This window comes from Massilia cellulosiltytica (assembly GCF_047325105.1).
Lineage (GTDB): Bacteria > Pseudomonadota > Gammaproteobacteria > Burkholderiales > Burkholderiaceae_D > Telluria > Telluria orientalis.
Genome location: NZ_CP168562.1, coordinates 5717158 through 5826066, shown reverse-complemented (window position 1 = coordinate 5826066; position 108909 = coordinate 5717158). Strand labels below are relative to the sequence as shown.

At 66.2% G+C, this 108909-nt stretch carries 114 protein-coding genes, 1 other RNA gene and 1 pseudogene (2 of these 116 cut by a window edge); 75 read left to right on the top strand and 41 right to left on the bottom strand.

Annotated elements, in window-relative coordinates; translation table 11 throughout:
- The 8 genes from ACEN9H_RS25520 to ACEN9H_RS25485 form a co-directional block, all read left to right on the top strand.
- Positions 1–1442 carry the 3' portion of an FAD-linked oxidase C-terminal domain-containing protein gene (locus ACEN9H_RS25520; protein ID WP_413672539.1) on the top strand. The gene continues 40 nt to the left of window position 1, outside the view, so only the last 1442 of its 1482 coding nucleotides appear in the window; its start codon lies beyond the left edge, outside the window; the stop codon is at positions 1440–1442.
- 2 nt (positions 1443–1444) lie between these two features.
- The gene (gene glcE, locus ACEN9H_RS25515; protein ID WP_413672538.1) at positions 1445–2494 is read left to right on the top strand and encodes a glycolate oxidase subunit GlcE; all 1050 of its coding nucleotides are present in this window, start codon (positions 1445–1447) and stop codon (positions 2492–2494) included.
- Between the two features lie 6 nt (positions 2495–2500).
- On the top strand, positions 2501–3733 hold the full coding sequence (glcF, locus tag ACEN9H_RS25510) for a glycolate oxidase subunit GlcF (protein WP_413672537.1): 1233 nt from the start codon (positions 2501–2503) through the stop codon (positions 3731–3733).
- Between the two features lie 73 nt (positions 3734–3806).
- Entirely contained in the window at positions 3807–5321 is a 1515-nt protein-coding gene (locus ACEN9H_RS25505) for an ATPase domain-containing protein (protein WP_413672536.1), read from the top strand.
- Positions 5308–6963, top strand: coding sequence for an ATP-binding protein (locus ACEN9H_RS25500; RefSeq protein ID WP_413672535.1), 1656 nt, complete (start codon positions 5308–5310; stop codon positions 6961–6963). The genes ACEN9H_RS25505 and ACEN9H_RS25500 overlap by 14 nt, the downstream gene beginning before the upstream one ends.
- 97 nt (positions 6964–7060) lie before the next feature.
- Positions 7061–7861 carry an STAS domain-containing protein gene (locus tag ACEN9H_RS25495; protein WP_413672534.1) on the top strand — a complete coding sequence of 267 codons (801 nt, stop codon included), beginning with the start codon at positions 7061–7063 and terminating at the stop codon, positions 7859–7861.
- 65 nt (positions 7862–7926) lie between these two features.
- On the top strand, positions 7927–8232 hold the full coding sequence (locus ACEN9H_RS25490) for a hypothetical protein (RefSeq protein WP_413672533.1): 306 nt from the start codon (positions 7927–7929) through the stop codon (positions 8230–8232).
- A 4-nt stretch (positions 8233–8236) separates the two neighbouring features.
- Positions 8237–8926 carry a pentapeptide repeat-containing protein gene (locus ACEN9H_RS25485; RefSeq protein ID WP_413672532.1) on the top strand — a complete coding sequence of 230 codons (690 nt, stop codon included), beginning with the start codon at positions 8237–8239 and terminating at the stop codon, positions 8924–8926.
- Here ACEN9H_RS25485 and ACEN9H_RS25480 read toward each other — a convergent pair.
- The 4 genes from ACEN9H_RS25480 to ACEN9H_RS25465 form a co-directional block, all read right to left on the bottom strand.
- Positions 8923–9489 (bottom strand): hypothetical protein, encoded by a 567-nt coding sequence (locus ACEN9H_RS25480; protein WP_413672531.1) that lies wholly within the window; start codon positions 9487–9489, stop codon positions 8923–8925. The two genes, ACEN9H_RS25485 and ACEN9H_RS25480, sit on opposite strands and share 4 nt — an antisense overlap.
- Positions 9486–9722 (bottom strand): hypothetical protein, encoded by a 237-nt coding sequence (locus ACEN9H_RS25475; protein WP_413672530.1) that lies wholly within the window; start codon positions 9720–9722, stop codon positions 9486–9488. Before ACEN9H_RS25475 ends, ACEN9H_RS25480 begins: the two co-directional genes overlap by 4 nt.
- Before the next feature lie 8 nt (positions 9723–9730).
- Entirely contained in the window at positions 9731–10156 is a 426-nt protein-coding gene (locus ACEN9H_RS25470; protein WP_413672529.1) for a hypothetical protein, read from the bottom strand.
- Positions 10157–10222: 66 nt separating this feature from the next.
- Positions 10223–11122, bottom strand: coding sequence for an NmrA family NAD(P)-binding protein (locus ACEN9H_RS25465; protein ID WP_413672528.1), 900 nt, complete (start codon positions 11120–11122; stop codon positions 10223–10225).
- 60 nt (positions 11123–11182) lie between these two features.
- Here ACEN9H_RS25465 and ACEN9H_RS25460 point away from each other — a divergent pair, with 60 nt between their 5' ends.
- From ACEN9H_RS25460 to ACEN9H_RS25450, 3 genes are all read left to right on the top strand, one after another.
- Complete coding sequence (locus tag ACEN9H_RS25460) at positions 11183–12112, top strand: LysR family transcriptional regulator (protein ID WP_413672527.1); 930 nt, start codon at positions 11183–11185, stop codon at positions 12110–12112.
- Between the two features lie 63 nt (positions 12113–12175).
- Complete coding sequence (locus ACEN9H_RS25455; protein ID WP_413672526.1) at positions 12176–14218, top strand: glycoside hydrolase family 97 protein; 2043 nt, start codon at positions 12176–12178, stop codon at positions 14216–14218.
- Between the two features lie 46 nt (positions 14219–14264).
- Positions 14265–15272, top strand: coding sequence for an alpha/beta hydrolase family protein (locus ACEN9H_RS25450; protein WP_413672525.1), 1008 nt, complete (start codon positions 14265–14267; stop codon positions 15270–15272).
- A 10-nt stretch (positions 15273–15282) separates the two neighbouring features.
- On the opposite strand, the gene ACEN9H_RS25445 is transcribed toward ACEN9H_RS25450, so the two are convergent.
- Complete coding sequence (locus ACEN9H_RS25445) at positions 15283–15765, bottom strand: glutathione peroxidase (RefSeq protein ID WP_371768748.1); 483 nt, start codon at positions 15763–15765, stop codon at positions 15283–15285.
- A gap of 61 nt (positions 15766–15826) precedes the next feature.
- Between ACEN9H_RS25445 and ACEN9H_RS25440 the strand changes: the two genes are divergently transcribed.
- On the top strand, positions 15827–16258 hold the full coding sequence (locus tag ACEN9H_RS25440) for a hypothetical protein (RefSeq protein WP_413672524.1): 432 nt from the start codon (positions 15827–15829) through the stop codon (positions 16256–16258).
- Positions 16259–16268: 10 nt separating this feature from the next.
- Here ACEN9H_RS25440 and ACEN9H_RS25435 read toward each other — a convergent pair whose 3' ends face one another.
- Positions 16269–17405 (bottom strand): PilT/PilU family type 4a pilus ATPase, encoded by a 1137-nt coding sequence (locus ACEN9H_RS25435; RefSeq protein WP_056122526.1) that lies wholly within the window; start codon positions 17403–17405, stop codon positions 16269–16271.
- Between the two features lie 15 nt (positions 17406–17420).
- Positions 17421–18464, bottom strand: a complete 1044-nt coding sequence (locus ACEN9H_RS25430) for a type IV pilus twitching motility protein PilT (RefSeq protein WP_160409673.1) — start codon at positions 18462–18464, stop codon at positions 17421–17423.
- A 177-nt stretch (positions 18465–18641) separates the two neighbouring features.
- Here ACEN9H_RS25430 and ACEN9H_RS25425 point away from each other — a divergent pair, with 177 nt between their 5' ends.
- The 3 genes from ACEN9H_RS25425 to ACEN9H_RS25415 are packed head-to-tail and all read left to right on the top strand — an operon-like array spanning position 18642 to position 20662.
- Positions 18642–19343, top strand: a complete 702-nt coding sequence (locus ACEN9H_RS25425; protein WP_413672523.1) for a YggS family pyridoxal phosphate-dependent enzyme — start codon at positions 18642–18644, stop codon at positions 19341–19343.
- Positions 19344–19350: 7 nt separating this feature from the next.
- Entirely contained in the window at positions 19351–20169 is an 819-nt protein-coding gene (gene proC, locus ACEN9H_RS25420) for a pyrroline-5-carboxylate reductase (protein WP_160409671.1), read from the top strand.
- A 1-nt stretch (position 20170) separates the two neighbouring features.
- Positions 20171–20662, top strand: coding sequence for a hypothetical protein (locus ACEN9H_RS25415; protein WP_413672522.1), 492 nt, complete (start codon positions 20171–20173; stop codon positions 20660–20662).
- On the opposite strand, the gene ACEN9H_RS25410 is transcribed toward ACEN9H_RS25415, so the two are convergent.
- The 3 genes from ACEN9H_RS25410 to ACEN9H_RS25400 all read right to left on the bottom strand — a co-directional run bounded on the left by ACEN9H_RS25410 (position 20659) and on the right by ACEN9H_RS25400 (position 25035).
- Positions 20659–21036: a hypothetical protein gene (locus ACEN9H_RS25410; protein ID WP_413672521.1), complete on the bottom strand. Its 378-nt coding sequence runs from the start codon at positions 21034–21036 to the stop codon at positions 20659–20661. The two genes, ACEN9H_RS25415 and ACEN9H_RS25410, sit on opposite strands and share 4 nt — an antisense overlap.
- Before the next feature lie 69 nt (positions 21037–21105).
- The gene (locus tag ACEN9H_RS25405) at positions 21106–22107 is read right to left on the bottom strand and encodes a family 43 glycosylhydrolase (protein ID WP_413672520.1); all 1002 of its coding nucleotides are present in this window, start codon (positions 22105–22107) and stop codon (positions 21106–21108) included.
- A gap of 15 nt (positions 22108–22122) precedes the next feature.
- Positions 22123–25035 (bottom strand): TIM-barrel domain-containing protein, encoded by a 2913-nt coding sequence (locus tag ACEN9H_RS25400; RefSeq protein WP_413672519.1) that lies wholly within the window; start codon positions 25033–25035, stop codon positions 22123–22125.
- Positions 25036–25211: 176 nt separating this feature from the next.
- Here ACEN9H_RS25400 and ACEN9H_RS25395 point away from each other — a divergent pair, with 176 nt between their 5' ends.
- The gene (locus tag ACEN9H_RS25395) at positions 25212–26102 is read left to right on the top strand and encodes an alpha/beta hydrolase (RefSeq protein ID WP_413672518.1); all 891 of its coding nucleotides are present in this window, start codon (positions 25212–25214) and stop codon (positions 26100–26102) included.
- Between the two features lie 9 nt (positions 26103–26111).
- Here the strand turns inward: ACEN9H_RS25395 and ACEN9H_RS25390 are convergent, their stop codons facing one another.
- Positions 26112–26495, bottom strand: coding sequence for a type II toxin-antitoxin system PemK/MazF family toxin (locus ACEN9H_RS25390; protein ID WP_413672517.1), 384 nt, complete (start codon positions 26493–26495; stop codon positions 26112–26114).
- A gap of 58 nt (positions 26496–26553) precedes the next feature.
- Here ACEN9H_RS25390 and ACEN9H_RS25385 point away from each other — a divergent pair, with 58 nt between their 5' ends.
- Both ACEN9H_RS25385 and ACEN9H_RS25380 read left to right on the top strand, forming a co-directional pair.
- Complete coding sequence (locus ACEN9H_RS25385) at positions 26554–26781, top strand: hypothetical protein (RefSeq protein WP_258853303.1); 228 nt, start codon at positions 26554–26556, stop codon at positions 26779–26781.
- Positions 26781–28160, top strand: a complete 1380-nt coding sequence (locus ACEN9H_RS25380) for an MBL fold metallo-hydrolase (protein ID WP_413672516.1) — start codon at positions 26781–26783, stop codon at positions 28158–28160. The genes ACEN9H_RS25385 and ACEN9H_RS25380 overlap by 1 nt, the downstream gene beginning before the upstream one ends.
- Here the strand turns inward: ACEN9H_RS25380 and ACEN9H_RS25375 are convergent.
- Entirely contained in the window at positions 28111–28665 is a 555-nt protein-coding gene (locus tag ACEN9H_RS25375; protein WP_413672515.1) for a DUF488 family protein, read from the bottom strand. The two genes, ACEN9H_RS25380 and ACEN9H_RS25375, sit on opposite strands and share 50 nt — an antisense overlap.
- Positions 28666–28801: 136 nt before the next feature.
- Between ACEN9H_RS25375 and ACEN9H_RS25370 the strand changes: the two genes are divergently transcribed.
- The gene (locus tag ACEN9H_RS25370; protein WP_413672514.1) at positions 28802–29209 is read left to right on the top strand and encodes a hypothetical protein; all 408 of its coding nucleotides are present in this window, start codon (positions 28802–28804) and stop codon (positions 29207–29209) included.
- Between the two features lie 178 nt (positions 29210–29387).
- Positions 29388–29975 carry a DUF924 family protein gene (locus ACEN9H_RS25365; protein ID WP_371768739.1) on the top strand — a complete coding sequence of 196 codons (588 nt, stop codon included), beginning with the start codon at positions 29388–29390 and terminating at the stop codon, positions 29973–29975.
- A 41-nt stretch (positions 29976–30016) separates the two neighbouring features.
- Here ACEN9H_RS25365 and ACEN9H_RS25360 read toward each other — a convergent pair whose 3' ends face one another.
- Complete coding sequence (locus ACEN9H_RS25360; RefSeq protein WP_056122571.1) at positions 30017–30778, bottom strand: DeoR/GlpR family DNA-binding transcription regulator; 762 nt, start codon at positions 30776–30778, stop codon at positions 30017–30019.
- A 73-nt stretch (positions 30779–30851) separates the two neighbouring features.
- Here ACEN9H_RS25360 and ACEN9H_RS25355 point away from each other — a divergent pair.
- Positions 30852–31421 (top strand): annotated as a pseudogene (locus ACEN9H_RS25355) (NUDIX domain-containing protein); the annotation flags it as partial.
- 389 nt (positions 31422–31810) lie between these two features.
- Positions 31811–32446 (top strand): hypothetical protein, encoded by a 636-nt coding sequence (locus ACEN9H_RS25350; protein ID WP_082577018.1) that lies wholly within the window; start codon positions 31811–31813, stop codon positions 32444–32446.
- Here the strand turns inward: ACEN9H_RS25350 and ACEN9H_RS25345 are convergent.
- The 4 genes from ACEN9H_RS25345 to ubiA are packed head-to-tail and all read right to left on the bottom strand — an operon-like array spanning position 32443 to position 34338.
- Positions 32443–32736, bottom strand: a complete 294-nt coding sequence (locus ACEN9H_RS25345; RefSeq protein WP_160409660.1) for a hypothetical protein — start codon at positions 32734–32736, stop codon at positions 32443–32445. The two genes, ACEN9H_RS25350 and ACEN9H_RS25345, sit on opposite strands and share 4 nt — an antisense overlap.
- The gene (locus ACEN9H_RS25340) at positions 32723–33124 is read right to left on the bottom strand and encodes a phage holin family protein (RefSeq protein WP_413672513.1); all 402 of its coding nucleotides are present in this window, start codon (positions 33122–33124) and stop codon (positions 32723–32725) included. Before ACEN9H_RS25340 ends, ACEN9H_RS25345 begins: the two co-directional genes overlap by 14 nt.
- On the bottom strand, positions 33124–33444 hold the full coding sequence (locus ACEN9H_RS25335) for a DUF883 family protein (protein ID WP_056122587.1): 321 nt from the start codon (positions 33442–33444) through the stop codon (positions 33124–33126). Before ACEN9H_RS25335 ends, ACEN9H_RS25340 begins: the two co-directional genes overlap by 1 nt.
- Positions 33445–33483: 39 nt before the next feature.
- A complete protein-coding gene (gene ubiA, locus ACEN9H_RS25330; RefSeq protein WP_413672512.1) occupies positions 33484–34338 on the bottom strand; it encodes a 4-hydroxybenzoate octaprenyltransferase in 855 nt (284 codons plus the stop codon).
- Between the two features lie 167 nt (positions 34339–34505).
- Between ubiA and ACEN9H_RS25325 the strand changes: the two genes are divergently transcribed.
- On the top strand, positions 34506–35027 hold the full coding sequence (locus tag ACEN9H_RS25325) for a hypothetical protein (protein WP_413672511.1): 522 nt from the start codon (positions 34506–34508) through the stop codon (positions 35025–35027).
- Here ACEN9H_RS25325 and ACEN9H_RS25320 read toward each other — a convergent pair.
- Positions 35005–35949: a hydrogen peroxide-inducible genes activator gene (locus ACEN9H_RS25320; RefSeq protein WP_056122596.1), complete on the bottom strand. Its 945-nt coding sequence runs from the start codon at positions 35947–35949 to the stop codon at positions 35005–35007. The genes ACEN9H_RS25325 and ACEN9H_RS25320 overlap by 23 nt on opposite strands.
- Positions 35950–36090: 141 nt before the next feature.
- On the opposite strand from ACEN9H_RS25320, the gene ACEN9H_RS25315 reads away from it, so the two are divergent.
- Together ACEN9H_RS25315 and rfaE2 are read left to right on the top strand one after the other, a co-directional pair.
- Positions 36091–37281, top strand: coding sequence for a PilT/PilU family type 4a pilus ATPase (locus tag ACEN9H_RS25315; RefSeq protein ID WP_056328022.1), 1191 nt, complete (start codon positions 36091–36093; stop codon positions 37279–37281).
- A 10-nt stretch (positions 37282–37291) separates the two neighbouring features.
- On the top strand, positions 37292–37771 hold the full coding sequence (gene rfaE2 / locus ACEN9H_RS25310; protein ID WP_056123581.1) for a D-glycero-beta-D-manno-heptose 1-phosphate adenylyltransferase: 480 nt from the start codon (positions 37292–37294) through the stop codon (positions 37769–37771).
- A gap of 3 nt (positions 37772–37774) precedes the next feature.
- Here rfaE2 and trmL read toward each other — a convergent pair whose 3' ends face one another.
- Together trmL and ACEN9H_RS25300 are read right to left on the bottom strand one after the other, a co-directional pair.
- Complete coding sequence (gene trmL, locus ACEN9H_RS25305) at positions 37775–38245, bottom strand: tRNA (uridine(34)/cytosine(34)/5-carboxymethylaminomethyluridine(34)-2'-O)-methyltransferase TrmL (protein ID WP_056122601.1); 471 nt, start codon at positions 38243–38245, stop codon at positions 37775–37777.
- A gap of 49 nt (positions 38246–38294) precedes the next feature.
- Positions 38295–38903: a ComF family protein gene (locus tag ACEN9H_RS25300; protein ID WP_413672510.1), complete on the bottom strand. Its 609-nt coding sequence runs from the start codon at positions 38901–38903 to the stop codon at positions 38295–38297.
- Positions 38904–39189: 286 nt separating this feature from the next.
- On the opposite strand from ACEN9H_RS25300, the gene ACEN9H_RS25295 reads away from it, so the two are divergent.
- The 7 genes from ACEN9H_RS25295 (at position 39190) to ACEN9H_RS25265 (ending at position 45249) form a co-directional block, all read left to right on the top strand.
- The gene (locus ACEN9H_RS25295) at positions 39190–40101 is read left to right on the top strand and encodes a methyltransferase domain-containing protein (RefSeq protein ID WP_413672509.1); all 912 of its coding nucleotides are present in this window, start codon (positions 39190–39192) and stop codon (positions 40099–40101) included.
- A 402-nt stretch (positions 40102–40503) separates the two neighbouring features.
- The gene (gene coxB / locus ACEN9H_RS25290) at positions 40504–41697 is read left to right on the top strand and encodes a cytochrome c oxidase subunit II (protein ID WP_413672508.1); all 1194 of its coding nucleotides are present in this window, start codon (positions 40504–40506) and stop codon (positions 41695–41697) included.
- Positions 41698–41793: 96 nt separating this feature from the next.
- Positions 41794–43389, top strand: coding sequence for a cytochrome c oxidase subunit I (gene ctaD, locus ACEN9H_RS25285; protein ID WP_056122613.1), 1596 nt, complete (start codon positions 41794–41796; stop codon positions 43387–43389).
- A 7-nt stretch (positions 43390–43396) separates the two neighbouring features.
- Positions 43397–43516: a cytochrome oxidase small assembly protein gene (locus tag ACEN9H_RS25280; RefSeq protein ID WP_229411904.1), complete on the top strand. Its 120-nt coding sequence runs from the start codon at positions 43397–43399 to the stop codon at positions 43514–43516.
- Positions 43517–43523: 7 nt separating this feature from the next.
- Positions 43524–44102, top strand: a complete 579-nt coding sequence (locus tag ACEN9H_RS25275) for a cytochrome c oxidase assembly protein (protein ID WP_160409655.1) — start codon at positions 43524–43526, stop codon at positions 44100–44102.
- Positions 44102–44323 carry a DUF2970 domain-containing protein gene (locus ACEN9H_RS25270; RefSeq protein ID WP_056122616.1) on the top strand — a complete coding sequence of 74 codons (222 nt, stop codon included), beginning with the start codon at positions 44102–44104 and terminating at the stop codon, positions 44321–44323. Before ACEN9H_RS25275 ends, ACEN9H_RS25270 begins: the two co-directional genes overlap by 1 nt.
- A gap of 68 nt (positions 44324–44391) precedes the next feature.
- Positions 44392–45249 (top strand): cytochrome c oxidase subunit 3, encoded by an 858-nt coding sequence (locus ACEN9H_RS25265; RefSeq protein ID WP_056122619.1) that lies wholly within the window; start codon positions 44392–44394, stop codon positions 45247–45249.
- A gap of 115 nt (positions 45250–45364) precedes the next feature.
- Here ACEN9H_RS25265 and ACEN9H_RS25260 read toward each other — a convergent pair whose 3' ends face one another.
- On the bottom strand, positions 45365–45565 hold the full coding sequence (locus ACEN9H_RS25260; RefSeq protein ID WP_056122623.1) for a twin transmembrane helix small protein: 201 nt from the start codon (positions 45563–45565) through the stop codon (positions 45365–45367).
- Between the two features lie 40 nt (positions 45566–45605).
- On the opposite strand from ACEN9H_RS25260, the gene ACEN9H_RS25255 reads away from it, so the two are divergent.
- The 8 genes from ACEN9H_RS25255 to ACEN9H_RS25220 all read left to right on the top strand — a co-directional run bounded on the left by ACEN9H_RS25255 (position 45606) and on the right by ACEN9H_RS25220 (position 54037).
- The gene (locus ACEN9H_RS25255; protein ID WP_413672507.1) at positions 45606–46328 is read left to right on the top strand and encodes an SURF1 family protein; all 723 of its coding nucleotides are present in this window, start codon (positions 45606–45608) and stop codon (positions 46326–46328) included.
- Positions 46306–46935, top strand: coding sequence for an SCO family protein (locus ACEN9H_RS25250; RefSeq protein WP_413672506.1), 630 nt, complete (start codon positions 46306–46308; stop codon positions 46933–46935). Before ACEN9H_RS25255 ends, ACEN9H_RS25250 begins: the two co-directional genes overlap by 23 nt.
- 6 nt (positions 46936–46941) lie before the next feature.
- Positions 46942–48099: a COX15/CtaA family protein gene (locus tag ACEN9H_RS25245; RefSeq protein WP_413672505.1), complete on the top strand. Its 1158-nt coding sequence runs from the start codon at positions 46942–46944 to the stop codon at positions 48097–48099.
- On the top strand, positions 48096–48995 hold the full coding sequence (gene cyoE / locus ACEN9H_RS25240) for a heme o synthase (protein WP_056122634.1): 900 nt from the start codon (positions 48096–48098) through the stop codon (positions 48993–48995). The genes ACEN9H_RS25245 and cyoE overlap by 4 nt, the downstream gene beginning before the upstream one ends.
- Positions 48996–49003: 8 nt before the next feature.
- Positions 49004–49603: an SCO family protein gene (locus ACEN9H_RS25235; protein WP_056123588.1), complete on the top strand. Its 600-nt coding sequence runs from the start codon at positions 49004–49006 to the stop codon at positions 49601–49603.
- 30 nt (positions 49604–49633) lie between these two features.
- Entirely contained in the window at positions 49634–50713 is a 1080-nt protein-coding gene (locus ACEN9H_RS25230; RefSeq protein WP_413672504.1) for an AI-2E family transporter, read from the top strand.
- A 166-nt stretch (positions 50714–50879) separates the two neighbouring features.
- Positions 50880–53387, top strand: coding sequence for a cellulose binding domain-containing protein (locus ACEN9H_RS25225; RefSeq protein ID WP_413672503.1), 2508 nt, complete (start codon positions 50880–50882; stop codon positions 53385–53387).
- A gap of 29 nt (positions 53388–53416) precedes the next feature.
- Positions 53417–54037, top strand: coding sequence for a PEP-CTERM sorting domain-containing protein (locus ACEN9H_RS25220; protein WP_413672502.1), 621 nt, complete (start codon positions 53417–53419; stop codon positions 54035–54037).
- 126 nt (positions 54038–54163) lie between these two features.
- Here ACEN9H_RS25220 and ACEN9H_RS25215 read toward each other — a convergent pair whose 3' ends face one another.
- The 5 genes from ACEN9H_RS25215 to ACEN9H_RS25195 all read right to left on the bottom strand — a co-directional run bounded on the left by ACEN9H_RS25215 (position 54164) and on the right by ACEN9H_RS25195 (position 59101).
- Positions 54164–55354 (bottom strand): acyltransferase family protein, encoded by a 1191-nt coding sequence (locus ACEN9H_RS25215; RefSeq protein ID WP_413672501.1) that lies wholly within the window; start codon positions 55352–55354, stop codon positions 54164–54166.
- Positions 55351–56079: a LytR/AlgR family response regulator transcription factor gene (locus tag ACEN9H_RS25210; protein ID WP_413672500.1), complete on the bottom strand. Its 729-nt coding sequence runs from the start codon at positions 56077–56079 to the stop codon at positions 55351–55353. Before ACEN9H_RS25210 ends, ACEN9H_RS25215 begins: the two co-directional genes overlap by 4 nt.
- Positions 56076–57143 (bottom strand): sensor histidine kinase, encoded by a 1068-nt coding sequence (locus ACEN9H_RS25205; RefSeq protein WP_413672499.1) that lies wholly within the window; start codon positions 57141–57143, stop codon positions 56076–56078. Before ACEN9H_RS25205 ends, ACEN9H_RS25210 begins: the two co-directional genes overlap by 4 nt.
- 11 nt (positions 57144–57154) lie before the next feature.
- Complete coding sequence (locus ACEN9H_RS25200; RefSeq protein ID WP_413672498.1) at positions 57155–57625, bottom strand: nuclear transport factor 2 family protein; 471 nt, start codon at positions 57623–57625, stop codon at positions 57155–57157.
- Between the two features lie 102 nt (positions 57626–57727).
- Positions 57728–59101 (bottom strand): PLP-dependent aminotransferase family protein, encoded by a 1374-nt coding sequence (locus ACEN9H_RS25195; RefSeq protein ID WP_413672497.1) that lies wholly within the window; start codon positions 59099–59101, stop codon positions 57728–57730.
- 65 nt (positions 59102–59166) lie between these two features.
- On the opposite strand from ACEN9H_RS25195, the gene ACEN9H_RS25190 reads away from it, so the two are divergent.
- Positions 59167–60225: a TlpA family protein disulfide reductase gene (locus tag ACEN9H_RS25190; protein WP_413672496.1), complete on the top strand. Its 1059-nt coding sequence runs from the start codon at positions 59167–59169 to the stop codon at positions 60223–60225.
- Positions 60225–61151, top strand: coding sequence for a DMT family transporter (locus ACEN9H_RS25185; protein ID WP_413672495.1), 927 nt, complete (start codon positions 60225–60227; stop codon positions 61149–61151). Before ACEN9H_RS25190 ends, ACEN9H_RS25185 begins: the two co-directional genes overlap by 1 nt.
- Here ACEN9H_RS25185 and ACEN9H_RS25180 read toward each other — a convergent pair.
- Positions 61084–61701 (bottom strand): glutathione S-transferase family protein, encoded by a 618-nt coding sequence (locus ACEN9H_RS25180; RefSeq protein WP_413672494.1) that lies wholly within the window; start codon positions 61699–61701, stop codon positions 61084–61086. The two genes, ACEN9H_RS25185 and ACEN9H_RS25180, sit on opposite strands and share 68 nt — an antisense overlap.
- Positions 61702–61786: 85 nt before the next feature.
- Between ACEN9H_RS25180 and ACEN9H_RS25175 the strand changes: the two genes are divergently transcribed.
- Positions 61787–62608 carry an AraC family transcriptional regulator gene (locus tag ACEN9H_RS25175; protein WP_413672493.1) on the top strand — a complete coding sequence of 274 codons (822 nt, stop codon included), beginning with the start codon at positions 61787–61789 and terminating at the stop codon, positions 62606–62608.
- 187 nt (positions 62609–62795) lie between these two features.
- Positions 62796–63527, top strand: a complete 732-nt coding sequence (locus tag ACEN9H_RS25170; protein WP_413672492.1) for a hypothetical protein — start codon at positions 62796–62798, stop codon at positions 63525–63527.
- Positions 63528–63627: 100 nt separating this feature from the next.
- On the opposite strand, the gene ACEN9H_RS25165 is transcribed toward ACEN9H_RS25170, so the two are convergent.
- Both ACEN9H_RS25165 and ACEN9H_RS25160 read right to left on the bottom strand, forming a co-directional pair.
- Positions 63628–64974: a hemolysin family protein gene (locus ACEN9H_RS25165; RefSeq protein ID WP_056122668.1), complete on the bottom strand. Its 1347-nt coding sequence runs from the start codon at positions 64972–64974 to the stop codon at positions 63628–63630.
- A 48-nt stretch (positions 64975–65022) separates the two neighbouring features.
- Positions 65023–65937 (bottom strand): LysR family transcriptional regulator, encoded by a 915-nt coding sequence (locus ACEN9H_RS25160; protein WP_413672491.1) that lies wholly within the window; start codon positions 65935–65937, stop codon positions 65023–65025.
- Positions 65938–66059: 122 nt separating this feature from the next.
- On the opposite strand from ACEN9H_RS25160, the gene ACEN9H_RS25155 reads away from it, so the two are divergent.
- The 7 genes from ACEN9H_RS25155 (at position 66060) to ACEN9H_RS25125 (ending at position 71952) form a co-directional block, all read left to right on the top strand.
- The gene (locus ACEN9H_RS25155; RefSeq protein WP_413672490.1) at positions 66060–67130 is read left to right on the top strand and encodes a DUF475 domain-containing protein; all 1071 of its coding nucleotides are present in this window, start codon (positions 66060–66062) and stop codon (positions 67128–67130) included.
- Positions 67131–67173: 43 nt separating this feature from the next.
- A complete protein-coding gene (locus ACEN9H_RS25150; RefSeq protein ID WP_056122676.1) occupies positions 67174–67749 on the top strand; it encodes a TerD family protein in 576 nt (191 codons plus the stop codon).
- Between the two features lie 33 nt (positions 67750–67782).
- A complete protein-coding gene (locus tag ACEN9H_RS25145; protein ID WP_056122679.1) occupies positions 67783–68478 on the top strand; it encodes a TIGR00266 family protein in 696 nt (231 codons plus the stop codon).
- A gap of 20 nt (positions 68479–68498) precedes the next feature.
- Positions 68499–69080: a TerD family protein gene (locus ACEN9H_RS25140; protein ID WP_056122682.1), complete on the top strand. Its 582-nt coding sequence runs from the start codon at positions 68499–68501 to the stop codon at positions 69078–69080.
- A gap of 174 nt (positions 69081–69254) precedes the next feature.
- Positions 69255–69647, top strand: a complete 393-nt coding sequence (locus ACEN9H_RS25135; RefSeq protein WP_413672489.1) for a GntR family transcriptional regulator — start codon at positions 69255–69257, stop codon at positions 69645–69647.
- Positions 69644–70516, top strand: a complete 873-nt coding sequence (locus tag ACEN9H_RS25130; protein WP_413672488.1) for an ABC transporter ATP-binding protein — start codon at positions 69644–69646, stop codon at positions 70514–70516. Before ACEN9H_RS25135 ends, ACEN9H_RS25130 begins: the two co-directional genes overlap by 4 nt.
- Complete coding sequence (locus ACEN9H_RS25125; protein ID WP_413672487.1) at positions 70513–71952, top strand: hypothetical protein; 1440 nt, start codon at positions 70513–70515, stop codon at positions 71950–71952. Before ACEN9H_RS25130 ends, ACEN9H_RS25125 begins: the two co-directional genes overlap by 4 nt.
- 13 nt (positions 71953–71965) lie before the next feature.
- Here ACEN9H_RS25125 and ggt read toward each other — a convergent pair whose 3' ends face one another.
- From ggt to ACEN9H_RS25110, 3 genes are all read right to left on the bottom strand, one after another.
- Positions 71966–73729 carry a gamma-glutamyltransferase gene (gene ggt, locus ACEN9H_RS25120; RefSeq protein ID WP_413672486.1) on the bottom strand — a complete coding sequence of 588 codons (1764 nt, stop codon included), beginning with the start codon at positions 73727–73729 and terminating at the stop codon, positions 71966–71968.
- Positions 73726–74130: a hypothetical protein gene (locus ACEN9H_RS25115; protein ID WP_413672485.1), complete on the bottom strand. Its 405-nt coding sequence runs from the start codon at positions 74128–74130 to the stop codon at positions 73726–73728. The genes ggt and ACEN9H_RS25115 overlap by 4 nt, the downstream gene beginning before the upstream one ends.
- Positions 74131–74209: 79 nt before the next feature.
- Complete coding sequence (locus tag ACEN9H_RS25110) at positions 74210–74806, bottom strand: glutathione S-transferase (protein WP_413672484.1); 597 nt, start codon at positions 74804–74806, stop codon at positions 74210–74212.
- 133 nt (positions 74807–74939) lie between these two features.
- Between ACEN9H_RS25110 and ACEN9H_RS25105 the strand changes: the two genes are divergently transcribed.
- The 3 genes from ACEN9H_RS25105 (at position 74940) to ACEN9H_RS25095 (ending at position 78023) form a co-directional block, all read left to right on the top strand.
- The gene (locus tag ACEN9H_RS25105; RefSeq protein WP_413672483.1) at positions 74940–76079 is read left to right on the top strand and encodes an acyltransferase family protein; all 1140 of its coding nucleotides are present in this window, start codon (positions 74940–74942) and stop codon (positions 76077–76079) included.
- Positions 76080–76117: 38 nt separating this feature from the next.
- A complete protein-coding gene (locus ACEN9H_RS25100) occupies positions 76118–77002 on the top strand; it encodes a dienelactone hydrolase family protein (RefSeq protein ID WP_413672482.1) in 885 nt (294 codons plus the stop codon).
- Positions 77003–77174: 172 nt separating this feature from the next.
- Complete coding sequence (locus tag ACEN9H_RS25095; protein WP_413672481.1) at positions 77175–78023, top strand: FkbM family methyltransferase; 849 nt, start codon at positions 77175–77177, stop codon at positions 78021–78023.
- Between the two features lie 61 nt (positions 78024–78084).
- Here ACEN9H_RS25095 and rpoH read toward each other — a convergent pair whose 3' ends face one another.
- The 4 genes from rpoH to ftsY all read right to left on the bottom strand — a co-directional run bounded on the left by rpoH (position 78085) and on the right by ftsY (position 82152).
- A complete protein-coding gene (gene rpoH / locus ACEN9H_RS25090; protein ID WP_413672480.1) occupies positions 78085–78975 on the bottom strand; it encodes an RNA polymerase sigma factor RpoH in 891 nt (296 codons plus the stop codon).
- A gap of 446 nt (positions 78976–79421) precedes the next feature.
- Positions 79422–80342 (bottom strand): permease-like cell division protein FtsX, encoded by a 921-nt coding sequence (gene ftsX, locus ACEN9H_RS25085; protein WP_413672479.1) that lies wholly within the window; start codon positions 80340–80342, stop codon positions 79422–79424.
- Positions 80339–81004: a cell division ATP-binding protein FtsE gene (locus ACEN9H_RS25080; protein ID WP_371766186.1), complete on the bottom strand. Its 666-nt coding sequence runs from the start codon at positions 81002–81004 to the stop codon at positions 80339–80341. The genes ftsX and ACEN9H_RS25080 overlap by 4 nt, the downstream gene beginning before the upstream one ends.
- A gap of 8 nt (positions 81005–81012) precedes the next feature.
- Positions 81013–82152, bottom strand: a complete 1140-nt coding sequence (gene ftsY, locus ACEN9H_RS25075; protein WP_413672478.1) for a signal recognition particle-docking protein FtsY — start codon at positions 82150–82152, stop codon at positions 81013–81015.
- Between the two features lie 167 nt (positions 82153–82319).
- Between ftsY and ACEN9H_RS25070 the strand changes: the two genes are divergently transcribed.
- Together ACEN9H_RS25070 and ACEN9H_RS25065 are read left to right on the top strand one after the other, a co-directional pair.
- Positions 82320–82565 (top strand): hypothetical protein, encoded by a 246-nt coding sequence (locus ACEN9H_RS25070; protein ID WP_413672477.1) that lies wholly within the window; start codon positions 82320–82322, stop codon positions 82563–82565.
- A gap of 54 nt (positions 82566–82619) precedes the next feature.
- Complete coding sequence (locus tag ACEN9H_RS25065; protein WP_413672476.1) at positions 82620–83321, top strand: YjjG family noncanonical pyrimidine nucleotidase; 702 nt, start codon at positions 82620–82622, stop codon at positions 83319–83321.
- Positions 83322–83374: 53 nt separating this feature from the next.
- Here the strand turns inward: ACEN9H_RS25065 and ACEN9H_RS25060 are convergent, their stop codons facing one another.
- Positions 83375–85075, bottom strand: coding sequence for a thiamine pyrophosphate-binding protein (locus ACEN9H_RS25060; protein ID WP_056122761.1), 1701 nt, complete (start codon positions 85073–85075; stop codon positions 83375–83377).
- A 124-nt stretch (positions 85076–85199) separates the two neighbouring features.
- Between ACEN9H_RS25060 and rnpB the strand changes: the two genes are divergently transcribed.
- The 6 genes from rnpB to ACEN9H_RS25030 all read left to right on the top strand — a co-directional run bounded on the left by rnpB (position 85200) and on the right by ACEN9H_RS25030 (position 90664).
- An RNA gene (gene rnpB / locus ACEN9H_RS25055) (RNase P RNA component class A) lies at positions 85200–85539 on the top strand.
- Between the two features lie 30 nt (positions 85540–85569).
- Positions 85570–87063, top strand: a complete 1494-nt coding sequence (glpK, locus tag ACEN9H_RS25050; RefSeq protein ID WP_413672475.1) for a glycerol kinase GlpK — start codon at positions 85570–85572, stop codon at positions 87061–87063.
- An 81-nt stretch (positions 87064–87144) separates the two neighbouring features.
- A complete protein-coding gene (locus ACEN9H_RS25045) occupies positions 87145–87648 on the top strand; it encodes a hypothetical protein (RefSeq protein ID WP_056122767.1) in 504 nt (167 codons plus the stop codon).
- Positions 87649–87952: 304 nt separating this feature from the next.
- Positions 87953–88411, top strand: a complete 459-nt coding sequence (locus ACEN9H_RS25040; protein WP_413672474.1) for a hypothetical protein — start codon at positions 87953–87955, stop codon at positions 88409–88411.
- Positions 88412–88429: 18 nt separating this feature from the next.
- The gene (locus tag ACEN9H_RS25035; RefSeq protein WP_413672473.1) at positions 88430–88858 is read left to right on the top strand and encodes a YybH family protein; all 429 of its coding nucleotides are present in this window, start codon (positions 88430–88432) and stop codon (positions 88856–88858) included.
- A 90-nt stretch (positions 88859–88948) separates the two neighbouring features.
- On the top strand, positions 88949–90664 hold the full coding sequence (locus ACEN9H_RS25030; RefSeq protein ID WP_413672472.1) for a methyl-accepting chemotaxis protein: 1716 nt from the start codon (positions 88949–88951) through the stop codon (positions 90662–90664).
- A gap of 7 nt (positions 90665–90671) precedes the next feature.
- On the opposite strand, the gene ACEN9H_RS25025 is transcribed toward ACEN9H_RS25030, so the two are convergent.
- Complete coding sequence (locus ACEN9H_RS25025; protein ID WP_056122780.1) at positions 90672–91661, bottom strand: SLAC1 anion channel family protein; 990 nt, start codon at positions 91659–91661, stop codon at positions 90672–90674.
- Positions 91662–91665: 4 nt separating this feature from the next.
- Positions 91666–91917 carry a DUF2783 domain-containing protein gene (locus tag ACEN9H_RS25020; RefSeq protein WP_056122785.1) on the bottom strand — a complete coding sequence of 84 codons (252 nt, stop codon included), beginning with the start codon at positions 91915–91917 and terminating at the stop codon, positions 91666–91668.
- A gap of 101 nt (positions 91918–92018) precedes the next feature.
- On the opposite strand from ACEN9H_RS25020, the gene ACEN9H_RS25015 reads away from it, so the two are divergent.
- Complete coding sequence (locus ACEN9H_RS25015) at positions 92019–92924, top strand: LysR family transcriptional regulator (RefSeq protein WP_413672471.1); 906 nt, start codon at positions 92019–92021, stop codon at positions 92922–92924.
- Positions 92925–93059: 135 nt separating this feature from the next.
- Here the strand turns inward: ACEN9H_RS25015 and ACEN9H_RS25010 are convergent, their stop codons facing one another.
- Together ACEN9H_RS25010 and ACEN9H_RS25005 are read right to left on the bottom strand one after the other, a co-directional pair.
- Entirely contained in the window at positions 93060–94394 is a 1335-nt protein-coding gene (locus ACEN9H_RS25010; protein WP_413672294.1) for an IS1182 family transposase, read from the bottom strand.
- Positions 94395–94448: 54 nt separating this feature from the next.
- Positions 94449–95399: an AAA family ATPase gene (locus ACEN9H_RS25005; RefSeq protein WP_371763519.1), complete on the bottom strand. Its 951-nt coding sequence runs from the start codon at positions 95397–95399 to the stop codon at positions 94449–94451.
- A 477-nt stretch (positions 95400–95876) separates the two neighbouring features.
- Between ACEN9H_RS25005 and mraZ the strand changes: the two genes are divergently transcribed.
- The 12 genes in view from mraZ to ACEN9H_RS24945 are tightly spaced (at most 15 nt apart) and all read left to right on the top strand, a layout consistent with a single transcriptional unit that may run on beyond the window.
- Positions 95877–96305, top strand: coding sequence for a division/cell wall cluster transcriptional repressor MraZ (gene mraZ, locus ACEN9H_RS25000; protein WP_036229930.1), 429 nt, complete (start codon positions 95877–95879; stop codon positions 96303–96305).
- 12 nt (positions 96306–96317) lie between these two features.
- Positions 96318–97277, top strand: a complete 960-nt coding sequence (gene rsmH / locus ACEN9H_RS24995; RefSeq protein WP_413672470.1) for a 16S rRNA (cytosine(1402)-N(4))-methyltransferase RsmH — start codon at positions 96318–96320, stop codon at positions 97275–97277.
- Entirely contained in the window at positions 97274–97546 is a 273-nt protein-coding gene (ftsL, locus tag ACEN9H_RS24990; RefSeq protein ID WP_413672469.1) for a cell division protein FtsL, read from the top strand. The genes rsmH and ftsL overlap by 4 nt, the downstream gene beginning before the upstream one ends.
- Entirely contained in the window at positions 97543–99312 is a 1770-nt protein-coding gene (locus ACEN9H_RS24985) for a peptidoglycan D,D-transpeptidase FtsI family protein (RefSeq protein ID WP_056122806.1), read from the top strand. The genes ftsL and ACEN9H_RS24985 overlap by 4 nt, the downstream gene beginning before the upstream one ends.
- Positions 99312–100844: a UDP-N-acetylmuramoyl-L-alanyl-D-glutamate--2,6-diaminopimelate ligase gene (locus ACEN9H_RS24980; RefSeq protein ID WP_413672468.1), complete on the top strand. Its 1533-nt coding sequence runs from the start codon at positions 99312–99314 to the stop codon at positions 100842–100844. The genes ACEN9H_RS24985 and ACEN9H_RS24980 overlap by 1 nt, the downstream gene beginning before the upstream one ends.
- A 2-nt stretch (positions 100845–100846) precedes the next feature.
- Positions 100847–102310, top strand: coding sequence for a UDP-N-acetylmuramoyl-tripeptide--D-alanyl-D-alanine ligase (locus tag ACEN9H_RS24975; protein WP_413675635.1), 1464 nt, complete (start codon positions 100847–100849; stop codon positions 102308–102310).
- Positions 102311–102314: 4 nt separating this feature from the next.
- A complete protein-coding gene (gene mraY / locus ACEN9H_RS24970) occupies positions 102315–103484 on the top strand; it encodes a phospho-N-acetylmuramoyl-pentapeptide-transferase (RefSeq protein ID WP_056122815.1) in 1170 nt (389 codons plus the stop codon).
- Between the two features lie 15 nt (positions 103485–103499).
- A complete protein-coding gene (murD, locus tag ACEN9H_RS24965) occupies positions 103500–104996 on the top strand; it encodes a UDP-N-acetylmuramoyl-L-alanine--D-glutamate ligase (protein WP_413672467.1) in 1497 nt (498 codons plus the stop codon).
- Complete coding sequence (gene ftsW, locus ACEN9H_RS24960) at positions 104996–106213, top strand: putative lipid II flippase FtsW (protein WP_413672466.1); 1218 nt, start codon at positions 104996–104998, stop codon at positions 106211–106213. Before murD ends, ftsW begins: the two co-directional genes overlap by 1 nt.
- Positions 106210–107292 carry an undecaprenyldiphospho-muramoylpentapeptide beta-N-acetylglucosaminyltransferase gene (gene murG, locus ACEN9H_RS24955; protein WP_413672465.1) on the top strand — a complete coding sequence of 361 codons (1083 nt, stop codon included), beginning with the start codon at positions 106210–106212 and terminating at the stop codon, positions 107290–107292. Before ftsW ends, murG begins: the two co-directional genes overlap by 4 nt.
- Positions 107289–108686 carry a UDP-N-acetylmuramate--L-alanine ligase gene (murC, locus tag ACEN9H_RS24950; protein WP_371763528.1) on the top strand — a complete coding sequence of 466 codons (1398 nt, stop codon included), beginning with the start codon at positions 107289–107291 and terminating at the stop codon, positions 108684–108686. Before murG ends, murC begins: the two co-directional genes overlap by 4 nt.
- Positions 108680–108909, top strand: the start of a protein-coding gene (locus tag ACEN9H_RS24945; protein ID WP_413675634.1) for a D-alanine--D-alanine ligase. Its footprint extends 748 nt past the window's final position; 230 of the gene's 978 nt are visible here — the first part of the coding sequence; its start codon is at positions 108680–108682; the stop codon falls past the right edge of the window. Before murC ends, ACEN9H_RS24945 begins: the two co-directional genes overlap by 7 nt.

Genomic DNA, 108909 nt, shown 5'->3' with positions numbered 1-108909 from the left:
AGGTGGCCGCCGCACTGCGCGCCGTCCTTCCCGCGCGCGCCGTCCTCGCCGATCCCGAAGACACCCGTCCATACGAATGCGATGGCCTGGCCGCCTACCGCCAGTTGCCGATGGTCGTGACCCTGCCGGACGACGAGGCGCAGGTGCTCGCGATATTGAAAGTCTGCCGCGACCTGGACGTGCCCATCGTGCCGCGCGGCGCGGGCACGGGCCTGTCCGGCGGCGCGCAGCCGCTGGCGGACGGCGTCGTGATCTCGACGGCGCGGCTCAACCGCATCCTGCGCGTGGAACCGTATGCGCGCACGGCCGTCGTGCAGCCGGGCGTGCGCAATCTCGCGATCTCGGAAGCGGCCGCGCCGTTCAACCTGTATTACGCGCCCGACCCGTCGTCGCAGATCGCCTGCACCATCGGCGGCAACGTGGCCGAGAACTCGGGCGGCGTGCACTGCCTCAAATACGGCCTCACCGTGCACAACGTGCTGCGCGTGCGCGTCTGTACGATCGAAGGCGACGTCATCGAGCTCGGTGGCGAATCGCTGGATGCGCCCGGCCTCGACCTGCTGGCCGTGTTCATCGGTTCGGAAGGCATGCTGGGCATCGTCACGGAAGTGACCGTGAAACTCGTGCCGAAGCCGGCGCAGGCGCAGGTGATCATGGCCTCGTTCGACGATGTGGCGACGGGCGGCAACGCGGTCGCCAGCGTGATCGCGGCCGGCATCATCCCCGCCGGCCTGGAGATGATGGACCGGACGTCGTCGCGCATGGTCGAGCCGTTCGTGAAGGCGGGCTACGACCTCGACGCGGCCGCCATCCTGTTGTGCGAGGCGGACGGCACGGCGCTCGAAGTGGCGGAGGAAATCGCGCGCATGACGGAGGTGTTGCGCGAGGCCGGCGCCAGCGCGATCACGGTGTCGCAGACCGAGGCCGAACGCCTGCGCTTCTGGTCCGGCCGCAAGAACGCGTTCCCGGCCGCCGGCCGCATCTCGCCCGACTACTATTGCATGGACGGGACGATCCCGCGCAAGCAGCTCGCGCACGTGCTGGCGCGCATCGAGGAGATGGAGACGACGTTCGGCCTGCGCTGCGCGAACGTCTTTCATGCGGGCGACGGCAACATGCACCCGCTGATCCTGTTCGACGCCAACCAGCCGGGCGAACTGGATCGCGCGGAAGCCTTCGGTGCCGCCATCCTCGCGCTGTGCGTGGAAGTGGGCGGCACCATCACGGGCGAACACGGTGTCGGCGTCGAGAAGATCGATTCGATGTGCGTGCAGTTCGGCGCCAGGGAGCTCGACGCGTTCTTCACGGTGAAGCGCGCATTCGATCCTGGCATGCTCCTCAATCCCAACAAGGCCATTCCGACACTCCAGCGTTGCGCGGAACTGGGCCGCATGCGCGTCAGCGGCGGCGTGCTGCCGTTTTCTAACCTGCCGCGCTTCTGACCATGCAGAACCTCGTCGAACATTTTCAGGAACTTGTGCGCGCCGGGCGCCCCTTGCGTATCCGCGGCGGCGGCACCAAGGACTGGTACGGGCAGCGGCTCGAAGGCGACATCCTCGATACGCGCGACTACACGGGCATCGTCGATTACGAGCCCACGGAACTCGTGATCACGGCGCGCTGCGGCACGCCGCTGGCCGACATCGAAGCGGCGCTCGCGCAGCAGGGGCAGATGCTGGCGTTCGAGCCGCCGCATGTCGGACCCGGCGCGACGCTCGGTGGCGCCATCGCCTCCGGCCTGTCCGGACCACGTCGTGCAAACGCGGGGGCCGTGCGCGACTTCGTCCTGGGCTGCAGGCTCCTGGACGGCAAGGGCGACGTGCTGTCGTTCGGCGGCCAGGTGATGAAGAACGTGGCCGGCTACGACGTGTCGCGCCTGCTGGCGGGTTCGCTCGGCACCCTGGGCCTGCTGCTGGAAGTCTCGATAAAAGTGCTGCCGCGTGCGCCGCGCGAAGCGACGCTCGTGTTCGAGGGCGTGAACGAGGTCGATGCGATCCGCAACCTGAACGAATGGGGCGGCCAGCCGCTGCCCGTCTCCGCCAGTTGCTGGCACGACGGCGTGCTGGCGCTGCGGCTGTCCGGTGCGAATGCGGCCGTCGACAACGCGATCCGTACGCTCGGCGGCGACGTGATGCCGGACTGCGCCCGCTTCTGGGCCAGCGTGCGCGAACAGCAGCATCCGTTCTTCGCAGGGGACATGCCGTTGTGGCGCCTGTCCGTGCCGTCGACGGTCGGCGCCATCGTGCCGGGCAGCCCGCAACTGATCGAGTGGGGCGGGGCGCAGCGCTGGCTGCGTGCGCCGGGTGACGCGGCGACGGCGGAACGCATCCGTGCGGTCGTGGCAGCGTGCGGCGGCCACGCGACCTTGTTCCGCGGCGGCGACAAGAGCGTCGGCGTGTTCCAGCCGCTGGCGCCGGCCATCGCCCGCATCCACGAACGCCTGAAAGCCGGGTTCGACCCGGCCGGCATCTTCAATCCCGGCCGGATGTATTGAGGGACCATGCAAACGAATCTCGCCGATTTCATCAAGGATACGCCCGAGGGTATCGAGGCCGACGCGATCCTGCGCGCGTGCGTGCACTGCGGCTTCTGCACCGCCACGTGTCCGACCTATCAACTGCTGGGCGACGAGCTGGATGGCCCGCGCGGCCGCATCTACCTGATCAAGCAGGTGCTGGAGGGCGAGACGCCCACGCGCAAGACGCAGTTGCACCTCGATCGCTGCCTTACCTGCCGCAACTGCGAGACCACGTGCCCGTCCGGCGTGAAGTACGGGCGCCTCGTCGACATCGGCCGCAAGGTGGTCGAGGAACGCGTGTCGCGCCCGTTCGCGGACAGGGTGAAACGCACGACGCTGAAGGAATTCCTGCCGCGTACCGGCCTGTTCAAGCCCGCGTTCAGGGCGGGGCAGATGGTGCGTCCGCTGCTGCCGTCCGCGTTGCAGGACAAGCTGCAGCCGGCGCGCGCGCCCGGCCGCTGGCCCGTGCGCGGCCACGCGCGCAAGATGCTCGTGCTGGCGGGCTGCGTGCAGCCGGCGATGGCGCCGAACGTCAATGCCGCGACGGCGCGCGTGCTCGACGTGCTCGGCATCCAGCTCATCGAAGCGCCGCAAGCCGGCTGCTGCGGCGCCGTGCGCTTCCACCTGAACGACCAGGACGGCGGCCTGGCCGACATGCGCCGCAACGTCGACGCGTGGTGGCCGTACGTGGAGCAGGACGGCGTCGACGCCATCGTGATGACGGCATCCGGTTGCGGCGTGACGGTCAAGGACTACGGCCACCTGCTCGCCCACGACCCGGCGTATGCGTCGAGGGCGGCGCGCATCGCCGCGTTGACGAAGGACCTGTCCGAGATCATGTGCGACTTCGAGGGCGAGATTGCCCGTCTCCTGTCGGGCCGTATCCATGAGCGCGTCGTGTTTCACCCGCCGTGCACCCTGCAGCACGGCCAGCAGATCCGCGGCAAGGTCGAGGGCGTGCTGCGCGCGGCCGGCGTCGACGTCGTGCTATGCGCGGAAAGCCATCTGTGCTGCGGCTCGGCCGGCACGTATGCCGTGCTGCATCCCGAGCTCGCGCACGCGCTGCGCGACCGCAAGCTGGCCAACCTGGAAGCGACGGGGGCGCAGGAATACGTCTCGGCCAACGTCGGCTGCATATCGCACCTGCAGTCGGGGACGGCGACGCCGGTGACGCACTGGATCGAGCTCGTCGACCGCGCGCTGACGAGCGGCTGATTCGTCCTATAATGGTCTTGCCGTCGCGTTCATCCACAGCGCATGGTGCCCATCTTTACAGGACGTTTCCCGCATGGCCGAACCGCTTGCCTCCCGCCGCACTTCACGCAAACCCGCGTACCGCATCTCGACCGGGGTACCCGGGCTGGACGACATCCTCGGCGGTGGCCTGACCGCGGAGCGGGTGTACCTCGTCGAGGGAACGCCCGGCACGGGCAAGACGACCCTCGGCATGCAATTCCTGCTCGACGGCGTTGCCAAGGGGGAAGCCGGACTGTACATCACCCTGTCGGAAACTGCGGATGAGCTCGATGCCGTCGCGGAAAGCCATGGCTGGTCGCTCGACGGGCTGGCCATCTTCGAGCTGGCCAGCGACGAGGCGCTCGATCCGGAGGCGCAGCAGTCGATCCTGCATCCGGCCGAGATCGAGCTGGGCGAGACCGCGCGTGGCGTGATGGAAGAGGTCGACCGCATCAATCCGGCGCGTGTCGTCTTCGACAGCCTGTCGGAAATGCGGCTGCTGGCCCAGAATCCGCTGCGCTACCGCCGCCAGATCCTTGCACTCAAACAATTTTTTGCATCGCGCGCCTGCACGGTGCTGATGCTGGACGACAAGACCAACCAGTCGGACCAGCATCTGCACAGCATCGCGCACGGCGTCATCAGCCTCGAACAGCTCGCCAAGGAATTCGGCAAGGAGCGGCGCCGCGTCAATATCATGAAGATGCGCGGTATCAAGTTTCGGGGCGGTTACCACGACTACATCCTCGACACCGGGGGCATCCGGATCTTCCCCCGGCTCGTCGCGGCGGAACACCTCACGAAGTTCATCCCGGTGACGCGCTCCACGGGATCCGACGGACTCGACATGCTGCTCGGCGGCGGCCTCGTCGCCGGGACCAATACGCTGTTCGTCGGGCCTTCCGGCGTCGGCAAGACGACCGTCGTCGTGCGCTGCATGCTGGCGGCGCTGGAACGGGGCGAGAGGTCGTCGTATTACCTGTTCGACGAAGGTATGGGGACGTTTTTCGCACGCGCCGCCGCCCTCGGGCTGGACCTGGTGCCGCACCTGGAGTCTGGACTGCTGACGGTGCGCCATATCGACCCGGCCGAACTGGCGCCCGGCCAGTTCGCCCAGATGCTGCGCGACGCCGTGGAAACCGACGGCGCCGTCTTCGTCGCCATCGACAGCCTCAATGCTTATCTGCAAGCAATGCCCGGTGAACAATTCCTGCTGCTGCAGATGCACGAACTGCTCGCCTACCTCAACCAGAAGGGCATCACGACGGCGCTGATCCTCGGCGAGCACGGGGTTGTCGGCGAGGCCGCCCGGGACGTCGACCTCAGCTACCTGAGCGATTCGACGATGCTGCTGCGTTACTTCGAGTCCGGCGGCAAGCTGCGCCGCGCGATCACTGTGTCCAAGAGCCGGACGGCGCACCATGCGCTGACGATCCACGAGCTCCAGCTCGGTGCCGGCGGTGTCGAAGTGGGCGCCGCGCTCGAAGGCTTCGAAGGCGTGTTGACGGGCTTGCCGACCTACCGCGGATCGACGCCCATGATGATCGAATCCGATGCCGATGCCTGACCAGCGGGAAGAGCGCGTCCTGGTGCTCGCTCCGCACGGGCGCGACGCCGACGTGATCGCCGGCGTCGTGACGCGCGACGGCGTCGGGTGCGAAGTCGTCGCCGGCGCCGACGCGCTCATCGAGGCGATCGGGCAGGGCGCGGCGGCGGCCATCGTGGCGGAAGAGGCGCTGTCGGCGCTGACCCTGGCGCGCATCGCGGCGTGGCTGGCGGACCAGGAACCGTGGTCGGATTTCCCGTTCGTCGTCCTGCTGGCCAAGCGCTACGGCGCCGCGCCGGCGCAACTGAAGGCAACGTTCGCCGCCCTCGGCAACGTCCTCCTCCTCGAACGGCCGTTGAGCGCCGACACGCTGGCCACGGCGGCAGGGTCCGCGCTGCGCGCGCGCCGGCGCCAGTACGAGGCGCGCGAGGTGCTGGCGCAGCTCGCGGCGCTGAATGCGAACCTGGAGGCGCGCGTCGAGGAGCGCACGCGGGCGCTGGCGCAGGCCAACGACCGGCTCACGGCCGAAGTGATGGAACGCGAACGCGCGCAGCAGGCGGTGGCGCAGGCGCAGAAACTCGAATTCCTCGGGCGCTTCACGGGCGGCGTGGCGCACGACTTCAACAACCTGCTGAACGTCATCCAGGGCAACCTGGAACTCATCGGCATGTTCACGCGCGAGGAATCGACGCAGGGCCGCGTGGACAAGGCGCAGGCCGCGTGCCGGCGCGGCGCCAAGCTCACGGGCCAGCTGCTGACGTTCGCGCGCGACCAGTCGCTCGACCTGCGCCCGTTGCCGGTGCGGACCCTGTTCGAGAGCGTCGAGGAGCTCGCGCGGCCGGTGCTGGGCGCGGGCGTCGAGCTCGTGCTGTCGATTGACGCCGACGTGGACAGCGTGCTCGCCGACGCCAGCCAGGTCGAGATGGCCTTGCTCAACCTGATGATCAACGCGCGCGATGCGATGAGCGGGCGCGGGCACATCCACCTGCAGGCGTCGCGCGCGCAGCCGCCCGCCGGGACGCTGGCGGGCGGCGACTATGTCCGCCTCGCGGTGACCGACACCGGTCCCGGCATGTCGCCCGAAGTGGCGGCGAAAGTCTTCGAGCCGTTCTTCACGACCAAGGCCGTGGGCAAGGGCACGGGCCTGGGCCTCAGCCAGGTGTATGGCATGGCCCAGCAATCAGGTGGCGCGGCGTTCGTGCACAGCGTCCCGGGCGAGGGCGCGACGATCGAGATCTGGATGCCCGCCGCGCATGACGCCACGGGGTCGGAACGGCCCGCCGCGGTCGATCGCCGCAAGCTGGCTGGCCTGCGCGTGCTCGTCGTCGAGGACGACGAATCCGTACGCGCGGGGATCGTCGATGCCCTGCTGGCCCTCGGCTGCCACGTGTCGCAGGCGGGCGATGGCGGGGAAGGGTTGGCGGCACTGGAGGGAGACCGGCCCGGCCTGCTGCTGACGGACTACCTGATGCCGGACATGACGGGCGTCGACCTGGCGGTGCGCGCCCGCGCGCTGTTCCCGAGCCTGCCCGTGCTGGTGGCGACGGGGTACGCGGACATGGGCGCGATCGAACACGCGATCGGCAGCGACGCCGTGCTGCGCAAGCCGTTCCAGCTCGCGGAGCTGGGCGCGGCCGTCGCTCGCGTGGCCAACCTGGGCTAGCGCAATCGGTGGTATAGTCCATCGACCACGCAGTTAACCTCCGATGCCTCTCGGTCGGCGCAAGACTTTCATAGCCCGACCCGACCAGGAGCCACCGATGATTCCCCCATCCCATGCCGTCCCGCTCGGCCAGTTCGTGCGCGACCACCATGCGGCGTTGTGCGCCGAATGGCTGGAACGCGCCGGCGCGCCGTCCGTCCCTGCGCACTGCGAACGCTTGCTACAGGCCTTCGCCGAGGCGGCGGACGATCCGCAGGCCGGCAACATCGAAGGCCGCGCCTGGCGCACCATGCGCGACACGCTCGACGACATCACCACGGCCCGGGCCGGCCGCGGCTCGACGGCGGCTGCGACCGTGGCCTTCGTGTTCGCGGTCAAGCAGCCGCTGGCCGACCTGCTGCAGTCGCACCACACCGCCGCGCCCGCGGCGCTGCGGGCCGTCGACACGTGGGTGGACCAGATGGGCTTGTATGCGCTCGACGCCTTCCAGCGCAGCCGCGAACAGATCATCGCGCGCCAGCAGCGGGAACTGCTGGAGCTGTCGACACCGGTCATCAGCCTGTGGGACGGCGTGCTGGCCCTGCCCCTGATCGGCACGCTCGACAGCGTCCGCGCGCAAGTCGTGATGGAAAGCCTGCTCGACCGGATCGCCGCGACCCACGTCCATACGGCCATCATCGACATCACGGGCGTTCCCACCGTGGACACGATGGTCGCGCAACACCTGATGAAGACCATCGCGGCGGCCCGCCTGATGGGCGCCGACTGCATCCTCAGCGGCATCCGGCCGCAGATCGCCCAGACCATCGTGCATCTCGGCGTGGACCTCGCCGGCGTCGTCACGAAAGCGACGCTGGCCGACGCGTTTCTCCACGCGACCGGGACGGCGGCCGGCTGAAAAACGCGGGCCGTGGTAGCATCGGCGCCCTGTTTCAGCGATCGATGGAGGACCCAGTGAGTTTCGTGTTTCGACTGATATCCCAGGACGAGGATGCGGCGCCGTCCGTCGCCTTCCAGGACAGCATCAGTCCCGGCTACGTGCCGCTGTGGGAAGAGGTCGGCGTGTACGACGCCCTGTACAACAGCGACGGCCGCGAGGCCCGCGACATCTCGCGCGCGATCGCGTACGGCATCGACCGCATCGCCGCCGACGAAGCGCTGGGCCGCATGCTGCCGTCCTCGTGCCGCCAGGAGGAAGCGCTGCGCTTCCTGGAAAACGTGCACCGCGGCTGCACGATCCACGCGTCGGCGCGTGTCGAGACGCGCTGATTCCATGTCCCGGACCACCGTTACCCTGAGCGGCGAGCAAGTCGACCGCGCACGCATCGACGCGCTGCTGGCGGAAGACACGCTGCTCGTCCTCGAAGATTGCGACCTCGCCGGCGCGGACCTGTCGCGCCTGAACCTGCAGGACTGCGCATTCATCCGCTGTGCCGTATCCGAGACGTCGTTCTATGCCGCGAACCTGGCGCGCACGCGCTGGCAGCGCTGCCGCGGCGGCCATGCGGATTTCGAATCGGCCGACCTGGTCGATGCACGGTTCGACGCCTGCGACCTGAACAACGCGGGCTGGCGCCGCACGAAGCTCGCCTCCGTCGCGTTCCGCGGCTGCAAGCTGACGGGCGCGCGCTTCGAAGAGGTGAGCCAGCTGGGGCTCTCGTTCGAAGACTGCCTGCTCGTCGGCGCCGACCTGCGCCGGATGTCGTTCCGCAAGGCGGTGCTGCGCGGGCTGGATTTCGCCGATGCGGACCTGTCGGGCTGCGACTTCCGCGAGGCCGTGTTCGAAGAAGGCTGCAGCCTGCGCGAGGCCCACATCAAGGACACGCGCTTCGATGCCGCCGATCTGCGCGAGGCGGACGTCGGCGGCCTGAAGCTGTCGAATGCGAAGCAGTTTGCCGGGGCGACGATCTCCACGCGGCAGGCGGCGGAGCTGGTGCGGGGGCTCGGACTGAATGTCGCTTAGCGGGTCCGTTTGACGCGATCGTCCAGCATCGCGATATCGGCTTCGAGCCACACGGTCGGCCTGGCGTTCAACATGGACACGGGATTCGGCGTCAAACTGAACGCCAGTGACCTGGGCGTGCCGCCGACCCTGACGTCGCCGCTGGCAGCAGCGAGCGGTTGCGGCGCGCACACGTCGGGACAGAGCGGCACGGCATCCGGAGGTACGACGCTGACGCTTGCCGTCGCAAAGGTGACGGGGCCGCGCGCAATCGCCATCGCGCCCCGCACGGAGACATCCAGGTTCCGTCCCTTCCACGGCATCCTGCAACCCGCAATCTCCCGACCATGAACGCCGGCCGCGCGGCCAGCGTCCGCATAGACGGGGATCGTCCCGCTCACGTTGCAGAGCGGGGTTATCCTGGACACTCGTCCATGACTTGCTTCGACCAGTTTGATCGTCACGGTCATCCGGGCTTTGCGCAGTTGCTGAGGCTCGGGCGGCGGCGGGGGAATGGCGTGGGCAAGCGACGCGCTCACCAGAAGCGGCAGAGCGAGCCACGGCGGGAAACGCAACCCGGTCATGGAAACGGGCGGCCGTTCAGTGCGCGAATCCAGTCCAGCCGCACGGTCGGCCCGCCGCGCAGGCGCAGGTATTCGACGCCGGTGTCGGCGTAGACATCCTCGATCACGCCCGCCAGGTTGTCGAGCGTACCGTCGGGACGTGCCACGTCCAGCGTGCACGGGCGGCGCAAGGTGGCGAGTGCCAGAAGTTCGTCATGGCGCTCGCAATTGATCGGGATGTAGGGCTGGTCCATGTCTTATTCTAGCGAATCTCGAGTGGTCCGCCGGCTGTTTCCAACTGCTTCAGGGCCTCGTGGCAGGGCGCCATTCCCCGCTTCCGGATCTCGGTTTCAAAGTTGGAAAATATCTCTGCTTTCAGATCGGCCATCCGCCTGCCGATAACCTCGAGATCACTCGCCGACACGTGTTCCGTTGCTGCGCTCAGATCGCTGGAACATGCTTGCTTAGCCGCGTTCGCCCTGGCCAGATTGCGGTCGCGCCACGCTGCAAGCGCCACATCGGCTTCTTTCGACAGGCCGGGAAACCGGCGTGTACACGTTTCGGCCATGACCCGATTTATCTCATCCGCCTCACACTGATAAACGAAGCCGTAAATCATCGCCTCTGAAGCCATGGAGGCAACCGGAACGAGGAACAGGAGTGCGGGCAGGACCGAGCGGATATGCATGGCAGACAGGAGGCTATGACCCGTAGGGGCGATCAGGATTCAGTGTACTGCATTGTCGCGGTCAACTCAGCGCTGGCGCCGCACCAGTTGGGCGATAACGTGTTCCAGCGGCGTGGTCCCCGCCCATTCGACGGCGGCGGGATCGCTCCTGATGTCGATATGCGAGCCGTTGAGGCCACGCGTCATCTCGATGAAGCCGGCCAGTGCGGCCCTGGAGAACCGGGCATCGGCCAGCGCGTCGGGCCACTGCGCTTCCGGCACGACGCCCACGTCGACCGGCTTCCCGAGCGCGGCCGCAAGGCTGGCGGCGACGTCGTTCGGGGCGTAGTCCGCGGGCCCAGCGAGCGTGATGATGCGGTGCCCCGTCCATGCTTCCTGCAGCAAGGCGGCCGCGGCGTTGCCGACGTCCGCGGTGGCCACCATCGGGATGGCGCGCTGCGGCGGTGCCAGGAACGTCGGCAGGGTGCCGCTGCGCACGGCCTGGCCGACCATGGGCATCCAGTTTTCCATGAAATAGGCCGCGCGCAGGAAGGCGGCCGGCGCGCCGGATTCGCCCAGGCGCTGCTCGAACATCCGGTTCATGCCGATCCAGCCCGTGCCGTTCTCGCGGTCGGCGCCCACCGAGGACAGGGCCACGAGCCTGGGCACGCGCGCCGCCGCCGCCGCGCGCGTCGTGGTGGCGGCAATCAGGTCGGCGTGCTCGAACAGGTCGTCGCGGCCGTATTGTTGAGGACTGACGACGTAGGCGCCACGGACGCCACTGAGCGCCCTGGTCAGCGAGACCAGATCCGTCAGGTCGGCGATCGCGACCTCCGCACCGCGTTCAGCCCAGTGGCGGCCCTGGGCCGGGTCGCGTACGACGACGCGGACAAACTGGCCGGCGCGCAACAGCGCATCGGCCGCGGCGGCACCGGTGCGGCCGGTCACGCCGGACACGGCGTAGGGAAGAGAGGGGGCAGCAGTCATGGAAATCTCCTGTGAAGTTGAACCGGAAGCGTGCATGATTGCGGGACATGCATCAATGACATGAAAGGCATAGTGAAAATGCGCCAAGTGGATTTGTCCGGGGCCGACCTCAACCTGTTGAAACTGTTCGAAGCACTCGTCCGGGAGCGCAGCGTCACCCGGGCGGGTCTCCGGCTGGGCCTGAGCCAACCGGCCGCCAGCCGCGCACTGGGACGGCTGCGCACGATGCTGGGCGACCGCCTCGTCGTCCGAGGCACGTCCGGGCTCGAATTGACGCCGCGCGGCGAGGCCCTGGCAGGCCGGGTGACCCGGTTGCTGGACGACGCCCGGGGTATCGTCGCGCCTGCCGTCTTCGATCCAGCCGCCGCGACGGGGCGGATCACGATTGCTGCGCACGATCACCTGAGCCTGGTGGTCCTGGGTGAATTGATCGCCCGTTTTGAACGACAGGCGCCCGGATTGAGTCTGCATATCGCACAACCTGCCGGGGACAATGTGCGGCTCGTCGAGCAGGGGATGGCGGATCTGGCCTTGGGAACGTTCGAGAGCCTGCCGGGCAGCCTTTATCGACGCGGGCTGTACACCGACCGCTTCGTATGCGTAGTGCGGTCCGGCCATCCCGGCGTGGCGCGAGGACTCGGCCTGGAACAGTATGTGGCGCTGCGCCACGTGACCCTGACCATTTCCGGCCTGGGTGAAAGCGCGGTCGACGCCGCGCTCTCGGCACTGGGCCTCACGCGCCGCGTCGCGCTGCGCGTCCCCCATTTCATCGCCGCTGCGCTGCTGGTGGCGGACAGCGACATGATCCTCACGCTGCCGGGCCGCCTCGCGCGCCGGCTGGCGGACAAGCTCCCGATCGCGCTCCTGGATGTGCCGCTGGAGGTCGCCCCCTTCTCTCCGGCCATGATCTGGCATGAGCGCTGCCACGGCGATCCCGCCCATGTCTGGGTCAGGCAACAACTTGCGGACATTGTGGCGGCGTTCGTGTAGTAATATTACATCTCCATCATCCAGCCGGGTCGCTGCGCCGTCCGGCCCTTCGGGAGTGTAAAGATGCGTCTCCGTCTTCTCGCGCTTGCCGCGATGTTTACAAGCTACATGGCGGCGCCGGCCGTCTGGGCCCAAACCGTCGTGGCCACGGCCAGCTCGCCGGGCGGCGTGCTGACCGTCGACGTCCAGCTCGACGGCATGGGCAAGCTGGCCTACGACATCAAGCGCAAGGGCAAGGAGATCATCGCCCCGTCGCATCTCGGCTTCAACCTCGCCAACGCGCCCAAGATGGACGACGGTTTCACGGTGAAGGACAAGCGCGTCAGCGAGCATGACGACACGTGGGAACAGCCGTGGGGCGAGCGCCGCTACGTGCGCAACCATTACCGCGAGCTGCGCGTCGACGTCGAGCAGACGAACCGCTCGAACCGCCGGCTCGCCATCGTCTTCCGCATCTACGACGACGGCATCGGCTTTCGCTACGAATTCCCCGACCAGCCGCAGCTGCGCGACGTCGCCATCACGGACGAGCTGACGGAATTCGTCGTCGCCCGGCCTGCGACGGCGTGGTGGATCCCGGCCGGCGAGTTGTCCGGGCTGGAGCAGATCGTCGAGAAGGCGCCGCTGGCCGAGATCGGCACGGCCAATACGCCGCTGACGCTGCGCCTGGACGACGGCACGCACATCGCCCTCCACGAAGCGGCGCTGGTCGACTACGCGACGATGTGGGTGCGCAAGGTCGCGGGCCAGAAGCTGCGCGCGCAGCTGGCGCCGTCCACGACCGGGGCGGCTGTCGTGCGCCATGGCGCGTTCACGACCCCGTGGCGCACACTGCGCATCGCGGACGATGCGCCCGGCCTGTACATGTCGGACCTCGAGCTGAACCTGAACGAGCCGAATAAACTGGGCGACGTGTCGTGGGTCCACCCGTCGAAATTCGTCGGCGTGTGGTGGGAAATGCACCTGAACAAAGGGACGTGGAACGCAGGACCGAAGCATGCCGCGAACACGGCCAACGTCAAGCGCTACATCGACTTCGCGGCCGCCAACGGCTTCCGCGGCGTGCTGGTGGAAGGCTGGAACCGCGGCTGGGAAAGCGACTGGGGCCACGGCGGCGCGGACTTCAGTTTTACGCAGCCTTACCCCGACTTCGACCTGCCCGCGCTCGCCGCGTACGCGCAACAGAAGGGCGTGCGCCTGATCGGCCACCACGAGACGGGCGGCAACGTCGCGGCCTACGAAAAGCAGATGGACGCGGCCTATAAGCTGTATGCGAAGCTGGGCGTGGACAGCGTCAAGTCGGGCTATGTGCACGAAGCGGGCACGATGCGGTTCCCCGGCCCGGACGGGAAGGTCCACTACGGGAACTACGATTCGCAGGAAGGCGTGCGCCACTTCGTGAAGGCCGTGACGGAGGCGGCGCGCTACCGCATCGCCGTCGACACGCACGAACCCGTGAAGGACACTGGCCTGCGCAGGACGTACCCGAACTGGCTCGCGCGCGAGGGCGCACGGGGCGTCGAGTACAACGCGTGGGGCGAGCCGCCGAACGCCGCCGACCACGAAGCGAAGCTCGTGTTCACGCGCATGCTGAGCGGCCCGATGGACTACACGCCCGGCGTGTTGAGCCTCGTCGGCGCGGGCGGCAAGACGTTCAATTCGACGCAGGCCAAGCAGCTCGCCAACTACGTCGTGATCTATTCGCCGCTCGCGATGGCGGCCGACCTGCCGGAGAACTACGCGAAGTATCCGGCCGCCTTCAAGTTCATCCGCGACGTGCCGACCGACTGGGCCGACACGCGCGTGCTGAACGGCGCCGTCGGCGAGTACGCGACCATTGCGCGCAAGGACCGCCGTTCGGACGCCTGGTACGTGGGCGCCGTCACCGACGGCACGGCGCGCACGGTGGCCGTGCCGCTGGCCTTCCTCGACCCGGGCAGGCAGTACGTGGCGGAGATCTACCGCGACGGCGAGCAGGCCGATTACCGCAACGAGCACCGGTTCGATCTCGTGACGGAGACGAAGACCGTGACGGCGAAGGACGTACTCGACGTGCGGCTGGCGCCGGGCGGCGGGCTGGCGGTGCGGATCGTGCCGAAGCGGTGATTTTTCGATAGCCTTCGTGGGCGCCGTTCGTGGGATGATCGCGCCCATGAACAAACGCTTATTCGCATTCGTCGGCGGCATCCTGCTCGCCGCCTCGGCGGTCCACGCCGCGCCCGCCGCACAGCAGGAACCGCTGGAACTCGGCAAGGCCGCCGCCACGCGCTTCACGCTGCAGCGCGACGGCGCGCCCGACATCCGCTACGTCATCTCGCAACCCGCGCACAAGGCGCCGCTCGTGCTGTTCGTGCAGGGGTCGGGTTGCACGCCGCCCTTCGTCGGCCTGGGCACGCCGAACCGTTATTCCACCGTCTTCAATTTCGTGCCGCTGGCGCAGCGGGGCGACTACGCCGTGATGGTGGTCGACAAGCCGTACCAGCCGGACGCCCCGCCTCAAGCGCCGCCGGGCGTGGCGACGGGATGTCCGGCCGCGTTCAACGCCAACTTTTCCTACGACACCTGGCTGGACACGCTGCGCGGCGCGCTGCGCCATGCGCTGGCCTTGCCGTGGGTCGACGGCAGCCGCGTGCTGGTGTTCGGCGTGTCGGAAGGCGCCGTGATGGCCGCGGGCCTGGCGCGCGCGCTGCCCGAGGTGACGCACGTGGCGCTGATCGGCGGCACCGGCACGAGCCAGCTGTTCGACTTCTTTGCCAACGCCTATCGTGCGGGAGATCGCGCGGGAAGCGGCGACGACGACACGCTCGCGCGCCTGCGCGACATCGACGCGACCGTCGACGCGATCAACGCGGACCCGCGCAGCAGCGTGAAATTCGCGTGGGGCCACACCTATCTGCGCTGGAGTTCCTTCTTCGCGCAGGCGCCCGGCGAGAACCTGGTCCAGTCGAAGGCGCGGGTCTGGCTGGCCAGCGGCATGCGCGACGACAGCGTGCCGGTCCTGTCGACCGAGGTCGCGTACGCGCGCCTGCGCGCGCTCGGACGCGACGTCACGTTCCGGCGCCTGCCGCGCGCCGGCCACAACCTGATGGCGGAAGGGGGCTCGATGGCGGACGTGCAGAAGGAGTACGACGCCATCATGGCGTGGTTCGACCGCCGTTGAGCGTTGGCGCTTACGGCTGCAGCGCCTTCTCGATATCGCCCGCGATCTCTTCCGGCTTGGTCTGCGGCGCGTAGCGATGCAGCACGGTGCCGTCGCGGCCGACGAGGAACTTGGTGAAGTTCCATTTGATGCCCTCGGTGCCCAGCACGCCCGGCGCCGCGTTCTTCAGGTATTTCCACAGCGGGTGGGCGCTGTCGCCGTTGACGTCGACCTTGGCGAACATCGGGAACGACACGCCGTAGTTCTTTTCGCAGAACGCGCCGATCTCGGATTCCGTGCCCGGCTCCTGGCTGCCGAACTGGTTGCAGGGGAAGCCCAGCACTTCCAGGCCGCGCGCGTGCAGTTCGCGGTACACGGTCTCGAGGCCCTGGTATTGCGGCGTGAAGCCGCATTTGCTGGCGGTGTTGACGATGAGGAGGACCTTGCCGCGGTACTGGGCCAGGTCGACCGGCTTGCCGTCGAGGGAGGTGGCCTGGAAGTCGAACACGTTCATCGTGGGCTCCTGTAAGCTTGGGTTGATTCGAAGGCAACAGTGTAAGCCAAAGGAGACATCGATGCAGTCCACCGTGAACATTCCCCTGGCCGCCGGCGCGCTGCTCAGCGCCGTCGCCGCGCTGCTCCACCTGGGCATCGTCGCGGGCGGTCCCGCGTGGTACCGCTTCTTCGGCGCGGGCGAACGGTTCGCGCGGGCGGCCGCGCAAGGGCGCTGGTATCCGACCCTCGTCACGCTGGGGATCGCCGCCGTGCTGTTCACCTGGTCCGCGTATGCGCTGGCGGGCGCCGGTGTCATCGGCGCTCTGCCGTTCCTGAAGGCGGCGCTGGTCGCCATCACGGCCGTCTATCTCGTGCGCGGCGTGGCGTTCGCGCCGCTCGTTCGCGCCAGGGGCGGCGCGATCACCCCGTTCGTCGTGTGGAGTTCGGTGATCTGCTTCGGCTACGGGGTGGTGCACCTCGTCGGCCTCGTGCAGCGCTGGGCGGCGCTGTAGCCGACGCGGATCAGAGGAGACCGAGCGTCTCGGTGCCCGCGGAGAAATCGCGGTTCTTCGCATGCTTGCTGTTGAGCTTGATGTTCAGGCGCAGGTCGTTCACGGAGTCCGCATTGCGCAGCGCATCCTCGTAGGTGATCTTGTCCGCCTCGTACAGGTCGAACAGGGCCTGGTCGAACGTCTGCATGCCCAGCTCGCGCGACTTCTTCATGATCTCCTTGATCTCGTGGACCTCGCCCTTGAAGATCAGGTCCGAGATCAGCGGCGAGTTCAGCATGATCTCCATCGCGACCACGCGTCCCTTCGCTTCCTTCTTCGGAATCAGGCGCTGCGAGATCAGTCCCTTCATGTTCAGCGACAGGTCCATCAGCAGCTGCTGGCGGCGCTCCTCCGGGAAGAAGTTGATGATGCGGTCCAGCGCCTGGTTCGAGCTGTTCGCGTGCAGGGTGGCCAGGCACAGGTGGCCCGTCTCGGCGAACGCGATCGCGTGTTCCATCGTCTCGCGGTCGCGAATTTCGCCGATCTGGATCACGTCCGGCGCCTGGCGCAGGGAGTTCTTCAGCGCGGCCTCGAAGCTGTCCGTGTCGACGCCGACCTCGCGCTGCGTGATCACGCAGTTCTTGTGCGGGTGGACGAATTCGACGGGATCCTCGATCGTGATGATGTGGCCGTAGCTGTTCTCGTTGCGGTAGCCGACCATCGTCGCCAGCGTCGTCGATTTACCGGAGCCCGTGGCGCCGACCATGATCACGAGGCCGCGCTTGGTCATGATCACGTCCTTCAGCACCTCCGGCAGGTCGAGGTCCTCGAACTTCGGGATCGTCGTCGTGATCACGCGCAGCACCATGCCCACGGCGCCCATCTGCATGAAGGCGGAGACGCGGAAGCGTCCCAGGTCGCCGGGGCTGATGGCGAAGTTGGCTTCCTTCGAGAGCTCGAAGCCGGCGGCCTGCTTGTCGTTCATGATGGCGCGCGCCAGGTCGGCCGTGTGCGAGGCCGTGAGGGCCTGGCTGGACACGGGCGTCATGCGGCCGTCGATCTTCATCGCGGGCGGGAAGCCGGACGTGATGAACAGGTCGGAACCGCCCTTGCTGACCATCAGGCGCAGCAGGTCGAACATGAATTTGGAGGCCTGGTCGCGTTCCATCGTCGTGCTCCTTCTTTAGCCCGGGAAGTTTTCGGGAATCTTGGCGGCGGCGCGCGCGGCCGCGGACGAGATCACGTTGCGGCGCACGAGGTCCGTCAGGTTCTGGTCCAGCGTCTGCATGCCGACGTTGGAGCCGGTCTGGATCGCGGAATACATCTGCGCGATCTTCGCTTCGCGGATCAGGTTGCGGATGGCCGGCGTGCCGATCATGATCTCGTGCGCGGCCACGCGGCCGGCGCCGTCCTTCGTTTTCAGCAGGGTCTGCGAGATCACGGCCTGCAGCGATTCCGACAGCATCGCGCGCACCATCTCCTTTTCCTCGGCCGGGAACACGTCGACGATACGGTCGATGGTCTTCGCGGCCGACGACGTGTGCAGGGTGCCGAACACGAGGTGGCCCGTCTCGGCGGCGGACAGCGCGAGGCGGATCGTCTCCAGGTCGCGCAGCTCGCCGACGAGGATCGCGTCCGGGTCTTCGCGCAGCGCCGAGCGCAGCGCGTTGTTGAACGACAGCGTGTGCGGACCGACTTCGCGCTGGTTGATCAGGCACTTCTTCGAGTCGTGCACGAACTCGATCGGATCCTCGATGGTGAGGATGTGGCCGTACTCGTTCTCGTTCAGGTGGTTGACCATCGCGGCGAGGGTCGTCGACTTGCCGGAGCCCGTCGGACCCGTCACGAGCACGAGGCCGCGCGGCTTCAATGCGAGGTCGGCGAAGATCTTCGGCGCGTTCAGTTCTTCCAGCGACAGGATCTTCGACGGAATCGTCCGCATCACGGCGGACGCACCGCGTTCCTGGTTGTACGCGTTGACGCGGAAGCGCGCGAGGCCGGGAATCGCGAACGAGAAGTCGCACTCCAGCATCTCTTCGTACTGCTTGCGCTGGCCGTCGTTCATGATGTCATAGATCATGCCGTGCACGTCCTTGTGCTCCAGCGGCGGCAGGTTGATGCGGCGTACGTCGCCATGCACGCGGATCATCGGCGGCAGGCCGGCCGACAGGTGCAGGTCGGAGGCCTTGTTCTTGACCGAGAAAGCGAGCAGTTCGGAGATGTCCATTTATAATGATCCTTTGACGCGGAGATAGAAAACCGTCGTTCCCGACCTGGCCGGTCGCCTTGGCGGGAACCCAATTGCTGCGGGCATGCAGGCTGAGCTTGGATCCCCGCCTGCGCGGGGATGACGATGAGATATCGCACCGCCAGGCTAGAAAAATATTTCCTGAAGAAAACCATTATGTCCACAATCGCAGCCAACTTGCAAGCTGTCGAAGCGACAATCCAGGCCGCTTGCGAGGCCGCGAACCGGCCCCGTTCCACGGTCCAGTTGCTGGCCGTTTCGAAGACGTTTCCGGCAGAAGCCGTGCTGGAAGCGATCGAAGCGGGCCAGCGCGCGTTCGGCGAAAACTATGTGCAGGAAGGCGTCGACAAGATCGCCGCTGTGGCAAAAGCGCGACCTGGCCTGATGCTCGAATGGCATTTCATCGGCCCGATCCAGAGCAACAAGACGCGGCCCATCGCAACCAGCTTCCAATGGGTGCACACGGTCGAACGATTGAAAATCGCGCAGCGCCTGTCCGAACAGCGCCCGGCCGAACTGGGCCCGCTGGATATCTGCCTGCAAGTGAACATCAGCGGCGAGGCCACCAAAAGTGGCGTCAAGCCGGAGGACCTGGAGGGCCTGGCCAAGGCCGTCGTCCAGCTGCCGAACCTGCGCCTGCGCGGGCTGATGGCGATCCCGGAACCGCAGGCCGACCCGGCCCTGCAACGCGCCCCGTTCGCACGCCTGCGCGCACTCGCGCAAGACCTCATCAAAGCCGGCATCCACCTCGACACGCTGTCGATGGGCATGTCCGGCGACCTGCAATCGGCCGTGCTGGAAGGCGCGACCATCGTACGCATCGGCAGCGCCATCTTCGGCGCGCGCCATTACGAATAGGGTACCCATGAAAATCAGTTTCATCGGCGGCGGCAACATGGCCACCGCCCTCATCGCCGGCCTGGCCGGCAAGGTCGCGCAGGCGGCGGACATTCACGTCGTCGACCCGAACGCGGACGCGCTCGAGCGCCTGCGCACGCAATACGGCGTGACGACGTCGCCGGACATCGGCGCGGCCGTCGCCGCCAGCGACGTCATCGTGCTCGCGGTGAAGCCGCAGCAGATGCGCGACGTGACCGTGCACCTGCAATCGCAGCTCGCGAACAAGCCGTTGCTGCTGTCGATCGCGGCGGGCATCCGCGGCGCGGACCTGTCGCGCTGGCTCGGCGGCTACGGCGCCATCGTGCGCACGATGCCGAACACGCCCGCGCTGATCGGGCAGGGCATCACGGGCATGGTGGCGATGGCCGGCGTCAGCGCCGCGCAAAAGGATGCCGCCGACAGCATCATGCGCGCCGTCGGCCAGACCGTCTGGCTCGATGAAGAAAGCCTGATCGATCCGGTGACGGCGGTGTCGGGCAGCGGCCCGGCCTACGTGTTCTACTTCCTCGAAGCGATGCAGCAGGCGGCCGCGGAAATGGGCCTGTCGGCGGAGCAGGGCAAGGCGCTCGCGCTGGCCACGTTCACCGGCGCGGCCCAGCTGGCGGCGCAGTCGGACGAACCCGTCGACGTGCTGCGCCAGCGCGTGACCTCGAAGGGCGGCACCACGCATGCGGCCATCACGAGCATGGAAGCGGCCGGCGTCAAGCAGGCGATCGTCGACGCGATGAAGGCGGCGGCGGCGCGCGGGCGGGAGCTCGGCGCGGAACTGGGCAAGGACGCCTGACATGCTGTCCGCCACCGTGCGCCTGTCCGTCATGTCGATGCTTGCCGCAGGCCTTGCGGCGTGCACGCCGGTCCCGCACGTGGCCCATCTGCGGCCGGCCGTCGACGGGATCGTCCTCGATGAGGGGAAGCCGGTTGCCGGCGTCGAGCTCTTCCTGGCCAAATTCCCCGGCAAGAATCATCCCTGCACCGACGTGGGCGAAGTCATCCCCATGGCGCCCGATGGCCGTTTTTCATGGACGGCGGCCGACGAACGCCGGAGCACGACGTCGCTGCTCAATCCGCCTTCGGTGAGCGGCGCGCTCACGGCCCTGTGCATCCGCCATCCCGCGAAGGGTGTGCTGATCGGGGCCGTGCTGTTCGTGATGCAGAATGAATCCGTCGCGGTGCGTCTCCGTTGCGACGTGGCGCACCCGCGCGCCGGCGGCGGCCCGCACACGGTGTCGGCGATGCTCGGTCAGCCCCAGTATTGCGAGGCGAGCGACGCGGGCTAACGGCCTGGCGCCCCGGCCGCTGCCGGCCGGTTGCCCAGCAGGGCCCAGAGCGAATAGACGCCGATCGCGGTACCGAACGGGAAGTTGAGCAGCCCGAGCACGCTGAATATGATCGTGAACACGCGCCCGGTCGGCGATCCTTTCAGCAGCGCGATCCCGGCGATGGCTTCCGCCGCCAGCAGCAGCGCGAAGAATCCGGCCACCACCGCGCCGAAGCCGAAGAAGAAGTTCGCCACGGCGCCGTCGCCGCCGGCCGAGTCGGCGATGAAGTGGCCGATCCAGTTGGTGCCGAGCGCGAAGATCAGCATCATGCCGGCGCCCAGTACGCCGATGACGATGTGAAGTGCAGCGGTAATGCGAGTGTGGATGTCCATGAGGTTCCCGTTGATAAACCGGCATAGTGTATGCCGGTTTTACCTCGCATAAATACGCACAAAGTCACGTCAGGGCGATGGCGCCTTCAGCCGGAACGAGACATCCCGGTCGCGGTCGACCTCGAGCCGGCCGTCCTTGAACACCAGCTCCGCCACCTGGATGACCGTACGCTGGTTCCAGCGCGCGTCCGTGGCCGCTTCCGTCTCGTTCACCTGGTGGACGAAGTAATAGATGAACGCGCGGTCGCCATCGACGACGACGTCCGCGTGCTGTCCCTTGGCCCGGTCGGTGGCCTTGCGGCCCGGTTCGCCGAGGATGTAGCCTTTCTGTTCCGTCCAGGTACGCGCATCGTCGGACCGCAGCACCATCAGGCCCTTCCACACGTCGACGACCATCCAGTAATACCCCTTGAAGCGGAACACCTTCGGTCCCTCGCCCGTGGTCGGATTGACCGGCTCGTCGCTGACCTTCTTCCACGTGCGCAGGTCCTGGCTGTCGGCGGCCAGGATCTTGCTGCCGGCGCGCTCGTCCTTGTACCACATCCGATAACCCTGTCCGAGCTTGATGACGGTCGGGTCGATCATGCGGCCCGTGTCCAGCTTCACGGTGCCTTCGCACTTCCATGTGGACAGGTCGGTGCTGGTCAGGTGCTCGATGCGGCCATCCGCGCCGGGGCCGCCCCACCGGTGGAAGATGCCAGGCACGATCGTGAGCCACATGTGGTACGTGCCGTTTTCATAGTAGATCTCGGGCGCCCACAGCGTCACGTCCGTGCACGCCTTGGGAAACTCGGCCGTGCCCTGATAGCGCCAGTGCATGCCGTCCGGGGACGTCGCGATGCCGATGGCCGTGCCGTGCACCCATTCGACGTCCTTCGGGTCGGGCAGCTTCATCGTCGCCCTGCGATTGGTATAAAACATCTTCCACAGTTTGGCGGCGCGGTCGTACACGATCGACACATCCGCCGCGCCGTCGTACACGGGGTCGCGGAACACCGGTTTCGGTGCGACGTCGGCCGCGCTGGCCGCCAGCGGCAGCACCAGGGCCAGGGTGGCGAGGAACGATTTCATGGGGTCTCCCTGGACTCAGAACTTGATCGACAGCGGTTTGCCGGCATACGTGACCGACTTCGTCGCGCCCGCCGGTTCGATGGCGGTCGCGTTGTCCCGGCCGACGACGACGACATTCAGCTTGCGCGTCCCGACCAGGCCCTTGAACGTGCCCTTGCGGGCGCCGATGGTCAGCGTGCGCGCGGCGTCGTTCCACGCCAGGTCGTACGTGGCGTACTTGCCCTTTTCGTAGTCGTACGTTTCGTTGTCGTCTTCATAGACCGTGAACTTGCCGTCGGCGCCCGGATAGACGCGGATCTCGTACGGCGCATCCGGCCGCTCGGTGGCGTACTGGACGACGGGGCCCATCGGCACGATCGCACCGGCGCGCACGTACAGCGGGAAGACGTCGAGCGGCACGTCCTTCGCGACCGTGGTGCCGCCTTTGAAGCGCTCGTGCGTCCAGAAGTCGTACCAGTCGGTGCCGGCGGGCAGGTAGGTCTGCATCGTCGTGTCCGGCTTGCCCGACGTTTGCGCCTGCGCGGCCAGTTGCGACGGCGTGCGCCATGCCAGGCGCAGGCTGCGCTCCGACGTGGCGTTGTAATACTCGAGGGTGATGGGGAGGCTCTGGCCCTTTTTCAGGACGACCTTGGTGCCGGCGTAGCGCTTGCCGCCGTTTTTCCAGTCCTCGACGGCGAGCTTGCCGTCGACATACAGGCGGTAACCGTCGTCGCCTTCCGCGCCCAGCTCGTATTCGCCGTCTTCCGGCGCCACGACGGCGCCCGTCCAGCGCGCGGAGAAGTTGTCGAGGCTCGCCAGGCCGGCCGGCATGTCGGCCAGCGGCGGGCCGGGCCACTGGAAGTCGATGGTGGCGTCGACGGTCTTGCCGTGCGGTGTCTCGAAGTTGGTGCCCGCGAAGTATTGGCCAGCCAGTCCGGGCCTGCCGTCGGGCGTGCGCAGCGCGGCCGCCGGGATGGTGGCGGGCGGCGGCGGCTGGAAGCGGTACATCTGGCGCGTGACCGGATGGACGAGGAAGGACGGGCCGAACTGGAACGCGTCGTTGATGTCGCGCACGCGCGGATCGTCCGGGAAATCCATCGGCAGGGCGCGCATCAGCGTGTAGCCGTCGCGGGTGACCTTGCCGGCCAGGCTGTAGGTATAAGGCAGCAGGCGGTAGCGCAGGCGGACGGCGTCGTACAGCGCCTTGTACATCTCGGGATCCGTCTGCTTGAAGAGGTAAGGCTCGCGCTCGATGTCGGTGCCGTGGATGCGCATCAGCGGATTGAAGGCGGCGTATTGCAGCCAGCGGGCGTACAGTTCGCGGTACGACGCATTCTTTTCGCCGCCCGGGAATCCACCCCCGATGAAGAAGCCGGCGGTGTCCTGCGTCCAGTACGGGTTGCCGGTGATGGTGACGTTGACGCCGCCGTTGATCTGCTCAAGCAGGGTTTTCCAGCTCGCCCGCGTGTCGCCCGACCAAGACGCCGCCGCCGTCCGTTGCGCGCCGGCCCAGGCCGAGCGTGTCAGGGTGAACACGCGCTGGTTGCTGGTGGCGCGTTGTCCCTCGTACGTGCCGAGCGTCGTCATCAGCGAGTACGGATTGAGGTAGCGGGCGAAGTCGCCCATGGCGTTGTTGCCGAGTCCCTTGATGTCGCGCTCGTTGTCGGCGGCGTTGTGCGCGGCCGTGCCGACTTCGACCTCGGTCCCGTCCATCCACAGCGCGTCCACGCCCACGTCGAGCAGGCCCTGCTTGACGTGCTTGAAGTAGATCTTGCGGCCTTCGGGGCTGTACGCGTCGTAGATGCGCGCCTTCTTCGAAATCCAGTGCAGCGGTTCGAAGCGCAGCTTGTGCTGGTCGAGTTCATGCGCCAGCGCGGTGTCGTTGCCGATCGAAGGCCAGATCGACACCATCAGCTTCAGGTGCATGTCGTGGATGGCCTTCGTCATGCCCTTCGGATCGGGGAAGCGCTCGCGGTTCCACGTCATGCCGCTCCAGGTACCGTCCTTGTCGCTGCCCCAGTACTGCCAGTCCTGCACAATGTAGTCGAGCGGGAACTGCTCCTTGCGGAACGTGCGTGCCACCTCGACGAGGCGGTCCTGCGTCTGGTAGCGCTCCTTGCTCATGAACAGGCCGAACGCCTGCTTCGGCACCATCGGCGCCGCGCCGGTGAGGTCGCGGTAGCCGGCGACGACGTCGTCCAGCGTGGCGCCGGCCATGAAATAGTAATCGACGCCGCCCGGCGCGCTTTCCGCCCACAGCGACGCGCCCTCGGCGTTATCCGTGAAGCGCATCTTCGAATACGTGTCCCACAGGATGCCGTAGCGTTCCGTCGACATCATGACGGGGATGATGATGCCGATGTTCGTCTGCACCAGCAGCAGGTCCTTGTTGCGGCGGTTGATGTCGCCTTCGCCCACGAACCCGAACCCGTAGATGCCCTCGCCGGGCTTCAGGGTGAACGTGTTGCGCGCTTCATAGGTCGGCGCGCCGGCCAGCTCGATTTTCTTCAGCGTCTGCGGTGCGCTGCGCTTTTCCTGCGTATAGACCTTGCCCTGCGCATCCTGGAACGTGATGGCGCCGGTCGACTTGTCGATGACGATGCGCAGCAGCTTGCTCTCGAGCGTGAGGGAGTCGGCGCCGTCGCGCGTCGTGAAGGCGACGGCCGCGGGCGCGTGCGTCACGACGATGCTCGGATGGCGCCAGAAGTTTTCGCCGAGCGTCGTGTTCACGCGCACTGTCGCCGGGCCGTAGAAGATCACGTTCTTGGTCACGCCGCCGACGCGGACCTGCACGCCGTGCGCGATGGGCGCGTACGAGAAGGACGCCGTCGCGGCGGCGACCGGCAGCAGGTGGCCGTTGGCGTCGAGGCCGGCGAGCGGCGCCGCGTGCGCGCTCGCGGCGAGAGTGGCGAGCAGCGTGAGCGTCGGCAGCGCGGTATGTGGTTTCATGACATTCCTGGTCGATGGATGGCTGGATTAACGCGGGACGTTAGCAGAATAATTTGTTCGGCGATAATACTAATTTTTACGATATCGATAACGAAAACGATATCGCAAAGGCCGCGTACGTACCCCGGCGCGCCGAGATAGCGCTATCATCGTGTGATCACAATAAAGGAGACCTCATGAAGACACTGTTGGTAGCATGCGCCGTCGCGCTCGGCGTCGTCATCCCCGCCTCGGCGCAGCAGGCCGCCGTCCCGGCGGGCGAACGCCACTTCGTGCTGGAGAACACGCAGATCATCCCCGTGCAATCGCAGTCCACGGGCAGGGCGCATGAGCTGGTCGTCGTGCTGCCGTCCAGCTACGCGGCGCATCCGGAAAAGCGCTACCCCGTCCTGTACTACCTCGATGCGTACTGGGACACGCCGCTCCTCACCGCCACCTACGGCAACCTGATCTACGATAACCAGGTCCCCGAATTCATCATGGTGGGCCTGTCGTATCCATCCGGCGCCAACTACGACGTCGAGCGCCGCCGCGACTACACCATCACCGCCACGGACGCGGATTCGGGCAGGGCCGACGCCTTCCTCGGCTTCATCACGAAGGAGGTCGCGCCGCTGATCGAAAGCCGCTTCCGCGCCGAGAAGACGGACCGCGTGATCTCCGGCAGCTCGCTGGGCGGCCTGTTCGCCATCGCGGCCGCGTACAAGGCGCCCGGCTTCTTCGCGGGCCACATCGCGATCAGCCCCGCGGCCGGCTGGGACCACGGCGCGCTCGGCAAGCTCGATGCCGCCTACGCCCGCGACCACAAGGCGCTGCCCGCGCGCATGTTCATCTCGCACGGCAGCATCGAATATCCCGCATTCCAGCAGCCCGTCGTGGCGTTCCAGAAGCAGCTGGGCAACCGCAACTACCAGGGCCTGGCGCTGCAGACGTGGACGATGGAAGGGCTCGATCACACGGCCGTGAAAGGCGACGGCTACGTGCGCGGCCTGATGTGGGTATGGAAGCCGAAGAAGCCGGCCGGGCCGAGCGGGCTGACGAAGGCGATGCAGCAGCAGGGCGAATAGAAGCGTCGTTCAGCGTCCGCGGAAGTGCGACGCCTGCAGGAAGCGCAGGCCGGCGAGCACCTGGTCCACGCGTTCGCCGGACAGCCGGCCGATGCGTGCTCCCAGCCGTGCTTTCGGGATCGCACTGATCTGCGAAGGCAGGACGACGCTGCGTTTCTCGAGTCCGCCCTCGCCGGGTTCCAGCGGCACGCAACCGGGCTCGCTTGCCCGCCTGAGGTTCGTCGTCAGGGCGCAGACGATCACGGTGTCGATGCGCGAATGGTTGAACAGGTCGTCCTGCACCACGAGGTGCGGATGGGGATAGCCGGGCACCGAGCCGCGCGCGCCGTCCGGCGCTACCCAGTAGAGCTCCCCCTTGTCGATGCGCCGCGCGGGCGTGTGGTCGTTGTCCATGTGGTTTCCAATCCGTGGAATGATAGGATAGCGCTTTACGCACCATCCAGAGGAAGCCATGACCATATTCGCCATGCCCGTATTCGACGCCACCGTCATCTACGAAGGCAAGGAGCTGTTCAAGGGCCAGGGCGCCGCGCGCGGCTGGGCCGAGAAGCTGGCCAGGGAAATCGAGACGCCCGTCACGGTCGAGAAGATCGGCACCGGCTGGGCACTGTGCGCGCAGCTGGACGGCGTCGATTGCCGCTGGGGCATCCTGGGCCAGCGCTTGAAGCGGTTGGACTGATGGCCGCGTTGACGGTCGCGCGGATCCTGCATGCGGGCTACGTGTTCACATGCGAGGGTACGCGCATCGCTTTCGACACCATCTTCGAAAACCCGTTCAGCCGCAACTGCCACGCGTTCCCGGACGTGCGCTTCGACGAAGCGCTGATCCGGCGCCAGCGCTTCGATGCCGTCTTCATCTCCCACTTCCACGACGACCACTGCTCGCTCGAGAGCCTGGACCTGCTGGACCGCGCGACGCCGCTATACATCTACTGCCTGTTCGATGAGCTGTTCGACATGGTGCGCGCGCTGGGTTTCAGCCACGTGCATGCGCTGCAGCTGGACGTGCCCGTGGACGTCGGCCCGTTCCAGGTCGTGCCGCGCGAAGCGATGGATGCCGAAGTCGACTCGATGTTCCAGGTCCGTGCCGCCGGGCTGAACATCCTGAACGTGGTCGACTCGTGGATCGACGATGCGGCGCTCGCGCGTCTCGTCGCCGAGAAACCGTGGGACCTCGTGCTGTTTCCGTTCCAGACGATGCGCGAGATCGAGGTGCTGGCCCCGACGCGCGCCGAACCCGCGCCGCCGGCGCTGCCGGAGGAATGGCTGGAGCAGTTGCAGGCCCTGGACCCGCGCTTCGTCGTGCCGAGCTCCTGCCAGTTCCGGCTCGAACCCTGGTCGTGGTACAACCGGGCGTTCTTCCCGATCTCGTATGCGCGCTTCACCGACGAGGTGCAGGCGGTGCTGCCGCACGCGCGCGTCGTGCGCATGGATCCGTCGGTCTCGATGGTGCTGGATACCGACGGATTGCATCCGGCGCCGCCGCTGGATTGGGTCATTCCCGTCGGCGCGCAGGACGTCGACTACATCTATGAGGGCAATGCCGACGCGCCGCCCACGGCCGACATCGCCCGCCATTTCCCCGCGCTGACGGCGGACCAGTGGACGCGCGTGCTGGACTTCTGCCGCACCGGCCTGGCGGACCGCTACGCCGCGCTGGATGACGAGAGCGAGTATTTCGACAGCCCGCGCCTCTGGCAGTTGTCGATCCACGATCATGCGGGCGAGGTGACGCGCTTCCGCTACCGGCTGTCGCCGGGCAGCGCGGACCTGGTCGACGATGATGGGCCACTGGGCTGGACCACCGGAATCCCCGCCGTGAAACTGTACGCGGCGCTGGAACTGGGCGAGTCGCTGACGTCGCTGTACATGCGCATCAACGATGCCGTGTTCGATGCGGACACGGAGCGCGACCTGGCGCAGGCCGACGTGGTCGAGGATCCGCTGATCCGCTGCCTGTTCAGCGAGGGCTTCGGCGCCTACCAGCGGGCGCAGTTGCGCCGGTTGCTCAGCCCGGCGGTCCCAGGTCCAGTTCCGATTGCTCCGGAGGATACGTGATGCGCAGGCCTTCGACGTGGGCGAAGGGCGTCAGCTTGTGCGCCTTGCGCTGGCGCGCATCGATGATGTCGTCGACTGGCACGCCGCGCACCAGCAGCGCATCGGCGACGAGCGAGCGGTGGCAGCGCCACGGCACGGCTTCCGCGCACATCAGCGCGCAGGGCCGGGTCTGCGCGAGTTCGATGACCGCGTCGACGTTGGCCGCGAATTCGTCGGTCTGCATGTAGTCCGCGTAGCCGCGGAACGACGTGTTGCGCCAGGCGGCATTCGGTGAATCCTTGAGCGGGCGGCGCAGGCCGCCGAGGCCTTTGATGTATCGGTATTCGATGCCGGCATCAAGCAGCGAGGCCGCGAGTTCATCCTGCCCGAATTGCGGATTGTGGCGCGATTTGGGGACGGTCCGGATATCGAGCAGGCAGGCGATGCCGTTCTGCCAGAGCAGTCCGATGAACTCCTCGATCGTACGGTTCGAATGCCCGATGGTGCAGACGGGTGCGGGTGTCATGGCCTTATTCTGGCACGGCCGCGCGGGGCGGGGCGCCCGCTTCCTTACAGACTGAAACGTCTCTTACACCGACCGCACAGAGCGTTTCAAGCGCGCGCGCTACGATGAAGTCATCCACTTCAATCGGGAGAACAAAATGACACTCAATAATCGCCCCCTCCTGCGCATCGCCGCGATCCTGGCCTTGAGCGCCGCCACCACGTCCGCGTTCGCGCAGAGCGCCGAATACCGCCGCGGCTATGACGACGGCTATGCCGCCGGCCTGCGCGAAGCCGGCGGCGGCCGCGGTGAAGGCCGCGGCTCGCGCATCTTCGTCGAAGACGCGGAATACGGCACGCACTTCGCTTCCTGCGACGCACGCCGCGCCGTGCGTTATCAGGTCGAACGCAATCGCGGCACCGTCCGTGCCGACAATCAGCTGTGCGGCGATCCGGCGCGCGGGGAGTCGAAGCGGTTGCGCATCGTGTACCGGTGCGGTGACAGCGAGGCCGTCCGCGTCATTGCGCGCGAGAATGAGTCGGTGCGGTTGAGCTGCCGGAGGTAAATGGGTTGCCCGGCGCGTGGCGCGCGATGCGCTGGGCGAAAATAGTCGCTAGAATCGCGCTATGGTAACTGTCTGATTTCCTCGATCCGCGATCTCATCGGTCAGCCGAATCCATCGGCTTGCCGGAGTTCGCGCGTCAGTACCCTGAATCCATCATGGTTATACAAGGAAAGCAGACATGGACTATCAAGACGTTCTCGATTTTTGGTACGGTACCCCGTCAAGCCAGGGCTACGGCGCCCCGCGCGACGCGTGGTTCAGCGCCGACCCCGATTTCGATACGGTGATCGCTACCCGCTTTGGCGAGACGATCGACCAGGCTCTCGCGGGAGGGCTGCGCCACTGGGATACCAACGGGCCCTCCGGAACACTTGCCCGCATCATCGTTCTCGACCAATTCACGCGCAACGTTTTCCGCGGCAACGCAAAATCGTTCAGTGGAGACGGTCTTGCTCTCGAGGCGGCTCAGCAGCTGCGGACCAGTGGTGCTCATCTATATCTGAGGCCGCTTGAGCGCTGGTTCGCATATATGCCGTTCGAGCACGCAGAGGACTTGGCCATGCAAGACATTTCAGTTGCGCTGTTCACGACACTGGCGGACGACTGCCCGGGTTTTGACGAAGTGCTCGGATGGGTGCGAAAGTATCGCGATGTCATTGCCCGGTTCGGCCGATTCCCGTTTCGCAACAGCATACTCGGCCGTACTTCGACCGCTGAGGAAATCGCCTTTCTGAGCCGGCTCGGATACGCTGGGTCGCCTCACTAAGGCCTGCCACAAGCCGAGCTTTCGGCTTGTGCGACCTGCCGCTAGTGCGCCGCCAGCGTCAGCGCAATCCCCATCTCCCGATACGGCCGCAACACTTCCTCGCCGGTCGCCGCCGGCACCACCATCCCGCTGATCTCGGCCAGCCCGACGATCCGGTACGGGGATGCAGTGGCCAGTTTCTCCGACGACGCCAGCACGATGGTCTCGGCCGCCGCATGGCACAGCGCCCGCTTGATGCACGCTTCTTCGTAATCGCCGGTCGACAGCCCGCTCTCGGGATGCACGCTCGTCACGCCCATGAAATACGTGTCGGCGCGGATCCGGGCGATCGCTTCCAGGGTCGCCGCGCCCACGCCGACGGCCGAGTGGCGGAACAGGCGGCCGCCGAGCATGATCACGTCGATGTCCGGATGGTCCATCAGCTCCATCGCGATGGACGGGCTGTGCGTGACGACCGTCGCTCCCAGGCGCCGCGGCAGCGCACGCACGAGTTGCGCGCACGTCGTGCCGCCGTCGACGAACACGACCTGGCCCGGCTGCACGAGCGCGGCGGCGGCGCGGCCGATGGCGGCCTTGTCGTCGGTGGCGATAGCGTGGCGCGTGGCGAAGTCCGCCAGCGCCGGGCTGGCGGGCAGGGCGCCGCCGTGCACCCGCTGCAGCAGGCCTTCCTTGGCGAGCTCGCGCAGGTCGCGCCGGACCGTGTCTTCCGACACGCCCAGTTCCGCGCTCATCTTCGTGGCGACGATCTGGCCGTCGCGCCGCAACACGTCCATCAGATACTGCTTGCGCTGGCTCGTCAGCATGCCGTCCTTTCGTCGTGCTTGACATTGCACGATACTGCACGATAGTTTACACGAACTTCAATGACTGGAGAATATCGTGCAGGATCATGTGGAAATCAGGCAGGTCGAGCTGCTCTCGGACGACTGGGGCATCCTGAACAAGACGACGTTCGCGCTGCGCACGGCCGAAGGCGGCTGGGATGTGCAGACCCGGGAAACCTATGACCGCGGCAATGGCGCGACGCTGCTGCTGGTCAACCGCGCGCGGCGCACCGTCGTGCTGACCCGCCAGTTCCGCCTGCCGGCCTATGTGAACGGCCACGACGGCTTCCTCGTCGAGGCGGCGGCGGGCCTGCTCGACGGCGCCAGTCCGGAAGAACGCATCCGTGCCGAGGTCGAAGAGGAGACCGGCTACCGCGTCGGCAAGGTCATCCGCTTGTGGGATGCGTTCATGAGCCCCGGCAGCGTGACGGAGCGCCTGCACTTCTTCGTGGCCGAGTACGAGGCGCGCGACCGCGTGGGACCCGGCGGCGGCGTGGCGGCCGAGGGCGAGCGGCTGGACGTGCTGGAACTGGACATCGACGCGGCGCTGGCCATGATCGGCACGGGCATCGTCGACGGCAAGACGATCATGCTGCTGCAGTACGCGCGCTTGCACCTGTTCGCGCCGCGCGGGATGATGATTCTGGTCGCGGGCCCGTACCGGTCCGGCACGGACGGCGACCCGGACCGTGTCGCGGCCAACGTCGCGGCGATGGAAGCGTGCGTGATGCCGTTGTACGAGGCCGGACATCTGCCCGTGCTGGGCGAATGGCTTGCGTTGCCGACGGTGCGCCTGGCCGGATCGCAGGCGCCGGGGGACGCGGTGTTCGACGCCGTGTTCCATCCGCATGCGCAGCGCCTGCTGGAGCGGTGCGATGCCGTCCTGCGCATCGGCGGCGCGTCGGAAGGGGCGGACCTGATGGTGGCGACGGCGCGGAAGCTGGGCAAGCGCGTGTACGCGTCCATGGAAGAGATTCCACCCGCGCCCAGCCTTGGTACAATCACATCACCATGAACAAGACTGCCATCTCCCTCATGCTGGGCGCGACGCTGGTCGCATCGCTGTCCGCCTGCAGCAGCAAGACGTCGGCCAACGAAAAGAACTTCGGCCTCACCGTCTCCCAGTATTTCGACAAGAAGGGCGACCTGTGCCTGGATCCCATCAAATGGCCGGTCGACGTGTATGAAACCGACATCCGCCAGCAGAAGATGTACCCGGACGGCGTGGCCGGCCAGATGTCGGCGCTGGAATCCGTCGGCCTTGCCAGGAGCGAGGACGTGGAATTACCCGGCGCCGTCGTCAATGGCAAGCCGAGCGGGGTGAAGGTCAAGCGCTACACGATGGCCGATGCCGCGAAGCCTTACCTGCACGCGAACGCCGGGAAGCAGCCGCGCATCTGCTGGGGGCGCAAGTCGCTGAGCAAGGTGCTCCGCTGGGCGGACCCGGCCAAGGTGGGGGACCACGAGGAGAGCAGCGTGATCTACACCTATCAGCTGTCGAACGTGGCCGACTGGGCCCGCAAGCCGCAGGTCAAGGAAGCGTTCCCCGAAGTCGGGCGGAACGTCGACGGCGAGCGCTCCCAGAAGGAAAAACTGTACGTCAAGCTGACGCCGAATGGCTGGGAAGCGCTCGGCCTCAACGACTAGCGGCGCAGCTGCGCGAGGATGCCCAGCGCGCCGCGCGCCATCTTCACCGCCGACAGCGCCGACGTGACGAGCCCGGCCAGGCGCTTGCGGCGCATGAGGACGAGCCCCAGTGCGGCGCCGGCCGCACCCAGCACCAGCTTGCGGTTGGCGGCGACATAGCCCATGACCGGATGCCCGGCCAGTGCATTCGACGGACGCAGCGCCTTCAGCTCGTAGGCGAGGCCCACGCGCTGTTCGGCGCATTGTTCGATCAGGGCCGCGCGGCGGGTGGCGAGATCAGGCTTGTTCATCGGTTGCCTCCGCATGATGTTGGGCCAGGCCATGGCGCAGGTAGTCGACGTCGTTGCGCAGTTCGGCCAGCGTGGCCGAGAGCAGCGGCGCTTCCGCGGTCATGCTGGCGCGGACTTTCATGAGGATGATGCCGGCCAGCGCGCCGAACAGGACGGCCATGCCGCCGACGGCTTGCAGGCGGTACGTGTCCCAGAAGACGGCAATGACGAACAGCGCGGCCAGCAGGAGGGCGCCGGCCGCGAGGAACACGGCCAGCAGGGTCCACGCGAGGTGGCCCAGCAGGCGGCGTGCGTCTTCCTGGAATTCGACCGCGGCCAGCTCCAGCCGCGTGCCCGCCATCGCGACGAGCGTCGCAGCGATCCGGCCTGCCGTCGCGACGACTCCCATTACTTACGCGCGATCAGCATGCCGATCACGACACCGACGGCGGTGCCCAGGCCGACGGCCTTCCACGGATTCTCCTTGACGTATTCGTCGGTGGCCTTGGCGGCGACCTTGGCTTTTTCGACCGCGGCTTCTTCCAGGCGGACGATGTCTTCCTTGGCCTTGACCAGGGTGCGTTCGAACTTGACCTTGGCGGCCTTGAATTCTTCGCCGGTCAGGTGGCCGCTGTGGCGCAGCCACGCTTCCGCGTCCTGGATGACGGTCTTCAGGTCGGACAGCAGCTGGTCGCGGGCGCCGGACTGGGTCGGGATTTTTTCCATCATGGGGGGAACCTCTCGTTATGGGTTATTCAGGGAACAATATTATCCTAATGCATAGTCTAGCGCGACGCCAGCAAACACGGCCGCACCCAACCAATTGTTGTGGTTGAACGCGGTAAAACACTTCATGCGGTCGCGGCCGCGGATCAGGGTGTAGTGGTAGATGGCCATCCCGGCCGCGACGGCGATGCCCGCCACGAACCACCAGCGCAGGCCCAGCGACCAGCCGCACACGAGGTCGATGCCCAGCGTCGCCGCGTAGCACAGCATGATCGCGGCGACGTCGTAGCGGCCGAACGTGATGGCGGACGTGCGGATGCCGATGATCAGGTCGTCGTCGCGGTCGACCATCGCATACTCGGTGTCGTAGGCCAGCGACCAGAACACATTGGCGACCAGCAGCCACCACGCGACGGCCGGGACGTGGTCCTGCACGGCCGCGAACGCCATCGGGATGCCGAAGCCGAACGCGATGCCGAGGTAGGCCTGCGGCAGCGCGAAGAAACGCTTGAAATACGGATAGCTGGCCGCGACGACCACGGCCACGACGGAGAGCTGCTTCGTCAGCGTGTTCAGCGGCAGGATCAGCAGGAACGAGACGATCGCGAGCACCGCCGCCACCATCAGCGCTTCCCAGCCCTTGATGCGGCCGCTCGTCAGCGGGCGGTCGACCGTACGCTTGACGTGGCGGTCGAAGTCGCGGTCGGCGTAGTCGTTGATCGCGCAGCCGCTTGACCGCATCAGCGCCGTGCCGACGACGAAGATGGCGAGGATCATCGGATCGGGATGGCCGTTCGATGCCATCCACAAGGCCCACAGCGTGGGCCACAGCAGCAGCAGGATGCCGATGGGCTTGTGGCCCCGGACCAGGCGGAAATAAAGCGCCAGCTTGTTCATTGTGCGTTCGAATTGAAAATCTGCAAGGTCAGGATTGTAGCCTGTCGGGGCGCGCCCGGCTGTACGGCGCAGGACGATACGCGGCGATCATGCGCACGTCGACGATGCACAAGGCATGGCGCACGCGCGCGCTCTACGATGCCGGCTTCGGATCAAGGAGAATGCATATGCGGTTCGTAACCATGGTGGTGGCCGGAATCGGACTCGGAAGCTGCCTGCTCGCGCAGGCCGGCGGGCAGGAGCAGGGCGCGTGGACGGAGGCGCGGTCGCTGCGCGAGCTCCCGGCCGGCATCCAGGCGCTGCTGGGCGTGGGACTCGGACTCGCGGGCATCGCCGACCGGGGCGGCGATTTCAGCGAGACCGACGCCAGCGACGACAGCATGCCGCGGCGCCGCTTCGTGCTCGGGGTCGTGAACGGCGGCACGGCGCTGGTCGCGCTGGAGCAGGGCGGCCGCGTCTATGCCGTGCGCGCCGTCGAATTCAAACAGGAAGGCAGCACGTGGGACGCGGTGCGATGCGCGCCGCTGGTGTCGGTGCCGCAGCGGGGCACGGAACTGTTCGGCGCGCTGTCCGGAAAGCAGGCGGGACCTTGCGGCGGTATCGGCATCCGGACGGACGATGCGGACGCGGCACCCACCGCGGCCGCGCCGGTCCTGCCCGCGCGCGTCAGGCCGCGGCCTGGAGCGTGACCATCTCGACGCCGGGCAGCCCGCAGTCGGCCACGGCCTTGACGACGGCATCGATGGCCGCGCGGCGCGTAAAACTCTTGCGCCATACGATCACGACGCGGCGCGACGGGACCGGATCCTGGAACCGGACGAAGGTCAGCATGCCGTTCGGATCCTTCATGTCCGGCACGGAGGCGCGCGGCAGCACGGTCAGGCCGATGCCGCTCGCGACCATGTGCCGGATCGTCTCCAGCGACGAGCCCTCGAAGGTGCGCTGCATGCCGTTGCCCGGCGACGAAGAGAAGCGCGCCATCTCCGGGCAGACTTCGAGCACCTGGTCGCGGAAGCAGTGGCCGGCGCCCAGCAGCAGCATCGTCTCGCTCTTGAGGTCCTCGGCTGCGATCTCGGTGCGCGTCGACCACGGGTGGTTCTTCGGCATCGCGACGACGAACGGTTCGTCGTACAGCGCCTGCACGGCCATGCCGTGTTCCGGCAGCGGCAGGGCCATGATCGCGGCGTCCAGCTCGCCCTGGCGCAGCAGGTCGAGCAGTTTCACCGTGAAATTCTCCTGCAGCACGAGCGGCATCTGCGGCACGTTCGCGATCAGGTTTTTCACGAGCGGCGGCAGCAGGTACGGGCCGATGGTGTAGATCACACCGAGGCGCAGCGGGCCGGACAGCGGGTCCTTGTTCTGCTTGGCCAATTCCTTGATGGCGGCCGTCTGCTCGAGCACGCGCTCGGCCTGGGCGACGATCTGCGCGCCCAGCGGCGTCACGGACACTTCCGAGCCGCCCCGTTCGAACAGCGTGACGCCGAGTTCGTCCTCGAGTTTCTTGATGGCGACGGACAGCGTGGGCTGGGCGACGAAGCAGGCTTCGGCCGCATGTCCGAAATGGCGGGCGCGTGCGACGGCGACGATGTATTTCAGTTCGGTCAGTGTCATGGGATCGGAGTGTATTGAACGGCCGTGTTCTCGAAGACACGTTTGCCTGCCTTTTAAGCAGTCTGTCACTATTTTACCGGTAAAGCCATGGATATAATGGCCGGGCAGGCGATGTTGCCTTGCGTTAATAGGAAGACATCCATGTCCTCGACCTTCGGCCCGGCGGAAGCCCAGGCCTATATGCACAAGCTGCTCACTGTCATGCACCAGCAGGGCGGCTCCGACCTGTTCATCTCGGCCGACTTCCCGCCCAGCATGAAGCACCAGGGCGCGATGAAACCCCTGAGCCAGCAGCGCCTGACGGGCGACATTACGCGCGCGCTGTCCCTCTCCCTCATGAACGAGCGGCAGCGGACCGAGTTCGAAGCCGAGATGGAGTGCAACTTCGCGATTTCCCTGCCGGGCGTGTGCCGGTTCCGCGTGAACGTGTTCGTGCAGCAGCAGAGCGTAGGCATGGTCGTGCGGACCATTGCATCGGAAATCCCGAACTTCGAAAAACTCGACCTGCCCGAGGTCTTGAAAGATGTCGTGATGACGAAGCGGGGCCTCGTCCTCGTCGTCGGCGGCACGGGTTCCGGCAAGTCGACGACGCTGGCGGCGATGATCGATTACCGCAACAGCAACTCGGCCGGCCACATCATCACGGTCGAGGATCCCGTCGAATACGTTCACAAGAACAAGAGCTGCCTGATCACGCACCGCGAGGTGGGCGTCGACACGCTGTCGTGGCACAACGCGCTGAAGAACACGTTGCGCCAGGCGCCGGACGTGATCCTGATCGGTGAAATCCGCGACACGGAAACGATGGAACACGCGATTGCGTTCGCCGAAACAGGTCATTTGTGCCTCGGCACGCTGCACGCGAACAATGCGAACCAGACGATGGACCGCATCATCAACTTCTTCCCGGAAGAGCGCAGGAATCAATTGCTGATGGACTTGTCGTCGAACCTGCGTGCCATCGTCTCGCAGCGCCTGGTCCGCACGGAAGACGGCAAGGGGCGCAAGGCGGCCATCGAGATCCTGCTGAACACGCCGACGATCGGCGAGATGATCCTGAAAGGCAGCTTCCAGAGCATCAAGGAGATCATGCACAAGTCGCGCGAGCTGGGCATGTGCACGTTCGACCAGGCGTTGTTCGAGCTCTACAACAAGGGTTACATCAGTTACGACGAAGCGATCCGCAACGCCGATTCCGCGAACGGCCTGCGCCTGCAGATCAAGCTGTCGGGCGAGAGAAAAGCGCCGGGCGAGGGCGGCGGCGCCACGAAGCCGGCCGAGCTGTCGATGCTGATCGACGAGCCGGAAGAGGAACCGCCGGCCGCAAGTTAAAATGCACGCCATGGCTACCTTCGAACAAAAACTCTGCACCCGCGCCACCTTGCCGCAACGCATCGCCGACCTGCCGAAACCCGTCGTGCTGACGAACGGCGTGTTCGACATCCTGCATCGCGGCCACGTGACGTATCTCGCCCAGGCCCGCGAACTGGGCGCGTCGCTCGTCGTCGCCGTCAACACGGACGCGTCCGTGAAACGCCTGGGCAAGGGCGACGACCGCCCGCTGAACACGCTGGCCGACCGCATGGCCGTGCTGGCCGCGCTGGAATCCGTCAGCCTCGTCGTGGAATTCGACGAGGACACGGCGCTGGAAGTCGTCCAGGAAGCCCGCCCTGACATCTATGCCAAGGGCGGCGACTACGTCATGAGCGCCATCCCGGAAGGGAAGGAAGTGATTGCCTACGGCGGCAAGGCCGTCGCGATCGATTTCGCGCACGACCGCTCGACGACGAAGCTCGTTGCGAAGATCCGGCAGTTCGGCTGATCCTCAGCCCCCGCCCGCGTACCCGTTCTGGCGCCACGCCTCGTAGACGACGACGGCCACCGTATTCGACAGGTTCAGGCTACGGTTGCCCGGCATCATCGGCAGGCGGATGCGTTGGGCCGGCGGGAACGATTCGCGCAAGGCCGGATCCAGGCCGCGCGACTCGGCGCCGAATACGAACACGTCGCCCGGGCGGAACGCGGCATCCGCGAACGGCGACGAGCCGTGCGTCGTCATGGCGAACATCCGGGTGGGGTCCGGCTGCGTGTCGGCCAGGAAGGCGTCCCAGTTCTTGTGGACCTTCATCGTGGCGTAATCGTGGTAGTCGAGACCGGCGCGGCGCATCTTGGCATCGTCCAGTGGGAAGCCGAGCGGCTCGACCAGGTGCAGTTGCGCCCCCGTGTTCGCGCACAGGCGGATGATGTTGCCCGTGTTGGGCGGGATTTCGGGTTCGACCAGTACGACGTGAAACAAAATCAATCTCCTAAGATTGTCATCCCCGCGCATGCGGGGATTCGAGGTTTTATTGGTGGGGCGGCGTGCGCGCGAACACAAAATTCGTCACGCGCACCGCGCCGAACCGTTTAAAAGTGGCGGCCAGTTCGCCCAGCGTGTGGCCGCTCGTCATGACGTCGTCGACGAGGCCGACGTGGCGGCCTTCCACGAGGTCCGGGGCCTCCACGGCGAACGCGCCGCGCACGTTTTGCGCCCGCACGCTCGGGGCCACGCCCGACTGCGCCGGCGTGTCGAGCGTGCGCAGCGCCAGCGCCGGATGACATGCTACCCCGAGCGCCGCCGCCAGGGGGCGCGCGATTTCCAGCGCCTGGTTGAAGCCGCGTTCGACGAGCCGGCCCGGACCCAGCGGGACGGGGCACAGCAGATCGGGCAGCGGCAGGCCGGGCCGGGCCAGCACGGCATCGCGGATCTGGCGCGCGCACCACGGCGCGAGCGCGAGGCGGGCGCCGAATTTTAATTGAAGCACGAGCTGGTCGAGGGGGATTGCGTAATCGACGGCGGCAATGGTGGCGTCGAAGGCGGGCGGATTGGCCAGGCAAGTGCCGCAGACCAACGTCGAACCATGTGCGTCGCCCGCGCCCCAATCACCGTCGTCCCCGCGCAGGCGGGGACCCAAGTTTGCTTGCGTTCCCGGCAACTCCAACTTGGGCTCCCGCCTGCGCGGGAGCGACGGTATCTCGGCAAGCGGGTTTGCGCATTGGCCGCACCGCATTCGTCGCGCCCCCGCATACGCCTCCCGGCACGCGTCACAAACGACATCATCGCACCCACCCCCGCACAGGGCGCACATCGACGGCACCAGCACGCGCAGCCAATGCCGCAGGGACAAATAACGGGCCGTCATCGTAAGTTCCACCCATCATGTACACTCCCGCCATTATCCCATTCACCGCAGCCCCATCATGGTTTCACCCCAAGCCCCCTCCAGGATGAGCGCCCCGATCGATCCGGTCCGCGTGCGCCAGCTGTTCGCCGACCCCGCGCGGGTCGCGCCATCCGATTTCCTGCGGCGCGAGATCGCCAGCCGCATGTTCGACCGCCTGACGCTCGTCAAGACGGCGCCGCGCCAGGTGCTCGACGCCGGCTGCGGCACCGGTGTCGACATCGCCGAGCTGCAGAAGCGCTACCCGGCCGCGCAGGTGCTCGGCCTGGACGCCGTGCCGGCCATGCTGGCGGCCGCCGGAGCCGCCACGTCGGCGCCCCGGTCCCTGTTGAGCCGTTTGCTCCCCGCCAAAGCCGGCATCGATCTCGTTTGCGCGGACTTCGGCAACCTGCCGTTCGGCCCGAACTCGCTCGACCTGGTCTGGTCGAACCTGGCATTGCACTGGCATCCTCAGCCCGACCGCGTGTTCGCCGAGTGGCGTCGCGTGCTGCGCGTGGATGGCTTGCTGATGTTTTCGAATTTCGGTCCGGACACGTTCCGCGAACTGCGTGCCGCGTTCGCGGCGATGGACGAGACCCCGCACACGCTGCCGTTCGTCGACATGCACGACTTCGGCGACCAGCTCGTGGAAGCGGGGTTCACGACGCCCGTCATGGACATGGAACAGATCACGGTGACGTACGACTCGGCCGACAAGCTGCTGGCCGACGTGCGCACGTTCGGCGGCAACCCGCTGGCCACGCGCCGCCGCGGCCTAGTCGGCCGGGCGGCGTGGCAACGCATGCGCGACGCGCTGGAAGCGGGCCGCCGTGCGGACGGCAAGCTGGGCCTGACGTTCGAGGTCATCTACGGCCACGCTTTCCGGCCGGCACCGAAGACGACGGCCGCGGGCGAGGCGATCGTCCGCTTCCAGCCGCCGAAGCCGCGGTAAGACCCATGCATCCTGTATACGATCGCGGTAATTTTCCTTGAATAAAAATTACCGCTTTCAGTATAATCAAACACACTTTTTTCGACTGGATCAAAAAAGCGCTAAAAAATTAAGCATAAAGGCGTGAAGTCGAGGGTTGGAGCATCACCCGGGGATACAAGGCAGCGTATCGGGTATCCCCCGCAAGCAAGGTTTGAAGGCATCGTTCAACGAGGGTTCCAGACGGTTCCCGGCTGGACGGTGTCGAGTCCCGAAGCGTCCGCCGGCGCGACGGGAAGTGGTTGCGTTTAGTTTAAAAAGGATTTCAGAACGGAAGTTGTCTTCCGTGGTTCCTCCATGGCGAGCCAGAGGAGGGCCGCTTCCGTTCTAGAAATTTCTCTTCTAAAGGTGGTTGGGGACAACATGACATATGCAAAACGATTCAAAGCGTTGATGCTCGGTCTCGCAGTAGCGGCCAGCATCCCGGCGATGGCGGCTACCGAGCCCGTCATTACCGGTCGTCCAGTGGAACATCAGCTCAACATGCAGGCGCCCGTGACGGGCATTGCGGCCTATATCTACAGCCTGCATAACTGGATGATGGTGGTCTGCCTGGTCATCTTCCTCGGCGTGTTCGGCGTCATGTTCTATTCGGTGTTCAAGCACCGCAAGTCCCTCGGCCACAAACCGGCCACCTTCCACGAATCCACCACGGTCGAGATCGCCTGGACCGTCATACCGTTCCTGATCGTCATCGGCATGGCCCTGCCGGCCACGCACGCCGTCGTGCAGATGAAGGACACTTCCAACCCGGACCTGACCATCAAGGTCACCGGCATGCAATGGAAATGGGGCTATGACTACCTGAAGGGCGAGGGCGAAGGCATCTCGTTCCTGTCGAACCTGGCCACGCCGCGCACGCAGGTGGGCGAGCCGGGCATCGCACCGACCGAGAAGCGCACCGAGAACTACCTGCTCGAGGTCGACAATCCCGTCGTCGTCCCGGTCGGCAAGAAGGTCCGCCTCGTGCTGACCGCCAACGACGTGATCCACTCGTGGACGATTCCCGCCTTCGCCGTCAAGCAGGATGCCATCCCCGGCTTCGTGCGCGACACGTGGTTCAAGGCCGAGCAGATCGGCACGTACCGCGGCAACTGCGTCGAGCTGTGCGGCAAGGAACACGCGTTCATGCCGATCGTCGTGAAAGTCGTCTCCGCTGAAGACTACACTGCATGGGTGAACGGCGAGAAGACCCGCATGGCCGCGCTGGCCGACGACCCGAACAAGGTCTGGACCATCGACGAACTCAAGACGAAGGGCGAGAAAGTCTACGCCGCCAATTGCGTGGCCTGCCACCAGGCCAACGGCCAGGGCGTGCCGAGCGCATTTGCCGCGCTGGTCGGTTCGCCGGTCGTACTCGGTCCCAAGGCCGAACAGATCGCCGTGCTGCTGAATGGCAAGCACAGCGGTAAGTATCCGTCGGCGATGCCGGCGTGGAAGCAGCTGTCGGATTCCGAGATCGCTTCCGTCATCACTTATACCCGCAACAACTGGACCAACAAGGCCGACGAGAACATCGTCCAGCCTTCCGAAGTCCTGGCTGCCCGCGGCAAATAAGACAAGACAAGCAACAAGCGTTTGGATTACAGGGACCGGGCCGTCACCGCGTCACCGCACCACGGCCTTGCTGTCCCGCACGACTAGGATACTGACATGACTTCCAGCACTATCGATAACACGCACGATCATGGCCACGACCACGCGCACGACCACCCGGTCGGCGCGCGCCGCTGGCTCTTTGCCACCAACCACAAGGACATCGGTACGCTGTACATGTGGTTCGCGTTCATCATGCTGCTCTCGGGCGGCGTGCTGGCGCTGATGATCCGCACCGAGCTGTTCCAGCCCGGCCTGCAGTTCTTCCGCCCCGAATTCTTCAACCAGCTGACCACCATGCACGGCATCGTGATGGTGTTCGGCGCGATCATGCCGGCGTTCGTCGGCTTCGCCAACTGGATGATCCCGCTGCAGATCGGCGCATCCGACATGGCGTTCGCGCGCATGAACAACTTCTCGTTCTGGCTGCTGCCGCCGGCCGCGATCCTGCTCGCGACGTCGTTCTTCGTCCCGGGCGGCGCCACCGCCGCCGGCTGGACGCTGTACGCGCCGCTGTCGACGCAGATGGGCCCGGGCATGGACATGGCGATCTTCGCCCTGCACATCATGGGCGCGTCGTCGATCATGGGTTCCATCAACATCATCGTCACGATCCTGAACATGCGCGCACCGGGCCTGACGCTGATGAAGATGCCGATGTTCTGCTGGACCTGGCTGATCACCGCCTACCTGCTGATCGCCGTGATGCCGGTCCTGGCCGGCGCCATCACGATGACCCTGACCGACCGTCACTTCGGCACCTCGTTCTTCAACGCGGCCGGCGGCGGCGACCCGGTCATGTACCAGCACATCTTCTGGTTCTTCGGCCACCCCGAGGTCTACATCATGATCCTGCCGGCCTTCGGCATCGTCTCGCAGATCATCCCGGCCTTCGCCCGCAAGCCGCTGTTCGGCTACGCATCGATGGTGTACGCGACGGCTTCCATCGCGATCCTGTCGTTCATCGTGTGGGCCCACCACATGTTCACCACCGGCATGCCGGTGACGAGCCAGCTGTTCTTCATGTACGCGACGATGCTGATCGCGGTGCCGACCGGCGTGAAAGTGTTCAACTGGGTCGCGACGATGTGGAAGGGCTCGATGACGTTCGAGACCCCGATGTTGTTTGCCGTCGGCTTCATCTTCGTGTTCACGATGGGCGGCTTCACGGGCCTGATCCTGGCCGTGACCCCGATCGACATCCAGGTGCAGGACACGTATTACGTCGTCGCCCACTTCCACTACGTGCTGGTCGCCGGCTCGCTGTTCGCCCTGTTCGCCGGCTTCTACTACTGGGCACCGAAGTGGACCGGCCACATGTATCCGGAACTGCGCGGCAAGATTCACTTCTGGAACTCGCTGTTCTGGTTTAACCTGACGTTCTTCCCGATGCACTTCCTGGGCCTGGCCGGCATGCCGCGCCGTTACGCCGACTATGCCGTGCAGTTCACGGACTTCAACCAGATCGTCTCGATCGGCGCGTTCGGCTTCGGCCTGTCGCAGGTGTACTTCCTGTTCTTCGTCGTGCTGCCGACCATCCGTGGCGGCAAGCCGGCCGAAGCGAAGCCGTGGGAAGGCGCCGAGGGCCTGGAGTGGACCGTGCCGAGCCCGGCGCCGTTCCACACCTTCGAAACGCCGCCGCTGGTGAAGTGAGAGCGCGATGAACGATGATCGTTCGCAGCAGATCAGGAAGAACAACCGGCGCACGGCCCTGTGGCTGGCCGGGCTCGCGCTGTTCTTCTTCGTCGTGCTGTTCGTCAAGCGCCTGTGGCTGAACTGAGGCTGTCATGCAAGCGGAAACGAATGCAGGCCGCCACGAGGACAGTGGCCGCCTGCGGCTGAATCGCACCACGCTGATCAAGCTGATCGTCGTGGCCGGCATCATGTTCGGCTTCGGCTATGCGCTGGTGCCGATCTACCGCCAGGTGTGCGAGGCGCTCGGCATCAACGTGCTCACGCAGAAGGACGGCACGGTGGCGCGGCCCGCCAACACCCAGGTCGACCTGGCGCGCACGATCACGGTGGAACTGGACGGCAACGCCCAGGGCCCGTGGCGCTTCCGCCCGACGCAGCGCAGCATCGACGTGCACCCGGGCGAGATGGCGACCGTCGTCTACGAAGTCGTGAATACGCAGGGCCGTACGGTGAAGGCGCAGGCCATTCCGAGCTACGCGCCGCAGTCCGCGGCGCCGCATTTTAAAAAGGTCGAGTGCTTCTGCTTCAAGGAGCAGGTGCTGAAACCGCACGAGGCGCGCCAGATGCCGGTCGTGTTCTTCATCGACCCGAAGCTGCCGCGCGAAGTGAAGAACATCACGCTGTCGTACACGTTCTTTGAAATCGGTGGCGCCGTGACGGCGCAAAAATAATGGCCAACGACGACCAGCGTGAACCTGTAAAAACCGCGTCGTTCGGCGCCACGATGAAGGCCGTGTTCTGGTCGTTCTTCGGCGTGCGCAAGCGCCGCGACTACGAGCACGACGCGGCCAACCTGAACCCGATTCACGTGATCGTGGGCGGGCTGATCGGGGTGGCGCTGTTCATCGGCATCCTGGTGTTCGTCGTGCGCATGGTCGTGGCAAAAAGTTAAAACACACAGCAATACGAAGGCGGGGAAGTACCCGACATTCGAAACAATGCTTGATTGAGGAGATATATATGAGTTCGCCCCATTCCGCGCCTTACTATTTCATCCCCGGCCCATCGCGCTGGCCGATGGCAGCCGGCATCTCGATGCTGGTCACGATGGCCGGCGCTTCCGGCTGGGTCAATGGCACCGCCTGGGGACCCGGCGTGTGCACCGCCGGCATCGTCGCCATGCTGATCGTGCTCTATAACTGGTTCGGCGACGCCATCGGCGAGTCGGAATCCGGCAAGTACGGCGAGCGTGTCGACCTGTCCTACCGCTGGTCGATGAGCTGGTTCATCTTTTCCGAGGTGATGTTCTTCGGCGCCTTCTTCGGCGCGCTGTTCTACGCACGAGCGATCTCGATGCCGTGGCTGTCCGACCTCGACCACAAGGTCATCTGGCCGGACTATTCGGGCCACTGGGGCAACATCGGCCCGGCCGGCACCGTGGAGCAGTTCAGCACCATGGGCCCGTTCCCGATCCCGACCATCAACACGGCACTGCTGCTGACCTCGGGCGTGACCCTGACCATCGCCCACCACGCCCTGCGCGCCGGCCACCGCGCCCGCACCGCGCTGTTCCTGTTCGCGACGATCCTGCTGGGCGCCATCTTCATGGGCTTCCAGGCGTATGAATACCACCACGCGTACAGCGAACTGAACCTGAAGCTGACCTCGGGCATCTACGGCTCGACCTTCTTCATGCTCACGGGCTTCCACGGCTTCCACGTGACGATGGGTGCGATCATGCTGTCGGTCGTGCTGTATCGCGTACTGCGCGGCCACTTCACGCCGGAACATCACTTCGCGTTCGAAGGTGCGGCGTGGTACTGGCACTTCGTCGACGTGGTGTGGCTGGGCTTGTACGTTGTCGTGTACTGGCTGTAAGGACTACCTGCGATCGCGTTAAACCGTCGTTCCCGCGAAAGCGGGAATCCATACTGAGCAACCGACTTCGGCACGTCAGCATGGGTTCCCGCGTGCGCGGGAACGACGTTGTTTTTTAGTGCAGTCCTTTCGGCTGAATCCACCCCATCTTGTACGCGAACAGCACGAACAGGAACAACGTGATCGACAGCCCGACCCGCATCGCCAGCGCCTGCACGGTGCGGTTGCTGCGGCCCTTGTCGCGCATCAGGAAGAACAGGGCGGAGGCGAGGCTGCCGATGATGAGCACGAAGGCGATGGCGACGACGGTTTTCATGGGCGGCCGGTAGAGTTTGTTTGGGTTGTACGATCATTGTATGCGACTGCGCTTCCGTTTCAGAACCATTCCTTTCCTCGCGACGCTCGTGCTGGTCGCGGTCGGCATCCTGCTCGGCAACTGGCAGGTGCGCCGCGCGGCCGAGAAGACGATGCTGCAGGCCCGGCTCACGCAGCGCACGGCCTTGCCGCCGCTCGTGCTCGACGGGACGCCGGTCGATCCGGCCGCCGTCGAATATCGCCGTGTCGTTGTGACCGGGGAATTCGTCTCCAACTGGCCGCTGTTCCTCGACAACCGGCCGCTCGAAGGCCGTACCGGATTCGTTTTGCTGATGCCGTTTAGAATAGCGGGTAGCGACGACGTCGTCCTCGTCGCGCGCGGCTGGGTCCCGCGCGATCCGGCCGTGCACGATCGCGTGCCGCAGGTGGCGACGCCAAGCGGCCGCACGACCATCGAAGGCCTGGCGATCCTGCATCCGGCGCGCGTGATGGAACTCGGCAAGGCGCCGCCGCCCCGGCCCGGCGCCATCGTCCAGAATGTCGACCCGGCCGGCTTCGCCCAGGCGAGCAGCCTGCGCACGCTGCCCGTGCTGGTGGAGCAGACGAATGCGGACGGCTCCGACCTCACCCGCAAATGGCCGGCCCCCGCGGTCGACGTGGACCGCAACAAGGGCTACGCGTTCCAGTGGTATGCGCTGGCGGCGATGGCCTTTCTATTTTTTGTGATAACAGGATTTCGAAGTGGAACCAAACAAGCTGGCTGAACCGGCAATCGACCCGAAGAGCACCCGCAAGCGCGGCCGCTGGATGCTGTGGCTGGTGCTGCTCGTGTGCGCATCGCCGATGATCGCGTCGTATTTCACCTATTACGTCATCAAGCCCGAAAAGCGCAACAACTACGGCACCCTGATCGACCAGCGCGCCCATCCGGTCCCCGCGATGGCGACGACCACGCTGGACGGCCGTCCGCAGGCGCTGGAACAGTTCAAGGGCAAGTGGGTCATGTTGATGGTCGGGCCGGGCGCATGCCCGGACTCTTGCCGGAAGCAGCTGTTCGCGCTGCGCCAGCTGCGCCTGATGCAAGGGAAGGAAGCCGACCGCATCGAGCGCGTCTGGCTCATCACCGACCAGGAACCGCTGGACACGCTGATCATCCGCGAATACGACGGCACGCACATGCTGCGCGCGGATGGCGCGACGGTCGCGTCCTGGCTGCCGGCCGACACGGGTACGACGCCGGCCGACCACATCTACCTGATCGACCCGCTGGGCCACCTGATGATGCGCTTCCCGAAGGATCCGCAGCTGCAGGAAGTGCGCAAGGTGTACAAGGACATCAACAAGCTGTTGAAGGCGTCAGCCGTCGGGTAAAGCGCAATGGAAGTCTCGAATTTCATCCTGCTGGCCCTGACCGGCATCCTGGCGGCCAGCGTGCCGCTCGCGCTCGTGTGGACGGCGACGGGCACCCACAAATACCGCAAGCTGGCGTGGGTGATCGCGTTCTTCACGTTCGACCTGATCGTCTTCGGCGGTTTTACGCGCCTGACGGACTCCGGCCTCGGCTGCCCCGACTGGCCGGGCTGCTACGGCGAAGCGAACCCGTTCCTCGCGCACGAACACATCGCCGCGGCCGAGGCGCTGATGCCTACCGGACCCGTGACGAAGGTGAAGGCGTGGATCGAGATGATCCACCGCTTCCTCGCGATGGGCATCGGCTTCCTGATCATCGGGTTGATGGTGGCGTCGTGGCTGGAATGGCGCAAGGCGCGGGCACGCGGTGTGCGGCCCACGCATGGCCCGGCGCTGCCGACCCTGCTGTTCCTGTGGGTGTGCGTGCAGGGCGCGTTCGGCGCGTGGACCGTCACCCTGAAACTGCAGCCGGTCATCGTCACCCTGCACCTGCTGTTCGGCCTGACCCTGCTGGCGCTGGCCGTGTGGCTGGGTGGACGGGAAGACAACCTGCTGGCCCCGCCGCCGGCTGCCCCGCCCGCCGTGCTACGCAAGCTGCGTCCGCTGGCGTGGCTGTCCGGCGCCGTGCTGCTTGTCCAACTGGCATTGGGCGGGTGGGTGAGTACCAATTACGCGACACTCGCATGTAACGATTTCCCGCTTTGTAATGGACAAATTGTCCCAGAGATGGACTGGCAACATGGCTTCACCTTGTGGCGCGAGCTGGGCAAGACGGCGGCCGGACACTACCTGCCGTTTTCCGCGCTGACGGCGATCCACTGGGTGCACCGCAACTTCGCGCTCGTCGTCGTCCTCGTACTGGGCTATACGGCGTGGCGTGCGTGGCGTCTGCCGGGCCTGCACGGGACGGCGCGCAACCTGGCGCTGGTGCTTGTCGCCCAGGCAACGACGGGCATCGCGACGGTGTTCCTGAACTTCCCGTTGCCGATTGCCGTGCTCCACAACGCGGGGGCGGCTGGCCTCGTCCTTCTGGTGACCATGCTAAACTACAAGGTACAGTATCAACTCGAGCTGGCGCTGCGCAGTCCACGACGTGAGGCGGCGACGTCCGCGAGCCACCCATGATTACGCAAACCGCCATCCACAAACCGCCCAGCCGCGTCGCGCAGTACTGGGCGCTGACCAAGCCGCGCGTCACGCAGCTGGCCGTCTTCTGCGCCGTGATCGGCATGTTCCTCGCCACCGACGGCTTTCCGGGCTGGCACGTGCTCGCCTGGGGCACGATCGGCATCTGGCTGCTGGCCGGCGCCGCGTTCGCCGTCAACTGCCTGATCGAGGCGGAAGTCGATGCCCGCATGGCCCGCACGGCGCGCCGCGCCACCGCGATGGGCGAGCTGTCGACCACGCAGGTCCTGATCTTTTCCGCCATCATCGGCGGTGCCGGCATGGGCATCCTGTACACGATGGTCAATCCGCTGACGATGTGGCTGACGTTCGTCACCTTCGTCGGCTATGCGCTGATCTACACGGTCCTGCTGAAACCCAACACGCCGCAGAACATCGTCATCGGCGGCCTGTCGGGCGCGATGCCGCCGGCCCTCGGCTGGGCCGCCGTCGCGAATACCGTGCCGATGGAAGCCTGGCTGCTCGTATTGATCATCTTCGTCTGGACCCCGCCGCACTTCTGGGCCCTGGCCATGTACCGCCGCGACGACTACGTGCGTTCTGGCCTGCCGATGCTGCCCGTCACGCACGGCATGCAGTACACGGGCCAGCAGGTGTGGCTGTATTCCGTCGCGCTGGCGGCCTGCACGCTGTTCCCGTTCGCCGTCGGCATGAGCGGCATCGTGTACCTGGCGGCCGCCATCGTCCTGAACGCGATCTTCCTGCGCCATGGCTGGATGGTCCACAAGCACTACAGCGACCAGGTCGCGCGCAAGGCCTTCGCCTGGTCCATCGTCTACCTGTCGCTGCTGTTCGCCGCGCTGCTCGTCGACCACTACGTGAAACACTACCTCTAGACCCGATGATGAAAAAACTGCTGTCCGTCCTCGTCGCCGCCTGCGCGCTGACCGTCTCCCTCGCCGCATGCGACAAGCTGCCGGGCAAGCAGAAGGAATCCTTCCAGAACACGGACGTCACCGGCCTCGATTACGCAAAAGGCTTCACGCTGACCGACCACACCGGCAAGCCGCGCACGCTGGCCGACTTCAAGGGCAAGGCCGTCGTCGTCTTCTTCGGCTACACGCAATGCCCGGACGTGTGCCCGACCACGATGGCGGAAATGGCCACCGTGATGCAGAAACTGGGACCGCTGGCCGACCAGGTGCAGGTGCTGTTCGTCACCCTCGACCCCGAGCGCGACACGCAGGAACTGCTGGCCAACTACGTGCCCGCGTTCGACAAGCGCTTCCTCGGCCTGCGCGGCACGCCCGAGCAGACGGCGAAGACGGCCAAGGAATTCAAGGTGTTCTACTCGAAGGTGCCGGGCACGGACCCGGGCAGCTACACGATCGACCACACGGCCGGCAGCTACGTCTTCGACCGCGACGGCCGCCTGCGCCTGTTCATCCGCCACGGCCAGGGCCCCGATCCTATCGTGCACGATCTGCGTGCGTTATTATCCTGATAATCTTAACGATTCGATTATCGGGATTGCATGGACAAACGGCCAGGTAGAAACTACACGCGCGCCGGCGTGGTCATTTTACTGACGCTCGGCTGCCTCTACGTCCTGCAACCCTTCCTGGCCGCGATCCTGTTCGCGGCCGCCGTCGTCATCTCGTCCTGGCCCCTGTACCAGCGCCTGCTGCTGCGCCTGCGCGGCCGGCGCACGCTCACCGCGCTGACGATGACGTTGAGTCTCACGCTGCTCGTGATCATCCCGCTGGCGCTCGTCGCGTACAACCTCGCGGACAACGTCGCGTCGTCGTTCGACCAGATCCGCGCCGCCTTGAACCAGGGCGAACTGCTGCCGCCCAAGTGGATCCGCGACATCCCGCTCGTCGGCGACCAGCTCGACAACTACCTGCGCCAGCTCGTCGCCAGCCGCGACCGCATGATGGAACTCGCGCGGCGCATGGTCGAACCGGCGCGCCACGCGCTGCTGTCCGGCGGCATCATGCTGGGCGCGGGCGTCGCGCAAATGAGCCTCGCGGCATTCGTCAGCTTCTTCTTTTACCGCGACGGCGAGGTGCTGATGGCCGTCATCAAGGCCGCCATGCACCGCATCATGGACGAGGAGGCGGAATCCGTCGCGGAGACCGTCAGCCAGACCGTGCGCGGCGTGATGTACGGCCTGCTCGGCACGGCACTGGCGCAGGCGCTCGTCGCCGCGCTGGGCTTTTTCATCGCGGGCGTGCCCGCGGTGCCGCTGCTGTCCGTGCTCGTGTTCGTGTCTTCCTTGATTCCCGTCGGGCCGCCGATCGTGTGGGGCGGGGCGGCCATCTGGCTGTTCGCGCAGGGCGAGACGGGATGGGCCATCTTCATGCTCGTGTGGGGCTTCTTCCTGATCAGCGGCGTCGACAACGTCGTGCGCCCGATGCTGATCAGCCGCGGCTCCAGCCTGCCGTTCCTGCTGACCTTGCTGGGCGTGCTGGGCGGCGTGATCGCGTTCGGCTTCGTCGGCATGTTCATCGGGCCCACGCTGCTCGCGGTGGGCTACTCGCTGATGAGCGGGTGGACCCACACGAAGGATCCGATCGTCAGGCAGAACGGCAACGGCGTCTCGCCAAAGTAAATTTCCTTGCGGAAATGATATGATATTTCGTTAGTCACGCTGTTGATTAATGGACTATTAACGCTCGTCTCGTACATACATAATTGTTCGATCTACTACGGTTACCGACCCGCGTTCACGCAGGCGCTGCAAGCCGTCGGGACCTTCTCGAACAAAAACGGAGACGATGATGCAACTGAAAAGCACGCTGGCCCTGACGCTGGGTCTGCTGTTCTCGCTGGGCGCGAACGCTGAGACATACCGCTGGGATAACGTCGCCATGGGCAGCGGTGGTTTTGTCAGCGGTATCGTTCCCAGCAAACTGGAGCGCGGCGTGATCTACGCCCGCACCGACGTGGGCGGTTCCTACCGTTGGGATGCCCATAACGAACGCTGGGTCGCGCTGACGGACTGGATCAGCGAAAGCGATACCGGCCTGATGGGCGTCGAGTCGATCGCGGTCGACCCGCGCAACCCGGGCACCGTCTACATGCTGGCGGGTACCAGCTACTTCAGCAACGGCAAGACCGTGATCATGCGCTCCACCGACTACGGCCAGCATTTCGACCTGGTCGACGTGACGGCCCAGTTCAAGGCCCACGGCAATGGCATGGGCCGCTCGAACGGCGAACGACTGCAGGTCGACCCGGGCTCGAGCAACGTCCTGTTCGTCGGTACGCGCGACAACGGCCTGTTCAAGAGCGTCGATTCAGGCGCGACCTGGACTCATGTAAACGGGCTGAACGTGGCCTCGACGCCCAACGGCAACGGCATCAGCTTCGTGCTGCTCGATCCGACCAGCGTCAGCGGCGGGACGGCCAAGCGCATTGTCGTCGGCGTATCGCGTTACGGCTCGGTCGGACCGAACCTGTACATGAGCAAGGACGGCGGCATCACCTTCGCCCCGGTCGCGGGAGCGCCGGCGAACCTGATGCCGCAGCGCGCGGCATTGACGAACAAGGGCCGCCTGTACCTGACCTATGCCAACGGCGCCGGACCGCACGGCCAGAGCGACAGCGAACCGATGACCACGGGCCAGGTCTGGGAATACAACATGGTCGGCGGCGCCTGGACCAACATCACGCCGGCAGGCATGACCAATGCGTTCGCCGGCATCAGCGTCGACCCGAGCAATCCGAAGCACCTGATCGCGTCGACCACCAATATGTACTGGCTGCAGCACAGGAACCCGGACGGGTACGGCGACCACATCTTCACCTCCTACGACGCCGGCCGCTCCTGGGTCGACCTGATGCAACGCGGCATGGAGATCGACCCGAACGGTATCGACTGGGTCAAGGAATCCTCGATCCACTGGGCCGGCGACGTCGAGTTCGACCCGTTCGATTCGAAGACCGCGTGGGTGATCTCGGGTAACGGCGTGTTCAGGACCACCGATCTCGACGCAACGACGAGCGTCTGGAAGTTCGACGTGAAAGGCATGGAAGAGACCGGTTCGTTCGCCGCCGAGGCCATCCCGGGCGGCCCGTTCGTGTCGGTCATCGGCGACTACGACGGCTTCACCCAGCCCGATCCGTCCCAGTACGCCCTGCGCCATTCCCCAGGCGTCGGCACGACGACCGGCCTGGCCGTGGCGCCGAAGGCGACGCACGTCATGGCGCGGGTCGGCTCGAACGCCATGTACATCTCGACCAATACGGGCGCAAGCTGGCAAAAGGCGCCGACCATGAACGGCAAGTTCGGGAACCTGGCGCTGTCGGCCGATGGCGCCGTGCTGCTGCACAGCCCGGACGGCTCGACCACCACGTATCGCTCGACCGACTTCGGCGCCAACTGGACGCCGGTGGCAGGCCTGTCCGTGAAGGACGCCTATCCGGTCGCCGACCGGGTCAACCCGGCCAAGTTCTACGTCTACGACATCGGCATGGGCAAGATGCTGGTCAGCACCGACGGCGGCGTGTCGTTCAACGCCACGGCCACCCTGCCGGCCGGCGGCAACAGCCTCGTGCGCGCCACGCCCGGCATCGAGGGCGACGTGTGGGCCTGCGTAGGTTCGAAGGGGATCTCCCATTCGACCGATTCGGGCGCCACGTTCACCAGCGTCGGCGGGACCGGCTCCTGCGGCACCATGGGCCTGGGCAAGGAAGCACCTGGCGCCAGCTATCCGACGCTCTACATGTGGGGTACGGTCGGCACGTCGCGCGGCCTGTTGCGCTCGATCGACATGGGCGCCCACTGGGACCGCGTCAACGACGACGCCCATCAATACGGCGGCACGCTGGGACGCTGGGTCACCGGCGACATGAACACGTATGGCCTGGTCTACATGAGCACCAACGGCCGCGGCATCGCCTACGGCAAGATCGATCCGACCGGCGACGTGCAAGTGGTGCCGCAAGTGCCCGTCAAGCCGGCACCCACCGCCGTGTGCACGTACGAACTCTCCAGCACCTGGTGGGGCGGCGGCATCGCCACTGTCTCGATCACCAACCAGGGTACGGAGACGCTGCATGGCTGGGAAGTGTCCTGGACCTACAGCGACGGCACGTTCGTGTCGGGCAGCGCGTGGAACGGGGTCGTGACGGGAACCGCGCCGACATTCACCGCGTCGGACGGTGGCGGCTGGAACAAGGACATCGCGCCAGGCAGCACGGCCTCGCTCGGCTTCGTCATCGCGGGCCAGGATGCGCTGAACGCGACGATCCCGAAAGTGACTGGCGACATCTGCAAATAACGAACCCTGACACAGCAAAGATACCCACCATGAAAAAGACTCTGTTTGCAGTGATCGCCAGCGCCACCCTGATGCTGGCCGGCGCCGCCAACGCCGGTGTCCTCGGCTTCGAGGACGTGGCCACCGGCGGCGACTTCGCCGGCCTGAGCGACATCAATCCGTACGCTGGCCTGACCTTCAGCGACGACTGGTTTGCCGGCGACACCGGCATCGACGGCTACGGCAACGGCGCCCACGGCGGCACGCGTTTCGCCGTGAACGGCTTCGGCTCCGATGGCGCCACCATCGGCAGCGCCACGCCGTTCAATTTTGCCGGCGCGTGGTTCGCGGCGCCGGACGGTGCTGCGGACAAGGCGTCGTGGATCGCCATCGCCGCCTATGACGCCGCCAATAACCTCATCGGCACGACCGGTCCGGTCGCGATCGGCAGCAGCTACACGTGGGCGGCCGCGGCATTCGACAACGTGTCGTCGTTGACCATCACGCGCGATACCGGCTGGTTCGTCATGGACGACTTCACCACCGCCGCTTCTGTTCCCCCCGGCGGCACGGTGCCCGAGCCGGCCAGCCCGCTGGTGCTCGGCCTGGGCGCGTTCGCCCTGATCCTGGGCCGCGCGCGCCGCCGCAAGGCGCCTGGCTCGGTCGCCTGAGGCCGGTCCGGCATTGAATCGTCGGGCCGGCACGGCGTGCCGGTTCCACAGATGCCCGCCGAGTACGGCGCCATCGTGGCATTGCCGTGGAAGGCCACGACGTCCGCCACGCGCCACGATTCACGCTCACGCTCGCGTAGAGCCCGAACAGGAACAGTGCGAGGAAGGTGCGCGATCATCTGCCGTGCGATGGAACGCGTGTTCAGCGGTATGAGCGGTCGTCAGGCGTGCGCGCAGGCGCATGAACGGCGTCTCCACGCAGCGGTACAGCACCCAGCCGCCGACGATGCCCGCGCCCATGACGGCGATGACGGTGAGCGGTGCGCCCGCATCGATGTGCAGGCGCTCGACGTGCGGCCGCAGCGCCATGAACACGGGCTTGTGCACGAGGTAGACGGCGTACGACCACAGCGCGAGCTGCGACGCGCCGGGGATGTCGATGCGATTCAGGATGCAGGCGGGGGACAGCGCCGCGCACGTCAGCAGCGCGAAGCCGAGTGCCAGCAGCGAGAAGCCAAACGTCGACGTGACGGCTGTCGTCGGCCAGTCGAGGTGGATGCAGGTCAGGATGCCGACGCTCAGCGCGAGGCCCGCCGCGCACAGCGCGTTCGCATGGCGCAGCAGGCGAGTGAATGCGTGCGGATGGACGTTGCGCAGCAGGGCGATGGCGACGCCGGGCAGCAGTTCATCGGCGCGGCAGAAGCTCGAATAATAAACCTCGGCCATGAACGCATCGTGCCCGTGCAGCGCATACGCCGCGGCGCGCGTGGCCATGCCCGCGACGATGCCGCCCACGAGCAGGCCCCACGCGAGCCGCACGGGAAAGCCGATGCGCGCGAGGGCCAGCACGACGAGGGGCAGCAGCACATAAAACTGCTCCTCGATGCACAGCGACCAGGAGTGTGTAAACGTCTGGCCGTAGGCGAGCCCGAAGTTCTGCGTGAACGTCAGGAAGCGCCATGGGTCCGCCATGCTTGAACCGCCGAGCGGCGCGCCGGGAAACAACCAAAGGATTAGAAAATAAGCGGCCAGCACGACGTAGTAATTGGGCAGCGTCCGCAGGAGGCGCCTCACGAAGAAGGTCTTCAGCGACAGGGATTCTCCGCGCGCGGCGGGGGCGAGCAGCTGGTTGCCGATCAGGTAGCCGCTCAATACGAAGAACAGGTCGACGCCGGCCCAGCCGACCTTGCCGACGACCCCGAACGTGGGTGCGTGGCTGACGAAGCCCGTGTAGTGGCTCGTCAGGACGAGCAGGATGGCGGCGGCGCGCAGCAGGTCGAGGCCGCGCAGGCGGTAAGTGGAAGCAGATTGGGTCATGGGTGTGTATGGAAGGCCAGCGCCTGCGTCAGCGCCGGCATGTAGGTACGGCTCGCGCGCAGCAAGGTGCCGTCGCGCAGGCGCAGCATGGCGTCGCGGTTCGTCAGCGCGCGCAGTTCGGCGACCACGTCCAGGCGCACGATGCTGGACCGGTGCACGCGCTGGAACCGGGCCGGATCGAGGCGCCGGGCCAGTTCCTGCAGCGGTTCGCGCACGAGGTAGGTCTTGCCGCCCGCGTGCAGCGTGGCGTAGTCGCCGTCGGCCTCGATGCGTTCCACATCGGCCGCGTCGACGATTACCGTGCGGTTACCGGCGCGCACCGTGAAGCTGCGCGTCCATGTGGGCGCCGCCGCGGGACGAAGGCGGCTCATGGCCGTGCGGGCGCGGTCCAGTGCGTCGTCCAGGCGGTCGTCGTCGACGGGTTTCAACAGATAGTCGAGGGCGGCCAGGTCGAAGGCGCGCACGGCGAAGGTGTCGTGGGCGGTGAGCAGGATCGCCAGCGGACGCGTGGCGCGGGGCAGGGCGGCCAGCATGTCGAGGCCGTTCTTGCCGGGCATCTCGACGTCGACGAACACGAGGTCGGGCCGGATCGCCGCGAGGCCGGCGGCGGCCGTGTCGCCGTCGCCGTATTCCGCCACCAGTTCCAGGTCCGCGTGGCGCGCCAGCCGCGCCTTCACGGCGAGCCGGGCCAGCGGTTCGTCGTCGACGATCGCGACGCGCATCATGCCGCCACCTCAGTGTTCACCCTGAGGGGCAACGTCAGCGACACGTGGAAGCGGCCGTCGTCGCGCCAGCCCGCGTCCACCCGCTGGGCGTCGCCGTACAAATGGCGCAGGCGGTTCGCAACGTTGGCCAGGCCGATGCCGCCGCCGGCTTGCGTCGGTTGCGTGCCGTCGTTGCGCACGTCCACGCGCAGGCGGTCGTCCGCGCGGTCGACGCGGATGTCGATGCGGCCCGGCGCGGCCATGGGCGCGATGCCGTGGCGGACCGCGTTCTCGACGAGCGGCTGCAGCATCAGGTAGGGCACGGCGGCATCGAGCAGGTCGGGCCCCGCATGCATCGCCAGTTGCAGGCGCTCGCCGAGGCGCGCCTTTTCGATGTCGAGATAGGCTTCCGTCAGCGCCAGTTCCTCGGCCAGCGTGTGCTCGTGGCGGCCGTCGTGCGCCAGCGTGGCACGGAGAAAATCGGACACGCGGGCGAGCATGCGGTTCGCGTCGCGGTTGGCGCCGGCCGCGACGAGGGCCGACACCGCGTTCAGCGTGTTGAACAGGAAGTGCGGATTGACCTGCAGGCGCAGCGCGCGCAGTTCGGCGTCGCGCGCGTCCGCGAGCGCCTGCGCGAGGCGCAGCCGGGTGCGCTGCAGCGACAGGTAGTACACGGCCACCGCATGCATCGCGCAGAACGCGACCAGCGCGAGCCAGCAGCCGTCCAGGCCGCGCAGGAGGTCGTCCCAGTGGTAGCCCGTCTCCAGCCCGAGCGCGATCGACAGCCACTGGCCCAGCAGCGAGTTCGCGACCGCCATCGCATACGACGCCGCGAGCAGGATCAGCGTCATCGCCCACCACGCGCGGCCCTGGCGCCACAACGCGCGCTGCAGCAGGACCAGCGGCACGGTCCAGACGGCGCAAGCGACGAAGAACAGCGTGCGAAACATGGGCGCGTAACCGTGGCCCAGCGCAGGCAGGCCGAGGATCACCATGCAGGTGAACACCGGCAGGGCGGCGAGGACGGGGACGAGCAGGGGCGTGTCTTCTTTCACGGCGGCGTGGCGTATGGACGGATCGGCCATTCTAGCCCGCGTCACTGGTGGACGGAATACAGCATCGCGACAATTTTCCAGCCATCGTCCGTGCGCACGAGCTGCCACGTTTCGCTGCCGCGGTTCGTCACCTTGCCGTCGGCGAGGAAGTCGAAATCGAACCACACGGAGGCGACGGTGCCGTTCGTGCGGACGCGCACGTCGTAGAAGCGTTCCTCGATCGGCCTGGCGCTGTGCGCGACGAATTCGGCGAACGCCTGCCATGTCGACGGCTCCAGGCGCTGCGCGGCCGGATTGCGCGCCTTGGCCGCCGCATACGTCGGTTCGTCCAGCACGGACCACCAACTGCCGCCTTCCTGCACGAACAGCGAGCCGAGCGTCTTGCCGTCGCGCGCGACGATGGCGGTCTGGAATTGCTGCACGAGCTGGCGGATGGCGGCGTCTTCGGTATTGGCCGCGTGCGCCGGACCGGCGAGGCAGAAGGCGAGGAAGAGAGAAAACAAGGCGCGCATGGCGGCTCCCGATATGGAAAGACGTCACGATAGAAGCGTTCGCGCGTGCGGGCCAGCACGCTGCGCCGGACCGTGTGCGCCGTGCGGCGAACCGTTAGCGGCTCAGCGCAGCAGCGCGGCCAGCGCCGCGCACGCGGCCTGCGCGCGCCCGGGCGGCACGTTCGTCACGCCCAGCAGCAGGCCACCGGGCGCGTCGTCTTTTTGCGCGCGCCACCACGACAGGGCGGACGGCGCGAGACCCACCGTGCGTGCGTGCGCGGCCAGCGCGGCATCGTCGACGCCATCCGCCAGCGGCAGGAGCACGGACAGGCCGGCCTCGGCATGTGCCAGGCCGAGATCGCGCAGGCAGGCGCACAGCGCGGCGCGGCGCTCGGCGTACACGCGCTTCATGCGGCGCAGGTGGCGCAGGTAGTGGCCGTCGCGCAGGAATTCCTCGATGGCGAACTGGATCGCGGGTGCCGGCGCGGCCGCGGCGACGTCGGCCACGGCGGCGACGGCGGGCGCCAGCGCGGGCGGCACGACGAGGAAGGCGACGCGCAACGCCGGGGCGATCGTCTTGCTGAAGGTCCCGATGTGCAGCACGCGGCCGGCATGGTCGCGCGCCGCCAGCGCCGGCGTGGCGCGGGCTTGCAGCTGCAGCTCGCCCAGGTAGTCGTCCTCGACGATCCACGCGTTGCGCGCGGCCGCCCAATCGAGCAGCGCATGCCGGCGCGCCAGCGACAACGTCATGCCCAGCGGCGCCTGCTGCCCCGGCGTGACGACCGCCAGTGCCGCCTTCGGAGCGGACGCGATGCCCGCCGCCACGGCTAGCCCCTCCGCATCGACGGGCACCGGGACGGGCGTCACGCCGTATTGCGCGAGCACGGTCCGCGCCGACGCGTAGCCGGGATCCTCGACCCATGCGGTGCGTCCTTCCAGCCGCAGCGCGCGCAGGGCGAGGCCGAGCGCGGCGGCATGGCCGTTCGCGACGAACACCTGCGACGGGTGACACGCGATGCCGCGCGCGATGCCGAGGTAGGCCGCGATGGCGGCGCGCAGCACCGGTTCGCCGCGCGGATCGGGATACCCCAGCGGCTGCGCGGCCGCGGCGCGTGCGGCACGGCCCATGATGCGTGACCACGTCTTGAACGGGAACACGTCCTGGCCCGGCACGCCGACCTGGAACGGGACCGGTGCGGCGAGGCGCGGCGGCGGGGCGGCCGGGCGTTCCGGCGCCGTCCCCGCACGCACCGCCTGGCGCGCCACGCGCGTGCCGGCCGCGCCGGCGGTGACGATGAGCTGCTGGTCGCGCAGGCTGTCGTAGGCCGCGCGCACGGTGCCGCGTGCGACACCCAGCTGCACGGCCAGGTCGTGCCAGGACGGCAGCCGGGCGCCGGGAGAAAGGCGGCCGTCGTGGATGGCGGCACCGATCGCGGCGGCGATCTGGCCGGCGACGGGCGTGCGCGCGAAGCGGTCGATGTTTATCGAAAGGTCCATGCAGTAAATGGTACAGGGATTCATGCAATTCTTGCGTCTTTGCCCTGATCCAAGTGGTCACTACGATGAAAGCCTCATCCACCGTCACCCTGAAGGATCCCATGACCCTCGTTCACTTCATCTCCGCCCTGGCCACCGCGCTGTTCGCCTGCGCGACCTGCGGGGCCGCGGACGGCGGCGCCACCCGCGCCGCGCACGCCGGCCAGCCGCTGATCGGCCAGCCGGCGCCGGCCGCCGTCCTGCGCACGCTCGACGGCGGCACCATCGACCTCGCCACCCGCTACGGCAGGCGGCCCGTCTACCTGAAGTTCTGGGCCACGTGGTGCGCGCCGTGCCTGCAGCAGATGCCGGGCTTCGAACGCATCCACCGGCAGTACGGCAAGCGCATCGACGTCATCGCCGTCAATGCGGGCTTCAGCGACACCGAGGCCGACGTGCGCGCCTACCGCGCCCGCCACGGCCTCACGATGCCGATCGCGCTCGACGACGGCAGCCTGGGGCGCCGCCTGAACCTGCGCGTGACGCCGCAGCACGTACTGATCGGTGCCGACGGCCGCATCGCCTACGTGGGCCATCTCGACGATGCGGCCCTGCATGCGGCGCTGGAGCGGGCCGCGCAAGGCCGGGCCGCGCAAGGCCGGGTCGCGGCGGCGGCGGCGCAACCGGTCGCGCTGGCACCGCAAGCGCAGGCGGCGCGTGTGTTCCGGGTCGGCGACAAGGTGGCGGGCCTCGATCTCCCGGCCGGCGCGGCCGGCAAGCCGCGCGCGCTCGTGTTCTTTTCGCCGTGGTGCGAAACGTATCTGCGCGAGACCCGTCCGGCCACCGCACAGGCCTGCCGGCGCGTGCGCGAGGACGCGACGCGCCTGCTGAAACGGGGCGGCGTGGATTGGCTTGCCGTCGCCGCGCCGCTGTGGACGTCGAGCGTCGAACTGGCGGCCTACGCCAAGGCCCATCCCGGCACGCCGCGGGTGGTGCTCGACCGCGACGGCGCCGCCTTCGCCGCCTTCGGCATCCGCGCGATCCCGAGCGTCGTGCTGGTCGATGCGGATGGCCGCGTGGCGCGCGTGCTGGGACCGGAAGAACGCGGCCTCGATGCGGCGCTGCGCGCGGTAAGGGGGCAATGATGAAGAAGAGCGATATCGCCTGCCTGACGGCGCTGGCCGCGCTGTGGGGCGCATCGTATCTGTTCATGCGCGTGTGCGCCGGCGAGTTCGGCGCGATGACCTTGGCCGGTGCCCGCGCCGCCATCGCCGCCGTGTTGCTGCTGCCGCTGCTCGGCGGCGACTGGCGTGCGTTGCGCCGGCACTGGAAACCGGTGCTGCTGGTGGGCCTGACGAATTCCGCGCTGCCGTTCGTGCTGTTCGCGCTGGCGGCGCTGGGCATCAACGCGAGCCTGTCCGCGATCTTCAACGCGGCCACGCCGCTGTACGCGGCCATCATCGGGCGCGTGTGGCTGGGCGAGGCCATCGGCCGCACGCGTGCCGCCGGGCTGGCGCTCGGCTTTTGCGGCGTGGTGTGGCTCGCCGCGGATAACGCCGGATTCAAGCCCGGCGCAGGTGCAATCGCAACCGGATGGGCCGTGCTGGCATGCGTCGCGGCCACGATGCTGTACGCGTTTTCCGCCCACTTCAGCAAGCGCTATCTCGCGACCGTGCCGCCGCTGGCCGTCGCCGCCGGCAGCCAGCTGGCCGCCGCGCTCATGCTGGCACCGGCAGCACTGGCCCTGCATCCGGCCACGCTGCCGTCGCCCCAGGCGTGGGGCGCGCTGCTGTGCCTGGGCGCGCTCTGCACGGCGCTCGCGTACGTGCTGTTCTTCCGCCTGATCGCCCGCGTGGGTGCGGCGCGGACGATGGCCGTGCCGTTCCTCGTACCCGCGTTCGGCGTGCTGTGGGGCGTGCTGTTCCTCGGCGAGACTGTTACGACCGCGATGGCGGCCGGCAGCGCCCCGATCGTGCTGGGGACGGCGCTGGCCGCTGGCCTGATCAACCCTGTGCGGCGGCCAGCAGCGCATCCGCTTCCGCGGCCCGGCGCGCGGCCGGACGCGAACTGACGCGGTCGATGTAGACCATGATCTCGGGCAGTTCCGGCACCAGCTTGAACATCGTGGCCCAGCCGAGCGAGATGCCCCACAGGACGTCGGCGGCGGAGAAGCGTTCGCCCAGCAGGTACGGGCCGGCGCGCAGTTGGGCAGTCAACGTGGCCAGCATCGTGTCGAAGTCGCCGTACGGGCACATCATCGGCGGCGTGGGCTCGCGTTTCATCGCGAGGTCGGTAATGGCCGGCTCGAACGACGAACCGTAGAACGCGAGCCAGCGCAGGTAGGGACCGCGCAGCGGATCGTCCAGCGCGGGCGCGAGACCCGCTTGCAGGAACAGGTCGGCCAGGTAGATGAAGACGGCCGGCTGCTCCGTCACGAGGGCATCGCCGTGGCGGACGGCGGGGACCTTGCCCATCGGGTTGATGGCCAGGTACGCCGGCGCGCGCTGCTCGTTCTTCTTGAGGTTCAGCACGTGCAGGTCGTAGGGGGCGCCGAGTTCTTCGAGCAGGATGCGGGCCGCGCCGGAGCGCGAATTCGGAGCGTGGAACAGGGTCGGGTTCATGGGGTCCTCGGGATGGCGGTGAGCCGACAGATTAGGCTTGCCTGCCGCCGCGGTCTTGGAAAAACGCGAATGCTAGAATGCCCCGATGAGCCATCTCCCCACCGTCACCGACCGCGCCAAGGGTGTCGTCGCGCCGGCGCTCGCCGGCAAGATGTTCCGGCTCGGCCGCTACCTGCCGCCGCCGGACCTGGCGCCGTTCCTCGACCACTACTGGATCGTCGAGTGGGACTTGCAGGGCCGCCCGGCACACACGCAGCGCACCTTGCCTTACCCGTGCGTGCACATCGTGTTCGACCGCGCCCGCACGGGCATCTGGGGCCTGACGACGGGCTCGTTCGATTACACATTGCAGGACGCGGGCAAGGTGTGCGGCCTGCGCTTCCGGGCGGGCGCTTTCCGCGGTTTGCTGGGCCGGCCGCTGCACACGATCACGGACAAGGTGCTGGCGCTGGGCGACGTGTTCCCGTGGGACGAGGCGGCCGCTCAGGATGCGGTGCTGGACACGGCGGACGACGCTGCGATGATCGAGGCGGCGGGGGCGCTGCTGCGTACCATGCTGCCGGCGCCCGACCCGCAGGTCGACCGCATCGCGGCCATCCTGCGTTTGGTGGAATCGACGCCCGGGCTGACGCAGGTGGAGGAACTGGCGGCAGTCGCGCAGATGGGCGTGCGCAGCCTGCAGCAGCTGTTCAGCGAGTACGTGGGCGTGAGCCCGAAATGGGTGATCCGGCGGTTTCGCCTGCACGAGGCGGCAGATCGCCTGGCGCAAGGCGCCGACGTGGACCTGGCTGCGCTGGCGCAGGGGCTCGGGTATTTCGACCAGGCGCACTTCACGTCGGATTTCCGGCGGCTCGTGGGCAAGTCGCCGGGGCGGTATCGGGATGAAGCGCGGCAAGGGAGGGCTTGAATCGTTAAGCGGGATATTCTTTTCGCACTAGAGCAACATGTGCCGTACGCTGAGCTGTGATTAAGAACCGTTAGCGGCTAGAAGCGGTCGTCCCGCGAGAGAAGGAGCGACACCCGCACGTGTATTCTTGTGCATAACAAATGCGGAAGGTAAGCTCCCGATGATCTATATTCACGGGTAACGAGCTATGCCTTTTGAAGTTTCTTCGATCGTCCCGGTAGCAGGTACCCTCGCGGCCGCCTTGGTCGCAGGTGGCATTGCCCGTGCTAACTTGATTGCGTCCAAAGAGACCAAGGTTAGTGAGTTTCGCCAAGCTTGGATTGACTCGCTTCGCGAGGACTTGGCTGCCCTGTTCTCAAACACACGTACTGTTTGCCGTGCTATGCAGGAGCATCGTTGGCCAAACCCCTCTCATGCCGAGTTGTTCAACTTTCCTCAAGCAAGAATCGTCGAGGCAAGACATGCTGCTGGCGAGACCTTCCATCGCATTCGTCTTCGGCTGAACGATAGTCAGAGCGATCATAAGGAACTGCGGCGGCGTCTATCTGCAATGATGCAGGCGACGCAAGACTATATTATCGATTCCGACGTACCGGTCTCGTTACCGATAGACGCGGTAGAAAGCGCTGCGCAATACGCGGAAGTGGTTCTGAAATCAGAATGGGAAACCGTGAAGCGCGGTGAAAGTGCTTACCAGTCGGCTGTGCGCATGACAAAGCAGGTGCTGGGCTGGTCGCTAGTGTTGCTGGTAATTCTGGTTTTCGCTGTACCGATTATCGCTTGGTACGCATCCAGTACTGAAAAGCCGGGGATAGTCGCTAAAGAGGACGTGCCTGTAAGAGCAAAGCCACCCTCCGTTCGTCCTGTACAAAATTCCGCAATGCCGAGTCCGTCCACTTCAGCAAGCGCTAAGAAGTAAGCACGACGCTAGCGAACGATAAGGCCGGCCTTCACAAGGCCCTGTTCGTATCTCTGCTCACTGACTTATTGGCTGCGCCTAGAGAGGCTTTGGCGGACGCTCAGTCCAGATCATCCTCATCCGCCCCGCGCTCCAGCTGCGGAATCACTTTCACGAGCAGGATGCGCGGTCCGTTGGTCTTCTTGACCACGACGTCGAACCTGGGAAACTCGATCCGCTGCCCCTGCTTGGGAATATCCCCCAGCTTGGCCATCAACAGCCCGCCGACGGATTCGACTTCATCGAGCCCCATCTCTTCGTTGTTGATGTCGATGCCGAGCACGCGTTCGAGCGAGACGATCGGCAGGCTCGCCTTGCCGATGTAGGTGCCGTCGCCCTGCGGCAGCCAGTCGTTTTCGTTGAGGCGGAACTCGTCGCGGATCTCGCCGACGATGGCGCCCAGCAGGTTGTCCAGCGTGATGAAGCCGACCGGACGCTTGCCTTTCTCTCCGATCAGCGCGAAGTGCGGCGCGCCGCCGCGGAACCGGCGGAACAGCTCGATCGCCGGCGTGCGCGCCGAGATCAGTTCGACGGGACGCAGGTAATCCGTCAGGTCGTCGACGTCCTTGCCCGACTGCTCGGCGAAGAACAGGTCCTTCAGGTGGATCACGCCCAGCACTTCCTCGCCGTCCTCGTCGAAATACGGGTAGCGCGAAAAGCGGTTGCGGCGCATCGTGTCGAGGTTCTGCTCGAGCGAGCGGCTCGCGTACAGCGCGCTCACCTCGTTAATCGGACGCATGAGGTCCGCCACCGTGTGCTGGGCGAACTCCAGCGACTGCGCGAGGATGTGGCGCTCGTCGTGCGTGAAGCGCTCGCCCGGCGTGCCCGTGTTCGTGCGCAGGATCAGCTTGAGTTCATCGTTCGAGTAATGCGTCTCGTGACCGCCCACGCCCGAGAGGCCCGCCACGCGCAGCACGAGGTTGGCGCTCGCGTTGAGGAGCCAGATGGCCGGGTACATCGCCCAGTAGAAGCCGTACAGCGGCATGGCGCTCCACAGGCCCACCGCTTCCGGCACGCGGATTGCCAGCGACTTCGGCGCCAGCTCGCCCACGACGATGTGCAGGAACGAGATCACGCTGAACGCCACGACGAACGACACGCCGTGGATGATCTGCGGGCTCGTGACGCCGACCAGCGAGAACACGGGTTCCAGCAGGTTCGCGAACGCGGGTTCGCCGACCCAGCCCAGGCCCAGCGACGCGAGCGTGATGCCCAGCTGGCACGCGGACAGATAAGCGTCGAGCTGGCTGTGGACCTTGTAGAGGATGCGTCCGCGCAGGCCGCCGGTCTTGGCGATGGCGCGCACACGGGTCTTGCGCAGGGTGACGATGCCGAATTCGGCCGCCACGAAGAAGCCGTTCAGCGCCACCAGCAGCAGCGCGAGAACGACGAGCAATACGTTTTGCATAGAAGGTATGTTTACTCGAAAGGCAAAAGCCGAGCTGCATTGTAACGGTCAGGCCGCCGGGGGCGTCGCTTTTCGCGATCCCGCCAGGATGGCCTCGACCGCCGGGTGCATGATCTTGCGGTCGCTCGAGATCATGTAGAACTGTTCGCGCACCGTCGGAACAAGCCCGACCCGCACGGCGCCGAACTGCTCGGCGACGTCGTCCGCCAGCGCGGCCGGCGCGAAGAACAGGCCCAGGCCGCGCCGGCCGAATGTGTTGAGCAGCGCGTTGTCTTCGAACTCCCCGACCACGTCCGGCCGCACGTGGTGCTGCACGAACCACTCGTCGATCTTGCCCCGCAGGGCATTATTGCGCGCCGGCAGCAGGAACGGCGCGCCGTTCAGATTCCGTGGAAACGCATCGTCCGCGCCGCCGTAGCGCTGGGCGAGCGCGGGCGTGCCCACGACCACCATCTCGCTGTCGAACAGCTGGTGGCTGAACACTTTCAGGGTCGCGCCGGCGCGCACTTCGCGGTCGGTCAGCACGACGTCGAGCTTGTGCAGCGCGAGATCGGCCAGCAGCGCCTCGAACTGGTCTTCGTAGCAGACGATGCGCACGGGGCGGTCCATGCGTGTGACGGCTTCCAGCATGCGGTAGGCCGACAGCTTCGGCAGCGAGTCCGAGATACCCACCGTGAGGCGCGTGCGGCCGCTGTCGAACTCGCTCAGCGCTTCCTGCATCTGCTCGCCCAGCAAGAAGATCTGGTCGGCATAGCCCAGCGCCAGCCGGCCCGCTTCCGTCAGCACGAGCCGCCGGCCCTGCTGCGCGAACAGCGTCTTGCCCAGCGCTTGCTCCAGCAGCGTCAATTGCGAACTGACCGTCTGCACGGCGAGGCCGAGCCGTTCGGCGGCACGCGTGATGCCCCCTTCGTTGGCCACGACCCAGAAGTAGTACAGGTGGCGGAAATTGATGTCGGATTTCATTGTCACGTGAATAACGCAGGTTTTTTCGAAGTGATTCTCTTGTTATCTTCGCTTTTTTGATTGGATCATCGCCTCTACACTGCGCCTTGTCAACAACACATATCCCAAGAAGGGACATAAGAATGAAGCATTTTAGGGTGTCATTCATCGTCACGGCGCTGTGCCTGCTGGGCTCGGCCTGGTGGGGCTACGAGCATGCCGGCGTGGCCGGCGCGCTGACGGCGATGGGTATCGCCGCGATTCTCGCGGTCATGGAAGTCTCGCTGTCGTTCGACAACGCGGTGGTCAACGCCTCGGTGCTGAAGACCTGGGACGAGTTCTGGAAAAAGCTGTTCCTGGGCGTCGGCATCATCATCGCCGTGTTCGGCATGCGCCTGCTGTTCCCGCTCGTGATCGTCGCGGTGGCGGCCGACCTGGGCCTGATGGACGTGTGGAACATGGCCTTGCAGGATCCGAAGCAGTACTCGATGCACCTGACGAACCACCACGCGGAAGTGGCGGCATTCGGCGGCATGTTCCTGCTGCTGGTCTTCCTGAACTTCCTGTTCGATGAAGAGAAGGAACACCACTGGCTCGGCCACTTCGAAGCCAAGCTCGGCTCGCTCGGCAAGGTGTCGTCGATCGCCGTGATGATCTCGATCGGTGCGCTGATGGCCAGCCTGTCGCTGGTGCCGGAAGCCCAGAAGATGGTCGTGCTGATCTCGGGCCTGTGGGGCATCCTGATCTACGTCGGCGTGGACGTGCTGTCGAACCTGCTCGAGAAGTCGGAAGAGGGCGGCGGCGACGTCGGCGAGATGGTCAAGCGCGGCGGTATCGGCGGCTTCCTGTACCTGGAAGTGCTGGATGCATCGTTCAGCTTCGACGGCGTGATCGGCGCGTTCGCCATCACCAACGACGTCGTGATCATCATGCTGGGCCTGGCGATCGGTGCGATGTTCGTGCGTTCGCTGACGGTGTACCTGGTGGAAAAGGGCACGCTCGACCAGTTCGTGTACCTGGAGCACGGCGCTCACTACGCGATCGGCATCCTGGCCCTGATCATGCTGGCGAGTATGAAGTTCCACGTGCCGGAACTGGTCACGGGCCTGGCGGGTGTCGCCTTCATCGGTGCCTCGGTGTGGTCGTCGATCCGGTATCGCAAGAAGCAGGAAGCGTTGGGTGTGGGCAGCAAAGAGTTCGCCCACGCCGAATGAAACGTGAACAAGGCAGTACCTATCAACCTGAAGGAGAATCATCATGGCAATCAGCTTGCAAAAAGGCGGTAACGTCAACCTGTCGAAGGAAGCACCGGGCCTGTCCAGCCTCAAACTGGGCCTCGGCTGGGACGTGCGCGCCACCGATGGCGCCGCGTTCGACCTGGACGGCGTCGCGTTCCTGCTGAACCAGTCGGGCAAGGTCCGCTCGGATGCCGACTTCATCTTCTACAACAACGCCAAGTCGTCGGACGGCTCGGTGACCCACTCGGGCGACAACCGCACCGGTGCCGGGGAAGGCGATGACGAGACCCTCAGCATCGACCTGACGAAGGTCCCGGCCGACGTCGAGCGCATCGTGCTGGCCGTGACGATCCACGAGGGCGATACGCGCCGCCAGAACTTCGGCATGGTCGGCAAGGCGTTCATCCGCTGCATCAACGCGGCCAACGACAGCGAGATCGCCCGCTACGACCTGTCCGAAGACGGTTCGACTGAATCGGCCATGATCTTCGGCGAGGTGTATCGTAACGGCGCGGACTGGAAGTTCCGCGCAGTGGGCCAGGGTTTCAACGGCGGCCTCGGCCCCCTCGCCAAGAACTATGGCGTGAGCGTTTGACCCTAACTTCGCCGGCCTGAAAGGAAGCCAACAATGCCAGTGTTTACCGTGACCGGGGACGTCGATCCCTTCCTGCATGTGTCGCTGAAGCGCGGAGAGACCATCTACTGCGAATCGGATGCGATGGTCATGATGGAATCGACGCTCGACCTCAAGGGCAAGATGAAGGGGGGCCTGGGCAGCGCGCTGATGCGCACCTTCGCCAACGGCGAGTCGTTCTTCCAGCAGCACATCGAAGCGACCCGCGGCGACGGCGACTGCCTGCTGTCTCCCACGCTGCCGGGCGCCATGCAGGTGGTCGACTGCGGCCCGAACCAGTTCATCATCAGCGACGGCGCGTTCGTGGCGGCCAGCTCCGGCGTCGACCTGCGCGTGCGTACCCAGAGTCTCGGCAACGCGCTGTTCGCCCAGAGCGGCGGCTTTTTCGTGACCGAGACCTCGGGCAGCGGCCAGGTCGTCGTCTCCGGCTTTGGCTCGATGAACGTGCTGGACGTGGAGCCGGGCAAGGACGCGATCATCGACAACTCGCACGTCGTCGCCTGGGACAGCACCCTGCACTACGAGGTCTCGATCACGACCGGCACCAGCGGCGGCTTCCTGGGTAACCTGATCAACAGCCAGACCAGCGGCGAGGGCCTCGTCCTGCGCTTCTCCGGTCGCGGCAAGATTTATGTCTGTTCGCGCAACCGCGCCACGTTCAAGGCGTGGGTGCAGGCGCCCGGACGCTGACAATCAAAGGAGTAATTCAAATGGCAGTCAATCTGCAGAAGGGCCAGAAGATCTCGCTGGAGAAGGAAGCCGGCGGCGCCCTGTCCCGCGTGACGATGGGGCTCGGCTGGGACGTCGCGAAGTCCGGCGGTTTCTTCGGCTTCGGCGCGAAGAGCCAGGCGGTCGACCTGGACGCCTCCGTCGTGATGTTCGACGAATCGAACCGCCCGGTCGACGTGGTCTGGTTCCGCCAGCTGAAAAGCCGCGACGGCAGCATCACGCACACCGGCGACAACCGCACCGGTGCCGGCGACGGCGACGACGAACAGATCGTCGTCGACCTGCGCACGGTGCCCGAGAGCGTGAGGTCGCTCGTCTTCACCGTCAACAGCTTCACGGGCCAGAATTTTTCGACAGTCCAGAACGCGTTCTGCCGCCTGTTCGATACCAGCAACGGCAAGGAAATCGCGCGCTATGACCTGTCGGTGCAGGGCTCGCACACGGCCCAGATCATGGCCAAGCTGTACCGCCATAACGGCGAGTGGAAGATGCATGCGATCGGCGAGAACGGCACCGGCCGTACCTTCGACGACCTCATGCCGCTGATCGTCCCGCACCTCTGATGTAACGTTTTTTGTCGTCCCTGCGGACCAGTCTCCGTCCGCAGATCCAACGTGGGCGGCTTGGCGCCCACGCCCTTTAACGGCTCCCTCGCGGAGCCGTCTTTTTTTGTAAATATCGCTTGACGACGATACACCGCCGGCGTACTGTATTACTCAATTAATACAGTAGACATCATGCCCGCACACACCGCCAACCTGTTTTCGATCGCGACCGGCTCGTCCGAACCGATCTACCGCCAGCTCGTCGAGCAGGTGCGCCGCCTGTCCGCGAGCGGCCAGCTCCGGCCCGGCGACGAGATGCCGTCCGTGCGCGAGATCGCGCAGGCGCTGGCGCTCAATCCCATGACCGTCTCCAAGGCCTACAGCCTGCTGGAGATGGAAGGTGTGCTGGCGCGCCGGCGCGGTCTCGGCATGGTGGTCGCCGAGTCCGCATCCACGCAGCCGGCCGACCGCGCCGGGCTGCTCCGGCCCACGCTCGAGCGCGCCGCCGTCGAGGCGCGCCAGCTCGAGCTCGATCCAGAAACCGTCCTGTCCCTGTTCGCAACCATTCTGAAGGAAACAAAATGAGTGCCGCCATCGTTCGCATGTCCTCGGTCAGCAAGTACTTCGGCAGCCAGCGGGTGCTTGCCGATCTCGACTGGCAGATCGCGCCCGGCCAGGTCGTCGGCCTGCTGGGTCGCAACGGCGCCGGCAAGTCGACGCTGCTCGAATGCATGCTCGGGTTGCGCGAGGCGGACGGCGGCGCGGTGACGCTGTTCGGCGAAGACGTGGCCAGGCTGTCGGACGACGCACGGGGCCGCATCGGCTATGTCCCGCAGCGCACCGATTTGTTCGACTGGCTGACGCCCGTGCAGATGTTCGACTACTTCCGCGCGATGTACCCGCGCTGGAACACCGGCAAGGTCGACGGCCTGCTGTCGCGCTGGGACTTCGGCCCCGAGCTGCGCAACAAGCCGATCAAGCGCCTGTCCGGCGGCGAGCAGCAGAAACTGGCCATCATCCGCGCGCTGGCACACGAGCCGGAACTGCTGATCCTCGACGAACCCGTGTCCGCGCTCGATCCGGTCGGCCGGCGCGCCTTCCTGCGCGAGCTCGTCGACCAGGTGATCGAGCGGGGGACGACCGTCGTGTTCTCCACGCACATCCTGTCCGACCTGGAGCGCGTCGCTTTCGACCTCGCGTTCTTGAAAGATGGCCGCATCGCGCTGCAGGGCCAGACGGACGCGCTGCTGGAAGGCGCGCGCCGCGTCGTCGTGCCGGCCGCCACGCTGCCCGGCGCGCCGCTGGCGGGCGAGGTGCGGCGGCGCCAGGAGGGGGCCATGACGAGCGTGATCGTGCAGGCGCAGGGCGACGACGTCGCGCGCCTCGCGCGCGAGCCGGGCGTGCGCGTGGAACCGTTGACGCTGGAAGATCTGTTCATCGAGGTGACGCAATGAACGCCGCGCTGCAGGATTTTCGGTTGATCTGGCGCGCGGCCGCGGCGCAGCGCGAGGCACAGGCCGTGCGCACGCTGGGCCTCGCGCTGGGCGCCGTGGGCCTGTGCGCCGCCGTCTTCATCGTGGGCGGCGTCGTACACGGCGGACTGCAGGCGCTGGAGGGGTTGCGCCTGTTCGCCGGTTTCGTCACGCTGGCGCTGGCGCTCGTCTGGACCTTCCTGTTCGTACCGGGTTCCATCCGGATGAATTCGCCGATCAATGCGTGGCTGCTGCCGCGCCAGCGTCGCCGCCTGCTGCAGATGACGACGGCATACTGGCTGCTCGCGACCGTCGGCATGGCGTTCGGCCTCGGCCTCTGGATCGCGTTGCCGGCCGTGGCCTTGTCCGTGCTCGGTCTCGCACTGCTCAGTGCGGGCAACAAGCATGTCGTGTTCTTGCTCGTCGTGGGCGGAAACTGGCCGTGGCTGGCGCACGTCGTGCTGCCGCCGGCATGGGTGGACGCGGCCACCGGCCCTGTCGCCGCGCTCGTGCTGGGCATCCTCGTCGTCCCCATCGCGGTGTGGGCCTTGCGCTGGCTGTATCCGGCCGGCGGCGACGCCTTCTTCGAGCGGCGCGGCGACCAGATGAAACGCGTCGCCCGCTTCGACCAGTGCGGCGAGGACAAGCAGCCCGTGCCCGAGGGGCCGACCGCGGTGGGCAATCTGCCGTTCTACTTCGTCGCGCTGCGCTGCGACCTGAAACGTGCCAACCCCGCCGCCATGCTGATGCATGCGTTGGGCCCGGCCGCGCACTGGAGCGCGTGGGTCGGCGGCCTCGTCACCCTGCTGTTCATGGGCGGCATCGCCCGTCTCCTGCTGAAGTGGTCGCACGAGACGGGCGCGCAGGCGCTCGTCGACCTGATGACGAACGTCGGCCCGTCCCTGCTCGCGTTGACCATCGCGTTCAGCACGGCCCAGTACAGCCAGCAGATACGCCGCACGCAGGGCGAGCAGGCCTTGCTGCGCCTGACACCGCTGGCCGGCGATGCGGCCTTGCTGAACCGGCGCCTCGCCGGGCGCGTGCTGCGCCAGGGGCTGGGCTGCTGGGCCGCGCTGACCGTGGCCATGGTGGCCGTGTTGCTGCTCATCGATGCCGGCCCGGATGCGCTGCTGCGCCAGCTGGGCCTGTGCAGCCTGGCGGGCCAGGTAGCGATGATGGGATTGCTGGGCGATTATGCCAGCGGCGCCGGCGGCTGGAACCTGATGCTCGGGCTGCGCGCCGGCGCGCTGGCCGTCATGCAGGCGCTCGCCGCGGTCGGGCTGGCGTGGATCACCGGCACCACGGCGTGGCCGTGGCTGATCGAAATCTCGCTGGCCGTCTGCCTCGTGCAATTGCGGCTCGACTGGCGCCGCATGCTCGCCGCGCCGCCGGCCTTTCCCGCCGGCCGGCTGGGTTGATCAAGGTGTGGATTCAGTGCGCGCGCTTCTGCACGAGCGCCGTGCCGATGCCGTGGCGGTGGCCTTCGCTGACCGCCGTCACGGTGCCGTCGGGATTGAACACGATCGCGTTCGCGGCGCCGATCTCCTCGGGCTTCGCTTCCCACTTGTGGCCGAACTGTTCCAGCGCCTGGGCCTGCGGGGTACCGGCAAACCCCGGTTCGACCGAGGTCTCTTTCGCGTTGCGCTGCGATAGCCGCGGCGCGTCGATGGCCTGGTCCATCGTCATGCCGAGGTCGATGTAGTTGACGATCGTCTGCAGCACCGTCGTGATGATCGTCGCGCCGCCCGGGCTGCCGATGGTGAAGGCGGGCTTGCCGTCCTTGAAGGCGAGCGTCGGCGCCATGCTGCTGCGCGGGCGCTTGCCGGCTTCGGGGACGTTCGGTGCCGGACCCGTGAAATCGAAGTCGGTCATCTCGTTATTCAGCAGGAAGCCGTAGCCCGGCACGACGATGCCGCTGCCGCCCCACGACTCGATCGTGAACGTGTAGGCCACGACGTTGCCCCATTTGTCCGACACCGTCAGGTGCGTCGTGTGCGTGCCTTCTTTCATGATCAGGTTCTGCTGCGGGCGCAGCGGAAAGCTCTGGTCGTTCTCGTACAGGAAGGCGTCGCCGGCGGGGACGACGCCGGCCGCGCGGTCCGGCCGGATCAGCGAACGGCGCTGCGCGGCGAACTGCTTCGACAGCACGCCTTCGATGGGCGCGTCGACGAATTCCGGGTCGCCGAGAAAGGCGTTGCGGTCGGCGAAGGCGAGGCGGCTCGCTTCCAGGTACAGGTGTTCGACGTTCGCGCGCGGCATCGCCTTCAGGTCGAAGCCTTCCAGGATGTTGAGCGCTTCGGCGACCGTCACGCCGCCGCTGCTGGGCGGCGGCATGCCGTAGATGTCGTAGCCGCGGTAGGTGGAGCGGATCGGCTGGCGGATGCGCGCCTCGTAATTGGCCATGTCCGCGAGGCTCATCGTGCCGGGGCGGACCTGGACGCCGGCCGTGACGGGCGGGCGGTTGACGGCCGCGACGACGGCCTGCGCCAGCGGGCCTTCGTAGAACACCTTGTAGCCTTTCGCCGCCAGCTCGCGGTAGGCCTTGGCGAGGTCCGGATTTTTCACGACGGTGCCGGCCGGCAGGGCCTTGCCGTTCTTGAGATACAGCTTGCTCGTCGTCTCGAACATGCCGAATTTTTTCTCGTTCTCGACGATCAGGCCGTGCATGGTGTCGCTGACGGGGAAGCCTTTCGTCGCGACCTGGATCGCGGGCGCCAGCACCTGCTTGAACGACATCGTGCCGTAGCGCTCCAGCGCTTCGTGCCAGCCGCGCACGGTGCCGGGCACGCCGACCGATGCGCCGCTGGCGACGGCCGTGTCGAAATCGATCGCCTTGCCGTTTTCCTGGAAGACGGACGGGCTGAACGACGCGGGCGCCGTCTCGCGGTGGTCGATGGTGACGACGCGCTTGTCTTTCGCAAGGTACACGACCATGAAGCCGCCGCCGCCGATGCCGCAGCTGAACGGATCGGTGACGCCCAGCGTGGCCGCCGCCGCGACGGCCGCGTCGATGGCATTGCCGCCCTTGTTGAGGATTGCGAGCGCGGAGGCCGACGCCTTTTCGCTGATCGTGGCGACGGCGCCGCCGGTGCCCGTCGCGACCGGGGTCTTGGCCAGCGCGAGCGGCGGTGCCAGGACGATGGAGAGGATCAGGCCGCAGGCGAGGGTTTTGGCGGAAGTGGTCGACGTGGTCATTTGGCGGAGATCTTGAGCGTGACGGGAATGATGTCGCTGGGGCGCAGCGTGCCGGCCGCGCGCGCGGGCGGGATCGCGGACGTGTCGAGCGTGATGCGGGCCCCGTGCAGCGACGCGGGCGTGGCCGTCGGCTGGTCGGGACCGAGCGTGAATTCTTCGGCGCCGTTCGGGCCGTCGATGAGGAAGCGGAAAATCAGCCGTCCGGCCCAGACGCAGCGCGTGTTCGCGGGACAGCGGCTGTCGCTGTAACTGTCGTACGTGAGCACGGTGCCGCGCGCGAGGACGACGCTTTGCTCGGGCCGGAGCGGGTACACGGCATCCTGTGGCGGAGGAGCGGCGCAGCCGGCCAGGAGCGGCATCGACACGGCCGCCGCGAGGGCGGCCAGGGACGGCAGTTTCATGGAACGTCCGGTTGTTGGTGTGAAACCAATCATAGCAAAATCGCCAGTCGAGGCCGGCGCGCTTGCCGCTCGGTGGCGCTCAAACGAGCGGGTAGCGCTGGAACACCGGCAGTGCTTCCGCGCGCGCGGTCCAGGCGGCCAGGCGCGGGAAGTCATCGGGCTTCACGATCTGCGCCACGTTCAACTGGACGAACGACCACGTGACGGCGGCCGTGACTGCGGCCTGGTCGAGTGCGGCGACGTCGAACGCGTCCGTCTCCGCTTCCAGCAGCCTGAGCGCGGCGAACAATTGCTGCTGCACGCGGTCGAGCCACGGCTGGTGCTGCTTTTCCTGCGGGCGCAGCGAATACTCGTAGACGATCTGCGCCGTCTTTTCGCACGCCGCCAGCGCCGGGCCGATGGCACGCAGCGCCCTGGCCCGCGCGGCCGGGGCGGCGGGCAGCAGGGAGTTGCCCGCCAGCGCGTCGCCGTATTCGAGCATCAGCGTGGAATCGATCAGGAAGGAACCGTCGTCCAGCACGAGCGTCGGCGCCTTGACGGTCGGATTGATGGCGGAGAATTCGTCGAAGTTGCGGAACACGGACAGCGCCTTGTGTTCGAACGGAATGTTCTGCAGGTCGAACGAGATGGCGACGCGGCGGACGAACGGTGAATCGAGCATGCCGATGAGTTGCATGGGATCTCCTGGTGGGTTGCGGTGGTCTTCCATTCTATTTCCTTCTGGACAATGATGTGCGTTATGCATCATGACTTGACGATGCGCGTCCGCCGGCGCATATTTGAAATCGATTTCATACATGGGGAACAGGATGGAAAAGCCGGCACTTTCCACGCCGCGTGTGATTGCCATCGACCTGCTGCGCGGCCTGGCCGTGATGGGCATGATCATGGTCGCGTACGCCGGCGGCTGGGACCGGCGCTTCACGTTCCTGACGCATGCCGACTGGCGCGGCTTGGCCATCGCCGACATGATCTTTCCCGCCTTCCTGTTCTGCGCCGGCGCCGCGCTGCCATATGCGCTCGCGCGGCGCGCGGGGCAGGGCAGGACGGCCCTCGTCGGCCACGTGCTGCGCCGCTCGGCCGTGCTCGTCGCGCTCGGCGTCCTGCTGAACCTGCTGCCGGGCTTCGACTTCGCCCACGTCCGCCTGCCGGGCATCTTGCAGCGCATCGGACTGTGCTATGCGATCGTGGGCACGGGCTGCGTGCTGGCGTTGCGGCGCGACGGCTTGCGCGTCTCGGTGCCGGTGGCGGCCAGCGTGGCGCTGCTGGCCGGCTATGCCGCGCTGCTGCTCGCGTGGGACGCGCCCGGCTGCGGGCGCGCGTGTTTCGACTCGATGCACGCGCTGCCGGCCGTCGTCGACCGCGCCGTGTTCGGCGTCGCGCACTTGTGGCCGTGGGGGACGACCGGCGCCGTCGTCACCTTCGATCCGGAAGGTCTCGTGTCCACCCTGGGCGCGCTCGTCAACGTGCTGTTCGGCGTGGCGGCATCGCTGCTGTTGATGCGGTCGCACAAGCGCGCCACACTGACGGCCCTCGCCATCGCCGGCGTGGCCTGCCTGCTGGCCGGCTTCCTGCTCGATCCGCTCGTGCCCATGGTGAAAAAACTGTGGACGCCCAGCTTTGCGCTGGCGTCCGGCGGGTTCACGCTGCTGTCGCTGCTCGTGCTGATGCGCGTCGTGCCGCCCGGCCAGGAAGCGCCCGCGTGGACCCGGCCGGTGCTCGCCTTCGGCACCAATGCGACGCTGGCCTTCGTCGGCATCACATTGATCGATACGGTGATGCAGCTGCCGCTCGGGGCGGGCAGCTTGCACGACCTGCTGGCCGCGTGGCTGGCGCAGGCGATTCCCGAAGCGCGGGTCGCCTCGGCCGCGTATTCGGCGTTGCTGCTGCTCGTGCTGGGGGCGGGGCTGTGGCAGCTGTTCAAGCGGCGCATCGTCATCCGGATCTGAAGTATGCTGGCGCTCTTGGACCCGACAGGAGGCTGGACATGACACGTTTGACCGCAGCGGATTTCGACCCCGAGGTACTGAAACTGTTCGATGGCTATGTGCACGGCCGCGTGTCGCGCCGCGATTTCCTGTCGCGTGCCGGCCGCTATGCCGCCGGCGGCACGACGGCCGCCGCGTTGCTGGCGCAGTTGTCGCCGTCGTTCGCCGCGCCGCTCGTCGCGCCCGCGGACGCGCGCCTGAAGACGCGGTACGTCGACTTCCCGTCGCCGCAGGGCTATGGCAAGGTGCACGGCTACCTGGCCGAGCCGGCGCACGCGAAAGGAAAGCTGCCGACGATCCTCGTCGTGCACGAAAACCGCGGCCTGAATCCGCACATCGAGGACGTTACCCGCCGCGTCGCGCTCGACGGCTATGTCGCCTTCGCCCCGGACGCGCTGTACCCGCTGGGCGGCTATCCGGGCGACGAGGACAAGGCCCGCGAACTCTTCCCCAAGCTCGACCAGGCCAAGACGCGCGCGGACTTCATCGCCGCCTTTCATGCGCTGGCCGCGCTGCCGCAGGGTACGGGCAAGGTGGGCGTGGTGGGCTTCTGCTACGGCGGCGGCATCGCCAACTACCTCGCGACGCAGCTGCCGGACCTGGCCGCCGCCGTGCCGTTCTACGGCATGCAGCCGCCCGTGGCCGACGTCGCCCGCATCCGCGCGCCCCTGCTGATCCACGACGCCGGCAAGGACGAGCGCATCCTGGCCGGCTGGCCCGCGTACGAGGCCGCGCTGAAGGCGAACCGCGTCGACTATCAACACTTCGTCTACCCGGGCGTGGAGCACGGTTTTAATAACGACACGACGCCGCGCTACGACGAAGCAGCCGCGACACTGGCATGGGGCCGGACGATGGCGTTCTTCAAGGCGAAGCTGGCGTAGCGGCGCGTTTGATAATTGGTGAGTCTTTCGCTCGTCCGGCCGTGCTATCGTGCCCTCCGCACCATATCGTCAATGACTTGTGGAGAGAACGTTGAAAATGCTGTTGAGTTATTTCAAGCGCCCACCCCCGGTGTTGGACAAAGACGAGGCAGCCGACGCTCCCGCACCTGCCGTGGCAACGCCCGAGGTGCCCGACACGCCCGACGCCGACGGTCCCGGTCACGTGACGACGGACATCGGCGGCAAGCACTACCGTATCGAGTCCGACGACAACTACCTGGACCACATCCGCGGGGTATTCGAACCCCACATGGTCCAATTGTTCGATTCATTGGTGACACCGTCTGACACCGTCCTCGACATCGGGGCCAATATCGGTTGCACGTCGATCCTGTTCGGCAGCCGCGCGCGCCGGGTCGTCAGCTTCGAACCGTCCCCGACCACGTTCGGGTTCCTGAAAAAGAACCTGGACGCATCGGGATTGAACAACGTGACCGCGCTGAACCTCGGGCTGGGCAAGGCCGAAGGGCGTTTCGAGCTGACGTTTTCCGCCAATAACCGTTCAGGTGGATTCGTATCGAACAAGATGCAGGCATCGGCGGGGCACCAGGTCGAGGCGATCGAGATTGCCCAGGGCGATACGTTCATCCGGGGCGCCAACCTGGACGGCGTCGATTTCATCAAGATCGATGTCGAAGGATTCGAGCGCGACGTCATCGAAGGCCTGCGCGACACGCTGTCGACCTGCAAGCCGACGGTCACCCTCGAACTGAACCATTGGTGCCTGAACGTATTCCAGCGTATCCCGATCCCCGATTTCTTCGATTTCCTGAGAGGCGTCTTCCCTTACCTGTACGCGGTCGACATGGACGACATCCGCGACCTCCACAACGGCGACGATGCCTACCACGTCATGTATCACCACGTCGTCGGCGGCTTCAGGTATCCGAACATCGTGGGCGCCTTCGACCCGGCCAGGCTCCAGGCATTCGCCGGCAAATTCGGGCGCACGATTTCGTAGACGGCATGCCCAAAAAACAAAAGGCACCCTCGGGTGCCTTTGTCGTTGGGCCGCAAACGGCTTACACGTAAGCCGCCAGCGCGGTTTTCATCTTCTTCAGCGCGGCCGATTCGATCTGGCGGATGCGCTCGGCCGACACGCCGAATTCCTCGGCCAGCGTGTGCAGCGTGGCGCCCGAGCCGTCGTCGTTGGCCAGCCAGCGCGCTTCCACGATGCGGCGCGAGCGCGGGTCGAGTTTCGACAGGGCCGTTTCCAGGCCTTCCGATTGCAGGCGCACCACTTCTTCGGCTTCCAGGACCTTGGTCGGCTCCTGCTGGTCCGAGGACAGGTAGGCGATCGGCGAGAACTTGTCGTCTTCGTCGTCGGTCGGCGCTTCCAGCGCGATGTCGCGGCCGGACAGGCGCGTTTCCATCTCGATCACTTCTTCGCGCTTCACGTCGAGCATCTTGGCCAGGTCGTCGACTTGCTGCGGCGACATGGCATCTAGGCCCTGCTTGTTGCTGCGCAGATTGAAGAACAGCTTGCGCTGCGCCTTGGTCGTTGCAACCTTGACCAGACGCCAGTTCTTCAAGATGTATTCGTGCATCTCGGCCTTGATCCAGTGCATCGCATAGGACACGAGGCGGACGCCCTGGTTCGGGTCGAAACGCTTGACTGCCTTCATCAGGCCGATATTGCCTTCCTGGATCAGGTCGGCGTGCGGCAGGCCATAGCCCAGGTAGCCGCGCGCGATCGACACGACCAGACGCAGGTGCGACAGCACCAGTTTCTGGGCCGCGTCCAGGTCATTCTTTTCCTGCAGGCTCTTAGCCAGAGAAACTTCTTCCTCGTGGGACAGCATCGGCAGGCGGTTCACTGCCGAGATATAGGCGTCGATATTACCGAGATTGCCACTGAAACCCAGTCCCAGTGCACGATTGCCGGCCGGAACCAATGCGGATTGTGCGGACATAGTCACTCCCTCGTAGATAAACTGCTGCATCGTCTCGCCATCTCCAGAGCCCCGAAGGCGCAGCTGGCTGGCTTGTTGTCGGGATGCTGACGGTGCTATCAAAACCATTTCCCGCGATAGTCTGACGTAATATTAGCACTCTCTTGAGGTGAGTGCTAGGCGCCACCATATCCCTTACGATGGGTTTAAGTTTCATTAAAGTATTGCCCGCAGGAATCAGAAAAACGGGTTCGATTCAACTGTAGAGCAGGTACGAGCGGTTCAGTTGATGCGGCTCAAATGTGGCGCTCGTACCGTTTGAAATCGGTAGAAGACAGGTTAGGCGACACGTGCTGCGCTTTCTGTTGGCTGGCGCACGTTGTCATGTAGGTGAATGCCTCGCGTCCGCTGCCGGATTTGACTGGCCAGCAGCGGACGGGTTCACGGAACGGGAGAAAAAAGACCGCTTACTTGAGCCGCGCCAGATGCCTCTGCACCGATAACATGGCCCCGACCAGCCCCAGGCCGGCACTGATCGCCAGCAAGGCCGCCATGCCCAGCGGCGGCAGGGGCGTTAGCTGGAATTCCGACGCATACAGTCGGGCGAACTCGGCGATGGCCGTGTTCAGCGGACGCAGCGCCAGCGCAACGGCCCCCAGCGCCACCGCACCCGCGCACAGGCCCAGCAGGGCGCCCGTGTAGTAGAACGGGCGGTGGATGAAGTTGTCGGTCGCGCCCAGCAGTTTTGACACGGCGATTTCCTCGCGCTGCGTCAACACCTGCAAACGGATCGTGTTGAACACGACGGCGATCACGACGACGCCCAGCGTGACCGCGAGCAGCAGCAGCGCCAGGCGCAGCACGCCCAGCAGGGCGGCGAGGCGCTTGACCCAGGCCGAGTCGACCTGCACGGAGTCGACATCCGGCAGGGCGCGCATCTGCTCGGCCAGGCCGTCCACGCGCGCGGCGTCGGCGCCGCTGGCGAAGCCTTCCAGCTTCATCACATAGCTGTCCGGCAGCGGGTTGTCGCCCAGCGTTTCGATCACGTCGGTGAGACCGCTCTTTTCCTTGAGGCTGGCCAGCGCCTGTTCGCGCGGCACGAAGCTGACTTTCGCATGGCTGCCGTGCAGGATCTGCTGCAGCTGCGGCGCGAGGGCCTGGGCCTGGTCGCGCGGGGTGTCGGTCTTGAGGAACAGGCTGATTTCCGGATCGACGGACAGCTCTTCCGATAAAGGACGCGCGTTGTCGAGCAGGGTGACGCCGGCGAAGGGCAGGGCCAGCGCGACGGCGACGACGAGCACGTTGAACAAAAAGCTGCCCGGCGCCTTGCGCACGTGGGACAGCGCGGCGCCGAAGGCGAAGCGGTGCTGGCGGAACCAGACGTTCATGCGCCACCTCCCGTCACATGGCCGTGTTCGAGGCGGATCACGCGCGCGGCGCTGTCCAGGATCTGGTCGTCGTGGGTCGAGATGACGCACGTGACGCCCACGGCGTGGAATGCGTGCAGCGCGTCGATGACCTTGTCGGCCGCGGCGCGGTCGAGGTTCGCGGTCGGTTCGTCGGCCAGGATGATCTGCGGGCGGTTGACGATGGCGCGGGCGATCGCCACGCGCTGCTGTTCGCCGCCGGACAGTTCCATCGGCAGGGCGAGGGCACGGTCGAGCAGGCCGACCTTGTCCAGCGCCGCGCGGGCACGCTGTTCGGCTTGCGCCCTGGGTGCACCGGTGACGATCAGCGGCAGCATCACGTTGGCCAGCAGGTGGCGGTCGTTCAGCAGGCGCTGGTTCTGGAAGATCAGGCCGAGGTTGCGGCGCAGGAAGGGGATGCCGGCCTTGCGGATGCGGCCGACGTCCTGCCCGTTCACGATCACGCGGCCGGACGTCGGACGCTCGATGGCGGCCACCATCTTCATCAAGGTGGACTTGCCGGCGCCGGACGGGCCGGCCAGGTACACCAGCTCGCCCTTGGCGATGTTCAGGGATACGTCGGACAGCGCGAGCGTGTCGGCGGAATCCGAGTACTTCTTGGAGACGGACTGGAATTCGATCATCGTGCGTGTTATCCCAGCAGCGCCTCGGCGAATTCGTCGGCGCTGAAGGGTTGCAGGTCCTCCAGCTTTTCGCCCACGCCGATGAAGTACACCGGCACCGGACGGGTGCGTGCGATGGCGGCCAGGATGCCGCCCTTGGCCGTGCCGTCCAGCTTCGTGATCACGAGGCCGGTCAGCTGCAGCGCGTCGTCGAACGCCTTCACTTGCGCCAGCGCGTTCTGGCCCGTGTTGCCGTCGATGACGAGCAGGATCTCGTGCGGCGCGTCTTCCATGCCCTTGCCGATCACGCGCCTGATCTTCTTGAGCTCTTCCATCAGGTGCAGCTGCGTGGGCAGGCGGCCGGCGGTGTCGACCATGACGACGTCGACGCCGCGCGCCTTGCCCGACTGGACGGCGTCGAACGCGACGGCGGCCGGGTCGCCCGACTGCTGCGAGATCACGGTGACGTTGTTTCTCTGGCCCCAGACCATCAGCTGCTCGCGCGCGGCGGCGCGGAACGTGTCGCCGGCGGCCAGCAGCACGGATTGTTCATGGCGCTGCATGTGCTTGGCCAGCTTGCCGATGGTCGTCGTCTTGCCGGCGCCGTTGACGCCCGCGATCATCATCACGAGCGGCTCATGGCGGCCCAGCTCGAGCGGCTTTTCCAGCGGACGCAGCAGGTCGACCAGCAGGCCCTTCAGCGCCACCTTGACGGCGGCCGCGTCGAGCAGCTTGTCTTCCTTCACCTTACGGCGCAAGTTGTCCAGCAGGAATTGCGTGGCATCCATTCCGGCGTCGGACATCAGCAGGGCGGATTCGAGTTCCTCGTACAGGTCTTCGTCGATGCGCGCGCCGACGAACAGCAGCGACAGGTTGCTCGACGTCTTGGCCAGACCGGCCTTCAGGCGCGACATCCAGGAACGCCTGGCTTCCGCTTCGCTGACGGGACGTTCGGCGGTTTCGGGGAACAGCTGGCCTTCGTAGGCCGTCGACGCGCCCGCCGCAACTTCCTCGGGCGCGGCGGGTGCTTCATCGCCGCCGCCGAACAGGCGACGCAGGAAACCCGGCTGCTCGGCTTGTGCTTCAGCCTCCGGGGCCGCAGGCACTGCGGGTTCGACCGCAGCCGGCGTCTCGGCTTCAGGTTTTTTCTTTTTGAAGAAACTAAACATTGTGTATTCGGGAGGGCGGCGGTATGCCGGATAGGGTCGCGCGTATTCTACCAGAGCGGGAACACACTTCTGAGGTGCGCCTGCTCGACCATATTGTGGCTAGAATACAGCTCAACAATGCCAATCCGTTCATCGTGCTGGAATTTAGTACGTAACGGGTGTAGATTGTGAACATCGATAAGAAGACGCGTCACCGAGGGACGATCGTGAACGTATCCAGGTTTATCAAGAGGCTCATCGCCGGCGATCACGTGGTGGGCAGCTCGGCGCCATCGCTGCGCAATGTCATCGTCTGGCTCTTCATCGCCCTTGTCGCCCTGTTCCTGACCCATCCATCCAGTCCCGCCAGCGCCTTCGACGCGCCCGTGCCGTGGCCGGCCGAACTAGGACTCGACACCAACCTCGGCATGTAATCTGCGCTGCTGGTATCCTGTTATTTCCGAAGGACACCTTGCGGTTGCAGCGCCATGAAACACAGACTTTTTCTTTTCGACCTCGACGACACCCTGCTCGACTTCAAGGCTTCCGAACAATTGTCGTTCGACCGCACGATGCGCGCGCTGGGCCTGGCCGCGCTTCCCGACGGGCTGTTTGCCCGCTACCAGGCCATCAATACGGCACTGTGGCGAAGCTTCGAGACGGGCACTGTCTCGAAGGATTTCCTGAAGGTGGACCGCTTCCGCCAGACCTTCGTCGCGAGCGGTCTCGACCTCGATCCCGAAGCGGCCAGCCGCCTGTACCTCGAATCGCTGTCGGACACGGTCGTCCTCATCGACGGCGCGAAGGAACTCTGCGCGACGCTGGCCGCCATCGGCGAAGTGGGCATCATCACCAATGGTGTCGAGCAGATCCAGCACCGCCGCATCGTCAGTGCCGGGCTGCGCGACCATGTGTCGTTCGTGGCGACGTCGGAGGCGTGCGGCCATGCGAAGCCGGACAGCCGCTTCTTCGACTACACCGTCAGGATGGCGCGCGCGTTCACGCATGCGGAAACGATCATCGTCGGCGACCGCCTCGATGCCGACATCCTCGGCGCCAACCGCTTCGGCATCGAAAGCTGCTGGTTCAATCCCGGCGGCCTCGCCAACGACACGCATGCGCTTCCCACGTTCGAAGTGGCGCGACTGCACGACGTCGTCCCCGCGCTGCGCGGGCTCGCTATTGCCTGAGGAACAGGCCGTCACATATCGATGTGAGCAGCCTGCCCGCGTCGCGCCGAGCTTCAGCCGCCTTTCGCGGCCTGGGCGTTGCGGCGGATCGTGTCCAGGGTGGCGCCCGGCGTGATCAGGTTACCGTCGTAGCGCAGCTCGATCAGCGCCGGCAGCTTGTGCGTGCGCGTGAACGCGATGGCGCGCTCGAGCGCCGGGCCGAAATCGGCCGTCGTCTCGACCGCCTCGCCGTGGCCGCCGTACGCTTGCGCCAGCGCGGCGAAGTCCGGATTGTGCAGCTGCGTGCCCGACACGCGGCCCGGATACTCGCGTTCCTGATGCATGCGGATCGTGCCGAACATGCCGTTGTTGAAGACCAGGAAGATGACGCCGGCGCCGTATTGCACCGCGGTCGCCAGTTCCTGGCCCGTCATCATGAATTCGCCGTCGCCGGCGAAGGTGACGACGGTGCGCTCCGGCCGCACGATCTTGGCCGCCACGCCGGCCGGCACCGCATACCCCATCGCGCCGCTCGTCGGGGCGAGCTGCGTGCGCATGGCGCCATAGCGCCAGAAGCGGTGTGCCCACGTGGCGTAGTTGCCGGCGCCGTTCGTGATGATCGTGTCGCGCGGCAGGGCGGCCTGCAGGTCCTGCACCATCTGCCATAAATCGAGCGGCGCGCTGCCGTCCTTGAAGATCGGCGGCTGTTCCTGCCACGCGCGCAGCTCGGCCTTCGCTTCCTCGACCGTGTGGCGCCATGCCGATGCATCGACCGGCTCCATCGCCGCCAGCATGCTTGCGGCCTGCGGCGCGCCGCTCGCGATCATCAACTCGGCCTGGTAGACGCTGCCCAGTTCTTCCGGATCCGGATGGATGTGCACGAGGCGCTGGCGCGGCACGGGCGCTGCCAGCAGCGAGTAGCCGCTCGTCGTCATCTCGCCCAGGCGCGGGCCGAACGCGATCAGCACGTCGGCTTCCTTGACGCGCGCGGCCAGCTTCGGATTGATGCCGATGCCGACGTCGCCCACGTAGTGCGGGTGCTCGTTGTCCAGCAGGTCCTGGAAGCGGAACGCGCACGCGACGGGCAGGGCGTTCGCCTCGGCGAACCTCTGCACGTCTGCGCACGCCTGGTCCGTCCATGTGCCGCCGCCCAGCAGCAGCAGCGGCTTTTTCGCTTGTGCCAGCATGGCGCGCAGCTGGTCGATTTGCGCAGACGACGGCGCGCCCTGCGTGGGCTGGTAGCGGCGCGTATCCGCCACTTCCGCGCGGGCCACGAGCATGTCTTCCGGCAACGCGAGGACGACGGGGCCGGGACGGCCGCTCGTCGCCACCTGGAACGCGCGCGCCATGTATTCGGGGATGCGCTCGGCGCGGTCGATCTGCGCGACCCACTTCGCCATCTGGCCGTACATGCGGCGGTAGTCGATTTCCTGGAATGCTTCGCGGTCCATGAAGTCGGTGCCGACCTGGCCGATGAACAGGATCATCGGCGTGGAATCCTGGTACGCGGTGTGCACGCCGATGGAGGCGTTCGTTGCGCCAGGGCCGCGCGTGACGAAGCAGATGCCGGGCTTGCCCGTCAGCTTGCCGTAGGCCTCGGCCATGAACGCCGCGCCGCCTTCCTGGCGATTGATGACGAAGCGGATGTTCGAGTCGTGCAGCGCGTCGAGCACGTCGAGATAGCTTTCGCCGGGCACGCCGAAGGCGGTGTCCACGCCGTGGACCTGGAGCGCATCGACCAGGATCTGGCCGCCGCTGCGGGAGGGGTGCGTCATGGTGAGGTCATCCTTATCACGATGGAATCCGGGCATTCTATGCAACTCGCCCTGAGCTGGCTTTTCAAATAGCGACACGACCTTTCACAAAAGGCAGCGGCGTATCCTGTACAATGCAGCCCGTGAAGCAGGCCAGACAGCCGCTGGTCCACGCCGCAAGGTCGTGGGCGGGAGGAAGGTCCGGACTCCACAGAGCGGGGTGACGGTTAACGGCCGTCCGCCGAAATCCTGGCGCAAGCCGGGTATAAGGCGAGGAATAGGGCCACAGAGACGAGCGTATTAAGTTACGGTGAAACGCGGTAACCTCCACCTGGAGCAATTCCAAATAGGCACGCGTTGAGGTTGCTCGCGGAGCGTGCGGGTAGGAAGCTTGAGCGCCGGAGTAATTCGGCGCCTAGAGGAATGGCTGTCATAGCGTCCGCAAGGACGTTACACAGAATCCGGCCTATCGGCCTGCTTTACACATGATTCACGGCCCGGGGAGCTCGACGACGATGCGTTACATCCTCGCCCTCGACCAGGGCACCACCAGTTCGCGCGCCATCCTGTTCGACCGCCAGGGCCAGGTCGTGCGCATCGCCCAGCAGGAATATCCCCAGCATTTCCCGCAGCCCGGCTGGGTCGAACACGACCCGCTCGACATCTGGAACAGCCAGCTCGCATGCGCGCGCCAGGTGCTGGCGGAGGCCGGCACCGATGCGGCCGACGTCGCCGCCATCGGCATCACGAACCAGCGGGAAACGACGGTCGTGTGGGACCGCCGCACGGGCGAACCGCTGTGCCACGCCATCGTCTGGCAGGACCGGCGCACGGCCGAGCTCTGCGACGACCTGCGTGCGGCGGGCAAGGCCCCGCTTGTCCAGCGCAAGACGGGTCTCGAACTGGATGCCTATTTTTCCGCGACCAAGCTGCAATGGCTGCTCACGCACGTGCCGGGCGCACGCGCACGCGCGGAGCGGGGCGAGCTCGCGTTCGGCACCGTCGACAGCTGGCTCACTTATAAATTGACGGGGCGCCACGTCACGGACGTGAGCAACGCGGCGCGCACGATGCTCTTCAATATCAACAGCCTGCGCTGGGACCCGGAACTGCTGTCCCTGTTCGGGGTGCCGGCATCGATGCTGCCGGAAGTGGTGCCCAGTTCCGGCATCGTCGCCGACGCCGACCCGGCCTGGTTCGGCCGCGCGATCCCCATCGCGGGCATCGCGGGCGACCAGCAGGCGGCCACGTTCGGCCAGGCCTGTCACCGGCGCGGCATGGTCAAGAATACCTATGGCACCGGCTGTTTCATGCTGATGCACGCGGGCGATACGCCGCCGCAGTCGCACAACCGCCTGCTCGCCACCGTCGGCTGGACCATCGGCAACCACACCGACTACCTGCTCGAAGGCAGCGTGTTCATGGGCGGCGCCACCGTGCAATGGCTGCGCGACGGCCTCGGCATCATCAAGCAGTCGGCCGACGTCGAGGCGCTCGCCCTGTCGGTGCCGGACAGCGGCGGCGTGATGCTCGTGCCGGCCTTCGTCGGCCTCGGTGCGCCGCACTGGGATGCGTACGCGCGCGGCACCATCGTCGGCATGACGCGCGGGACGACGGCCGCGCACATCGCGCGCGCCGCCGTCGAAGCCATCGCCTACCAGAGCGCGGAACTGCTGGCCGCCATGCAGAAGGACGCCGCCTGCGTCGTGCACGAAGTGCGCGCCGACGGCGGCGCCGCGCGCAACGACCTCCTGATGCAGTTCCAGGCCGACCTGCTGGGCGTGCCCGTCGTGCGGCCGCAGGTGACGGAGACGACGGCCCTCGGCGCCGCCTACCTGGCGGGCCTCGCCGTCGGCTTCTGGTCGTCGCGCGACGAGATCGCGGCGCAGTGGAAGAGCGAGCGCCGCTTCGAGCCGCAGCTGCCGGCCGCGCGGCGCGACGAGATGATGGCGCGCTGGTCGCGCGCGGTCGCGCATGCGCGCGCGTGGGCGGTGCCGGAACACCACTGACGCTCGCGTGCGGCCGCGCCGGCGCGGTTCGGGCACAATCGATGCAATATTGTCATCGATGCGTTGCGACCGGAGGCGTCCTTGAAACTCCTGAAGTTTTTCTTTTCGACCGCGCACGCGGTGCTCGGCTTCCTGTTCGTGCTCGTGTCCGTGCTGATCACGGTATTGGCCGTGCAGACCGGCTGGCAGGCGGTCGGCGTCGAGGCCGAAGAGAGCGCCGAATTGGCCATCGAGGCGATCGGCCTGCTGGCCATCGCCGTCGTCTCGCTGCAGATCGCGCAGACCATCACGGAGGAAGAAGTCGTGCGCGACGCCCACATCAGCGCGCCCACGCGCGTGCGCCGCTACCTGTCGCGCTTCATGGTCGTCGTCGTGGTCGCACTGTCGATCGAAGGCCTGGTCGGCACGTTCAAGGCCTTGCACGAGGAACCGGAACTGCTGCCGCACGCGGCGTCGGTGCTCGTCGCGGCGGGGCTGCTGATGGCCGGCTGGGGCGTGTTCATCCGCATGAACAAATCGGCGGAAGTGCTCGAGCCGGAGGCGATGGAAGCGGCCAAGAGCGAGGATGCGAAGGTGGACGAGTAGGGCTACGTGCCGCGCAGGATCGCGAGGTTCGCCGTCATCCGCGCGTGCAGCGTCGCGCGCCAGTCGTCCGTGAGCCACGCGGCGGCCAGCGGAAACGCCGCCTCGATGCGCGCCAGCATCGCGTCGAGATACGCCGTGCAGGCGTCGCGTCCTGTGAAGCCGAAGCGGACGGCGTCGCGCGCGATGGTCGAGCAGGGGCAAGGGAGGACTGTTCAGCGCCGCGCCGGAAAACCGGGGCGCCCCGTATGCGATCTGAACAGTGCGATTCCTTTTAATGTGAAATTGTGAGAGCTTTTCGTTCACTTTGATCGATATACTGCCCGGTAATATTTCTTACCTTTCTTTTATGTTTGATGGGCAAATCATCCTTCCCGAACATGCCGATTTCGCGTGCCTGCTGAACCAGGTCCTGGCCTGGTGGCCGGAGGAATTGGCGGGAGATGCCGGCGACGACGCCGAGGCGCGGCAATCGTCGGTGGCCCGGCTGTACGAAACGAGCATTGCGCCGCGGGCGATCCAGTCGGCCAGCATGCTGCTGTTGCAGCTCGACTGGATCCTGTTCGGGATCGTGATGGATTTATCGCGCAAGGTGTCGCGGGTGCGCGTCCGCGACATCCGGCCGCAACTCGTCAAGGACAGATTCCACGCTTTGCTGACCCATAGCGCATTGCCGCAACTGCTCGGCGAAAAACAATGGGATGGATCGTTCGAGCGCGATGAACTGGTGAATTATCTGCGCGTCGAGGAAATGGCCTCGGTGTGAAAAATCGATGAGGACCCGATGACGATCATGACCCGCCCCGAGGATGCACCCCTGGCGTTCCAAGCCGCCTGGAACCGCCACGACATGGAAGCCTTGCGCACATTGTTCCACGACGATGCGACCTTCGTGAACCGGTTCGGCCGCTACGTACGCGGCATCGACGCGATCGTCGAGATGCACGTGCCGATCCACGCCACCGTCTACAGCGATTCCACGCTCGACAACGCGTTGATCGACGTGATCCCGATCGGCGCCGATGCGGCGGTCGTGCACTTCTGGAGCCGCCTCGCGGCCGGTGCGGCGCATCCGGCCGGTCCCCACGCCGTCGACACGCTGATTCTTGCCGTGCTGACGCGGCAAGCCGGCGCCTGGCGCATCAAAGCGCTCGAGAACGTCACCCTGACGAATCCCAGGACGGGGGAACCGGTCTTGAGGGACGGCGTCTGAAGACTTTCGTGCCCGCAACATCGACCGACATCAAACAATTCTCCGGTGCAATCACGTAAGCTGCCCGCTGGTTCCATGAATGGAGGCGGCATGAACATCAAACACTGGAAAATCGGTACCCGGCTGGGCGGCGCGTTCGGGCTGCTGCTCGTGTTGCTGGCGGCATGCATCTGGTTCGGTATCGCCAGCCTGCACCGGCTGAACGATGGAACGTCGAAGATCGTCGACGAGGATTATCCGAAAACGGTCCTTGCCTACGAAAGCCTGGATGTCGTGAACCGCAATGCCCGCGCCATGCGCAACATGCTGTTGTGGGACAAACCGGAGGAAGTGGCGCGGGAACGGCAGGCCGTGCTCCAGAACAGGCAGGAAAACACCGTCAATCTCGACAAGCTGGCGGCACTGATCAAATCCGACGAAGGCAAGGTCAAGCTGAAAGCCGTGCAGGATGCGCGGGAGGTGTACCGGACGTCGCAGCAGGCCTTTCTCGACATGATGGATGCCGGTAAAAAACCGGAAGCCGCGGCCTTTCTGCTGACCCAGGTGCGCAAGGACCAGCGCGGCTATTTCGATGCCGTGCGCGAATTGATCAAGTTTCAGGATAGGCGCGTGCTCGACAGCGGCCAACGCGCCGAGGAGACCTATCGGTCGACGATCGCGTGGCTGATGGGATTGGCGGCCATCGCGCTCGTGCTCGGCACGATCGTGGCCATCTGGATCACGCGCTCGATCACGCGGCCGCTGCGGCAAGCCGTCGACGTGGCGCGCACCGTGGCCACCGGCGACCTCGGCATGCGGATCGAGGTCCATTCTACGGACGAAACCGGCCAGCTGCTGCAAGCCCTGCGCGACATGAACGAAGCGCTGGTGAGCATCGTCGGCGAGGTGCGCAGCGGCACCGAGACCATCGCGTCCGCGTCGCAGCAGATCGCGTCCGGCAACGCCGACCTGTCGTCGCGCACCGAGGAGCAGGCGTCGTCGCTGGAAGAAACGGCGTCGTCGATGGAAGAACTGACGTCGACGGTGAAACAGAATGCGGACAATGCGCGCCAGGCGAACCAGTTCGCCGTGTCCGCATCGGAAGTGGCGGAGAAGGGCGGCGCGGTGATGGCGGAAGTGGTCGACACCATGGGCGCGATCAACGAGTCGGCGCGCAAGATCGTCGACATCATCGCGGTCATCGACGGCATCGCCTTCCAGACCAATATCCTCGCGCTGAACGCGGCCGTCGAAGCGGCGCGCGCCGGCGAGCAGGGACGGGGCTTTGCGGTGGTGGCGTCGGAAGTGCGCAGCCTGGCGCAGCGCAGCGCGGCGGCCGCGAAGGAAATCAAGGCGCTGATCGACAACTCTGTCCAGAAGGCGGACGACGGCAGCAAGCTCGTCGACCAGGCCGGGACGACGATGCGCGACGTGGTCGAGAGCATCCGCCGCGTGGCCGACATCATGGGCGAGATCAGCGCCGCGAGCCAGGAGCAGACCGACGGCATCGGGCAGGTGCAGCTCGCGATTTCCCAGATGGACCAGGCCACGCAGCAGAATGCCGCGCTCGTCGAGGAAGCGGCCGCCGCGTCCGAGCAGTTGCGCGAGCAGGCATCCAAGCTGTCGCAGACCGTCGCCGTGTTCCGGCTGGGCGGTGCGCGCGACCGGGCCGCGACCGTACCCGCCGCGCAGCCGAAACAGGCGGCGCCGGCCATCGCGCCGCCGGTGCGGAAAACACCGGCCGCGCCGGCCCGGGCGCCAGCGAAGCCGCCGCGCGCCAGGCATCTGGCCAGTGCCGGCGCGGACGAGGAGTGGCAAGAGTTTTGACCGGCCTTCAGCCGCCCAGCAGTTTGCCATTCACCAGGATACGCAGCGTACGCACGAACAGCACGACAATGGCAATCGTCACGATGGCCAGGAGCGCACCCGCCAGGTACTCCAGGACGATTGTTTGTCGTGCCGCCGCATATTTCAACGCCGCGTTCGACAGCGCAGCCATGGGGAAGCTGATGGCCCACCACGCGGTCGCGAACGCGATCGAACGCCGGAAAATCCGGGTGGCCAGGATCGCGAAGAAGAACAGGCCGACATAGAACAGCAAGGCCGCAAATGCGTCGATGCGGTGTACGACGTTGACATAAGCGAGGAACCCGACCTCGAACGGTGCGATGAGGATCATCATCGACGGCATCATCCCCGATGCGAGCGGCGCTTGGTGGACGAGCCGGGAAAAGATCATCGTGAAGAATACGATGGCCACGACCGCACCGGCGCTTGCAGCGAACAGATTGACCTCATGCGCCCAGGCCATCGGCAAGGTCCCGCCTGCTACCGCGATATCGAGTGTGGCAACGCCAGAGATGAGCAAGGAGGGCGTCGCGTGGGCGACATCCATATTTCCCTTGAGAAGTCGAGTCAGACTGATAAAGCTCAATGCGATTGTCAAGATCGTGCCAATCGCCCAAACGATCTCCTGCAGCAATGTGCTGTAGGTTGCCACCACGGTTGACAGCAGCAAGATGCCGATCGTAATCGTGCCGAAGAAATTGCCGGCGATTGGATGGGTGAATTCATCTTTCACGGCGGACGGATATTTTGCCCACTTTGCGCCATAGCCAAGTGCAAGCGCAATGAACACGACGATTGCCGTCATCCCGGCGGCGTCCGCAATCATCGTCCCGGCGCCAAACACAGTCGAGGCGACCCGCCACGCCAGCGACAGGCCTGCCAGGCCCATCACGGCGCCGAACAGATTGACGGGCAGGTGCTTGAGTGAACCCCATGGAGCGGTCAGTGCCGGCCGTTTGTCGATACTGGTTTCCATTCGGTTATCCCGGTCGTGATGAATCAGCGTTTTCCGATGCCGGCCGTATCATGTCCAGCTTGACGCGCGCCAGCGCAAAGACCTCCCGTAATACCGCCATATCGCCAATTTGGTTGGCGAGCAGTAGTACGACTTGGCTATCGAGAATTCGGCGCCGGGCCGGGTCGAGCCCGGCGTGGGAGTCGTCCAGCATGCTGTAGAAAGTCTCGAAGTCGTCCAGGTTCTGTCGTAGCTGCATCAGGGGCAGGGTGTTCATAATCTCTCCTCGGGATTGGTGAAATGAGAGTCTATGAAGTTGCAGCCGTAAAGAGAATCCCATAGTATTGAAAGTCATTCTTTCAATAATCGAGAGTATCGATGGATCGCCTCGAGGCCATGTCCATTCTGCTGGCCGTGGTCGATGCCGGTAGCCTGTCGGCTGCGGCACGCCGTCTCGGCATGCCGCTCCCTACGGTCAGTCGCAAGGTCGCGGAGCTGGAAGCGCATCTGCGCGCGCGCCTGCTGCACCGGACGACCCGGCAGTTGTCGCTGACCGAAGCAGGCGCTGCCTACGTCGCGGCGTGCCGGCGCATCCTCGACGACGTCGGTGAAGCCGAGCGGATCGCGACCGGCGAGTACGGTGCACCCAAGGGTGAGCTCGCGGTAACGGCACCGATCGTTTTTGGACGGCTGCACATCGTCCCGGTGGTGGCGGAATTCCTCGCGCAGTATCCGGAGATCAGGATCAAGCTGCTGCTTACGGACCGCGTCGTCCACTTGATGGAAGAGCAGATCGATGTCGCGCTGCGCATCGGCGAACTTCCCGACAGCACCCTGGTGGCGAGTCGGGTAGGCGCGGTCCGCACGGTCGTCTGCGCGAGCCCTGCTTATCTGGCGCAACGCGGCGTGCCGGCCGAGCCCGCGGCACTCGCGGCGCACGACTGCATCGGTTTCGATGTGCTGGAATCCCGGCGCGCCTGGGTATTTGGCGACGGCAAGTCCACGGTGTCGGTGCCGGTGATCCCGCGTCTCGAGGTCAACACGGCGGAGGCGGCGATCGCCGCGGCGACATTGGGCGTGGGATTGATACGGGTGCTGTCCTACCAGGTGGCGGACGCCGTCGGCAACGGCGCGCTCGGCGTCATTCTGCGGGACTACGAGCCGGCGCCGTTGCCGGTCAGCCTGGTGCACAAGGGACAGACGCCGCTGCCGCGCAAGCTTCGGGTCTTCCTCGATTTCGCGGCGCCACGCCTGCGCGCCCGCATCACGCAGGCGCCCGGCTAGGAGTCCGCGCGGCAGAAGCTAAAAGACGTCGTTTCATGGGCGCGCTTGTTGATGTCGGCGACTGACGCGCAATCGGCGGTGCCTGATCGGTACGATAACGGCGGCGACCAGGCGGTTTCGAGGGTGTTTCCTGGCTCAGGTGGCTAGCAGGTTTCCCATACGGCGTAAATTCAAGGCGGCGCAGACGAGCTTCCACTCGGCTGCGGCCTTGCGCAACCCACGCATGCTGAAATTGCGAAAGCCCATCACGTGCTTGATCCAGGCATTGGGCGCTTCGACGATGGCTTTACGCCGCCGATAAGCGTCCCTGGCCTGTGGCGTGCGCATCTTGGCACGCATGGCTGTCGTGTAGGGATTGGTCCGGGTGTCCAGTTGAGCGCAGTCTTTACCCTCGCGTCCAAGCGCCACGTACAGGTCGGTCGGATGGGCTGCCAACTGGGCAAATGTCGACTCGGCCCGATATCCCGCGTCGGCCAGGGCAACGTTCGGCACCTGACCGGTCATGGCTTCGACGGCGGTCAGCATCGGCCCCAGGTTGCCGGCATCCGATCCGCAATTGGTCAGTTCAGCCGCGACGATGATCTGGGCGTGCGCATCGACAGCCGTCTGGCCGTTGTAGCACTGGTCGAAGCCACCGCCGGCGCGCTTCATGATGCGGCTGTCCGGGTCGGTGAAGTTCTCCTGCGCCGAGTCCTCCGGCACGCCGAAGTCGCGCTTGTAGCGGTTTCCGTTCTTGTTTTTTGGCTTGCCATCCTTGTCGCGCGGAATGCGGTCGTCATCCTCGCTACGCCCCTTGGCGCGGTCGGCCTCGCGCTGGCGCGCTTCGAGACGTTCCCGCGCCGCCTGGATCACTTTGAGCCGGTCTTCGCGCCGTTCAATCTCGGCCGGCAGGTCCAGTTCCGGTTCGTCCCGCTCAGCCACGTCGGTCTGCCGGGCGCGCTCCATCAACTGCGCGATCTGCTCCTTCAACTCGGCTTGGGCATCGACCATCCGCCGATAACTCATCGCCTTGTGCCGCGACGCCGAGGCTTTGACCTTGGTGCCGTCGATCGCCACCGTCCCAAGCTTGACCAGGCCGCATTCGCGCGCCAGTCTCACGACCTGGACGAACAGGGCCGACAGCTCATCCAGATGCAAGGCGCGGAAATCGCAAATCGTCCTGTGCCTGGGGAAGTTGCCGGCGCCGAGAACCCGGAACGCGACGTCCTCGTGCAGTTTGCGCGCGATCTTCCGGGACGAGAACACACCGCTCGCGTAGGCGTACAACAGCACCTTCACCATCATCGACGGATGAAACGGCTGATTGCGCGGGCCACCGCCCGCGTAGCGCGCATGAAACGCACTCAGGTCGAGCAGATCGACCGTGTCGTTGATGAAATACGCGAGATGCCCTTCGGGCAGCCACTCCTGCAATGCGGGCGGCAGCAAAAACTGCTGCTGCGGATCGTATGGAAGATAACTGGTCGTCATCCCCAGATTCTATCCGTAGCAGCCCGTCAGTTCCATCTTCTGCCGCGCAGACTCCTAGAACCCGATCCGCCCCTTGCCCGGCGTGGGCTTGAGGCGGATGTCGTCCACCTTCACGTGCGCGCGCCCATCCGCGACCGCATAGCCAAGCCCATCCAGTAACGTCTTGCGCAGGTCGCGCGGCGACACGCCCGCGAGCTTGTCCAGCACGACGTCGCCCAGGAACGGATCGAACGCCGCCAGGTTCAGCTCGCGCAGCAGCCCGGCATACATGCGCTGGGCGATGCCGGCGGCCTGTTCCGGCGTCGGCGCCGGGACCTCGTAGACGGCCATCCGGTTCAGCAGCGGGTGCGGGATGCCTTCGGTGGAGTTCGCCGTCAGCACCCAGAAGATCTGCGAGGCGTCGATGTCGACGTCGATGAATTCGTCGCGGAACGCGCTGGCCGTTTCCGGCTCCAGTAATTGATACAGCGCCGCGAGCGGATCGGATTGCGAGGAGCCCGTCGCCTTTTCCACCTCGTCCAGCACGATCACCGGATTCGCGAACTGGCCGCGCACGAGGCGTTCGGCCACCTTGCCGCACTTGGCGCCGCGCCAGCTGGCCGAGCTGCCCGTGATGACGAAGCCGGCCGACAGCGCATTCATGCTGATCAGCTCGCAGTCCGTGTGCATGACCTTCGCCAGGCGCTTGGCGAAATGGGTCTTGCCCACGCCCGGGCCGCCCAGCAGCAGGATCGGCATGACGTTGAAGCCTTTATCGCCGGCATGGGCCAGGCGCAAATAGCGCGCGAGGTCGTCCAGCACTTCGTCGAAATTCGGACATTCCTCGAACAGCGGGTCGAGGGCGTCGATGGAGGAGGGGGTGGTGACGAAACGCTCGGCGCCGGTCTCGAGCATGCGTTCGTAGAACGCTTCGAGTTCGGGCGAACGTCCGCGGCTACGGTCGAGCGCGCCCTGTACTTCATTGAGATCGTAGACGGCACGGCTGCGGGCCAAGGTAATGCTCATGGCAAAACTCCTGCGCGATAGTACGGACTCACTTATACTACTGGGCTCCCCGAAAAAACCGTCAAGCGAGCCGGAAACGGCCGGGTGATCGCCTCGTCTTCATTCTAACGCGCACGGGATGAAATCGTCGTTCCGGCCGTGTTGCTTATGTTGCCATATGGCAACCTACCGATAGTCAGGTCTTGTCTTTTATCAAGGGTAAAACACATGTGTGCAGATGAGGTGGCACATGCATTGTTTTACCTAAGTACCTAATTTTGCTCAACATTTTTACTTGAGGTTCCGTCAAGTAAGTTCGCTAAGTCATTGGTTTCATTGGCAATTTCGCCGTTTTCAAAACGTGAATTCGCTTGACCACAGACAACGCTTCCTCTAAAGTGGGAAACGGTGGCAAAAAGTGCAGTTTTGTGGGAGATCGGTGTATCTCCCGGCGCCTAAAAATAATCAGACTGATAACTCTCCAAAACTAGGTACAACGTGTTTCAGGGCGCGTCAGCGATCAATCTCGATGCCAAAGGACGGATGTCAATACCGGCCAAGCATCGCGACGCCTTGATGCAGCAATGTGAAGGCCGTATGACGCTCACGAAACACCCACATGGTTGCCTGTTGTTCTTCCCGCGCCCGGTGTGGGAAGAGCATCGCGAACAGATCGCCGCCTGGCCGATGTCGGCGCGGGCGTGGCAACGCATTTTCCTGGGGAACGCCTGCGATGTCGAGATGGACGGCGCGGGTCGGGTGCTCATTTCGCCCGAGCTGCGCAATGCAGTTGGTTTGGAGAAGGAAGTGATGATGCTCGGGATGGGGACCCATTTCGAGATCTGGGACGCCGCCAAGCTGGCAGAAAACGAGGCCCAAGCCGTCGCGGGTGGCATGCCCGATGTCCTTTCCAATTTCTCCTTCTAAGTAAGGCGCCGCATGAATGTGACTCAGCCGGTGCCCGGTTTGCAGCATCGTACGGTGCTGCTGGATGAAGCAGTCGATGCACTCGCCCTCGAAGGCGAGCGCGCTGCGGGTACTTATATAGATGGCACGTTCGGCCGCGGCGGTCATAGCCGGCTGATCCTGTCGAAACTGGCGCCCGAGGGGCGCCTGATCGGTTTCGACAAGGATCCCCAGGCGATCGCGACGGCCGAGCAGATGAACGATCCGCGCTTCTCGATCGTGCACGACAGCTTCGCGACGATGCGCGAAGCGCTGGCGGCACGGGGTGTGCACCAGGTCGACGGCATCCTGCTGGACCTGGGCATCTCCTCGCCCCAGGTCGACGATGCGAGCCGTGGGTTCAGCTTCCGCAACGATGGTCCCCTGGACATGCGGATGGATACGACACGGGGCATTTCCGCCGCCGCCTGGCTGGCCGAAGTGCCGGAGAGACAACTGGAAAAGGTGATTCGGGATTATGGGGAAGAACGGTTTGCTTTTCAGATTGCAAAGGCGATTGTTGCTGGCCGGGCAGTCGAACCAATTTCAAGCACACGACAGCTTGCCGCAATCGTGGCAAACGCGGTCAAAACCCGGGAGAAAGGCAAGGATCCGGCAACCCGCACCTTTCAGGCTATCCGGATTTTCATCAATCAAGAGCTTGAGGACCTTGAAGCAGGTCTGAACGCCGCCTTCGAACTGCTGAAGCCCGGCGCTCGCCTGTCGGTGATCAGCTTCCACTCGCTGGAAGACCGCATGGTCAAGCAGTTCCTGGCGTCGAAGGCCAAGGTCGAGCAACCGGATCGCCGGTTGCCGATCCGCGCCGTCGATTTGCCCAAGCCCTTGATGAAGTTGATCAGCAAGACGAAACCCTCCGACGTGGAAGTCGGCGCCAATCCGCGCGCCCGCTCGGCGGTGCTGCGCGTGGCCGAGCGGCTGGGAGCGGACACATGACCGGCAAGCTGAACGTCGTGCTGACCGTGCTCCTCGTCGGCTGCGCGCTGTCGGTCGTGAATGCACGCTACCAGGCGCGCCACCTGTTCATCGACCAGGAAAAGCTGCTGCAGCAGCAGCGCCAGCTCGAGATCGACTGGGCGCAGCTCCAGCTCGACCAATCCACCCTCGGCAAGAACGAGCGCATCGACCAGATCGCGCGCTCGCAGCTGGACATGGCACCGCTGACTCCGGCGCGCACCCAATACCTGACGGAAGGCGGTAAATGAAGGCCGGCACCAACGGATCCCGCGTCGCCGCCGCCAAGGGCGTAGCATTTTCCAAGAGCCCCGTGCTGGCCGTGCGCCTGCCGGACTGGCGCTCGCGCGTCGTCCTGTTCGTGCTGTTCGCCGCGTTCCTCGCGCTGGCCGGACGCGCGCTGTGGCTGCAGGGCGTCTCCAACCGCTTCCTGCAGAAGCAGGGCGCGAGCCGTTACGAGCGCACGCTCGAACTGCCGGCCACGCGCGGCAAGATCTTCGACCGCAACGGCATCGTGCTCGCGTCGTCGCTGCCGGTGAAGGCCGTATGGGCGATCCCCGAGGACGTGCTGGATTCCCCGCGCCCCAAGCTGCGCGAACTGGCGCAGCTGCTCGACCTGCCGGAAGCCGATCTGCTCAAGAAGCTCGACTCGGACCGCACCTTCGTCTACCTGAAGCGCCAGGTGGAGATGGACGTCATCGCCAAGATCGAAAAGCTCGGCATCGACGGCATCGACACGCGCAAGGAATACAAGCGCTATTACCCGCAGAACGAGGTGATGGCGCACATCGTCGGCTTCACGAACGTCGAGGACGCGGGCCAGGAAGGCATCGAACTCGCGCAGCAGAAGAACCTCGTGGGCCAGACGGGCAGCCGGCGCGTGATCAAGGACCGCCTGGGCCGCATCGTCGAGGACGTGGGCCTGTCGCGCGAGCCGCATGACGGCAAGGACATCACGCTGTCCGTGGATTCCAAGCTGCAGTACATCGCCTTCAACAGCATCAAGGACGCGGTGGAGAAGTTCCACGCCAAGGCCGGCGCCGCCGTCGTGCTGGACGTGCACACGGGCGAGGTGCTGGCGCTGGCCAACTGGCCCACGTACAACCCGAACGACCGCTCGCACCTGACCGGCGAGCAGCTGCGCAACCGCGTCATCACCGACACCTTCGAGCCGGGTTCCACCTTGAAGCCGTTCACCGTCGCGCTGGCGCTGGACAAGGGCCTGATCAAGCCGACCACGCTGTTCGACACGGGCAATGGCCGTTACCAGACCGGCGGCCACACGATCCGGGACACGCACCCGCACGGCGTCATCGACGTCACCACGATCATCCAGAAGTCGTCCAACATCGGCACGACCAAGATCTCCGAGCTGCTGTCGGCCCAGGAGATGTGGGAGATGTTCACCAAGGTCGGCTTCGGCCAGGCGCCGCGCTACGGTTTCCCGGGCGCCGCGGCCGGCCGCGTGCGTCCCTACAAATCGTGGCCGATCGTCGCCAAGGCCAACATGTCGTTCGGCCAAGGCATCTCGATGTCGCTGCTGCAGCTGGCGCATGCCTGGCTGATCTTCGCGCGCGACGGCGACGTCATCCCGCTGTCGTTCCAGAAGGTGACCGAGAAGCCGGTCGGCCAGCAGATCATCTCGCCGAAGACCGCGGCCCAGGTCCGGACGATGGTGGAATCGGTGGTGAGCCCGCAAGGCACGGCGTCGCAGGCGCAGGTGGCCGGTTACCGCGTCGGCGGCAAGACCGGCACGGCGCAGAAAGTCATCAACGGCCGCTATTCGCAGACGCACTACGTCGGCAACTTCGTCGGCATCGCGCCGATGTCGAACCCGCGCTTCGTCATCGCCGTGATGATCGACGATCCGTCCGGACCGTTCCACACCGGCGGCGCCGTCGCGGCGCCGACGTTCGCGGCGCTGGCCGCGAATGCACTACGGGCTGCCAACGTGCCGCCCGACTCCACGGTCACCGACATCATCATTCCCGAACATCCTCTCGAGGAGAGTAATTGATGGCCGAGACGCCGAACATCGTCCAGTGGATTCAGGCCGCCGCCCCAGGCGGCCGTCTCGTTTCCGACTCCCGCCGCGTGCGCAGCGGCGACGTGTTCTTCGCCTATCCGGGCGAAGCCGCCGACGGCCGCCGTTTCATCCGCTCCGCCATCGAGAACGGCGCCGCCGCCGTCGTGTACGACGACCGCGATTTCGCCTGGGATCCCGCGCTGGATGTGCCGCATCTCGCTGCGCAGGACCTGAAAAAGAATGCCGGCCCGATCGCGCACGCGGTCTACGGCACGCCGGATGCGGCCATGTTCACCGTCGGCGTCACGGGCACCAACGGCAAGACCTCGTGCGCGCTGTGGACCGCGCAGGCGCTCGCGCATCTTCACGAGACGGCGGCCGTCATCGGCACCCTGGGCGTGGGCCTCGTGCGCGGCCGCGCCGAGCCGGAATTCGACGTGACCGGCTACACGACGCCGGACGCCGTGCTGCTGGCAACGGAACTCGCCAGGCTGCGCGACGCGGGCGCGACGTCGCTCGCGATCGAGGTGTCGTCGATCGGTCTCGTGGAGCACCGCGCGGCCGGCATGCACTTCGACGTGGCCGTGTTCACGAACCTCACGCGCGACCACCTGGACTACCACGGCGACATGGCCGCGTACGAAGCGGCCAAGCGCCAGCTGTTCGACTGGCCGGGCCTGAAAACGGCCGTCGTCAACCTGGACGACGAAGCGGGCGTGCGCATCGCGCAGCACCTGCGTTGCGCGCGTCCCGAAGTCGCCGTCCTCGGCTACACCTTGCGCGCGGTGCACGAACAGCCCGTGCTCGACGGCGTGGCCGTGCTGCGCGCAACTAACCTGCGCAGCCGCCCGAACGGCAGCGAATTCCACATCGAGTCGCCATACGGCAGCGCGGTCGCGCGCACGCACATGGTCGGCCACTTCAACGCGAGCAACGTGCTGGCCGTGCTGGGCGCGCTGCTGGCGAAAGGCGTCGAATTGCGCGCCGCGCTCGACGCCGTCGAGGCGCTCGTGCCCGCGCCGGGCCGCATGCAGCAACTCGGCGGCCACGATGCGCCCATGGTCGTGATCGACTATGCGCACACGCCGGACGCGCTGGACAAGACGCTCGAAGCGCTGCGCCAGGTCGCGCAGGAGCGGGGCGGCCAGCTGTGGTGCGTGTTCGGTTGCGGTGGCGACCGCGATCCGGGCAAGCGTCCGCAGATGGGCCGCATCTCCCAGATGGCCGAGCACGTGCTCGTGACGAGCGACAATCCGCGCAGCGAAGAGCCGCGCGCGATCATCGAGCAGATCGTGGCCGGCATGGACCCGCATCATCCGACGTCGACGCACCAGGCCATCGAGGACCGCGCCGCCGCGATCCTGTCGGCCGTGAAGCATGCCGCCAAGCCGGACGTGATCCTGCTGGCGGGGAAGGGCCATGAGCCGTACCAGGAAATCAAGGGCCGGAAGATTCCGTTTTCCGATGCCGACCACGCCGCGCTGGCACTGACCGCGCGGCTCACCATGATGAGGACTGTCTGATGATTCGTGGCTCGCTCGAGCAAGTGCTGGCATCGATCGAAGGCGCGCGCGTCACGCGCGACGCGTACTTCCAGGGTGTGTCGACCGACAGCCGGCAGGTGATGCCGGGGTCGCTGTTCGTCGCCCTGCGCGGCGACCGCTTCGATGCGCACGACTTCCTCGGCCAGCTGGTCGACAAGCCCGTCGCCGCCGTGGTCGTCGAAAAGCTCCCCGACCACTATCCGCTGCCGGCCATCGTCGTGCCGGATACGCTCGTCGCGCTGGGCCGTATCGGCAACTTCTGGCGCCGCCGCTTCGCCATTCCCGTCATCGGCGTCACCGGCAGCAACGGCAAGACGACGGTCAAGGAAATGATCTCGTCCATCCTCGTCGCCGCCTTCGGCGCGGAGGGACGCCTGGCCACGCAGGGTAATCTGAACAACGAGATCGGCGTGCCGCTGACCGTGACGCGCCTGACGGACGCGCACAAGGCCGCCGTCGTGGAACTGGGCATGAACCACCCGGGCGAGATCGCACGCCTGGCCGCCATCGCCGAGCCGACCGTCGCCCTCGTCAACAACGCGCAGCGCGAGCACCAGGAATTCATGCACACCGTGGAAGCGGTGGCGCGCGAGAACGGCGCCGTGCTGCAGGCGCTGCCGGCGGACGGCGTGGCCGTGTTCCCGGGCGATGATGAGTACACCGACCTGTGGCGCGGACTGGCGGGCGACCGTGAGGTGCTGACGTTCGGCCTGACCGATGATTGCGATGTGCGCGCGACGTACACGACGACAGATTTCGGCAGCGAACTCACAGTTACGTCGGTCCTGCGGAAGCGGGAACCCGTGCCGAGCGCGCAGGACCAGCAAGATGCGCCTCAACGCGACGTCAGCATGGGCCCCCGTTTTCACGGGGGCGACGTGGCTGAGTTCACGATCAAGTTGAACGCCGCCGGCGTCCACAACGTCCGCAACGCGCTGGCCGCCACCGCCTGCGCGCTCGCGGCGGGCATCCCCGCCGATGCCGTCGTGCGCGGCCTGGAAGCCTTCGCGCCCGTGAGCGGCCGCCTGCAGCGCAAGCAGGCCGCGAACGGCGCCACGATCATCGACGATACGTACAACGCCAACCCCGACTCCGTGCGCGCCGCCATCGACGTGCTCGCGCAATACCCGTCGCCGCGCATCCTCGTGCTGGGCGACATGGGCGAGGTTGGCACGCAAGGACCTGAGTTTCACCAGGAAATCGGTGCGTATGCCGCAAGTCGCGGCATCGACACCGTGCTCGCGACCGGCGAACTGGCTCGCCACATGGCCGGATCGGGAGCGCAACACCACGAGCAGTTCGACGAATTATTGGCAGCACTGGATCAAAAACTGGGCAGCAAATCTGACGCAACTGTGTTGGTGAAGGGCTCGCGCTTCATGAAGATGGAACGCGTGGTCCAACACCTGACCGCATCAACCAACACCGGCAAGGAAGCCCACTAGACTTATGCTGCTTTGGCTCGCACAATATTTTCAGGACTATCTCGGTCCGCTGCGCGTTTTTAACTACATCACGTTCCGCGCCGTGTTCGCGACCATCACCGCGATCAGCATCGGCATGCTGTGCGGTCCGGCCGTGATCCGCAAGCTCACCGAGATGAAGGTCGGCCAGGCCGTGCGCACGTACGGCCCACAGACGCACCTGTCCAAGCACGGCACTCCGACCATGGGCGGCGTGCTCGTGCTGATCGCGATCGGCGTCTCGACGCTGCTGTGGTGCGACCTCTCGAACCGTCTGATCTGGCCGGTCCTCGTCGTCACGCTGGGCTTCGGCGCCATCGGCTGGGTCGACGATTACCGCAAGGTCGTCTACAAGGACCCCGAGGGCATGCGCTCGGGCGAAAAATACTTCTGGATGTCGCTGATCGGCATCACCTCGTCGCTGTACCTCGCGTTCTCCGTGTCGGCCGCGACGCCGTGGGAAGTGTGGCAGCTGTTCTTCGCCTGGGTGCAGTCCGGCTTCTCGATGGACCTGCCGCCGAAGGCCGACCTGATCGTCCCGTTCTTCAAGACCATCAGCTATCCGCTGGGCGTGTGGGGCTTCATCGCGCTCACGTATTGCGTGATCGTGGGCGCGTCGAATGCCGTCAATTTCACCGATGGTCTCGACGGCCTCGCCATCATGCCGACCGTGATGGTGGGCGGCGCGCTGGGCCTGTTCGCTTATCTCACCGGTAACGCGACGTATTCGAAATACCTGTTCATCCCGCATATCCCGGGCGCCGGCGAACTGCTGATCTTCTGCGGCGCGATGGCCGGTGCGGGCCTGGCTTTCCTCTGGTATAACGCGCACCCCGCGCAGATGTTCATGGGCGACGTGGGCGCGCTGGCGCTGGGCGGCGCGCTCGGCACCATCGCCGTCATCGTGCGCCAGGAGATCGTCCTGTTCATCATGGGCGGCGTGTTCGTGGCCGAGACGCTGTCCGTGATCATCCAGGTCAGCTGGTTCAAGTACACCAAGAAGCGCTATGGCACTGGGCGCCGCGTGTTCCTCATGGCGCCGCTGCACCACCATTTCGAACAGAAGGGCTGGAAGGAGACCAAGGTCGTAGTGCGGTTCTGGATCGTGACGATGATTCTGGTCCTCGTCGGTTTCTCCACCCTCAAACTGCGCTGATAACGGGTAACCGAGATGAACTACGACGGCAAAACCGCACTGGTACTGGGACTCGGCGAATCGGGCCTGGCGATCGCGCTGTGGCTCGCGCGCTGCGGCGCGCGCGTGCGCGTGGCCGACACGCGCGCCGAACCCGCGCGCCTGCCCGCGCTGCGCGCTGCGGTGCCGGATGCGGACTTCGTCGCCGGTCCGTTCGCCGCGAACCTGCTGGACGGCGTGGACTTCGTCGCCGTCAGCCCGGGCCTCGCCCCGAACCGCGAACTGGCCGAGATCGCGCCTGCCGCCGCCGCACGCCATGTGCCGCTGTGGGGCGAGATCGAGTTGTTCGCGCAGGCGCTGTCGGCGCTGAAGGCGGAGCGGAACTACGCGCCGAAGGTCATCGCCATCACGGGCACCAACGGCAAGACGACGGTGACGAGCCTCACCGGTCTGCTGTGCCGCCGCGCCGGTCTCACGACTAAGGTCGCAGGCAACATCAGCCCCGCCGCGCTGGACGTGCTGCGCGAGGTGCTTGATGCGGATGCGCTCCCGCAGGCCTGGGTACTGGAACTCTCCAGCTTCCAGCTGCACACGACGTACAGCCTGAACCCGGACGCGGCGACGGTCCTGAACATCACGCAGGATCACCTCGACTGGCACGGCAGCATGGCCGCCTATGCCGCCGACAAGGCCCGCATCTTCGGCGCCGACACCGTCCGCGTGCTGAACCGCGACGACAGCGTCGTGATGGGCATGACGGCGCCCGGCGCGACGATCACCACGTTCGGCACGGGCGAACCGGATGCGCCGGGCAGCTTCGGCCTCGTGAACGAGCGCGGCGTGCTGTGGCTTGCGAATGCGAATCCGGGTGAAGAACCCGAGAAGAAGAAAAAGAAGAACGAGCCGGTCGAGCCGATCGACGTGATCGTCAATCGATTGATGCCGGCCGACGCGCTGCGCATCCGCGGCCTGCACAACGCTTCCAACGCACTGGCCGCGCTCGCGCTGTGCCGCGCTTGTGGCCTGCCGCTGGCGCCGCTGCTGCACGGTCTGCGCGACTACCAGGGCGAGCCGCACCGCGTCGAACTGGTCACCAGTATCGACAACGTGGAGTACTACGACGACTCCAAGGGCACGAACGTGGGCGCCACCGTCGCCGCGCTGGAGGGTCTCGGTAAAACGTTCGGCGAGACGGACCGCCAGATCCTGCTCATCGCGGGCGGCGACGGCAAGGGCCAGGATTTCAGCCCGCTGGCCGGCCCGTGCGCGCGCTACGTGCGCGCCGTGCTGCTGATCGGCCGCGACGGCCCCGCCATCGGCGCCGCATTGGCCTCCACCGGCGTGCCGTGCTTCGACCTGCCGGGATTGCCGGAAGCCGTGCGCCGCGCGAGCGGTCTGGCGAAATCCGGTGACGTCGTGCTGCTGTCGCCCGCGTGCGCGAGCCTGGACATGTTCACGAACTACGCGCACCGCGCCCAGGTGTTCGTCGACGCCGTGCGCGACATCGCGCTCGAGAAGGGACAGGAGCTCTGATGGCTTTCCAGATTCCCTTCAAGTTCGGCGGCAGTTCCAGCGACGCGACCATCGCGACGCGCGCACGCCCGTCGCGCATGATGGAATACGACCAGCCGCTCGTGTGGGTCGTGCTGCTGCTGATGCTGTTCGGGATGGTGATGGTGTACTCGGCGTCGATCGCGTTGCCGGACTCGCCCAAGTTCGCCTACCTCGCCGGCAAGAACAACTACTTCCTGGTGCGCCAGGCCATGTTCATCGTGATTTCGATGGTGACGGGCCTGTTCGTCTTCCGTATTCCCGTCGCGACGTGGCAGCGCTTCGCGCCGCTGATGTTCGTCGCCACGCTGGTCCTGCTGGCGCTCGTGCTGATCCCCGGCGTCGGCGTCGTCGTCAACGGCGCGCGCCGCTGGCTGTCGCTGAAGATTTTCAATTTGCAGCCGTCCGAGATCATGAAGGTGGTGTCCGTGCTGTACGCGGCCGACTTCACGGTGCGCAAGCAGCAGTACATGCACAAGCTGACGAAGGGCTTCATGCCGATGGCCGCCGCGATGGCGCTCGTCGGCGCGCTGCTGATGCTGGAGCCCGACCTCGGCGCGTTCGGCGTCGTCGTCTGCATCTCGATGGGCATCCTGTTCCTCGGCGGCTTCAACATGATCTGGTTCGGCGGCATCGGCGCCGTGCTGGTGCTCGTGTTCTCGACCATCATCGCGCTGTCGCCGTTCCGCCGCGCGCGCATGTTCGCGTACATGAACCCGTGGGAAGAGGGCAATGCGCTGGACAAGGCGTACCAGCTGACGCACTCGCTGATCGCGTTCGGCCGCGGCGAATTCTTCGGCGTGGGCCTGGGCGGTTCGGTCGAAAAGCTGCACTACCTGCCGGAGGCGCACACCGACTTCATCATGGCCGTCATCGGCGAGGAGCTGGGTCTCGTCGGCGTGCTCGTCGTGATCGGCCTGTTCTACTGGCTCGTCAAGCGCGCGTTCGACATCGGCCGCCAGGCCATCGCGCTGGAACAGCACTTCGCCGGTCTCGCCGCGAAAGGCGTCGGTATCTGGATCGGCGTGCAGGTGTTCATCAACATGGGCGTGAACCTGGGCCTGCTGCCCACCAAGGGCCTGACGTTGCCGCTGATGAGCTATGGCGGTTCCGGCGTGCTGTTCAACTGCGTCGGTCTCGCGATCCTGCTGCGGATCGATTACGAGAACCGGGTACGGATGCGAGGAGGCCGTCAATGACCAGGAAGCTCATGATCATGGCCGCCGGCACCGGTGGCCACATCTTCCCCGGCATCGCCATCGCCCAATCGATGCGCGAGCGCGGTTGGGAAGTCTCCTGGCTGGGCACGATGCACGGCATGGAAAAAGATATCGTGCCGAAGCACGGCATCCCGATGGACTCGATCGACTTCGCCGGCTTGCGCGGCAAGGGTATCGCGCACACGGTGTCGGGCGCGTTCAAGCTCGTCGCCAGCTTCGCCTCGTGCCGCAAGTATCTCGCCTTGCGCCGCCCGGACGTCGTGCTGGGCATGGGCGGCTACGTGACGGTGCCGGGCGGGATGATGGCGCGTTCGCGCGGCATTCCGCTCGCGCTCGTGAACGCGGATGCCGCGCTGCTCCTGTCGAACAAGACGCTGACGCCGCTCGCGCAGCGCGTGCTGTTCGGCTTCCCGGCCGATTTCGGCAAGGCGGCGGGTAAGGCGGTCGTCACCGGCAACCCGGTGCGCAAGGAAATCCTCGAGATGCCGTCGCCGGGCCACCGCTTCGCCGGCCGCACCGGTCCGCTGAACATCCTCGTCGTGGGCGGCAGCCTCGGTGCGAAGGTGCTCAACGACAGCGTGCCGGCCGCGCTGGCGCTGATCCCGGAAGGCCTGCGGCCGACGGTCACCCACCAGTCGGGCAAGAAAAACATCGACGCGCTGCGCGCCGCGTACGCGCAGGCGGGCGTGCAGGCGAACGTCGTCGACTTCATCGACGACATGGCGGCGGAATACGCGAACGCGGACCTCGTGATCTGCCGCGCGGGTGCGATCACCGTGTCGGAACTGACGGCGGCCGGTGTCGCGAGCGTGCTCGTGCCGTTCGTCGCCAGCACGACGAGTCACCAGCGCGACAACGCGGCCTGGATGGCGGGGCAGAAGGCGGCGGTGCACCTGCCGCAAGGCGAACTGAATCCGCAGCAGCTGGCAAGGCTGCTGCAAACCACCACGCGCGACGACTGCCTGGCGATGGCCGAGGCGGCGCAGGCCGTGGGACGGCGCGATGCCAATGCGGAGATCGCGCGCGTACTTGAAGAACTGGCGAACGGCGGACAATGAAACACAAGATCAAACACATTCACTTCGTCGGCATCGGCGGCAGCGGCATGAGCGGCATCGCGGAAGTGCTGCTGAACCTCGGCTATAAAGTGTCGGGCTCGGACCTCGCGTCGAACGCGGCCAGCCAGCGCCTGCAACAGCTGGGCGCCGACGTGCGCATCGGCCACGCGGCCGACAACATCGCCGGCGCGGACGCCGTCGTCACGTCGACCGCCGTCAACGAAGCCAATCCGGAAGTCGTCGCCGCGCGCGCCGCGAAAGTCCCCATCGTCCCGCGCGCGATCATGCTGGGTGAGCTGATGCGCCTGAAGCGCGGCATCGCCATCGCCGGCACGCATGGCAAGACGACGACGACGAGTCTTGTCGCCTCCGTGCTCGCGCAGGGCGGCCTCGATCCGACGTTCGTCATCGGCGGGCGCCTGAACAGCGCCGGCGCCAACGCGAAGCTGGGCACGGGCGACTACATCGTGGCCGAGGCGGACGAATCGGATGCGTCGTTCCTGAACCTGTCGCCGATGATCGAGGTGATCACGAACATCGACGCCGACCACATGGACACGTACGAGCACGACTTCGAGAAGCTGAAGGGCGCGTTCGTCAACTTCACGCACCGCCTGCCGTTCTACGGCCGCGCCATGATGTGCATCGACGACGCGAACGTGCGCGCGATCCTGCCGCAGGTAACGAAACCGGTGACGACCTACGGCTTCTCGGAAGACGCCGAAGTGCGCGCCCTGAACGCGCGCGCCCAGGGCATCCAGATGCATTTCACGGTGCGCCAGCAGGGCTATCCGGACACGGACTTCGTGCTGAACCAGCCGGGCATGCACAACGTGCTGAACGCCTGCTCCGCGATCGCGATCGCGCGCGAGATCGGCGTGCCGGATGAGGCGACGGCGCAGGGCCTGCGCGAATTCAACGGCGTCGGCCGCCGCTTCACGCGCTATGGCGAGATCGAACTGCCGCAGGGCGGCAGCTTCACGCTCGTCGACGACTATGGCCACCACCCGGTGGAAGCCCAGGTCACGCTGGCCGCCGCGCGCGCCGCGTATCCGGGCCGCCGCCTCGTGCTGGCGTTCCAGCCGCACCGCTATTCCCGCACCCGCGACCTGTTCGAGGACTTCGTCAAGGTGCTGGCGGCGCCGGACGTGCTGCTGCTGGCCGAGGTGTATCCGGCCGGCGAAGCCCCGATCGTGGCGGCGGACGGCCGCGCGCTCGCGCGTGCGCTGCGCGCGGGTGGCCAGGTCGAACCGATTTTCGTGGAAGCGATCGCCGACATGCCGGCGACGATCCTCAAGGTGGCGCGCGACGGCGACGTCGTGCTCACCATGGGCGCCGGCTCCATCGGCGGCGTCCCCCATCAACTGACATCGAATCAAAAGGTTGCATCGTGAGTATCTCCCAAACCGAAGCCAAGGCCCTGGGCAAGGTCGGCGTGCTGTTCGGCGGCCGGTCCGCCGAGCGCGAGATTTCGCTGATTTCGGGCAGCGGCGTGCTGCAGGCCTTGAAGTCCAAGGGCATCGACGCGCACGCGTTCGACCCGGCCGAGCGCTCGCTGGCCGAACTGGCCGCGGAAAAATTCGACCGCGTGTTCATCGCGCTGCACGGCCGCTACGG

What these genes read in the sequence shown, in the direction of transcription:
- glcE (WP_413672538.1), top strand. Translation starts at nt 1,445, where the DNA reads ATGCAGAACCTCGTCGAACATTTTCAGGAACTTGTGCGCGCCGGGCGC.
- glcF (WP_413672537.1), top strand. Translation starts at nt 2,501, where the DNA reads ATGCAAACGAATCTCGCCGATTTCATCAAGGATACGCCCGAGGGTATC.
- ACEN9H_RS25505 (WP_413672536.1), top strand. Translation starts at nt 3,807, where the DNA reads ATGGCCGAACCGCTTGCCTCCCGCCGCACTTCACGCAAACCCGCGTAC.
- ACEN9H_RS25500 (WP_413672535.1), top strand. Translation starts at nt 5,308, where the DNA reads ATGCCGATGCCTGACCAGCGGGAAGAGCGCGTCCTGGTGCTCGCTCCG.
- ACEN9H_RS25495 (WP_413672534.1), top strand. Translation starts at nt 7,061, where the DNA reads ATGATTCCCCCATCCCATGCCGTCCCGCTCGGCCAGTTCGTGCGCGAC.
- ACEN9H_RS25485 (WP_413672532.1), top strand. Translation starts at nt 8,237, where the DNA reads ATGTCCCGGACCACCGTTACCCTGAGCGGCGAGCAAGTCGACCGCGCA.
- ACEN9H_RS25480 (WP_413672531.1), bottom strand. Translation starts at nt 9,489, where the DNA reads ATGACCGGGTTGCGTTTCCCGCCGTGGCTCGCTCTGCCGCTTCTGGTG.
- ACEN9H_RS25475 (WP_413672530.1), bottom strand. Translation starts at nt 9,722, where the DNA reads ATGGACCAGCCCTACATCCCGATCAATTGCGAGCGCCATGACGAACTT.
- ACEN9H_RS25470 (WP_413672529.1), bottom strand. Translation starts at nt 10,156, where the DNA reads ATGCATATCCGCTCGGTCCTGCCCGCACTCCTGTTCCTCGTTCCGGTT.
- ACEN9H_RS25465 (WP_413672528.1), bottom strand. Translation starts at nt 11,122, where the DNA reads ATGACTGCTGCCCCCTCTCTTCCCTACGCCGTGTCCGGCGTGACCGGC.
- ACEN9H_RS25460 (WP_413672527.1), top strand. Translation starts at nt 11,183, where the DNA reads ATGAAAGGCATAGTGAAAATGCGCCAAGTGGATTTGTCCGGGGCCGAC.
- ACEN9H_RS25455 (WP_413672526.1), top strand. Translation starts at nt 12,176, where the DNA reads ATGCGTCTCCGTCTTCTCGCGCTTGCCGCGATGTTTACAAGCTACATG.
- ACEN9H_RS25450 (WP_413672525.1), top strand. Translation starts at nt 14,265, where the DNA reads ATGAACAAACGCTTATTCGCATTCGTCGGCGGCATCCTGCTCGCCGCC.
- ACEN9H_RS25445 (WP_371768748.1), bottom strand. Translation starts at nt 15,765, where the DNA reads ATGAACGTGTTCGACTTCCAGGCCACCTCCCTCGACGGCAAGCCGGTC.
- ACEN9H_RS25440 (WP_413672524.1), top strand. Translation starts at nt 15,827, where the DNA reads ATGCAGTCCACCGTGAACATTCCCCTGGCCGCCGGCGCGCTGCTCAGC.
- ACEN9H_RS25435 (WP_056122526.1), bottom strand. Translation starts at nt 17,405, where the DNA reads ATGGAACGCGACCAGGCCTCCAAATTCATGTTCGACCTGCTGCGCCTG.
- ACEN9H_RS25430 (WP_160409673.1), bottom strand. Translation starts at nt 18,464, where the DNA reads ATGGACATCTCCGAACTGCTCGCTTTCTCGGTCAAGAACAAGGCCTCC.
- ACEN9H_RS25425 (WP_413672523.1), top strand. Translation starts at nt 18,642, where the DNA reads ATGTCCACAATCGCAGCCAACTTGCAAGCTGTCGAAGCGACAATCCAG.
- proC (WP_160409671.1), top strand. Translation starts at nt 19,351, where the DNA reads ATGAAAATCAGTTTCATCGGCGGCGGCAACATGGCCACCGCCCTCATC.
- ACEN9H_RS25415 (WP_413672522.1), top strand. Translation starts at nt 20,171, where the DNA reads ATGCTGTCCGCCACCGTGCGCCTGTCCGTCATGTCGATGCTTGCCGCA.
- ACEN9H_RS25410 (WP_413672521.1), bottom strand. Translation starts at nt 21,036, where the DNA reads ATGGACATCCACACTCGCATTACCGCTGCACTTCACATCGTCATCGGC.
- ACEN9H_RS25405 (WP_413672520.1), bottom strand. Translation starts at nt 22,107, where the DNA reads ATGAAATCGTTCCTCGCCACCCTGGCCCTGGTGCTGCCGCTGGCGGCC.
- ACEN9H_RS25400 (WP_413672519.1), bottom strand. Translation starts at nt 25,035, where the DNA reads ATGAAACCACATACCGCGCTGCCGACGCTCACGCTGCTCGCCACTCTC.
- ACEN9H_RS25395 (WP_413672518.1), top strand. Translation starts at nt 25,212, where the DNA reads ATGAAGACACTGTTGGTAGCATGCGCCGTCGCGCTCGGCGTCGTCATC.
- ACEN9H_RS25390 (WP_413672517.1), bottom strand. Translation starts at nt 26,495, where the DNA reads ATGGACAACGACCACACGCCCGCGCGGCGCATCGACAAGGGGGAGCTC.
- ACEN9H_RS25385 (WP_258853303.1), top strand. Translation starts at nt 26,554, where the DNA reads ATGACCATATTCGCCATGCCCGTATTCGACGCCACCGTCATCTACGAA.
- ACEN9H_RS25380 (WP_413672516.1), top strand. Translation starts at nt 26,781, where the DNA reads ATGGCCGCGTTGACGGTCGCGCGGATCCTGCATGCGGGCTACGTGTTC.
- ACEN9H_RS25375 (WP_413672515.1), bottom strand. Translation starts at nt 28,665, where the DNA reads ATGACACCCGCACCCGTCTGCACCATCGGGCATTCGAACCGTACGATC.
- ACEN9H_RS25370 (WP_413672514.1), top strand. Translation starts at nt 28,802, where the DNA reads ATGACACTCAATAATCGCCCCCTCCTGCGCATCGCCGCGATCCTGGCC.
- ACEN9H_RS25365 (WP_371768739.1), top strand. Translation starts at nt 29,388, where the DNA reads ATGGACTATCAAGACGTTCTCGATTTTTGGTACGGTACCCCGTCAAGC.
- ACEN9H_RS25360 (WP_056122571.1), bottom strand. Translation starts at nt 30,778, where the DNA reads ATGCTGACGAGCCAGCGCAAGCAGTATCTGATGGACGTGTTGCGGCGC.
- ACEN9H_RS25350 (WP_082577018.1), top strand. Translation starts at nt 31,811, where the DNA reads ATGAACAAGACTGCCATCTCCCTCATGCTGGGCGCGACGCTGGTCGCA.
- ACEN9H_RS25345 (WP_160409660.1), bottom strand. Translation starts at nt 32,736, where the DNA reads ATGAACAAGCCTGATCTCGCCACCCGCCGCGCGGCCCTGATCGAACAA.
- ACEN9H_RS25340 (WP_413672513.1), bottom strand. Translation starts at nt 33,124, where the DNA reads ATGGGAGTCGTCGCGACGGCAGGCCGGATCGCTGCGACGCTCGTCGCG.
- ACEN9H_RS25335 (WP_056122587.1), bottom strand. Translation starts at nt 33,444, where the DNA reads ATGATGGAAAAAATCCCGACCCAGTCCGGCGCCCGCGACCAGCTGCTG.
- ubiA (WP_413672512.1), bottom strand. Translation starts at nt 34,338, where the DNA reads ATGAACAAGCTGGCGCTTTATTTCCGCCTGGTCCGGGGCCACAAGCCC.
- ACEN9H_RS25325 (WP_413672511.1), top strand. Translation starts at nt 34,506, where the DNA reads ATGCGGTTCGTAACCATGGTGGTGGCCGGAATCGGACTCGGAAGCTGC.
- ACEN9H_RS25320 (WP_056122596.1), bottom strand. Translation starts at nt 35,949, where the DNA reads ATGACACTGACCGAACTGAAATACATCGTCGCCGTCGCACGCGCCCGC.
- ACEN9H_RS25315 (WP_056328022.1), top strand. Translation starts at nt 36,091, where the DNA reads ATGTCCTCGACCTTCGGCCCGGCGGAAGCCCAGGCCTATATGCACAAG.
- rfaE2 (WP_056123581.1), top strand. Translation starts at nt 37,292, where the DNA reads ATGGCTACCTTCGAACAAAAACTCTGCACCCGCGCCACCTTGCCGCAA.
- ACEN9H_RS25295 (WP_413672509.1), top strand. Translation starts at nt 39,190, where the DNA reads ATGGTTTCACCCCAAGCCCCCTCCAGGATGAGCGCCCCGATCGATCCG.
- coxB (WP_413672508.1), top strand. Translation starts at nt 40,504, where the DNA reads ATGACATATGCAAAACGATTCAAAGCGTTGATGCTCGGTCTCGCAGTA.
- ctaD (WP_056122613.1), top strand. Translation starts at nt 41,794, where the DNA reads ATGACTTCCAGCACTATCGATAACACGCACGATCATGGCCACGACCAC.
- ACEN9H_RS25280 (WP_229411904.1), top strand. Translation starts at nt 43,397, where the DNA reads ATGAACGATGATCGTTCGCAGCAGATCAGGAAGAACAACCGGCGCACG.
- ACEN9H_RS25275 (WP_160409655.1), top strand. Translation starts at nt 43,524, where the DNA reads ATGCAAGCGGAAACGAATGCAGGCCGCCACGAGGACAGTGGCCGCCTG.
- ACEN9H_RS25270 (WP_056122616.1), top strand. Translation starts at nt 44,102, where the DNA reads ATGGCCAACGACGACCAGCGTGAACCTGTAAAAACCGCGTCGTTCGGC.
- ACEN9H_RS25265 (WP_056122619.1), top strand. Translation starts at nt 44,392, where the DNA reads ATGAGTTCGCCCCATTCCGCGCCTTACTATTTCATCCCCGGCCCATCG.
- ACEN9H_RS25260 (WP_056122623.1), bottom strand. Translation starts at nt 45,565, where the DNA reads ATGAAAACCGTCGTCGCCATCGCCTTCGTGCTCATCATCGGCAGCCTC.
- ACEN9H_RS25255 (WP_413672507.1), top strand. Translation starts at nt 45,606, where the DNA reads ATGCGACTGCGCTTCCGTTTCAGAACCATTCCTTTCCTCGCGACGCTC.
- ACEN9H_RS25245 (WP_413672505.1), top strand. Translation starts at nt 46,942, where the DNA reads ATGGAAGTCTCGAATTTCATCCTGCTGGCCCTGACCGGCATCCTGGCG.
- cyoE (WP_056122634.1), top strand. Translation starts at nt 48,096, where the DNA reads ATGATTACGCAAACCGCCATCCACAAACCGCCCAGCCGCGTCGCGCAG.
- ACEN9H_RS25235 (WP_056123588.1), top strand. Translation starts at nt 49,004, where the DNA reads ATGAAAAAACTGCTGTCCGTCCTCGTCGCCGCCTGCGCGCTGACCGTC.
- ACEN9H_RS25230 (WP_413672504.1), top strand. Translation starts at nt 49,634, where the DNA reads ATGGACAAACGGCCAGGTAGAAACTACACGCGCGCCGGCGTGGTCATT.
- ACEN9H_RS25225 (WP_413672503.1), top strand. Translation starts at nt 50,880, where the DNA reads ATGATGCAACTGAAAAGCACGCTGGCCCTGACGCTGGGTCTGCTGTTC.
- ACEN9H_RS25220 (WP_413672502.1), top strand. Translation starts at nt 53,417, where the DNA reads ATGAAAAAGACTCTGTTTGCAGTGATCGCCAGCGCCACCCTGATGCTG.
- ACEN9H_RS25215 (WP_413672501.1), bottom strand. Translation starts at nt 55,354, where the DNA reads ATGACCCAATCTGCTTCCACTTACCGCCTGCGCGGCCTCGACCTGCTG.
- ACEN9H_RS25210 (WP_413672500.1), bottom strand. Translation starts at nt 56,079, where the DNA reads ATGATGCGCGTCGCGATCGTCGACGACGAACCGCTGGCCCGGCTCGCC.
- ACEN9H_RS25205 (WP_413672499.1), bottom strand. Translation starts at nt 57,143, where the DNA reads ATGGCCGATCCGTCCATACGCCACGCCGCCGTGAAAGAAGACACGCCC.
- ACEN9H_RS25200 (WP_413672498.1), bottom strand. Translation starts at nt 57,625, where the DNA reads ATGCGCGCCTTGTTTTCTCTCTTCCTCGCCTTCTGCCTCGCCGGTCCG.
- ACEN9H_RS25195 (WP_413672497.1), bottom strand. Translation starts at nt 59,101, where the DNA reads ATGGACCTTTCGATAAACATCGACCGCTTCGCGCGCACGCCCGTCGCC.
- ACEN9H_RS25190 (WP_413672496.1), top strand. Translation starts at nt 59,167, where the DNA reads ATGAAAGCCTCATCCACCGTCACCCTGAAGGATCCCATGACCCTCGTT.
- ACEN9H_RS25185 (WP_413672495.1), top strand. Translation starts at nt 60,225, where the DNA reads ATGAAGAAGAGCGATATCGCCTGCCTGACGGCGCTGGCCGCGCTGTGG.
- ACEN9H_RS25180 (WP_413672494.1), bottom strand. Translation starts at nt 61,701, where the DNA reads ATGAACCCGACCCTGTTCCACGCTCCGAATTCGCGCTCCGGCGCGGCC.
- ACEN9H_RS25175 (WP_413672493.1), top strand. Translation starts at nt 61,787, where the DNA reads ATGAGCCATCTCCCCACCGTCACCGACCGCGCCAAGGGTGTCGTCGCG.
- ACEN9H_RS25170 (WP_413672492.1), top strand. Translation starts at nt 62,796, where the DNA reads ATGCCTTTTGAAGTTTCTTCGATCGTCCCGGTAGCAGGTACCCTCGCG.
- ACEN9H_RS25165 (WP_056122668.1), bottom strand. Translation starts at nt 64,974, where the DNA reads ATGCAAAACGTATTGCTCGTCGTTCTCGCGCTGCTGCTGGTGGCGCTG.
- ACEN9H_RS25160 (WP_413672491.1), bottom strand. Translation starts at nt 65,937, where the DNA reads ATGAAATCCGACATCAATTTCCGCCACCTGTACTACTTCTGGGTCGTG.
- ACEN9H_RS25155 (WP_413672490.1), top strand. Translation starts at nt 66,060, where the DNA reads ATGAAGCATTTTAGGGTGTCATTCATCGTCACGGCGCTGTGCCTGCTG.
- ACEN9H_RS25150 (WP_056122676.1), top strand. Translation starts at nt 67,174, where the DNA reads ATGGCAATCAGCTTGCAAAAAGGCGGTAACGTCAACCTGTCGAAGGAA.
- ACEN9H_RS25145 (WP_056122679.1), top strand. Translation starts at nt 67,783, where the DNA reads ATGCCAGTGTTTACCGTGACCGGGGACGTCGATCCCTTCCTGCATGTG.
- ACEN9H_RS25140 (WP_056122682.1), top strand. Translation starts at nt 68,499, where the DNA reads ATGGCAGTCAATCTGCAGAAGGGCCAGAAGATCTCGCTGGAGAAGGAA.
- ACEN9H_RS25135 (WP_413672489.1), top strand. Translation starts at nt 69,255, where the DNA reads ATGCCCGCACACACCGCCAACCTGTTTTCGATCGCGACCGGCTCGTCC.
- ACEN9H_RS25130 (WP_413672488.1), top strand. Translation starts at nt 69,644, where the DNA reads ATGAGTGCCGCCATCGTTCGCATGTCCTCGGTCAGCAAGTACTTCGGC.
- ACEN9H_RS25125 (WP_413672487.1), top strand. Translation starts at nt 70,513, where the DNA reads ATGAACGCCGCGCTGCAGGATTTTCGGTTGATCTGGCGCGCGGCCGCG.
- ggt (WP_413672486.1), bottom strand. Translation starts at nt 73,729, where the DNA reads ATGACCACGTCGACCACTTCCGCCAAAACCCTCGCCTGCGGCCTGATC.
- ACEN9H_RS25115 (WP_413672485.1), bottom strand. Translation starts at nt 74,130, where the DNA reads ATGAAACTGCCGTCCCTGGCCGCCCTCGCGGCGGCCGTGTCGATGCCG.
- ACEN9H_RS25110 (WP_413672484.1), bottom strand. Translation starts at nt 74,806, where the DNA reads ATGCAACTCATCGGCATGCTCGATTCACCGTTCGTCCGCCGCGTCGCC.
- ACEN9H_RS25105 (WP_413672483.1), top strand. Translation starts at nt 74,940, where the DNA reads ATGGAAAAGCCGGCACTTTCCACGCCGCGTGTGATTGCCATCGACCTG.
- ACEN9H_RS25100 (WP_413672482.1), top strand. Translation starts at nt 76,118, where the DNA reads ATGACACGTTTGACCGCAGCGGATTTCGACCCCGAGGTACTGAAACTG.
- rpoH (WP_413672480.1), bottom strand. Translation starts at nt 78,975, where the DNA reads ATGTCCGCACAATCCGCATTGGTTCCGGCCGGCAATCGTGCACTGGGA.
- ftsX (WP_413672479.1), bottom strand. Translation starts at nt 80,342, where the DNA reads ATGAACGTCTGGTTCCGCCAGCACCGCTTCGCCTTCGGCGCCGCGCTG.
- ACEN9H_RS25080 (WP_371766186.1), bottom strand. Translation starts at nt 81,004, where the DNA reads ATGATCGAATTCCAGTCCGTCTCCAAGAAGTACTCGGATTCCGCCGAC.
- ftsY (WP_413672478.1), bottom strand. Translation starts at nt 82,152, where the DNA reads ATGTTTAGTTTCTTCAAAAAGAAAAAACCTGAAGCCGAGACGCCGGCT.
- ACEN9H_RS25065 (WP_413672476.1), top strand. Translation starts at nt 82,620, where the DNA reads ATGAAACACAGACTTTTTCTTTTCGACCTCGACGACACCCTGCTCGAC.
- ACEN9H_RS25060 (WP_056122761.1), bottom strand. Translation starts at nt 85,075, where the DNA reads ATGACGCACCCCTCCCGCAGCGGCGGCCAGATCCTGGTCGATGCGCTC.
- glpK (WP_413672475.1), top strand. Translation starts at nt 85,570, where the DNA reads ATGCGTTACATCCTCGCCCTCGACCAGGGCACCACCAGTTCGCGCGCC.
- ACEN9H_RS25035 (WP_413672473.1), top strand. Translation starts at nt 88,430, where the DNA reads ATGACGATCATGACCCGCCCCGAGGATGCACCCCTGGCGTTCCAAGCC.
- ACEN9H_RS25030 (WP_413672472.1), top strand. Translation starts at nt 88,949, where the DNA reads ATGAACATCAAACACTGGAAAATCGGTACCCGGCTGGGCGGCGCGTTC.
- ACEN9H_RS25025 (WP_056122780.1), bottom strand. Translation starts at nt 91,661, where the DNA reads ATGGAAACCAGTATCGACAAACGGCCGGCACTGACCGCTCCATGGGGT.
- ACEN9H_RS25020 (WP_056122785.1), bottom strand. Translation starts at nt 91,917, where the DNA reads ATGAACACCCTGCCCCTGATGCAGCTACGACAGAACCTGGACGACTTC.
- ACEN9H_RS25015 (WP_413672471.1), top strand. Translation starts at nt 92,019, where the DNA reads ATGGATCGCCTCGAGGCCATGTCCATTCTGCTGGCCGTGGTCGATGCC.
- ACEN9H_RS25010 (WP_413672294.1), bottom strand. Translation starts at nt 94,394, where the DNA reads ATGACGACCAGTTATCTTCCATACGATCCGCAGCAGCAGTTTTTGCTG.
- ACEN9H_RS25005 (WP_371763519.1), bottom strand. Translation starts at nt 95,399, where the DNA reads ATGAGCATTACCTTGGCCCGCAGCCGTGCCGTCTACGATCTCAATGAA.
- rsmH (WP_413672470.1), top strand. Translation starts at nt 96,318, where the DNA reads ATGAATGTGACTCAGCCGGTGCCCGGTTTGCAGCATCGTACGGTGCTG.
- ftsL (WP_413672469.1), top strand. Translation starts at nt 97,274, where the DNA reads ATGACCGGCAAGCTGAACGTCGTGCTGACCGTGCTCCTCGTCGGCTGC.
- ACEN9H_RS24985 (WP_056122806.1), top strand. Translation starts at nt 97,543, where the DNA reads ATGAAGGCCGGCACCAACGGATCCCGCGTCGCCGCCGCCAAGGGCGTA.
- ACEN9H_RS24980 (WP_413672468.1), top strand. Translation starts at nt 99,312, where the DNA reads ATGGCCGAGACGCCGAACATCGTCCAGTGGATTCAGGCCGCCGCCCCA.
- mraY (WP_056122815.1), top strand. Translation starts at nt 102,315, where the DNA reads ATGCTGCTTTGGCTCGCACAATATTTTCAGGACTATCTCGGTCCGCTG.
- murD (WP_413672467.1), top strand. Translation starts at nt 103,500, where the DNA reads ATGAACTACGACGGCAAAACCGCACTGGTACTGGGACTCGGCGAATCG.
- ftsW (WP_413672466.1), top strand. Translation starts at nt 104,996, where the DNA reads ATGGCTTTCCAGATTCCCTTCAAGTTCGGCGGCAGTTCCAGCGACGCG.
- murG (WP_413672465.1), top strand. Translation starts at nt 106,210, where the DNA reads ATGACCAGGAAGCTCATGATCATGGCCGCCGGCACCGGTGGCCACATC.
- murC (WP_371763528.1), top strand. Translation starts at nt 107,289, where the DNA reads ATGAAACACAAGATCAAACACATTCACTTCGTCGGCATCGGCGGCAGC.